94 protein-coding genes, 1 tRNA gene, 5 pseudogenes and 1 CRISPR repeat array are annotated in these 101,781 nt (G+C 73.8%); of the genes and pseudogenes, 35 read left to right on the top strand and 65 right to left on the bottom strand.

The window, feature by feature from the left end; genetic code table 11:
• Window positions 1-274: 274 nt before the first annotated feature.
• The 7 genes from C5N14_RS14455 to C5N14_RS14425 all read right to left on the bottom strand — a co-directional run bounded on the left by C5N14_RS14455 (window position 275) and on the right by C5N14_RS14425 (window position 10,034).
• Window positions 275-1,303: a hypothetical protein gene (locus tag C5N14_RS14455; RefSeq protein WP_117668596.1), complete on the bottom strand. Its 1,029-nt coding sequence runs from the start codon at window positions 1,301-1,303 to the stop codon at window positions 275-277.
• Between the two features lie 89 nt (window positions 1,304-1,392).
• On the bottom strand, window positions 1,393-2,700 hold the full coding sequence (locus C5N14_RS14450; protein WP_117668613.1) for an ABC transporter ATP-binding protein: 1,308 nt from the start codon (window positions 2,698-2,700) through the stop codon (window positions 1,393-1,395).
• Window positions 2,701-2,823: 123 nt separating this feature from the next.
• Entirely contained in the window at window positions 2,824-5,019 is a 2,196-nt protein-coding gene (locus C5N14_RS14445; protein ID WP_117668612.1) for a bifunctional glycosyltransferase family 2 protein/CDP-glycerol:glycerophosphate glycerophosphotransferase, read from the bottom strand.
• A 16-nt stretch (window positions 5,020-5,035) separates the two neighbouring features.
• Entirely contained in the window at window positions 5,036-7,030 is a 1,995-nt protein-coding gene (locus tag C5N14_RS14440) for a DUF5941 domain-containing protein (protein WP_117668595.1), read from the bottom strand.
• A complete protein-coding gene (locus tag C5N14_RS14435; RefSeq protein WP_117668594.1) occupies window positions 7,027-7,773 on the bottom strand; it encodes an ABC transporter ATP-binding protein in 747 nt (248 codons plus the stop codon). The genes C5N14_RS14440 and C5N14_RS14435 overlap by 4 nt, the downstream gene beginning before the upstream one ends.
• A 45-nt stretch (window positions 7,774-7,818) precedes the next feature.
• Window positions 7,819-8,646: an ABC transporter permease gene (locus tag C5N14_RS14430; RefSeq protein WP_117668593.1), complete on the bottom strand. Its 828-nt coding sequence runs from the start codon at window positions 8,644-8,646 to the stop codon at window positions 7,819-7,821.
• Between the two features lie 17 nt (window positions 8,647-8,663).
• On the bottom strand, window positions 8,664-10,034 hold the full coding sequence (locus C5N14_RS14425) for an L-serine ammonia-lyase (protein ID WP_117668592.1): 1,371 nt from the start codon (window positions 10,032-10,034) through the stop codon (window positions 8,664-8,666).
• Window positions 10,035-10,436: 402 nt separating this feature from the next.
• Between C5N14_RS14425 and C5N14_RS14420 the strand changes: the two genes are divergently transcribed.
• Entirely contained in the window at window positions 10,437-10,643 is a 207-nt protein-coding gene (locus C5N14_RS14420) for a PspC domain-containing protein (protein ID WP_117668591.1), read from the top strand.
• A 79-nt stretch (window positions 10,644-10,722) separates the two neighbouring features.
• Here C5N14_RS14420 and C5N14_RS14415 read toward each other — a convergent pair whose 3' ends face one another.
• The gene (locus C5N14_RS14415; protein WP_117668611.1) at window positions 10,723-11,409 is read right to left on the bottom strand and encodes a DUF4230 domain-containing protein; all 687 of its coding nucleotides are present in this window, start codon (window positions 11,407-11,409) and stop codon (window positions 10,723-10,725) included.
• Window positions 11,410-11,776: 367 nt separating this feature from the next.
• Window positions 11,777-12,781: a CRISPR direct-repeat array (repeat unit 28 nt; unit sequence CTGCTCCCCGCGCACGCGGGGGTGATCC).
• Window positions 12,782-12,973: 192 nt separating this feature from the next.
• On the opposite strand from C5N14_RS14415, the pseudogene C5N14_RS14410 reads away from it, so the two are divergent.
• A pseudogene (locus tag C5N14_RS14410) lies at window positions 12,974-13,135 on the top strand (IS30 family transposase); the annotation flags it as partial.
• Between the two features lie 4 nt (window positions 13,136-13,139).
• Window positions 13,140-13,442, top strand: coding sequence for a thioredoxin family protein (locus C5N14_RS14405; RefSeq protein ID WP_117668590.1), 303 nt, complete (start codon window positions 13,140-13,142; stop codon window positions 13,440-13,442).
• 73 nt (window positions 13,443-13,515) lie between these two features.
• Here C5N14_RS14405 and C5N14_RS14400 read toward each other — a convergent pair whose 3' ends face one another.
• Together C5N14_RS14400 and C5N14_RS14395 are read right to left on the bottom strand one after the other, a co-directional pair.
• A complete protein-coding gene (locus C5N14_RS14400; RefSeq protein ID WP_117668589.1) occupies window positions 13,516-13,710 on the bottom strand; it encodes a DUF397 domain-containing protein in 195 nt (64 codons plus the stop codon).
• Window positions 13,698-14,444, bottom strand: a complete 747-nt coding sequence (locus tag C5N14_RS14395; RefSeq protein ID WP_117668588.1) for a helix-turn-helix transcriptional regulator — start codon at window positions 14,442-14,444, stop codon at window positions 13,698-13,700. The genes C5N14_RS14400 and C5N14_RS14395 overlap by 13 nt, the downstream gene beginning before the upstream one ends.
• Before the next feature lie 415 nt (window positions 14,445-14,859).
• On the opposite strand from C5N14_RS14395, the gene C5N14_RS14390 reads away from it, so the two are divergent.
• The gene (locus C5N14_RS14390) at window positions 14,860-15,111 is read left to right on the top strand and encodes a flavin reductase (protein WP_117668587.1); all 252 of its coding nucleotides are present in this window, start codon (window positions 14,860-14,862) and stop codon (window positions 15,109-15,111) included.
• A 302-nt stretch (window positions 15,112-15,413) separates the two neighbouring features.
• Window positions 15,414-15,995, top strand: coding sequence for an RICIN domain-containing protein (locus tag C5N14_RS14385; protein WP_117668586.1), 582 nt, complete (start codon window positions 15,414-15,416; stop codon window positions 15,993-15,995).
• Between the two features lie 134 nt (window positions 15,996-16,129).
• Here C5N14_RS14385 and C5N14_RS14380 read toward each other — a convergent pair whose 3' ends face one another.
• The 6 genes from C5N14_RS14380 to pdxH form a co-directional block, all read right to left on the bottom strand.
• A complete protein-coding gene (locus tag C5N14_RS14380; RefSeq protein WP_117668585.1) occupies window positions 16,130-17,299 on the bottom strand; it encodes an acyl-CoA dehydrogenase family protein in 1,170 nt (389 codons plus the stop codon).
• A gap of 45 nt (window positions 17,300-17,344) precedes the next feature.
• Window positions 17,345-17,650 (bottom strand): type II toxin-antitoxin system VapB family antitoxin, encoded by a 306-nt coding sequence (locus C5N14_RS14375; RefSeq protein WP_117668584.1) that lies wholly within the window; start codon window positions 17,648-17,650, stop codon window positions 17,345-17,347.
• A 168-nt stretch (window positions 17,651-17,818) separates the two neighbouring features.
• A complete protein-coding gene (locus tag C5N14_RS14370; protein ID WP_117668583.1) occupies window positions 17,819-18,421 on the bottom strand; it encodes a nitroreductase family protein in 603 nt (200 codons plus the stop codon).
• Between the two features lie 23 nt (window positions 18,422-18,444).
• On the bottom strand, window positions 18,445-19,374 hold the full coding sequence (locus tag C5N14_RS14365; protein WP_117668582.1) for an aldose 1-epimerase family protein: 930 nt from the start codon (window positions 19,372-19,374) through the stop codon (window positions 18,445-18,447).
• 18 nt (window positions 19,375-19,392) lie between these two features.
• Complete coding sequence (locus tag C5N14_RS14360; RefSeq protein ID WP_117668581.1) at window positions 19,393-20,688, bottom strand: MFS transporter; 1,296 nt, start codon at window positions 20,686-20,688, stop codon at window positions 19,393-19,395.
• On the bottom strand, window positions 20,685-21,371 hold the full coding sequence (pdxH, locus tag C5N14_RS14355; protein ID WP_165878111.1) for a pyridoxamine 5'-phosphate oxidase: 687 nt from the start codon (window positions 21,369-21,371) through the stop codon (window positions 20,685-20,687). Before pdxH ends, C5N14_RS14360 begins: the two co-directional genes overlap by 4 nt.
• Window positions 21,372-21,616: 245 nt before the next feature.
• On the opposite strand from pdxH, the gene C5N14_RS14350 reads away from it, so the two are divergent.
• The 4 genes from C5N14_RS14350 to C5N14_RS14335 all read left to right on the top strand — a co-directional run bounded on the left by C5N14_RS14350 (window position 21,617) and on the right by C5N14_RS14335 (window position 26,530).
• On the top strand, window positions 21,617-22,723 hold the full coding sequence (locus C5N14_RS14350; RefSeq protein WP_117668579.1) for a citrate synthase 2: 1,107 nt from the start codon (window positions 21,617-21,619) through the stop codon (window positions 22,721-22,723).
• A gap of 332 nt (window positions 22,724-23,055) precedes the next feature.
• Window positions 23,056-24,183, top strand: a complete 1,128-nt coding sequence (gene serC, locus C5N14_RS14345; RefSeq protein WP_117668578.1) for a phosphoserine transaminase — start codon at window positions 23,056-23,058, stop codon at window positions 24,181-24,183.
• Between the two features lie 186 nt (window positions 24,184-24,369).
• Window positions 24,370-25,458 carry a septation protein SepH gene (gene sepH / locus C5N14_RS14340; protein ID WP_117668577.1) on the top strand — a complete coding sequence of 363 codons (1,089 nt, stop codon included), beginning with the start codon at window positions 24,370-24,372 and terminating at the stop codon, window positions 25,456-25,458.
• 85 nt (window positions 25,459-25,543) lie between these two features.
• The gene (locus C5N14_RS14335) at window positions 25,544-26,530 is read left to right on the top strand and encodes an aldo/keto reductase (RefSeq protein WP_117668610.1); all 987 of its coding nucleotides are present in this window, start codon (window positions 25,544-25,546) and stop codon (window positions 26,528-26,530) included.
• 67 nt (window positions 26,531-26,597) lie between these two features.
• Here C5N14_RS14335 and thpR read toward each other — a convergent pair whose 3' ends face one another.
• The 5 genes from thpR to C5N14_RS14310 all read right to left on the bottom strand — a co-directional run bounded on the left by thpR (window position 26,598) and on the right by C5N14_RS14310 (window position 31,232).
• Window positions 26,598-27,176, bottom strand: coding sequence for an RNA 2',3'-cyclic phosphodiesterase (gene thpR / locus C5N14_RS14330; protein WP_117668576.1), 579 nt, complete (start codon window positions 27,174-27,176; stop codon window positions 26,598-26,600).
• Window positions 27,177-27,189: 13 nt separating this feature from the next.
• Complete coding sequence (locus C5N14_RS14325; RefSeq protein ID WP_117668575.1) at window positions 27,190-27,699, bottom strand: hypothetical protein; 510 nt, start codon at window positions 27,697-27,699, stop codon at window positions 27,190-27,192.
• Window positions 27,700-27,823: 124 nt separating this feature from the next.
• A complete protein-coding gene (locus tag C5N14_RS14320) occupies window positions 27,824-29,104 on the bottom strand; it encodes an MFS transporter (RefSeq protein WP_117668574.1) in 1,281 nt (426 codons plus the stop codon).
• 72 nt (window positions 29,105-29,176) lie between these two features.
• Window positions 29,177-29,626: a MarR family winged helix-turn-helix transcriptional regulator gene (locus tag C5N14_RS14315; protein ID WP_207892733.1), complete on the bottom strand. Its 450-nt coding sequence runs from the start codon at window positions 29,624-29,626 to the stop codon at window positions 29,177-29,179.
• Between the two features lie 127 nt (window positions 29,627-29,753).
• The gene (locus C5N14_RS14310; RefSeq protein ID WP_117668609.1) at window positions 29,754-31,232 is read right to left on the bottom strand and encodes an NCS2 family permease; all 1,479 of its coding nucleotides are present in this window, start codon (window positions 31,230-31,232) and stop codon (window positions 29,754-29,756) included.
• Window positions 31,233-31,321: 89 nt separating this feature from the next.
• On the opposite strand from C5N14_RS14310, the gene C5N14_RS14305 reads away from it, so the two are divergent.
• Window positions 31,322-31,600 carry a DUF2530 domain-containing protein gene (locus C5N14_RS14305; RefSeq protein WP_117668572.1) on the top strand — a complete coding sequence of 93 codons (279 nt, stop codon included), beginning with the start codon at window positions 31,322-31,324 and terminating at the stop codon, window positions 31,598-31,600.
• Between the two features lie 10 nt (window positions 31,601-31,610).
• On the opposite strand, the gene C5N14_RS14300 is transcribed toward C5N14_RS14305, so the two are convergent.
• Window positions 31,611-32,540 carry a DUF3027 domain-containing protein gene (locus C5N14_RS14300; protein ID WP_371685842.1) on the bottom strand — a complete coding sequence of 310 codons (930 nt, stop codon included), beginning with the start codon at window positions 32,538-32,540 and terminating at the stop codon, window positions 31,611-31,613.
• Here C5N14_RS14300 and C5N14_RS14295 point away from each other — a divergent pair.
• Together C5N14_RS14295 and C5N14_RS14290 are read left to right on the top strand one after the other, a co-directional pair.
• Window positions 32,539-34,170, top strand: coding sequence for an MFS transporter (locus C5N14_RS14295; RefSeq protein WP_117668570.1), 1,632 nt, complete (start codon window positions 32,539-32,541; stop codon window positions 34,168-34,170). The genes C5N14_RS14300 and C5N14_RS14295 overlap by 2 nt on opposite strands.
• Before the next feature lie 35 nt (window positions 34,171-34,205).
• Window positions 34,206-34,889 carry a futalosine hydrolase gene (locus C5N14_RS14290; protein WP_117668607.1) on the top strand — a complete coding sequence of 228 codons (684 nt, stop codon included), beginning with the start codon at window positions 34,206-34,208 and terminating at the stop codon, window positions 34,887-34,889.
• A gap of 56 nt (window positions 34,890-34,945) precedes the next feature.
• Here C5N14_RS14290 and C5N14_RS14285 read toward each other — a convergent pair whose 3' ends face one another.
• Window positions 34,946-35,791, bottom strand: coding sequence for a helix-turn-helix transcriptional regulator (locus C5N14_RS14285; protein WP_243639585.1), 846 nt, complete (start codon window positions 35,789-35,791; stop codon window positions 34,946-34,948).
• Between the two features lie 861 nt (window positions 35,792-36,652).
• Here C5N14_RS14285 and C5N14_RS14275 point away from each other — a divergent pair.
• Window positions 36,653-37,528, top strand: coding sequence for a 1,4-dihydroxy-6-naphthoate synthase (locus C5N14_RS14275; RefSeq protein WP_117668568.1), 876 nt, complete (start codon window positions 36,653-36,655; stop codon window positions 37,526-37,528).
• On the opposite strand, the gene C5N14_RS14270 is transcribed toward C5N14_RS14275, so the two are convergent.
• Both C5N14_RS14270 and C5N14_RS14265 read right to left on the bottom strand, forming a co-directional pair.
• The gene (locus tag C5N14_RS14270; RefSeq protein ID WP_091244711.1) at window positions 37,489-37,875 is read right to left on the bottom strand and encodes a cold-shock protein; all 387 of its coding nucleotides are present in this window, start codon (window positions 37,873-37,875) and stop codon (window positions 37,489-37,491) included. The genes C5N14_RS14275 and C5N14_RS14270 overlap by 40 nt on opposite strands.
• Window positions 37,876-37,903: 28 nt before the next feature.
• Window positions 37,904-38,527: an HAD family hydrolase gene (locus C5N14_RS14265; RefSeq protein ID WP_117668606.1), complete on the bottom strand. Its 624-nt coding sequence runs from the start codon at window positions 38,525-38,527 to the stop codon at window positions 37,904-37,906.
• An 84-nt stretch (window positions 38,528-38,611) separates the two neighbouring features.
• On the opposite strand from C5N14_RS14265, the gene C5N14_RS14260 reads away from it, so the two are divergent.
• A complete protein-coding gene (locus tag C5N14_RS14260) occupies window positions 38,612-41,071 on the top strand; it encodes a helicase-associated domain-containing protein (RefSeq protein WP_117668567.1) in 2,460 nt (819 codons plus the stop codon).
• A 35-nt stretch (window positions 41,072-41,106) separates the two neighbouring features.
• On the opposite strand, the gene C5N14_RS14255 is transcribed toward C5N14_RS14260, so the two are convergent.
• Both C5N14_RS14255 and C5N14_RS14250 read right to left on the bottom strand, forming a co-directional pair.
• Entirely contained in the window at window positions 41,107-41,343 is a 237-nt protein-coding gene (locus C5N14_RS14255) for a hypothetical protein (RefSeq protein ID WP_117668566.1), read from the bottom strand.
• Between the two features lie 93 nt (window positions 41,344-41,436).
• Window positions 41,437-42,315, bottom strand: coding sequence for a L,D-transpeptidase family protein (locus C5N14_RS14250; RefSeq protein ID WP_117668565.1), 879 nt, complete (start codon window positions 42,313-42,315; stop codon window positions 41,437-41,439).
• A gap of 173 nt (window positions 42,316-42,488) precedes the next feature.
• On the opposite strand from C5N14_RS14250, the gene C5N14_RS14245 reads away from it, so the two are divergent.
• Window positions 42,489-44,168 carry a DNA repair helicase XPB gene (locus C5N14_RS14245; RefSeq protein WP_117668564.1) on the top strand — a complete coding sequence of 560 codons (1,680 nt, stop codon included), beginning with the start codon at window positions 42,489-42,491 and terminating at the stop codon, window positions 44,166-44,168.
• Between the two features lie 91 nt (window positions 44,169-44,259).
• Here C5N14_RS14245 and C5N14_RS14240 read toward each other — a convergent pair whose 3' ends face one another.
• From C5N14_RS14240 to C5N14_RS14235, 3 genes are all read right to left on the bottom strand, one after another.
• Window positions 44,260-45,141, bottom strand: a complete 882-nt coding sequence (locus tag C5N14_RS14240; RefSeq protein ID WP_243639583.1) for an N-acetyltransferase — start codon at window positions 45,139-45,141, stop codon at window positions 44,260-44,262.
• Between the two features lie 90 nt (window positions 45,142-45,231).
• A complete protein-coding gene (locus C5N14_RS32160; RefSeq protein ID WP_165878109.1) occupies window positions 45,232-45,387 on the bottom strand; it encodes a hypothetical protein in 156 nt (51 codons plus the stop codon).
• Window positions 45,388-45,405: 18 nt separating this feature from the next.
• Window positions 45,406-45,615, bottom strand: coding sequence for a winged helix-turn-helix domain-containing protein (locus C5N14_RS14235; RefSeq protein ID WP_117668563.1), 210 nt, complete (start codon window positions 45,613-45,615; stop codon window positions 45,406-45,408).
• Between the two features lie 244 nt (window positions 45,616-45,859).
• On the opposite strand from C5N14_RS14235, the gene C5N14_RS14230 reads away from it, so the two are divergent.
• Window positions 45,860-46,123 (top strand): DivIVA domain-containing protein, encoded by a 264-nt coding sequence (locus tag C5N14_RS14230; protein WP_117668562.1) that lies wholly within the window; start codon window positions 45,860-45,862, stop codon window positions 46,121-46,123.
• A pseudogene (locus C5N14_RS14225) lies at window positions 46,120-46,381 on the top strand (hypothetical protein). Before C5N14_RS14230 ends, C5N14_RS14225 begins: the two are co-directional and overlap by 4 nt.
• 104 nt (window positions 46,382-46,485) lie before the next feature.
• Here C5N14_RS14225 and C5N14_RS14220 read toward each other — a convergent pair.
• Window positions 46,486-47,448 carry a zinc metalloprotease gene (locus C5N14_RS14220; RefSeq protein WP_117668561.1) on the bottom strand — a complete coding sequence of 321 codons (963 nt, stop codon included), beginning with the start codon at window positions 47,446-47,448 and terminating at the stop codon, window positions 46,486-46,488.
• Between the two features lie 278 nt (window positions 47,449-47,726).
• Window positions 47,727-48,461 (bottom strand): TIGR03089 family protein, encoded by a 735-nt coding sequence (locus C5N14_RS14215; RefSeq protein ID WP_117668560.1) that lies wholly within the window; start codon window positions 48,459-48,461, stop codon window positions 47,727-47,729.
• A gap of 367 nt (window positions 48,462-48,828) precedes the next feature.
• On the opposite strand from C5N14_RS14215, the gene C5N14_RS14210 reads away from it, so the two are divergent.
• Window positions 48,829-50,100: a hypothetical protein gene (locus C5N14_RS14210; RefSeq protein WP_243639582.1), complete on the top strand. Its 1,272-nt coding sequence runs from the start codon at window positions 48,829-48,831 to the stop codon at window positions 50,098-50,100.
• 44 nt (window positions 50,101-50,144) lie between these two features.
• Here C5N14_RS14210 and ligD (C5N14_RS14205) read toward each other — a convergent pair whose 3' ends face one another.
• Together ligD (C5N14_RS14205) and ligD (C5N14_RS14200) are read right to left on the bottom strand one after the other, a co-directional pair.
• Window positions 50,145-51,053: a non-homologous end-joining DNA ligase gene (gene ligD, locus C5N14_RS14205; RefSeq protein WP_117668559.1), complete on the bottom strand. Its 909-nt coding sequence runs from the start codon at window positions 51,051-51,053 to the stop codon at window positions 50,145-50,147.
• Window positions 51,043-51,984 (bottom strand): non-homologous end-joining DNA ligase, encoded by a 942-nt coding sequence (ligD, locus tag C5N14_RS14200; protein ID WP_117668558.1) that lies wholly within the window; start codon window positions 51,982-51,984, stop codon window positions 51,043-51,045. Before ligD (C5N14_RS14200) ends, ligD (C5N14_RS14205) begins: the two co-directional genes overlap by 11 nt.
• Before the next feature lie 86 nt (window positions 51,985-52,070).
• On the opposite strand from ligD (C5N14_RS14200), the gene C5N14_RS14195 reads away from it, so the two are divergent.
• Complete coding sequence (locus C5N14_RS14195) at window positions 52,071-53,078, top strand: Ku protein (RefSeq protein ID WP_117668557.1); 1,008 nt, start codon at window positions 52,071-52,073, stop codon at window positions 53,076-53,078.
• Window positions 53,079-53,121: 43 nt separating this feature from the next.
• Here C5N14_RS14195 and C5N14_RS14190 read toward each other — a convergent pair whose 3' ends face one another.
• Window positions 53,122-53,514, bottom strand: a complete 393-nt coding sequence (locus C5N14_RS14190) for a PPOX class F420-dependent oxidoreductase (RefSeq protein WP_117668556.1) — start codon at window positions 53,512-53,514, stop codon at window positions 53,122-53,124.
• Window positions 53,515-53,726: 212 nt separating this feature from the next.
• Between C5N14_RS14190 and C5N14_RS14185 the strand changes: the two genes are divergently transcribed.
• The 3 genes from C5N14_RS14185 to C5N14_RS14175 all read left to right on the top strand — a co-directional run bounded on the left by C5N14_RS14185 (window position 53,727) and on the right by C5N14_RS14175 (window position 56,198).
• Window positions 53,727-54,395 (top strand): FKBP-type peptidyl-prolyl cis-trans isomerase, encoded by a 669-nt coding sequence (locus C5N14_RS14185; protein WP_117668555.1) that lies wholly within the window; start codon window positions 53,727-53,729, stop codon window positions 54,393-54,395.
• A gap of 161 nt (window positions 54,396-54,556) precedes the next feature.
• Complete coding sequence (locus C5N14_RS14180; RefSeq protein ID WP_117668603.1) at window positions 54,557-55,381, top strand: hypothetical protein; 825 nt, start codon at window positions 54,557-54,559, stop codon at window positions 55,379-55,381.
• Between the two features lie 163 nt (window positions 55,382-55,544).
• Window positions 55,545-56,198 carry an HAD family phosphatase gene (locus C5N14_RS14175; RefSeq protein WP_117668554.1) on the top strand — a complete coding sequence of 218 codons (654 nt, stop codon included), beginning with the start codon at window positions 55,545-55,547 and terminating at the stop codon, window positions 56,196-56,198.
• Between the two features lie 30 nt (window positions 56,199-56,228).
• Here the strand turns inward: C5N14_RS14175 and C5N14_RS14170 are convergent, their stop codons facing one another.
• Complete coding sequence (locus C5N14_RS14170; protein WP_117668553.1) at window positions 56,229-57,023, bottom strand: DUF981 family protein; 795 nt, start codon at window positions 57,021-57,023, stop codon at window positions 56,229-56,231.
• Between the two features lie 225 nt (window positions 57,024-57,248).
• Here C5N14_RS14170 and C5N14_RS14165 point away from each other — a divergent pair, with 225 nt between their 5' ends.
• The gene (locus tag C5N14_RS14165; RefSeq protein WP_117668552.1) at window positions 57,249-58,256 is read left to right on the top strand and encodes an NADPH:quinone reductase; all 1,008 of its coding nucleotides are present in this window, start codon (window positions 57,249-57,251) and stop codon (window positions 58,254-58,256) included.
• 204 nt (window positions 58,257-58,460) lie between these two features.
• On the opposite strand, the gene C5N14_RS14160 is transcribed toward C5N14_RS14165, so the two are convergent.
• The gene (locus tag C5N14_RS14160) at window positions 58,461-60,095 is read right to left on the bottom strand and encodes a fatty acid--CoA ligase (RefSeq protein WP_207892734.1); all 1,635 of its coding nucleotides are present in this window, start codon (window positions 60,093-60,095) and stop codon (window positions 58,461-58,463) included.
• Between the two features lie 71 nt (window positions 60,096-60,166).
• Here C5N14_RS14160 and C5N14_RS14155 point away from each other — a divergent pair, with 71 nt between their 5' ends.
• Complete coding sequence (locus tag C5N14_RS14155; RefSeq protein WP_117668550.1) at window positions 60,167-60,658, top strand: NUDIX domain-containing protein; 492 nt, start codon at window positions 60,167-60,169, stop codon at window positions 60,656-60,658.
• A 45-nt stretch (window positions 60,659-60,703) separates the two neighbouring features.
• On the opposite strand, the gene C5N14_RS14150 is transcribed toward C5N14_RS14155, so the two are convergent.
• Window positions 60,704-62,380, bottom strand: a complete 1,677-nt coding sequence (locus tag C5N14_RS14150) for an MDR family MFS transporter (RefSeq protein WP_117668549.1) — start codon at window positions 62,378-62,380, stop codon at window positions 60,704-60,706.
• Window positions 62,381-62,467: 87 nt separating this feature from the next.
• Here C5N14_RS14150 and C5N14_RS14145 point away from each other — a divergent pair, with 87 nt between their 5' ends.
• Complete coding sequence (locus C5N14_RS14145; RefSeq protein ID WP_117668548.1) at window positions 62,468-63,772, top strand: MFS transporter; 1,305 nt, start codon at window positions 62,468-62,470, stop codon at window positions 63,770-63,772.
• Window positions 63,773-63,785: 13 nt separating this feature from the next.
• Here the strand turns inward: C5N14_RS14145 and C5N14_RS14140 are convergent, their stop codons facing one another.
• The gene (locus C5N14_RS14140) at window positions 63,786-64,337 is read right to left on the bottom strand and encodes a type 1 glutamine amidotransferase domain-containing protein (protein WP_117668602.1); all 552 of its coding nucleotides are present in this window, start codon (window positions 64,335-64,337) and stop codon (window positions 63,786-63,788) included.
• Window positions 64,338-64,482: 145 nt separating this feature from the next.
• On the opposite strand from C5N14_RS14140, the gene rfaE2 reads away from it, so the two are divergent.
• Entirely contained in the window at window positions 64,483-66,336 is a 1,854-nt protein-coding gene (gene rfaE2, locus C5N14_RS14135; protein ID WP_243639580.1) for a D-glycero-beta-D-manno-heptose 1-phosphate adenylyltransferase, read from the top strand.
• On the top strand, window positions 66,333-67,211 hold the full coding sequence (locus C5N14_RS14130) for a glycosyltransferase family 2 protein (RefSeq protein ID WP_117668547.1): 879 nt from the start codon (window positions 66,333-66,335) through the stop codon (window positions 67,209-67,211). Before rfaE2 ends, C5N14_RS14130 begins: the two co-directional genes overlap by 4 nt.
• A 47-nt stretch (window positions 67,212-67,258) precedes the next feature.
• Here the strand turns inward: C5N14_RS14130 and C5N14_RS14125 are convergent, their stop codons facing one another.
• The 3 genes from C5N14_RS14125 to C5N14_RS14115 are packed head-to-tail and all read right to left on the bottom strand — an operon-like array spanning window position 67,259 to window position 69,447.
• Window positions 67,259-68,362 (bottom strand): glycosyltransferase family 9 protein, encoded by a 1,104-nt coding sequence (locus C5N14_RS14125; RefSeq protein ID WP_117668546.1) that lies wholly within the window; start codon window positions 68,360-68,362, stop codon window positions 67,259-67,261.
• Between the two features lie 6 nt (window positions 68,363-68,368).
• Complete coding sequence (locus C5N14_RS14120) at window positions 68,369-68,944, bottom strand: Hsp20/alpha crystallin family protein (protein ID WP_117668545.1); 576 nt, start codon at window positions 68,942-68,944, stop codon at window positions 68,369-68,371.
• A complete protein-coding gene (locus C5N14_RS14115; RefSeq protein WP_117668544.1) occupies window positions 68,941-69,447 on the bottom strand; it encodes a DUF2231 domain-containing protein in 507 nt (168 codons plus the stop codon). The genes C5N14_RS14120 and C5N14_RS14115 overlap by 4 nt, the downstream gene beginning before the upstream one ends.
• Before the next feature lie 162 nt (window positions 69,448-69,609).
• Between C5N14_RS14115 and C5N14_RS14110 the strand changes: the two genes are divergently transcribed.
• Both C5N14_RS14110 and C5N14_RS14105 read left to right on the top strand, forming a co-directional pair.
• Window positions 69,610-70,227 carry a pyridoxamine 5'-phosphate oxidase family protein gene (locus tag C5N14_RS14110; RefSeq protein ID WP_117668543.1) on the top strand — a complete coding sequence of 206 codons (618 nt, stop codon included), beginning with the start codon at window positions 69,610-69,612 and terminating at the stop codon, window positions 70,225-70,227.
• Window positions 70,228-70,311: 84 nt separating this feature from the next.
• Complete coding sequence (locus tag C5N14_RS14105; RefSeq protein WP_117668542.1) at window positions 70,312-70,797, top strand: GNAT family N-acetyltransferase; 486 nt, start codon at window positions 70,312-70,314, stop codon at window positions 70,795-70,797.
• A 1-nt stretch (window position 70,798) separates the two neighbouring features.
• Here the strand turns inward: C5N14_RS14105 and C5N14_RS14100 are convergent, their stop codons facing one another.
• Window positions 70,799-71,338, bottom strand: coding sequence for a DUF4240 domain-containing protein (locus C5N14_RS14100; RefSeq protein WP_117668541.1), 540 nt, complete (start codon window positions 71,336-71,338; stop codon window positions 70,799-70,801).
• 174 nt (window positions 71,339-71,512) lie between these two features.
• On the opposite strand from C5N14_RS14100, the pseudogene C5N14_RS14095 reads away from it, so the two are divergent.
• Window positions 71,513-71,962 (top strand): annotated as a pseudogene (locus tag C5N14_RS14095) (SRPBCC family protein); the annotation flags it as partial.
• Window positions 71,963-72,272: 310 nt separating this feature from the next.
• On the opposite strand, the gene C5N14_RS14090 reads toward C5N14_RS14095, so the two are convergent.
• The 3 genes from C5N14_RS14090 to C5N14_RS14080 form a co-directional block, all read right to left on the bottom strand.
• Entirely contained in the window at window positions 72,273-72,527 is a 255-nt protein-coding gene (locus C5N14_RS14090) for a hypothetical protein (protein ID WP_117668539.1), read from the bottom strand.
• Between the two features lie 197 nt (window positions 72,528-72,724).
• On the bottom strand, window positions 72,725-73,621 hold the full coding sequence (locus tag C5N14_RS14085) for a hypothetical protein (RefSeq protein ID WP_117668538.1): 897 nt from the start codon (window positions 73,619-73,621) through the stop codon (window positions 72,725-72,727).
• Between the two features lie 433 nt (window positions 73,622-74,054).
• Window positions 74,055-74,131, bottom strand: a tRNA-Thr gene (locus tag C5N14_RS14080).
• A 131-nt stretch (window positions 74,132-74,262) separates the two neighbouring features.
• Between C5N14_RS14080 and C5N14_RS14075 the strand changes: the two genes are divergently transcribed.
• On the top strand, window positions 74,263-76,017 hold the full coding sequence (locus C5N14_RS14075) for a metallophosphoesterase (RefSeq protein WP_243639579.1): 1,755 nt from the start codon (window positions 74,263-74,265) through the stop codon (window positions 76,015-76,017).
• A 6-nt stretch (window positions 76,018-76,023) separates the two neighbouring features.
• Here C5N14_RS14075 and C5N14_RS14070 read toward each other — a convergent pair whose 3' ends face one another.
• From C5N14_RS14070 to tmk, 6 genes are all read right to left on the bottom strand, one after another.
• Window positions 76,024-76,860 (bottom strand): regulatory iron-sulfur-containing complex subunit RicT, encoded by an 837-nt coding sequence (locus tag C5N14_RS14070; protein WP_117668536.1) that lies wholly within the window; start codon window positions 76,858-76,860, stop codon window positions 76,024-76,026.
• A 314-nt stretch (window positions 76,861-77,174) separates the two neighbouring features.
• Window positions 77,175-77,843: a hypothetical protein gene (locus C5N14_RS14065; RefSeq protein ID WP_117668535.1), complete on the bottom strand. Its 669-nt coding sequence runs from the start codon at window positions 77,841-77,843 to the stop codon at window positions 77,175-77,177.
• Window positions 77,843-78,148 carry a hypothetical protein gene (locus C5N14_RS14060; protein ID WP_117668534.1) on the bottom strand — a complete coding sequence of 102 codons (306 nt, stop codon included), beginning with the start codon at window positions 78,146-78,148 and terminating at the stop codon, window positions 77,843-77,845. Before C5N14_RS14060 ends, C5N14_RS14065 begins: the two co-directional genes overlap by 1 nt.
• Before the next feature lies 1 nt (window position 78,149).
• Complete coding sequence (locus C5N14_RS14055; protein WP_117668533.1) at window positions 78,150-78,479, bottom strand: YbaB/EbfC family nucleoid-associated protein; 330 nt, start codon at window positions 78,477-78,479, stop codon at window positions 78,150-78,152.
• Window positions 78,480-78,603: 124 nt separating this feature from the next.
• Entirely contained in the window at window positions 78,604-79,893 is a 1,290-nt protein-coding gene (locus C5N14_RS14050; RefSeq protein WP_117668532.1) for a DNA polymerase III subunit delta', read from the bottom strand.
• A complete protein-coding gene (tmk, locus tag C5N14_RS14045; protein ID WP_371685843.1) occupies window positions 79,893-82,283 on the bottom strand; it encodes a dTMP kinase in 2,391 nt (796 codons plus the stop codon). Before tmk ends, C5N14_RS14050 begins: the two co-directional genes overlap by 1 nt.
• A 147-nt stretch (window positions 82,284-82,430) precedes the next feature.
• On the opposite strand from tmk, the gene C5N14_RS14040 reads away from it, so the two are divergent.
• On the top strand, window positions 82,431-83,639 hold the full coding sequence (locus C5N14_RS14040) for an amino acid deaminase/aldolase (protein WP_117668531.1): 1,209 nt from the start codon (window positions 82,431-82,433) through the stop codon (window positions 83,637-83,639).
• A 47-nt stretch (window positions 83,640-83,686) separates the two neighbouring features.
• Here the strand turns inward: C5N14_RS14040 and C5N14_RS14035 are convergent, their stop codons facing one another.
• Window positions 83,687-84,352 (bottom strand): TetR/AcrR family transcriptional regulator, encoded by a 666-nt coding sequence (locus C5N14_RS14035; protein ID WP_243639576.1) that lies wholly within the window; start codon window positions 84,350-84,352, stop codon window positions 83,687-83,689.
• Window positions 84,353-84,497: 145 nt separating this feature from the next.
• On the opposite strand from C5N14_RS14035, the gene C5N14_RS14030 reads away from it, so the two are divergent.
• Window positions 84,498-85,817, top strand: a complete 1,320-nt coding sequence (locus tag C5N14_RS14030; RefSeq protein WP_117668530.1) for a D-arabinono-1,4-lactone oxidase — start codon at window positions 84,498-84,500, stop codon at window positions 85,815-85,817.
• A gap of 66 nt (window positions 85,818-85,883) precedes the next feature.
• On the opposite strand, the gene topA is transcribed toward C5N14_RS14030, so the two are convergent.
• The 6 genes from topA to C5N14_RS14000 all read right to left on the bottom strand — a co-directional run bounded on the left by topA (window position 85,884) and on the right by C5N14_RS14000 (window position 94,044).
• Window positions 85,884-88,718: a type I DNA topoisomerase gene (topA, locus tag C5N14_RS14025; protein ID WP_117668529.1), complete on the bottom strand. Its 2,835-nt coding sequence runs from the start codon at window positions 88,716-88,718 to the stop codon at window positions 85,884-85,886.
• A 411-nt stretch (window positions 88,719-89,129) separates the two neighbouring features.
• The gene (locus C5N14_RS14020; RefSeq protein ID WP_207892732.1) at window positions 89,130-89,783 is read right to left on the bottom strand and encodes a hypothetical protein; all 654 of its coding nucleotides are present in this window, start codon (window positions 89,781-89,783) and stop codon (window positions 89,130-89,132) included.
• Complete coding sequence (locus tag C5N14_RS14015; protein WP_117668528.1) at window positions 89,774-90,316, bottom strand: hypothetical protein; 543 nt, start codon at window positions 90,314-90,316, stop codon at window positions 89,774-89,776. Before C5N14_RS14015 ends, C5N14_RS14020 begins: the two co-directional genes overlap by 10 nt.
• A gap of 169 nt (window positions 90,317-90,485) precedes the next feature.
• Window positions 90,486-92,888 (bottom strand): sodium-translocating pyrophosphatase, encoded by a 2,403-nt coding sequence (locus C5N14_RS14010; RefSeq protein ID WP_117668527.1) that lies wholly within the window; start codon window positions 92,886-92,888, stop codon window positions 90,486-90,488.
• A 365-nt stretch (window positions 92,889-93,253) separates the two neighbouring features.
• Complete coding sequence (locus C5N14_RS14005; protein ID WP_117668526.1) at window positions 93,254-93,688, bottom strand: ATP-binding protein; 435 nt, start codon at window positions 93,686-93,688, stop codon at window positions 93,254-93,256.
• Window positions 93,688-94,044, bottom strand: a complete 357-nt coding sequence (locus C5N14_RS14000; protein ID WP_117668525.1) for an STAS domain-containing protein — start codon at window positions 94,042-94,044, stop codon at window positions 93,688-93,690. Before C5N14_RS14000 ends, C5N14_RS14005 begins: the two co-directional genes overlap by 1 nt.
• Window positions 94,045-94,177: 133 nt before the next feature.
• Between C5N14_RS14000 and C5N14_RS13995 the strand changes: the two are divergent.
• Both C5N14_RS13995 and C5N14_RS13990 read left to right on the top strand, forming a co-directional pair.
• A pseudogene (locus C5N14_RS13995) lies at window positions 94,178-96,529 on the top strand (DEAD/DEAH box helicase); the annotation flags it as partial.
• Window positions 96,530-96,722: 193 nt separating this feature from the next.
• Window positions 96,723-97,301 (top strand): hypothetical protein, encoded by a 579-nt coding sequence (locus tag C5N14_RS13990; protein ID WP_117668524.1) that lies wholly within the window; start codon window positions 96,723-96,725, stop codon window positions 97,299-97,301.
• Window positions 97,302-97,432: 131 nt separating this feature from the next.
• Here C5N14_RS13990 and C5N14_RS13985 read toward each other — a convergent pair whose 3' ends face one another.
• From C5N14_RS13985 to C5N14_RS13960, 6 genes and pseudogenes are all read right to left on the bottom strand, one after another.
• Window positions 97,433-97,870 (bottom strand): Rv3654c family TadE-like protein, encoded by a 438-nt coding sequence (locus C5N14_RS13985; RefSeq protein WP_117668523.1) that lies wholly within the window; start codon window positions 97,868-97,870, stop codon window positions 97,433-97,435.
• Window positions 97,871-97,959: 89 nt separating this feature from the next.
• Window positions 97,960-98,364 (bottom strand): TadE family type IV pilus minor pilin, encoded by a 405-nt coding sequence (locus tag C5N14_RS13980; protein WP_117668598.1) that lies wholly within the window; start codon window positions 98,362-98,364, stop codon window positions 97,960-97,962.
• Between the two features lie 38 nt (window positions 98,365-98,402).
• Entirely contained in the window at window positions 98,403-98,570 is a 168-nt protein-coding gene (locus C5N14_RS13975; RefSeq protein WP_007074167.1) for a DUF4244 domain-containing protein, read from the bottom strand.
• 47 nt (window positions 98,571-98,617) lie between these two features.
• Window positions 98,618-99,352: a type II secretion system F family protein gene (locus C5N14_RS13970; RefSeq protein WP_117668522.1), complete on the bottom strand. Its 735-nt coding sequence runs from the start codon at window positions 99,350-99,352 to the stop codon at window positions 98,618-98,620.
• Window positions 99,352-100,152 (bottom strand): annotated as a pseudogene (locus C5N14_RS34175) (hypothetical protein); the annotation flags it as partial. The gene C5N14_RS13970 and the pseudogene C5N14_RS34175, both read right to left, overlap by 1 nt.
• Window positions 100,153-100,760: 608 nt before the next feature.
• On the bottom strand, window positions 100,761-101,781 hold a 1,021-nt coding region (locus tag C5N14_RS13960), incomplete at its 5' end, for a TadA family conjugal transfer-associated ATPase (protein WP_243639574.1).

Here is a 101,781-nt window from a genome sequence, read left to right as displayed (position 1 = left end):
AGGCTGTGGGGGTGGTGGCCGGTGGGTAGAAGGATCCGGTAGAGCGCTGCGGCGGGCGATCGTGGTGCTGTCGAAGGTGACCGAGGACCCGGCCGGCCGCTCTCCTGCTGGTCGCCTGTGTCCCGCACGAACGTGGGATGTCGTGGCAGGCCACCAAGACTTGGAAGGCCAGCCGCCTGGCGCACCGCCAACCGGGCCGAACTGACCACCGGATTCGCCACCGAATCCAAGATCCGGCACCCGGATTACCCCTTCAAGGCTGCATGACGGGGCGCTAGAAGAGGTTGCCGATGGTGCGGATGATCTCGGCGTAGAAGTTGCCCTCGATGCTGCGGAACAGCGCGAACCCCTCGCCCGGGCTGCCGAAGAACGGGCGCAGCGTCCAGGCGAGCTGGGTGCCGACGAAGCCGAACAGCAGGATCCACACGTACAGCAGGGTCATGCTGGCCGGGCGCTCGGCAGCCGGCCGGCGGGGCGCCGGCTCGGGCCAGTGGCGGTACTGCGCCGGCGGGTATCCGGCGGGGAGCAGCCCCGGCCCGGGGTGACCGGGCGCGGGGTGACCGGGCGCGGGGGCGGCGGCCAGCAGGACGGGCGCCGCCGGTGCCGGGACAGGCGCGGCGGGCGCGGGCTGGACGGCGGGAGCGGGCTCGACGGCGGGAGCAGGCTGGGCGGCGGCCTCGGCGGCTGCCCCGTTGGCGCCGACCGCGACCGGCACGGCAGCCGGAACGGGCGCGACCGGGGCGGGCGCGGCGGCCGGCGCGAGGGCCGGCGCGGCAGCCGGGGCGGGGGCCGTGGCCGGGGCGAGCAGGCCGTGGGCGTTGAGCACCTGCATGCCGCCGGTCAGGAAGCGCAGCCCGACCACCGCGCTCAGCGTCAGGATGGCGACGTTGAGCAGCTTGAAGAAGCCGTAGTCGGGCGCTGTGATCAGGAAGAAGAGGCTGATCGGCGCGAACGCCACGGCCAGCATCGAGGTGACGGTGATCGCCACCATCACCAGCGCCAGCGACTGCCGCACCGACAGCCGGGCCCCGAAGACCAGGTTGAACAGGTAGAGCGTGGGCAGGCAGATGGCGAGGGTGACCAGGAACAGCAGCGGCAGCTTGACCGCCGAGGTCAGCGCCATCAGCACGCTGTGGAACGCGCCGAGCACCGCGCCGTAGCAGGCCAGGGCGATGCCGGAACTGGCCAGCATCCGCACGGTGAGGCCGGTGAGATCCCGGTCGGTCACGATCTGCTGCCAGATGCCCTGCCGGTCGCGCAGGATGCGCTCGATGACGAGCGGGCTGGGACGGTCACCCGACACGGGCTGACCCCTTTCTCACACCGTGCTCTGTGGACGAGGTCCGCTGACCGTAGGGCACGGGGCGACCCGCCGCCACCCCGCCCGCCGGTTCAGCGCCAGCCCACGTCGATCCGGTCGCCACGCTCGTCGAAGAAGTGCAGCGCGTCCATCCGCACCGAGATGGACAGCGGGTGGCCTGCGGAGACCGCCGGGTAGGGCGCGAGCCGCACCGCCAGCTCGGCCGGGCGGCGGTGGTGCCGGCCCGGGTCGCTGAGTACGCTGGTCCGGTTGCCCCGGACGGTCTCGTCGGGGGTGGCCTCCGCCTCGCCGCCCCGGCCGGTGAGCCGCTGCATGACCTGCCCGAACCGGCGCCGGCCACGCTGGCCGCCGTCGGTGCTCTCGGCCTGGCTGCCCATCTCGTCCACCACGATGGCGGTGGCGCCGATGTCGAGGAAGGCCAGCGACTCGTGGCCGTGGTGCTCCAGGTAGCGGATCCGGCCCCGGAGCACGTCGCCCGGGGTGTCCGGGCCGACGGGGGTGAGCGCCTCGGCCCGCATCCCGACGACGATCCGCTCGCCGTGGTAGTGCGCGACGGCCCGGCTGCGGATGTCGGTCCAGGGCAGGTAGAGCGCCTGCTCGCCGATGTTCAGCGCGACGTACCGGTCGAGGTGGACGTAGACCGACGCCTCCAGCAGGTTCATCCGGGGGCTGCCGAGGAACGCGGCCACGTAGAGGGTGGCCGGGCGGCCGTACACCTGGGTGGGGGTGCCGACGTCCTGGAGCACGCCCTTGCGCATGATGGCCACCCGGTCGGCCATGGTCAGCGCCTCGGCCTGGTCGTGGGTGACGTAGATGGTGCTGACGCCCAGCTCACGGGTCAGGCCGGAGATCTCCGCCCGCAGCTCCGCCCGCAGCCCGCTGTCCAGGTTCGACAGCGGCTCGTCCATCAGGAAGAGCCCCGGCCGACGAACGATGGCCCGGCCCATCGCCACCCGCTGGCGCTGCCCGCCGGAGAGCTGGCTGGGCTTGCGGCCCAGCACGTCGCCGATGCCCAGCGCGCTGGCCACGTCGGCGACCCGCTCGCCGCGCGGCGACGGCTCGACCCCGGCCAGCCGCAGCGGGAAGGCGATGTTGTCCCCCACCGTCATGTGCGGGTAGAGGGCGAAGTCCTGGAAGACCATGGCGATCTTCCGGTCCCGGGGCGGCAGGTCGTTGGCCAGTTCCCCGTCGAGCAGGACCGCTCCGGAGCTGGGATCCTCAAGCCCGGCCACCATCCGCAGCACGGTGGACTTCCCGCAGCCGGACGGGCCGAGCAGGACCATGAATTCACCGTCGTTGACGTCGAGGTTGATCTTGTCGACGGCGATTGTTCCGTCCGGAAATACCTTGGTCACATCCTTGAGCGCGACGGTTGTCACCGTCTCCTCCCCCAGCTCGTCGGCCGAACCCCGAATGAATGTGACCAGGATCATCGGATCCGCGCATCGGGTAAACGTGCCATGTTCGGCTCGTGACAGCCGTATTACGAGGAACCGGCAGGTTCAGCCCCGTTCGCCGAGGAATACCCGGCGGACGACCCGCTCGGCGGCGTGGCCGTCGTCCAGGGCGCAGAACCGGGTCCGGAACCGCCGCCGGGCCGCCGTCGCGGCGGGGGCGTCGACCGCCCCGGAGCGGAACAGGTCGAGCAGCCCGGGGAAACTGGTGGTCACGGCACCGGGCGGCTCGGCGAGCAGGTCCAGGTAGACGCCCCGGGCCAGCCGGTACGCCGCCCAGTCCGGCGCGTACACGACGATCGGCCGGTCCAGCACGGCGTAGTCGAACATCGCCGACGAGTAGTCGGTGACCAGCACGTCGGCGGCGAGATAAAGGTCCTCGACCGAGTCGTGGTCGCTGACGTCCCGTACCCGGGCGCCGGCCGGGCTCAACACCGGCCCGACCGGCCACGGCCGGCGGTCCCGGTCGTGGAAGTAGTGGCTGCGGATCAGCAGCCGCCCGGCCGGGCCGAGCGCGTCGAGCAGCAGGTCCGGGTCGAACGGTGGGCGGTACCCGGGCAGGTGCTCGCGGTGGGTCGGGGCGTAGAGCACCACCCGGTCGCCGGGGGCGAGGCCGAGCCGGGCGCGCACCTCGCGCACCTCGCCAGGGGTGGCGGTGGCCAGCCGGTCGTTGCGCGGGTACCCGACCTCCAGGGTGGTGTACGCGGCCGGGTACGCCCGCTCCCACATCTGGGTGGAGAAGCTGTTCGCGGAGACGCTGTAGTCCCACCGGTCCACCCGGCGCAGCAGGTTCGCGAAGTCCATCCCGACCGCGCCGACCGGATAGCGCTGCTGGTCCAGCCCCATCACCTTGACCGGGGTGCCGTGGTGGGTCTGCACGTGCACCGAGCCCGGCCGCTTACGCACGAAGTCGGGAAAGTTCACGTTGTTGACCAGCCAGGTGGCCCGGGCCAGCGCCCGGTGGTACTCGCGGCTGCCGGCCACCACGAACTCCACCCCGGGCGGGAGGGAGCCGACCCGGTCCCGCCGGACGACCCACACCCCGCGCACCTGCGGGGCCAGCCGGCGGGCCGTCTCGTAGATCGCCGCCGGGTTGCAGGCGTACCCGCGGTACCAGTACGCCGCGTAGACGGCCAGCGTCGGGTCGAGCGGCCGGGTCAGCTCGGCCCGGTAGTACTCGTACAGCAGCGCGTCGCGCCCCAGCCGCGCGGCCCGGCGGGCCACCGGCCCCGCCCGGCGCACCTGCCGTCCGGCGACCTCCCGGGCCTGGTTGGCGGCCCGCAGTGCGCTGAACGTCCGCCACCGGCCGGCGGCGGCCAACCGGTGCTTGAGCCCCGCCACCCCCGCCGGCACCGGGTGGCCCCCGGGCGGTCGGAAGCGGGCGTGGTCGGCGGTGATCTGGGCGAAGAAGGCGGGCCTCAGTTCGGGAGCGATCCGCTCGCCGTTGCCGAGCACGGTCAGGTAGTGCCAGATCATCCGCTCGAAGACCGCCGGGCGCAGGTCGTCGACGGCCGGCGCCCACCGGTCCATCAGCCGGAACACCCGGTGCCACTGGGCGAACACCTCGAAGTGCCGGTCCCCCCGGGTCCGGGTGATCGCCCCGGCCCGGCGCTGCCGGTAGTTGACGCAGACCAGGTCCAGCACCCCGATCCGCTCGGCGGCCATCAGCACGGGGTAGCTGAACGGGACGTCCTCGTACCAGCCGGGCTCGAAGCGCAGCCCGAGGTCGACCAGGAAGTCCCGGCGGACCAGCCTGTTCCACGCGGTGTGCAGCAGCCGCAGCGTCTCCGGCCGCTCGCGCAGCCGGAAGGTGGCCGGTCCGGGCGGCTCGGGGAAGACGTCGGCCAGCGCGCTGCGGGTGGCGCGGTCGTCCCAGCCCACCCGGACGTGGTCGACGAGCAGCACGTCCGGCCGGGTGTCCCGGAGCCGGGCGGCCACCTCGGCCAGGCAGTCCGGAGCCAGCCAGTCGTCGCCGTCGAGGAACCAGACGTACTCGCCGCCGGCCAGGTCCAGCCCGGCGTTGCGGGCCGGACCGAGGCCGACGTTCTCGGCCAGCCGGACGGCGCGGACCCGGTGGTCCCGGGCCGCGTAGTCGGCCAGGATGTCGCCGCAGCCGTCCGGCGAGTGGTCGTCGACGCCGATCACCTCGACGTCGTCGAACGGCTGGCCGAGGATCGAGTCGAGGCACTCGCCCAGGTACGCCTGCACCCGGTAGGCCGGTACGACGAAGCTGATCAGCGCCATCGGCCGGCCCCCCACGTCAGCCCGGCTGGCGGACACCTCCACCCGCCGGGACCCCCGAGGCCCGCCGGGCGCGGGCGGGCAGGACGACCCAGGCCAGGACCACGCTCCCGACGAAAACCACGAACAGGTACGCACCGAGTGTAGCCATCACAACAGTCGCGAATCCGGCGATCGCCGCGACGGCCAGCAGCACCGAGCGCCCCTCCCAGCCCAGCGTCCACGGGTGCAGCGGCGGGGCCGCCTGCCGCTTCTCCAGCCGGGCGGTGAGGTCGTAGTGGTGCAGGGTGAGCACGAAGACGTACCCGAAGACCAGCCACGCCGGCACCCCGGCGACCACGCCGACCGCGACGGCGAACAGGTACTCGCCGGCCCGCAGCGCGGCCGGGACCAGCCAGTCCAGCGGGCCGTTGTGCGCCGCCCCGGCCCCCAGGCCGGCGACCAGCAGCACCAGCAGGGCCGCCGGCACCGCCCAACGCAGGCCGGCCGGGTCGGTGTCCCCAGCCGCTTGGAACAGGGCCGCCACCAGCAGCGCCGCCGGGCCGAGGGCGCCGATCACCGCCAGCGTCAGCGGACCCATCGGGCGCAGCGCCGGGAACCGGGCCGCGAGCGGGCCGTCGTCGCGGTGCAGGGTGGCGTCGACCGTGTCCAGCACCGGCACCCACATCCAGCGGACCCGCAGGGTACGCAGGGCACCCGTGTACGCGAACGCCAGCACCCCCCAGGCCAGCACCGCGACCAGGGCGACCAGCGGGTCGAACAGCGCGACGGCCAGCGCGATCAGCGCCCACCGCTCCCCGATCGGGAACACCACCGTCCGCTTCAGCCAGTACGACAGCGACCCCGTGTCGGCCTGCACCCGGGTCGACGCGGCGTTCAGCTTGTCGCCGATCCCGCCGCCGCCCGCGCCGACGGTCTTCGGCCGGCGGGCCGCCTCGTCGTGCAGCACCCCGTACCAGGTGTCGGTCATGTGCCGGACGGTCTGCAACGTCATCGTGGCGATGGCCAGCGCCCAGCCGTACCGGTGACCGGCGGCCGTCGCGCCGTAGCCGAGGCCGGCGTAGACCACGTACTCCTTGGCCCGGTCGGCCATGGTGTCCAGCCAGCCGCCCCAGGCGCTGAAGTGCCGGGTGTAGCGGGCGAGCTGCCCGTCCACGCAGTCCAGCATGAAGCCCAGGTAGAGCAGCACCGCGCCGGTGACCAGCGCCGGCCGGCCGCCGACGCCGAACAGCACGGCGGCGGCCACCGCGAAGAGCACGGAGATCGCGGTGACCCCGGTCGGGGTCAGCCGCAGCCGGGCGCACGCCTTCGTCACGTACGGGGACCAGGTGCTGACGAAGAACGTGGTGAAGAAGTCGTCCTTCTCCTTCACCGACAGCCGCAGCTCCGCCCTGTCCTCGTCGACCGCGCCGAGGGCCGCCTCGGCGGCGGCCAGCCCGGCCGGGTCGGCGACCCGGTGGGCGACGAGCAGGCGTACCCGGTGGGCGAAGGTCAGCGTGCCGAGCGCGGCGAGGCCGGCGAACAGCCGGTCCACCGCGGGCCCGGGGACCGCGCCGGCCGGCGGCCCGCCCGCCGCGACGGCCCGGGCGGCGGCGGCCAGCGCCGGCAGGTCGTCCGCCCCCACCCGCAGCGCCCCGCCGAACGCCCCGGTCGCCCCGCCGTCGGGCTGCCCGTCCAGGCCGGCGTCGACCACCTGACCGCGTTCCTCGCGCACCACGGCCCGGCCGGGGGCCGGCGGGTCGGTGAGCACCAGGGCCACCGTCGGCCCGACCGGACTGGTGGCCAGGTGCCGCAGTACGGCGGTGTGCGCCACCAGGTCCGCCCCGCTGACGATCACCGGCCCGGTCGCGGCGTCGACGAGGGCGGCCAGCTCGGCCAGGTCGGCGGCGTGCCGCACCTGGCTCGCCCCGGCCCGGCGCCACTGGTCGGCCAGCCGGTCGGCGAGCGTCGCCCCGGCGCGGGTCGGCAGGCCCGCGGCCGGGGAGCCGGCGGCGAGCACGATCGCGAGCGTCACCGCGCAACCGCGGTGTGGTACGCGTGCAGCGCCTCGGCGATCGTCCCGTCGACGGTCAGCCGCCCGGCGTCGAGGTACAGCCCCCGACGGCAGAACCGGGTCAGATCCTTTTCGTTGTGTGACACCAGCACCAGTGTGCGTCCCTCCCCCAGCAATCGGTCGATCGTCGCATAGCACTTCTGGCGGAACTCCGCGTCCCCGACCGCGGTCACCTCGTCCATGAGCAGGATCGGGTGCGGCAGGTGCGAGATGATGGCGAATCCGAGCCGCACCTTCATCCCCGAGGAGTAGTGCCGGACCGCCGTGTCGATGGCCCGTTCCACCTGCTCACCGGCGAAGGAGACGATCTCGTCGAAGTGTTCGCGCAGGTAGCCCGACGACAGCCCGTGCAGGCCGCCGACGAGGTACAGGTTCTCCCGCCCGGTCAGGTCGTTGGAGAAGCCGGCGGACAGCTCCAGCAGCGGCGCCACGTCGCCACGGACCCCGATCCGCCCCTCGTCGGGGATCAGCACCCCGGCGATCAGCCGCAGCAGGGTGCTCTTGCCGGTGCCGTTGCGGCCGACCACCCCGACGGTCTCGCCGGCCGCGACGGAGAACGACACGTCCCGCAGCGGCCAGAACCGGCCGGCGTCGGCGGACCGGCCGCCCGGACGGATGAAGAACTCCCGCAGCCGGAGCTGCCGCCGCCGGTTGCGGACGAACCGGATGCCGAGGCCGTCCGCCTCGATGATCGGCTCCGTCATCACCGCTCCCTGAGCGCCGTCATCACCGCTCCTCGATCGCCGTCATCACAGCTCCTTGAGCACGGCGGGTTCGAGCCGGCGGAACGCCCACCAGCCGGCCACCAGCACCAGCAGGCTCACCACGATCGTGGTGGCCAGCAGCCGGGCGTCGGGAAACTGGTCCGGGTACCAGACCGCGTGGTGTAGCTGGAAGATGCCGACCAGCGGATTCAGCTCGTACGCCGCCTTCACCCAGCCGGGCATGGTGGACTCCCGGACCAGGCTGAGCGGGTAGATGATCGGGGTGGCGTAGAACAGCAGCCGGATCACCAGCCGCATGAACCGCTCGATGTCGCGCATCAGCACGTTGAGCGCCGACAGCAGCAGCGCCAGCCCGACCAGCAGCACCGCCTGTACGGCGACGGCGAGCGGCAGGGCGAGCACCGACCAGCCGGGGTGCACCTCGCCGCGCGCCGCGTAGCCGGCGGCGATGGCGACCAGGATCGGCAGTCCGGCGGCGTACTCGGCGAACCGGCCGGTGATCCGGCCGATCGGGAAGACCTGACGCGGCACGTTCATCGTGGTGATCAGCCGGGCCTGCCCGGTCAGCGCGTTGGTCGCCTCGCTCAGCGCCGAACTGGTCCACATCCAGGCGAAGATGCCGGTGATCAGGAACAGCGGGTACGACGCAGCGGCCTGCCCGAGGTGCCGGCTGGTGGCGCCGGAGTAGAGCACCCCGAAGACGAACCAGTAGATCGCCCCCATGCCGAGCGGCTCGATCAGCGACCAGAAGTAGCCCAGCACCGACTGCTGGTACTTCACCGCCAGGTCGCGCCGGACGAGGATGCGCAGCGAGTTGCGGTGCGCCCACAGCGCCCCGACGCCAGACGTCACCCCGCCTCCTCGCCGGATCAGCACTCGATCACGTTGACGGCCAGGCCGCCTCGCGCCGTCTCCTTGTACTTGACCTTCATGTCGGCGCCGGTCTCGCGCATCGTCTTGATCACCTTGTCCAGCGAGACGGCGTGCACCCCGTCGCCGCGCAACGCGAGCCGGGCGGCAGTGATCGCCTTGATGCTAGCCACCGCGTTCCGCTCGATGCACGGGATCTGCACCAGGCCACCGACCGGGTCACAGGTGAGGCCGAGATTGTGCTCCATGCCGATCTCGGCCGCGTTCTCCACCTGCTCCGGAGTGCCGCCGAGGGCCTCGGCGAGCCCGGCCGCGGCCATCGAGCAGGCCGAGCCGACCTCGCCCTGGCAGCCCACCTCGGCCCCGGAGATCGAGGCGTTCTCCTTGAACAGCACGCCGATCGCCCCGGCCGCCAGCAGGAACCGGACCACGCCCTCGTCGGACGCCCCCGGCACGAACCGGGTGTAGTAGTGCAGCACCGCCGGGATGATCCCGGCCGCGCCGTTGGTCGGGGCGGTGACCACCCGGCCGCCGGCCGCGTTCTCCTCGTTGACCGCGAGCGCGAACAGCGTCACCCAGTCCAGCGCCCGCAGCGGGTCGGCGGCCCCGGTGTCCGCCTCCAGGCTGCGCCGCAGCTCCGCCGCGCGCCGCCGCACCTTCAGCCCGCCCGGCAGCACGCCGTCGCGCTCGCAGCCCCGCTCGACGCACTCCCGCATCACCCGCCAGATCTCCAGCAGCCCCGCCCGCACCTCGCCCTCGGTGCGCCAGGACCGCTCGTTGGCGAGCATCACCTCGCTGATCGACAGCCCGTTGCCGGCGCTGACCGTCAGCAGCTCCGCCCCGGTGAGGAACGGGTACCGGACCCGGGTGGTGTCGGGCACGATCCGGTCCGCCCCGGCCGCCGCCTCGTCGACCACGAACCCGCCGCCGACCGAGTAGTACGTCCGCTCCCGCAGCTCCGCCCCGGCGGCGTCGTACGCGACGAAGGTCATCCCGTTCGGGTGGTACGGCAGCGACCGGCGTCGGTGCAGCACCAGATCCCGGTCCGGGTCGAAGTCGATCTCCTGGACGCCGAGCAGGCCCAGCCGCCGCTCGGCCCGGATCCGCGCCACCCGGGGCCCGACGGTGTCCGTGTCGACCGCCTCCGGGGCCTCCCCCGCCAACCCGAGCAGCACCGCCCGGTCGCTGCCGTGGCCGTGGCCGGTGGCACCGAGCGAGCCGAACAGCTCGGCCCGCACCCGGGCCGTCGCGGAGAGCAGCCCGTCGGCCTTGAGCCCGGCGACGAACGTCCGGGCGGCGCGCATCGGACCCACGGTGTGCGAGCTGGAAGGCCCGATGCCCACGCTGAAGAGGTCGAAAACGCTGATCATGTGCACTTCCTCGCCCTTGTGCCCGCCGCACGGGCCCGGCCCGGTCGTGCCTTCCCGGTCGGGGCGGGCGACCACCACCGCCCGGATACGGACGGCCCGACCGGCGAGCCTACCCGCCCAGGTCAACCCCCCTCCATTCCCCGCACCCCGCCCCACCGCCGCGCCAAGAGCCGCGCCAAATTCACGGAATTAGTGGTGTCCGCGCCACCGCGAGGCCACTCTTTCTCTGAATTAGCGCGGTCCGGCGTGGGCGGGCGGGGTGGCGTCGCGGCGGGGCCGCCCGGGTAAGCACCTACGGGACAGAAGTCGCGGGATCCCCCTCGGGACGGAGGGCGGGGTGGTCGTCCGTTCCTACCGTGGATTGCAGAGGCGGCAGGCACGCCGCAGAGTGGGAGTACGACGATGAGTCGCAAACTGGTCCGGCCCCGCGAGGGGCGCATGCTCGCCGGGGTCTGCGTCGGCCTGGCGAACCGGTTCAACACCTCCGCCAACCTGGTCCGGCTGCTGTTCCTGCTGTCGCTGCTGCTGCCCGGCACCCAGGTGATCGTCTACCTGGTGCTGTGGGTGCTCATGCCGAACGAGGACCGCTACGCCGCCGCCCGCTACTGACCCGCCACCCACCATGCGCGGAAGCGCCCGCCCCGGACGGCCGGGGCGGGCGCTTCGTCGCTGACGGGGAGGGGGACCGTCAGGGCGCGGTGTAGGTGACGGTCACCTTCTCGTACCCGAGGGAGCGGAGCAGGCCCTCCAGCATCTTGCGGGTGTTCTCCTCGGCGCGGGCGGTCAGGCCGCTGTCCCGGGCGGCGGCGGTGATCCGGTCCTCGGCCAGCCTGTACACCTGCTGCTGGCGGTTCGGGTCGCCCTTGACCAGGTCGTTGATCCGGTTGAGCAGCCCCCGCTGCTGAGAGACGACGTAGCTCTTCTCCATGTCCAGGTTGGTCTGGGCGAGCTGCGGCGCGGGGAGCTTGACCTCGACGGACTTCCCGTCGGCCGACACGACGACCGCACCCTCGGCGATCTTGCCGAAGTCGACGTAGGCCTCGACGCTGCCCGCCCCCACGAAGAGGGTGCGCTCGTTGAGCAGGAACTCCGGGACGTTGTTCCGGTCGTTCTGGAGATCGACAACGACCTGGAAGTTGCCCTCGGCCGCGACGTAGCGGCTGAGATCCTGGATCGACTTCAGCAGCGGGGGCTGACTGCGGTCGGTCTGTTCCTTGGCGAAGGGGTTGCGGAAGTCCGGAAAGACCCCGGCCACCTGCGTGCCGAGCAGCACCACCACGGCCAGCGCCGCAGCGCCGAGCACCACGAGCAACCCCCGGGCGGGCCCGGAGGGGCCCCGCGGGGCGGGCCGGTCGACCTCACCGTCAGGGGACATCACGCTCACCATCCTCGATCGGACACATCGTTCTGCCGATGACGGTACGGCCCTCATGCGACACCCGCGAGGCGAGCATCCGGTCCGCCTGTGTCGCGTTCTGGACGGGCCTCTCCGCGCCATGCCGGGCCTGTGTCGTCGTACCAGGTCACCAGCCCGCCCCGGCGAGTGGTGGGCCAGCCGGAGCGCGGCGGGGGAGACTGGGACCTGTCCCGACGCCGGACACAGCTACCCGCCGGCCCCGATCCCGACCTACGCTGTGTCCGGCTCGCGAAACGCTCAGCTCATCGCCACCCGGGAGACGATCTTGCGCGGCAAAGTGAAGGAAAACCGGGGAGTTGATCTATAACGCCCCAGCTCAAGAAGTCTGCTCCCCGCGCACGCGGGGGTGATCCTGGGAAGGACCACCGCCGCCACCCGGGGGGACCCTGCTCCCCGCGCACGCGGGGGTGATCCGGCCAACCGCGCGGCCAGCCGCGCCTCCTGATCCTGCTCCCCGCGCACGCGGGGGTGATCCCGAGACTCCCAAGCACGGCCGGCGCAACCGTCGCTGCTCCCCGCGCACGCGGGGGTGATCCGCGGAACGGCTAGGAATTGTCAAAGCACCACGTCTGCTCCCCGCGCACGCGGGGGTGATCCCTAAGTTGACGCCATGGGGAGCTTGCAAGACCTCTGCTCCCCGCGCACGCGGGGGTGATCCACGAATACCGCCCGTCGGAGCGATTTCCTTGACCTGCTCCCCGCGCACGCGGGGGTGATCCCATCGTTGTTGCCGCCAACGCGGCGCGGTTCGCCTGCTCCCCGCGCACGCGGGGGTGATCCCCGGCGCGAGTCGGTGAGCCGCCCCGGGTTGGCCCTGCTCCCCGCGCACGCGGGGGTGATCCGGCGACCGCCGCCGAGTGGACCGCGCTGGGCGCCTGCTCCCCGCGCACGCGGGGGTGATCCGCGAGGCACGACCGCCCTGTGCGGGGTGGACCTCTGCTCCCCGCGCACGCGGGGGTGATCCCGCCTGCCCGAGATGCCCGGCCGTTGTCGTCTTCTGCTCCCCGCGCACGCGGGGGTGATCCTGTTTAAGCCGTGAGTGAGACTCGGAACGTGGACTGCTCCCCGCGCACGCGGGGGTGATCCCGACACCAAGGTTGGCGTGACCAACACGGTGGACTGCTCCCCGCGCACGCGGGGGTGATCCCGCTCGGGTGGGTGTAGGTGCGGCCGGTCATGCCTGCTCCCCGCGCACGCGGGGGTGATCCGCACGCACGCTCCGACGCGGCGGCACGAGGGCCCTGCTCCCAGCGCACGCGGGGGTGATCCCATCACCGAACTGGAGGCGGGGTTCCTGATCCTCTGCTCCCCGCGCACGCGGGGGTGATCCGGTGGTGGCGGCTCGGTGGCCGGGGGTGCAGAACTGCTCCCTCGCGCTTGCGGTGGGGGTAATCCGGGTTGGATCTCGCCCCGGCCGGAGGGGATCTACTCCCCGCGCAGGCGGGGTCATCGGGTGTCGCGGTCCTTGTTGCCTGTGCCGGCCGGCTGCTTCCCGCGCAATTGCCCAGCTCGGCGAGGGCCGTACTTCCCCGAGGGGACAGACCTGTCGATACACACGCGCGACGACCTGGACGCCGTCGCCGCCGAACTCAACAGCAGACCACGCAAAGCCCTGGGCTGGGAGACCCCAGCCAGCGGACATCTCGCCTTCTCGAAGCCCCCGCCTGAGACCGAGGCATCATGAGCGTGTGAACATCGAGCTGTTCTACTTTGCCGGCTGCCCGAACTGGCACCTCGCAAAAGAACGCCTCAGGGAAGCCCTCACGGTCGTGGGCCGCCTCGACCTGCAAGTGGGTCTCCGCCCCGTCGAGACGGACGAGCAGGCTCGGAAACTGGGGTTCCCCGGGTCACCCACAATCCGCATCAACGGCCGCGACCCCTTCCCCACGGCAGACGACGTCGGCTCCCTGAGCTGCCGGGTCTACAGCACACCAGAAGGTCTCGCGGGTTCGCCCACCCTCGACCAGCTCGTCCAAGCCCTCACTCAGTAGATCCCACAACAGACAGGTGTTGCGACGACCCTCGGAATCCACCCAGGGACGGGCGCTTCGTGCCTGCGACGGGTCAGGCCCGATTGGCGACGTGTGCGACGAAGGCGCGCCACGCGACCGGCACGAACGTGAGAGCCGGGCCAGTCACATCCTTTGAGTCCCGTACGCCGACGACGCCGGGAAGGTTGTCGGCGACCTCCACACACGCGCCGCCGTTGGAGCTGCTACGGGTGGACTTCCGCCACCGCGCGCCGGTCAGGTCATCCATGCTCTCGCCCTCAGCAGGTCGATGGTCTGGTCTCGCGGCAACGAGACCGATCTGACGGTATCCCAAACCGCCCAGAGTGGAGCAATGTCATTCGTGACGCGGCCGGCGGCCTGGTCATCGAGGTAGCCGACATCCTCTCCGTCCGGGGTGCTCGCGATGATGAACGGCCCAGCTTGGCCCGGGTGTAGGCCAGCGCGCAGCGGTAGCACGTGCACCATGACGTTGGGCCGCTGTGCCATGGTCACGAGGTGGTCGAGTTGTGCGTCCATCACGTCGGGGTGACCACGTAGAAGCGCCGCCTCGTCGATCACGAAGATCGCCAGCGGGGGACGCGGCCGGTCGAACACCACAGCCTGCCGCCGGAGGCGGGACTCGACGTGGTCGTCCACATCAGCCACGAGTGGACCACTCGCGAGGACGCCCCGGGCGTATGCCTCCGTCTGGAGAAGCCCTGGAAGAACGGCAGATTCATACCAGCGCAGGCCGACCGCCTCGCGTTCGATGTCGGTCCACGGGCGGAACCAGGCCGGTTCCTTTCGTCGCATTACGTCCGGCCACAGCTCCAATACGTCCTTGCCGAGAAGTTGCGCGACCTTGGCGCGGTGTCTCGTCTGCGGAATCCGTCCGTGGCTCGCCCACTTGGCTGCGGTCTTCGGGTCCACGCCTATCTCGGCCGCGAGGCTGTCGGCCGTGTGGCCCGTCTCCGCCATCGCGGCCTTCACGGCCCCATTCATCCCTTGTTCTCCCTAACGTTCCGAACGTCCGGAGGTCATAGTGCAACGCAGTGTGTTCGGTCCGCAACAGTCAGCAGGGTAATGGTGGGACGACGCGATCGGTGGAGGGGTGACCCCGGCGGGCGCGTTCGTCGAGGGGGCCGCCCGGTCCCTCCCTGCGCGTGGCGACCGGGCGGCCCCCTCTCCAATCTCGACGGAGAGGCGAAGTCATGTCGCACCCAGGAAAACGGCACCGGTCCCGGCGCGGCCGACACTGCGTGTGCCAGGTCTGCCGGGCGCACCGGGCGGCGGAGCCGGAGCCCACGCCGGCCGATCCGAAGCCCGCGCCGAGGCCGGCCCCGCCACCCCGGGACCCGGTCCCGTACGACCCGCCACTGATCGGCCCGATGATTCCTCCGCACCGGGGCCCGCGCTGATGTCCCGCGCCGCCCGCCCGCACCTGCCGGTCCGCCCGATCTGGCTGTGCCGGGTCTGCGGCCACCCGTGGCCCTGCGGCATGGCGCGACTGTCGCTGCTGACCGAGTATCGGGGCAACCGCACGGCCCTGCTGATCTACCTGGCCACCCTGAAGGTGGAGGCCGCCACCCAGCTCGCGGCGTTGACGCCCGGCGCGCCGCCCACCGACCTTACCGACCGGTTCCTGTCCTGGGCGCGCGCTCGGGGGTGACGCCGCCCGGGGGCGTCCCTATGGGTTCGCCCGGCGGAGACGGGCGCGGTTGGGCGTGGGGATGGCAGGGGTTCTTGTCGCGGGGCATGGCATAAGGACGTCGTAGCGGCGTCGGGCGAGGAAGCTGAGGGCACATTGCGGCGTTTGCCTTCGGCTCTTGCGTCGTAGTAGCCGGGTGGCGGTCAAGAACCGCTTCCCATTCTTCGCGGAGTCGTCTTCACGACAGCCCACGACTCCAAATATCGACGCATGTCACACTCCCTTCGTCCAGCATCTCCGCCACACACCCGTAGGGAGAGAGAATGATCCGTTCCGTCGTCAAGATATCCACCGCACTGGTCGCCATCATGGTGGCCGCCCTCGCCCCACCCGCGATGGCGAGGCCGTCTCAGCCCGCCGGTGCCGTACCCGCCCCGAAAAGCGATGTCTCCAGCCAGTCGACCAGCCCGATCGGCCCGTACTTCCTGATCAGCTCGCACAGCGCGAAGTGCCTGACCCCGGCCGGCGGCGTCACGTCCAACAACGCCATCCTGGTGCAGTACAACTGTGACGCCGACCTGTCACGCCGCTGGGTGCTCGTGGACGTGACCGGCACGAGCGTCTACCAGATCATCAACGTGCTCGGCGGAAAGTGCCTGACCCCCGAGGGGGGCGGCACCGCAGTCGACCTGAAGATCGTGCAATACAACTGTGACACGAACCCGGCACGCCGATGGACGTTCGTGGACGTAACCGGTAACCGGGAATACCAAATCCGCAACGTCCACAGCGGACTCTGCCTCACCATCACCGGTGCCAGCACGTCGAACAATGCCGAAATGCTGCAATTCCCCTGCAACACCACGCCCCCCCACAACGAGCGCTGGTACCTCGCCTTCCCGTAGGGCGGCCGACCATTCCTCCGACTGCCTCGGCCGTGCGACAGTGGGTCGGGGCAGTCCGCGCGGAACAGGCCCGGTCACTCGTCCGCCGCGGTACGCGCACCGCAGGTGCGCCGGCCGGGCGACGGGCGCGGCGGTCAGGCGAACGCGGAGAGCCCGGTGAGCCGCTGCCCGATGACGAGCTGGTGGATCTCCGAGGTGCCCTCGTAGGTGAGCACGCTCTCCAGATTGTTCGCGTGCCGCATGACCGGGTACTCGCCGGAGACCCCGTTCGCGCCGAGGATGGTGCGGCACTGCCGGGCGATGGCCAGCGCCTCCCGGACGTTGTTCAGCTTCCCCACGCTGACCTGCTCGGGGCGCAGCCTCCCGGCGTCGGCGAGCCGCCCCAGGTGCAGCGCCAGCAGGACACCCTTCTGCCACTCGACCGCCATGTCGGCGAGCTTGGCCTGGGTGAGCTGGAACCCGGCCAGCGGCCGGCCGAACTGGGTGCGGGTGGTCGCGTACGACAGGGCCGTCTCCAGGCAGTCGCGGGCCGCGCCGAGCGCGCCCCAGACGATGCCGTGCCGGGCCTCGGTGAGGCAGCTCAGCGGGGCCTTGAGCCCGGCGGCCCCGGGCAGCAGGGCGTCCGCCGGGAGCCGGACGTCGGCCAGGGCGATCTCGCCGGTCACGGAGGCGCGCAGCGACATCTTGCGCCGGATCTCGCGCACCGACACCCCGGGTATGTCCATCGGTACGGCGAAACCGCGCACTCCCTCGTCCGCGCGGGCCCAGATCACCGCGACGTCGGCGACCGGCGCGTTGGTGATCCACATCTTGCCGCCGTGCAGCACCCAGTCGTCGCCGTCGCGGCGGGCCCGGGTGGCCATCGACGCCGGGTCGGAGCCGTGGTCGGGCTCGGTCAGCCCGAAACACCCGATCGCCTCGCCCGCGGCCATCGCCGGCAGCCAGCGCCGCTTCTGCTCGTCGCTGCCGTAGCGCCAGATCGCGTACATGGCCAGCGAGCCCTGCACGGAGACCAGCGACCGGACGCCGGAGTCGCCGGCCTCCAGTTCCAGGCAGGCCAGCCCGTACGCGACGGCCGACGAGCCGGCGCAGCCGTACCCGGTCAGGTGCATGCCGAGCAGGCCGAGCCTGCCGAACTCGCGGGCCAGTTCCCGGACCGGCACGTGGCCCTGTTCGTACCAGTCGGCGACCTGCGGGCGGACCCGGTCGTCGACGAGCCGGCGCACGACGGCCCGGATCTGCCGCTCCTCGTCGTCGAGGAGGGAGTCCAGGTCCAGCAGGTCGAACGGCGAGACGGGGCTCATGGCTGCCACCCTAACGACCCCTCAGGCGCGCGCCGCCGACGCCCGTCAGTCGGCCTGGCCGGAGAGCACCAGCACCCGGGCGTGGATCTGGTTGCGCTGCTGGAGGGCGGCGCGCAACGCGCGGTGCAGCCCGTCCTCCAGGTACAGCCCGCCGTTCCACTGCACCACGTGCGGGAACAGGTCGCCGTAGAAGGTCGAGTCCTCGGCGAGCAGCTTGTCCAGCGCCAGCTCACGCTTGGTGGTGATCAACTGGTCCAGTCGCAGCGGGCGCGGCGGGATCTCCGCCCACTGCTTGAGCGTCAGATTGTGCTCCGGGTAGGGACGCCCGTCCCGGACCGCTCTGAAGATCACGACGGCACGCTCTCCTCCCCTGACCGGGCCGACCCACCCGCACGGGGTCGCATCACGGTGTGGCGCCGCGCGACGCGGCACCGATGACCGTGCCAGCGTAGCCGCCCGATGCACACCGCGTTTTACTCCCTCATGTCGCATTCGCCGCCGCCGGACCCGGCGGACCGGTCAGCTCCAGCGGCCCCGGCGGACCACCTCGTCGACCGGGCGACGTCCCCGGCGCAGGGACGGCGACCGGTGGTCCGGCGCCCGATAGCCGACGGTGAGCGCCCCGATCGGCTGGTACTCCTCCGGCACCCCGAACGCCTGCCGGTACGCGGCGGTGCGCTGCGGCGAGATGCCGAAGAAGCACGCGCCCAACCCCTCGTCCACTGCGGTGAGCAGCATCAGCAGGGCGGCGAAGCCGGCGTCGACGTGCCAGTACGGCACCGGCCACCGCTCGGTCGACCGGTCCGCCCACCCCTTGTCCGGCTCGGCGTACCGCTCCAGATAGGCCGAACGGTTGGCGTGCGGCACGACGATCAGCGGCGCCCGCCGCATCCCGGCCAGCCACCGTTCCCGCCCGCCGCCGTCCGGGGTGGTCGCCGCCCAGAACCGCTCCCGGTCCTCCGGCGTCTCCAGCACCAGGAACCCCCAGCCCTGGGCGAACCCGGCCGACGGGGCCCGGACCGCGTGGTCGAGCAGCCGCTCCACCACCTCGGGCGGGACCGGGCGGTCCGGGTCGTAGTTGCGCACCATCCGGCGCCGCCGGACGACCTCGGCGAACTCCATGCCGCTCCCTCGCGCCCGGCCGGTCAGGCCCCGGGGCGGATGCCCCAGGCGCCCCGCCAGGTGTCCCCCGGCTCCAGCGTGATCACGTCCTTGCCCGAGCGGAACGCGTCCGGCGGGCAGGTCATCGGCTCGACGGCCACCGAGCGCCGGTGCCGCTCCCCGCTGAGGGTGTCCCCGGTGAAGACCTGCCACCAGCCGAACTCCCGGTCCGCCCAGATCCGCACCGTGGCGGCGTCGTCCGGGGCGGCCAGGGTCACCGAGGAGCCGCCGTCGGCGTCCCGGACCACCTCGCCGAACGTCGCGTCGAGCACCGCCTCGCCGATCCGCCGCGGGCTGGTGTAGTCGTACTCGGTGCCGGCGACCGGCGTCGCCCCGACCGGCAACAGCCGCCCGTCCAGCAGCACCCGGGTCCGTCCGGGCACCCTGAGCGAGATGTCGTCGACCGCCACCCCGGGCAGCCGCAGGTAAGGGTGCGTCGAGAAGCCGAACGGGCAGGGCCCGTCGCCGACGTTGGTCACCTCGTGCTCGACGAGCAGACCGTCCGGGCCCACGGCGTACCGGGTGCGCAACCGCAGCCCCCACGGGTAGCCGGGTTGCGGCGGCAGGTCGTAGCCGACCGTCACCGCGTCGTCGGCCTGCGCGACCAGGTGCCACCGCACCCAGTTGACCAGGCCGTGGATGGCGTTGTGCCGGGTCGGCTCGGTCAGCGTGAGCTGCAGGGACCGCTCCCCGAAGGAGTACTGCCCGTCGCGGATCCGGTTCGGCCACGGGGCCAGCACCTGCCCGGCCCCGCCGGGGCAGACCTCGTCGAGGGCGTACCCGTCGAGGTAGTCGACCCCGTCGTGCCGATAGGTCCGCAGGCCACCGCCCACCTCCACGATGACGGCCTCGTGGCCGGCGGCGGAAATGGTCCACTGTGCGCCTGACGGCGGGGGGGTCGCGGCGTTCTGCATGCCGGTGACCTTAGTCGTTCACTCCTGCGTACGCGGTGTGGCGGCCCGGTAGCGGAGCAGGGCCGGGAAGACCGCCACCAGCAGCACCGCCAGCGCCGCCGCGGCCAGGCCGCCGCCGACCCAGGCGACGCCGGTGCCGAACCCGGCGGCCGTCGCCCCCGCGCGCAGGTCGCCGAGGCGGGGCCCGCCCGCGACGACCACCGTGTTCACGCCCTGGAGCCGGCCGCGCATCCGGTCCGGCGCGTGCACCAGCAGCATCGTCTGCCGCAGCACCGCGCTGATCAGGTCGGCCGCGCCGGCCAGGGCGAGCAGCCCGACCACCAGCCAGAGCTGGCGGGCCAGCCCGGCGGCGGCGATGGCCACCCCCCAGCCGACCACGGCGAGGACCAGCGCCAGCCCCTGCCGGCGGAGCCGGCCGATCCAGCCGGAGGTCAGCCCGCCGAGCATCGAGCCGATGGCGATCGCGCTGTAGAGCCAGCCGACCGCCGCGCCGCCGCCGAACCGTTCCTGGGCCACCTGGGGGAAGAGTGCCCGGGGCATCGCCAGCACCATCGCGATCAGGTCGATGACGAAGGAGAGCAGCAGCACCGGGGTCGCGGCCAGGTAGCGGAAGCCGTCCACGATGCTGGCCAGCCCCGCCCGGCGCGGCGCGGCGGAGCCGTCCGGGTCGGGCTCCGGGGGCAGCGCCGGCAGCCGGAAGGTGGCCCACAGCGAGACGGTGAAGAGCAGGGCGTCCACCGCGTACGCCACCGGCAGGCCGAGGCCGGTGCCCCCGGCGGCGAAGATCAGGCCGGCGACCAGCGGCCCGAAGACCGAGGTGGCGGTGTGGGTGGTGAAGTTGAGCGTGCTGGCCGCCGCCACCAGCTCCGTCGGCACCAGCCGGGGCAGGATCGCGCTGCGGGTCGGCGAGGTGACCGCGAACGCGGTGGACTGCACCGCCACCAGGGCCAGCAGCAGCACCGGGCTGCCCACCCGCAGCAGGGCCTGGACCAGCAGCGCGAGCGTCGACGCCCAGAGCAGCGCCCCGCCGACGAGCAGCACCCGGCGGCGGTCCAGGACGTCGGCGACCGCCCCGCCCCACAGCCCGAAGACCAGCAGCGGCAGGAACCCGGCGATGCCGAGCAGGCCGACCCAGAACGAGCCGCCGGTCAGCGCGTACATCTCCACCGGAACCGCGACCGCGGTGAACTGGAAGCCGAACATGGCCACGCCGTTGCCGAGCCACACCCGCCGGTACGCGGGCACGCCGAGGGGCCGCAGGTCGATCGCCCAGCGGCGCGCCCCGCGCGGCCGGGTCTCCTTGACGGCGGTCACGGGGCCAGCCGCTCCACCACCCAGCCCCCGTCGCCGGCCGTCCCCGGGGCGGGTCCGGTGCGGCGGAACCGCAGCCGGTCGTGCAGCCGGCTGGACCGGCCCTGCCAGAACTCGACCGTCGTCGGGCGCACCCGCAGCCCGCCCCAGTACGGCGGGGTGGGGATCGGCTCCACCCCGGCGAAGCGCTCGGCCGCCGCCCGGTGGCCGGCGTCCAGCGCGGCCCGGTCGGGGATCAGCCGGGACTGGGCGCTGGCCCAGGCGCCGAGCTGGGAGCCGCGCGGCCGGCTGGCGAAGTACGCCTCGGTCTCGGCCCGGTCCACCGGCTCGATCTGCCCGGCGACCACCACCTGCCGCTGCATCCCGAACCACGGGAAGACCAGGCTGGCGTACGGGTTGGCCAGCGCCTCGACGCCCTTGCGGGAGCCGTGGTTGGTGAAGAGGACGAAGCCCGCCGCGTCGTACCGCTTGAGCAGGACGGTGCGCCCGCTGGGCCGGCCCGCGGCGTCGGCGGTGCCGAGCACCATGGCGTTCGGCTCGGGCAGCCGGGCGGCCACCGCGTCGGCGAACCAGCGGGCGAACTGGCTGTGCCAGTCGGCCGCCAGGTCCGCCTCGGAAAGGCCCAGGTCGGCGGCGTACTCGTTACGCATCCCCGCCGGCCCGGGTGTGTCACCCGTCACAGTCAGTCTCCCCCTCGCCGGGCCGTCCGCATCCGCACCCCAGGCCAGCCCGCACCGCCAAGTCTCACCGAGGCCGACCGGATGTCCACCGGCGGGGATGAGGCGTGCAGCACAGTCGCACTGGGTCGCGCAGTCGGTTACTCAGCAGGCAAGATGTCACGAACACGTCCCTGAGGATCGCCTAAGGCGCTCGACCGGCCGGGCCGGATGAGCCCGGGCGGGCGCATCGAGCAGATCCAGGAGAGAACGACATGGCCGACTTCAAACCCGGGCTGGAAGGCGTCGTAGCCTTCGAGACCCAGATCGCCGAGCCGGACAGGGCTGGGGGCTCGCTGCGCTATCGCGGCGTGGACATCGAGGATCTGATCGGCCAGGTCTCCTTCGGCAACGTCTGGGCGCTGCTGGTCGACGGGCGCTTCGGGCCGGGGCTGCCGCCGGCCGAGCCGTTCCCGGTGCCGGTGCACTCCGGCGACATCCGGGTCGACGTGCAGTCCGCCGTCGCCATGCTCGCCCCGTACTGGGGGCTCAGCCAGCTACTGGACATCTCCGACGAGCAGGCCCGCGAGGACCTGGCGCGGGTCTCGGTGACCGCGCTCTCCTTCGTCGCCCAGTCCGCCCGCGGCCTGGGCCTGCCAGCCGTGCCGCAGAAGGAAATCGACAAGGCCGAGACGATCGTCGAGCGCTTCATGAAGCGCTGGCGCGGCGAGCCCGACCCGCGGCACGTCAAGGCCGTGGACGCGTACTTCATCTCGGCCGCCGAGCACGGCCTGAACGCCTCCACGTTCACCGCCCGGATCGTCGCCTCCACCGGCGCGGACGCCGCGGCCTGCATCTCCTCCGGCATCGGCGCCCTCTCCGGCCCGCTGCACGGCGGCGCCCCCTCCCGGGTGCTCTCCATGCTGGAGGCCGTCGAGCGCAGCGGTGACGCCGAGGGGTACGTCAAGGGCGTCCTGGACCGGGGCGAGCGGCTGATGGGCTTCGGCCACCGGGTCTACCGGGCCGAGGACCCGCGCGCCCGGGTGCTCCGCCGCACCGCCAAGGAGCTGGGCGCGCCGCGCTTCGAGATCGCCGAGGCGCTGGAGAAGGCCGCCCTGGCCGAGCTCCAGGCCCGCCGCCCGGACCGGGTGCTCGCCACCAACGTCGAGTTCTGGTCGGCCGTGGTGCTGGACTTCGCCGAGGTGCCGGCGCACATGTTCACCTCGATGTTCACCTGCGCCCGAATGGGCGGCTGGAGCGCGCACATCCTGGAGCAGAAGCGGCTCCAGCGGCTGGTCCGCCCGTCGGCCACCTACGTCGGCCCGGGCACCCGCAAGCCGCAGGAGGTCGAGGGCTGGGACGCCATCCCGCACGGCGTCTGAGCCGGGCGTCCCCCGACGCCCGCCACCACCTGGGTGCGCGACGCCCGTCCAGCCCGTCAGCGCCAACCACGGAAGGGGCCCCGCCGGTCGGCGGGGCCCCTCCGCGTGTCCGGGGGCGGGCCGGCCGGTCGACCACGCCGATGTGTCACACGCCTCAGCCCAGGCGGCGGGACCACGGGGTCTCCGGGGCGGCCCGGGTGCGAGGATGGGGGCTCGGCAGTGCCGCCGGACCAGGCTCGGATCCCGACCGCCCGTGCGCCCGCGCACGCGGCCGGCGGTCCGCTCCCGCCCACCAGACCGGCCCCCGCCCATGCGGAAGGATCTCGACAACCGTGGCTGACGCACCGACCATCCGGATTCCCGACGACATCAAGCCCGCCGACGGGCGGTTCGGCTGCGGGCCGTCCAAGGTCCGTCCGGCGGCCGTCTCCGCCCTCGCCGACGCGGCGACCGGCTTCCTGGGTACCTCGCACCGGCAGAAGACCGTCCGGGACCAGGTCGCCCGGCTGCGGCGCGGCATCGCCGAGTTCTACTCCCTGCCGGAGGGCTACGAGGTCGTCCTCGGCAACGGCGGCACCACGGCGTTCTGGGAGGTCGCGGCATTCGGCCTGATCCGGGACCGGGCCCAGTTCGCCAGCTTCGGCGAGTTCGGCGCGAAGTTCGCCAAGTCGGTCAGCCAGGCGCCGTTCCTCGGCGAGCCGACCGTGCGCAAGTCGGAGCCGGGCAGCGCCCCGACGCTGGTCGCCGAGGCCGGGGTGGACGCGTACGGCCTCCCGCAGAACGAGACGTCGACCGGCGTCGCGGTGCCGGTCAGCCGGGTGGCCGGTGCCGACGAGGGTGCGCTGCTGCTGGTCGACGCCACCTCCGCCGCCGGCGGCCTGGCCGTCGACGTCACCGAGACCGACGTCTACTACTTCGCCCCGCAGAAGTGCTTCGCCTCCGACGGCGGCCTCTGGCTGGCCCTGATGTCGCCGGCCGCGCTGGAGCGGGCAGGCGAGATCAAGGCGTCGGGCCGGTACATTCCGGCGTTCCTCGACCTGGTCACCGCGATCGACAACTCGCGGCTGGAGCAGACGTACAACACCCCGGCCCTGGCCACCATTTTCCTGGCCGCCGAGCAGACCGACTGGATGAACGAGCAGGGCGGGCTGGCCTGGGCGGCCAAGCGCACGGCCGAGAGCGCCGGCATCGTGTACGGCTGGGCCGAGCGCTCGGCCGTGGCGACCCCGTTCGTCACCGACCCGGCGCTGCGCTCCAACGTGGTCGCCACCGTCGACTTCGCCGACGGGGTGGACGCGACGGCGATCGCCAGGGCGCTGCGGGCCAACGGGATCGTCGACACCGAGCCGTACCGGAAGCTGGGCCGCAACCAGCTCCGCATCGCGCTCTACCCGGCGGTCGAGCCGGCCGACGTGGAGGCGCTGACCGCCTCGATCGACTACGTCGTCGAGCGACTCTAGGCATCGTCACGCTGGGTGGTCGCCGGAACGCCAGCGGCCACCCAGTGTGATCATCTTCGCAGCTCATCCACGACATGCGGGTGTCGGATCCCCCACCTGGTGGCGGATGGGCGTACCGTGGTGCGAGACGCCCGGGTGGCCGACTCGTGGCGTGCGGCCAGCGAAGCGGGACGGAGGCAAACGCTCATGCGCCCAGTACGCTTCGTCGCCCTCTCCGAGGACGGCCAGGCTCTGGTGCTCGCCGACGAGGTCGGGCGCCTGCTCGCCCTGCCCATCGACGAGCGCATCGCCGGCGCCCTGCACGCCGAGCCGGGCGCGCCACCGCTCGCCGTGGTGCCGTCCTCCGCCGACCTGGTGCCGTCGCTGTCCCCGCGCGACATCCAGGCCAAGATCCGCTCCGGCGAGTCCGCCGAGGACGTGGCCCGCATCGCCGGCGTCCCGGTCGACCGGGTGCTGCGCTACGCCGGCCCCGTGCTCCAGGAGCGGGCGATGCTCGCCCAACATGCCCGGCGCAGCCGCCTGAAGGGCGCCGACAAGCCGACCCCGCTGGCCGACGTGGTCAACGGCCGGTTGGCCCAGCACGGTATCGACACCGAGAAGATCTCCTGGGACGCGTACCGCCGCGACGACGGCACCTGGCGGATCATCGCAACCTGGCCGTCCGGCAAGGCCACCGCCCAGGCGGTGTGGGACCTCGACAAGACCCGGCAGCACGTCACCCCGCACGACGACATGGCGCAGTACCTGTGCGCCGAGCGCCCCACCCCGATCCTCGGGCAGGAGCCGGCGCCGGAGCGGGGCGGCCACGCGCTGCCCGGCCCGTCGCGCGCCGAGCCGGGCCGAGGCGGGCACGGGCTGCCCGCGGCGGCCGGCGAACACGGCCGCCCGGGGCGGGACCCGATCCGCGCGGGGCGGGACGCCCTGCTCGCCTCGCTGGACCGCCCGCTCGGCTCGACGTCCGGGCGCAGCCTGGAGCCGCGCACGCCGGCGGCGCTGGCCGGGCCCGAGGCACCCCGGCAGCGGCCGGTCGGCGGCGGGGCAGCGGCCCTGCTCGGCGGCGGCCAGGGCTCGGCGTTCGACGACGACTCCGACGCCCCGAAGGAGATCCCGGCCGTGCCCTCGCTGGCGGTGCTCCGGCCGCGCCGCACGGGCGCCGCCGCCGCGGCGGCCGGCGGGACCGAGGCGACCGACTCCTCCGGCAAGCCACGCAAGCGGCTGCCGAGCTGGGACGACGTCCTGTTCGGCAGCGGCCCGGCGGCCCGCGAGTCCTCCTGACCCACCCGTTCGCCGGGCGGCGTGCCCCGCACCCGCCCGGCCAACGGCGAGGCACTCGAAGTGCCACCGTGGCAGGGTGGGCGGCATGGAGTACACGAACCTGGGACGCACCGGTCTGTCGGTGAGCCGGCTCTGCCTCGGCACCATGAACTTCGGGCCGCAGACCAGCGAGCCGGACAGCTTCGCCATCATGGACCGGGCGCTGGAACACGGCATCAACTTCTTCGACACCGCCAACGTGTACGGCTGGCAGACCGGCGAGGGGATCACCGAGCAGATCATCGGCCGCTGGCTCGCCCAGGGCGACGGCCGGCGGGAGAAGGTCGTCCTGGCCACCAAGGTCTACGGCAAGATGGGCGAGTGGCCCAACGAGCAGGGCCTGTCGGCCCGGCACATCGTACGGGCCTGCGAGGACTCGCTGCGCCGGCTCCAGACCGACGTCATCGACCTGTACCAGATGCACCACGTCTCCCGGGCCACCCCGTGGGAGGAGATCTGGCAGGCGATGGAGACCCTGGTCGCCCAGGGCAGGGTCGTCTACGTCGGATCGTCCAACTTCGCCGGTTGGCACATCGGCCAGGCGCAGGCGGCGGCGGACCGGCGCCACTTCCTCGGCCTCGTCTCCGAACAGTCGATCTACAACCTGCTGACCCGCCACGTCGAGTTGGAGGTGATCCCGGCCGCCCAGCATTACGGCCTCGGCATCATCCCCTGGTCGCCGCTGCACGGCGGGCTGCTGTCCGGCGTGCTGCGCAAGATGGCCGAGGGCGGGGCCGCCCGGGGCACCAGCGGCCGGGCCGCCGAGGGCCTGGCGGAGCACCGGCCGGCGATCGAGGCGTACGAGAAGTTCTGCGCCGACCTGGGCCACGACCCGGCGGACGTGGCGCTCGGCTGGCTGCTCTCCCGGCCAGGGGTGACCGCCCCGATCATCGGGCCGCGCACCCTCGACCAGCTCGACCGGTCGCTGGGCGCGCTCGACGTGCGGCTCGACGAGGCGGCGCTGGCCCGGCTCGACGAGTTGTTCCCGCCGGTGGGCAGGGGCGGCCCGGGCCCGGAGGCCTGGGCCTGGTGACCACCCGCTGACCGGCGACGTGGGGCGGCGTGCCCCGCCGCCCCGTCGCCGGCAGGGCGCGGGGCACCTAGATCGGCCAGGCGGCCAGCCGGTCGTGTGTCGGTCGGGGGCCCTGGTGACTGCGGACCAGCACCAGCTCGGTGGCCGGCCACGGCGGCCCCAGGTAGTCGTGCAGGGCCTCCCGGTCGGCGGCCACGTCGGCGCCGTCGACCCGGTCGCCGGGCCGGGCGATGGTCAGGTGCGGGCGGAACGGCTTCTCGTCGTGCGGCAGCCGGCCCCGGCGCAGCCCGATCCGGACCAGCCGGGCCAGGACGCCGAGCGCGTCGACCTCGCCGCGCACGTCCACCCAGAGCACCGTGAACCGGCCCTGGCCGAAGCTGCCCCCGCCGCCGAGCCGTAGCACCGGTGAGCCGGCCCGGCCGCCCCGGAACGTCTCGGCGGCGATGCCGAGCGCGCTCTCCACGTCGGTCAGCCGGCCCGCGTCCACCTCACCGAGGAAGGCGAGGGTGAGGTGCGCGTCGGCGGGGTCGGCCAGCCGGACATCGGTGCCGGACGTCGCCATCCGGCCGATCCGCAGCCGGGCCACCTGCGCGGTCAGGTCGGCGACCGCCGCAGCCGGCGGGTAGACCGCGACGAACAACCGCATCCTGGTACGCCGTTCAGTGGTGCCGCTGGCGGTGCGGGGCGCGGGCGGCCGGCAGGGTCAGCCCGGCGGCGTGCAGCATCCCCTCGACCCGGACCCGCTCGATCTGCCGATCGACGCCCTCCAGCTCGCCCAGGTGCTCGGTGAGCCCCAGGCACCGGCAGGCCGCCCGCAGGTGCTCGTCGTACGCGTCGACCACCGCGGCGTGCCAGACCACGGCCCGGCCACCCGGGTTGACCCGGTGCTGCGCGAAGCGGCGCAGGCCGGCGGCGATCTCCTGGAGGGACCGGCGGTCGGCCCGGTCGAACTCGGTGAGGTCGATGTCCCGGGTGAGCGAGTCGGCCTCGACGGCCCGGTCCAGCCGGGCGATGGTGCGGCGTTCCCGGCGGCGTTCACGCCACTCGGCGTACCCGCAGACGACCCGGTCGATGATCTCGTCGGCGCAGAAGAGCAGCGCGAAGGCGGCCGGCAGACTCGCGACAGCAAGGATCGCCAGGGCAAGGGGCACTGCGCGGCCTACCTCCACGCATCGACGCTAAGCCCCCGCGCTCCGGACCGCTACCGGAATCTTGACATCCAGGCCCGTCGATTTTTTCCCGCCCGCCGGAAGGCCCCCGGCCCGCCCGAGGCGGCCGAAAGGGGACCTTCCGTCACTCCGGGGAGACGACGTAGAAGCGGGGCATCGGGAGCATCCGCAGGCGCAGCCGGGCACCCGAGCGGCGTAGCTGCCAGACGAGCGCCAGCAGCGCGGTGGCCAGCGAGATCAGCCCGCCGATCCAGATGCTCGCCCCGGCGCCGAAGGTCTCGGCCACCCACCCGATCAGCGGGGCGCCGACCGGGTTGGTGCCGAGGAAGACGAACACCCACAGCGCCATGACCCGGCCCCGGAACGCGGCGTCGGTGCCGAGCTGAACCCGCTGGTTGGCGGCCTGCGCGAAGAACACCATGAAGAACCCGGCGGGCAGCAGCAGCGTCACCACCAGCCAGTACGCCGGGGCGAGCCCGACCAGGGTGCCGAAGACGGCACAGCCGACCGCCGCGCCGAGCACCACCCAGACCGAGGGGCGGCTGCGCCGCCCGGTTCCAGCCAGCGCACCGACCAGCGCGCCGACGGCCAGGGCGGTGCTGAACAGGCCGAACGAGGCGGCCCCGGTCTTGAACACGGTCTTGGCCAGCGCGGCCAGGGTGAGCTGGAAGTTGAACAGGCTCATCCCGATCACCGACATCACCGCCATCGGCAGCAGCAGGTCGGGGCGGCGGGCGACGTACCGCAGCCCGTCGACCACCCGGGCGGAGTCCCGCTCGCCGACCGGCAGCAGGTCCTTGCGGTACAGCTCGGCGGGGCGCATCCGGACCACGTTGGCCAGCGGGGCCAGCGAGCTGACCGCGGTGAACAGGAACACCGGGCCGACGTCCACGACGGCGATGGCCAGGCCGGCCACGGCCGGGCCGACGATCCGGGCCGAGTTGAACACGGCGGAGTTGAGCGACAACGCGTTGGGCAGCAGCGGGGTGCCGACGAGTTCGGAGACGAACGCCTGCCGCACCGGGGTCTCCACCGCGTTCGAGACGCCGAGCAGGGCGGCGAAGACGAAGACGTGCCAGAGTTCCACCAGGCCGGTGAACACCAGCAGGCTCATCCCGAACGCCAGCACCGTCCAGAACACGTTCGCGACGAACAGCAGCAGGCGCTTGTCGTACCGGTCGGCGAGCCGCCCGGAGATCAGGGTGAGCAGCAGCACCGGGGCGAACTGGAGTGCGGTGACGACACCGAGCGCGGTGGCGGAGTCGTCCGAGAGCTGAAGGACGAGCCAGTCCTGGGCGATGAACATCATCCAGACGCCGATCAGTTTGATCAGCTGCCCGGACGCGAAGAGCCGGTAGTTACGGACCTGCAGTGACTGGAACATCGTGCTCAGCTTGGCCTGCACCCTGAAAGCGCCTCCCTCGGTCGTACGCGTCATCGACGGCGGACGGCGCGGGCGCGGTGGCGCGGGACGAGGTCAGGCGCGGGCGAGCTGCTGAAGGATCTCGGCGGCCTGCCGCAGCGTCTCCCGGTCGGACTCGGTGAGCTCGGCCAGCCGGTGGGCCAGCCACTCGTTACGGGCCCGCTCGAACTGTTCGAGCACGGCCCGTCCCCCCTCGGTCGCCGAGAGGATGACCTGTCGACCGTCGGTCGGGTGGGGAGTGCGCCGCACGAGGCCGCGCTCCTCCAACTTTCCGACGATCTTGGTCATCGTCGGCGGTTGCACCCGTTCGACGTCGGCCAGTTCCCTGGGCGTCAGTGCGCCCGCCAGCCGGAGGCTGGTGAGCGCGCTGAGCTGGGTGACCGTCAGGTCGCCCACCGGGCGGGCCTGTCGGACCCGTCGGTTGAGCCGGGTGATCGCATCACGCAACTGGGGGGCCAGCTGCGCCGGTGGCACGCGTTTCGCCGTCACCGTCCGCTCCGTCACGTTAGTTAGCCTAGCTAATAAGCCTGGCTAAGGACATCCGATATGACCATGCTCACCAGGGAGTTCATGTCCGAAGGGCCGGGGTGCCCGATTCGGATGCCCCGGCCCGGCCGACCACGACGGGTCGTCAGAGCACGGCGGACTCGATCGGCCCGCGCAGGAAGTACAGCACGAATAGCGCGGCCACCCCGTACAGCAGGGGGTGGACCTCCCGGGCCTTACCCTTCGCCAGCTTGAGCACGACGAAGGAGATGACGCCCGCGCCGATGCCGTTGGAGATCGAGTACGTGAACGGCATCAGGGCGATGGTGAGGAACGCCGGGATGGCGATCTCGTAGTCGGTCCAGTCGATGGTCCGCACCGCGGTCATCATCAGGAAGCCGACCACCACCAGCGCCGTGGACGCCGCCTCGAACGGCACCACCAGGGACAGCGGCGCGAGGAACATCGCGAGCAGGAACAGTCCGCCGGTGACCAGGTTGGCCACGCCGGTCCGGGCGCCCTCCGCCACACCGGCGGCACTCTCGATGTACGACGTGTTGCTGGAGACGCTCGCCGCGCCACCCGCCGCCGCGGCGATCGAGTCGACCAGCAGGATCTCCTTGGCCCGCGGCGGGGTGCCCCGCTCGTCGAGCATGTCCCCCTCCTGGCCGATCGCGACCATGGTGCCCATGGTGTCGAAGAAGTCCGTGATCAGCAGGGTGAAGACGAACATCAGCGGGACCAGCCAGCCGACCCGGCTCCAGGAGTTCAGCACGTTGAAGTTGCCCAGCAACGACAGGTCGGGGACATCCACGATCTTGTTCGGCAGCTCCGGCACGTTCAGGGACCAGCCGTGCGGGTTGGGCTTGCCGTTGACGAAGGACGGGCCGACCTTGGCCACCGCCTCCACGATGATCGCCAGCACGGTCGTGGCGAGGATCCCGATCAGGATCGCGCCCCGGACTCGGCGGACCACCAGCACCAGGGTGATCAGCAGGCCCACCACGAAGACCGCCATCGGCCAGCTAACGATCTTGCCGTTGATGCCGAGCCCGACCGGGACGGTGGTGTTCGCCACGTCCGGGATCCGACGGACGAAGCCGGCGTCGACCAGGCCGATGATGGTCAGGAAGAGGCCGATGCCGACGCCGATCGCGGTCTTCAGCTGGGTGGGCACCGAGCGGAACACCGCCGTACGCAGGCCGGTGAGCACCAGGATCGCGATGAGCACACCCTCGATCACCACCAGGCCCATCGCGTCGGCCCAGGTCATCTGCGGGGCGATCTCGTACGCGACCAGCGCGTTCACGCCCAGGCCGGCGGCCAGCGCGATCGGGAACCGGCCGACGACCCCCATCAGGATGGTCATCAGGCCGGCGACCAGCGCGGTGGCGGCGGCCAGCGCGGGGATGGCCAGCTTCTTGCCGTCGCCGTCGACGGCGCCGCCGAGGATCAGCGGGTTGAGCACCACGATGTACGCCATCGTGAAGAAGGTCGCCAGACCACCACGGACCTCACGGCTCGGCGTCGAGCCCCGAGCGGTGATCTCGAAGAACCGGTCGAAACCGTTACGGGGGTGGCCGGGATCGGGTGCATTGCTCTTGTACGGCGGCGCAATCGCCATCAGGTCCTCGCAGGTGATCTTCCGTGTGTCGCGCGCATCGTCGCAGATCACCGGCCACCTGCAAAAGTTGATCGCGTACGCTTGCCCCCGTGCGACAGGAGCAACCGCCGCGACCCGAGCCGCTCGACCCGCCGATGGTGCCGTTCGCGGTCGCCGGGCTGGCGGTCTGGGCGGTGGCCGGTCTGGTGCTGCTGATCTTCTTCCGGAACTGGCTCACCGAGCACGGCCGTCAGGACTGGCTCTGGACCTGCCTGGCCGGATTCCTCTGGGGCTTTCCCGGTCTCGCGGTGATGATGCGCCACGACGCCAACCGGCGTCGCCGCCGTGCGACGGCTCAGGCCGTCCGGCCGGAGGACGCCGGCCGCTGACGCCGACCGGTCAGGGGTGGCCGTACGGCTCGGCCGGCTCCGCCGCCTCCACCGAGCCCGGGGCCCGGCTCACCGACATCGCCTCGACCGCGCTGTCGTCGTACACCGTTGGCAGTTCGTCGACCGGGCTGTCGGGCGTCTCGACCAGGGTCTCCGAGTGCGCGCCGCAGCCGTGGTCGGCGCTGACCACCCGGCCGTCGTCCGGGGCGTAGAAGTTGCCGCACGCGCCGAAGACCTGCCGCAGCGCGCCGGCCAGCGGCAGGTAGAAGCCGCAGGTGCCGCAGCGGGCGGCGGCCGGGGCGGCCGTGGAGATCGGCGCGGCGGGCCCGTGGTCGCCGTCGTACCAGCGCTGGGCGGCCTCGGCGCGTCCCTCGCGGGAGAGCACCCGGGGCCGGCCGAGGCCGAACTCCCAGGCGGTCTCGTCGACGGCCGGGTCGTCGGAGAGCACGTACCCAGGAACGAGCCGCTCGTCGTCCGGCGGAGTGGGCAGCAGGTCGCCGGGGCCGAGGTCGCCCGGCTTGAGCCGCTCCTGCCACGGCAGCCAGCCGGGGGCGAGCAGCGCATCCGGGCCGGGCAGCAGGACCGTCTCGCAGATGGTGACCTTGCGGCTGCGCGGCACCCGGGTCACCGTCACCGCCCACCGCCAGCCCCGGTAACCGGGCAGCCGGCACTCGAAGTAGTGGGTGACGAGCCGGTCGGCCTCGGCGACGGCCTGGAGGTGATCGCCGATGTCGGAGGGCTCCACCTCGGTGATTGCGTCGCGGGCCACCTCGACGGCGGCGGCGCAGACCTGGTCGAGGCGGGCGGCACGGGCGGAGGCGGGCCTGGTCACCCGACCATTGTCCCCCATGCGCGGCAACGACCGACAGGCACTCCCCGGAGCGTGTTCTCCGGTGGTGGTGGCGCGGGGGTGGGGTGCATGGGCGAGGATGGTGCACATGCCGTTGTTCTCCCGCTCCGAGCGGTCCCTACTCGGGCGGACCGTCGGCACCGGCATCCGCGCCGTCCGCCTGCTCCTGCGCGGCTCCGCGCGGGGCGGGCGCTGGATGACCCGCCGGGCCGGCTCGGCCCGGACCAGGGGCGCCGGCGGCGAGGTCGGCATGGTGCGCCTGTTCGACCTGCACGCGGTCTCCTGCGCGGGGGACACCCTGATCGCGATCGGGCTCGCCGGCACGATCTTCTTCGAGGTGCCGCTGGGCGAGGCGCGCAGCAAGGTGGCGCTGTACCTGCTGGTCACGATGGTGCCGTTCGCCATGCTCGCGCCGGTGGTCGGCCCGCTGCTGGACCACTTCCGGCACGGCCGGCGGTACGCGCTCGCCGCCACCATGCTCGGCCGGGCCTTCCTCGCCTGGATGATCTCCGACCACATGAACGGCTTCGGCCTCTACCCGGCGGCCTTCGGGGTGCTCGCACTCTCCCGGGCGTACGGGGTGGCCCGCTCGGCGGCGGTGCCCCGGCTGCTGCCGGAGGGGCTCGGGCTGTCCCAGGTGGGCGCGCGGGCCAGCGTCTACGGCACCGTGGCCGGCGGGCTGGTCGCCCCGATCGGGCTGGCCGCGTTCTGGTTCGGCCCGCAGTGGCCGCTCCGGGTCGCCTCGGTGATCTTCCTGGTCGGCATGGTGATCGCGCTGCGGCTGCCGCCCCGGGCGGACTCGGACCCACCCGAGCGCGTCCCCCGCCCGCTGCGCTCGCTCGGCCGGCGGGCCGCCGGGGACCGCCCGCTGGGGCGCGGTCGCCCGGCCGGCCGACTCGTCATCGCCACCCTGATCGGCGCGGCCCTGCCCCGCGCGGTGTACGGCTTCCTGCTGCTCTTCCTCGCGTTCGCGCTGAAGAAGGGCGACCTGACCACCGACTTCTTCGGCCGGAACCTGGGCGCGGAGGTGGCGCTCGGCCTGGTCGGCGGGGCGCTCGCGGTGGGCACCTTCCTGGCCACGGCGGTCGGCACCCGGCTGCGCATCCACCGACCCACCGCGATCCAGTCCAGCAGCATGGTCATCGTGGCCGGCACGGCCGTCCTGGCCACCATCCAGTTCTCGCTGCCGATGGTGGCCCTGCTCTGCCTGGTCGCCGCGCTGGCCAGCGGGGTGTCGAAGCTGGCGGTCGACGCCTCCATCCAGGAGCGCATCCCGGAGCGGCTGCGGGCCAGTTCGTTCGCCCACTCCGAGACGGCGCTGATGCTGGCCTTCGTGGCCGGCGGCGGCCTCGGCCTGGTCCCGTTCGACGGGCGACTCGGCATCGCCGTCGCCGCCGGGGTCGGCGTGCTCGCCGCCGCCCGGGGCGCGTACGTCGCCGGGAAGCTGCGCGACGAGCGGCTGGTCGGCCGCCCGCTCGGCGACGACGAGCTGGCCGAGGAGGCGACTCCGGACCCGCCCGACGCCGACGACACGGCGGCGGGCGTAGCCCCGACCTCACCCGCCCCGGCCCGGGGTCCCGACGCCGATCCGGCCGACGACCCGGCCCTGGCTCCACCCGGGTACCACATCTACCGGCCCTCCTCCGCCGTCGCCGGCTCCGGCGGCCCGGGCGGGGCCGACGACGAGACCCGCCGGGAGCCCCGGGGCCCGGTGTCGTGACCGGCTCGACCGCCGCGCGGACCACCCCCGGGGCACTGCTCGTGGTGACCGCGGTGCCGGCCGAGGCCGAGGCAGTCCGCGCCGGCCTCCCGGCCCCCGCGCCGAGCCGTGCCGGATCGCCGGCGACGCCGCCGGGTCCGGAGGTCACCGTCGTGCCGGTCGGGGTGGGACCGGCCGTCGCCGGGGCGGCCACCGCCCGGCTGCTCGCGCTCGCCGAGGCCGCCGGCCGCCCGTACCGGGCGGTGGTCAGCGCGGGGATCGCCGGCGGCTTCGTCGGGCGGGTGCCGGTCGGCGGAACGGTGCTCGCCACCCGCAGCGTCGCCGCGGACCTCGGCGCCGAGTCACCCGAGGGCTTCATCCCAGTGGACGAGTTGGGCATGCCGCCCGAGTTGCTCGGCGGCGGCAGCACCGTGCCCGCCGACCCGGGGCTACTCGCCGCGCTACGCGCCGCCCTGCCCGGGGCGACCGTGGGCGCGGTGCTCACCGTCAGCACGGTGACCGGCACCGCAGCCGGCACCGAAGCCCTGGCCAACCGGCATCCGGACGCGGTGGCCGAGGCCATGGAGGGGTACGGGGTGGCGGTCGCCGCCGCCCAGGCCGGCCTGCCGTTCGCCGAGCTGCGCACCGTCTCCAACCCGATCGGCCCCCGCGACCGCGCCTCCTGGCGGCTTCGTGAGGCGTTCGCCGCCCTCACGGCGGCCACCGCCGCGCTGCGCTGAATCAGGGGACCGCGCTGGGCTGGATCAGGGGACCACGCTGGGCTGGGTCAGGGCCCTCAGCACGCCCACCGGGGCGGCGAGCGGTCGAGGCGAAGCGCATAGGGCCGGCTCGGCTCCAACTGGTACCCGCAGGCCAGCAACAGATCGACGCCCCCGAAGTCGGCGACGGCGTGCGCCACGCGAAGCCCCGTTCGGTCCATCTCCGCGGTGAGCGCCTCCACCAGCCGCCGCCCGATGCCGAGCCGGCGACACGCCCCGGTCACCAGGACCCCGTCCAGCACGATCTCCCGTTCCCCGGCATCGATCAGGTCGCCGTACAGCAGGCGAGGGCTGCGTTCGTGCGCCCGCAGCTCGCCGAGCACCCGGCCGTCGGGCAGCTCCGCCACGAACCGCCAGCACGTCGAGGGCAGGCCCTCGTCGGTGACCTGGCGCACCGCCACCTCGCGGCGGATCCGGTCGGCCCACCGGCGCTGGTCCCGGTAGCGGCGGCTCAGCTCGTACGTCGCAGCCGGCACCGGTCGCGGGAACCGCTCCGGTGGCAGCTTGTACCACTCCGCCCACCAGGCGCCCGGCCAGTCCCTGGGGTCGTGCACCTCCCAGACGTCCAGGTGCGCCGGGTACCGCCGCCCCGCCTCGTCCCGCATCCCGTCGTGCGGCACCCCCGGCACCGCCACCACCTCGTCGGGCGGCCCGTCGGGACCGTGGACGTCCGGCGCCCCGATCGCCAGCCGGCCACCGGCCGCCCGCACGAGCCGCTCCACCGTACGGAACCGCGGGTCAGCCGCCCGCCCAGCCTCGATACGCGCCAGCGTCGCCTGAGGCACCCCGGACCTCTCGGCCAGCCCGCGTTGGCTCAGGTCCGCCCGCCGACGCAATGCGCGGAGCAGGCCACCCAGGTCCACCGGCTCCTCTTCCCCAGGCTCCCCCAGTCTCTCAGGCTCCCCCGGCCCCTCAGGCTCTCTCGGCCCCTCAGGCTCTCTCGGCCTCTCAGGCTCCCTGGGCTCCCCTGGTTCCCCTCGCTTCTTTGGCTCCCCTGGCTTCGTTGGATCCTTCAGGTTCATCGGGTCCCTCAGGTCGCCCACGTTCTTCCTCCAGCCGCCCACATCCCGATGCTGCCGTCGTCCCGCCCGCCCCTCAACAGACCCCGCCCAACTGTGGACAACCTGTGGATAACCTCGTCCGCCTGGGGAAAGGACCTCTGCCGAGGACGCTTTGGAGCTGAGTCATTGACGACATCACCGCCCCGGGCAGGGCGCTGGTCGCCCACCCGGCTGAGTCGTTGACGACATCAGCTCCATAGGCAGCAGGAGTGCGCTTCCGCTGCGGGAGCCACGTCGCGCCGCGCCTGGCCGGGCCGCGCCGGGCCCCGGACCACGCCGGGCCGCACCGCACCGCACCGCGCCGGACCACGCCGCACCGCGCCGGACTACGCCGGACCACAACGGACCACGCCGCGCCGGACCGGGCCGCGCCGGACCACGCCGCGCCCGCGCCGCGCCGGAACACGCTGGGCCGCACCGCACCGCACCGCACCGCGCCGTACCGCGCCTGGCCAGGCCGCACCGGGCCGGCAGCGGACCGACAGGACGGGGTCCGGAGGGGCAACTCCGAGGCCGGAAGCTCGGAGGCGCAAACCTGAAGGCGGGACCCTAGGGCCGGAGCCCTCTGAGGCCGCAGTTGCTGGGCCGTTCGCCAGGGCGGGGCGGGTCACAGCGGTGGGGCGGGCCGGGGCGCGGCGGTGGGGGCGGGGATACGGTGGGGACGTGGCGCTCTCCCTGGCGATCTCGCCTTGCCCCAACGACACGTTCGTCTTCGACGCCCTGGTGCACGGCCGGGTGCCCGGCGCCCCGCCGGTCGAGGTGACGTACGCCGACGTGGACGTGACCAACACCGCCGCCGAACGGGGGGCGTTCGACCTGGTGAAGGTGAGCTACGCGGCGCTGCCCTGGCTGCTGGACGACTACCACCTGCTGCCCTGTGGTGGCGCGCTCGGCCGAGGCTGCGGGCCGCTGGTGCTGACCCGCAGCGACCGGGCCGACCAGGCCGAACGGGCCGACCAGGCCGAACGGTCGGGCCGTACCGACCTGGCCGGTGCGACGGTCGCGGTGCCCGGGGACCGGACCACGGCGTACCTGCTGTTCCGGCTCTGGTCGGCCGACCGGCCGCCCGCACGCATCGAGGTGGTCCCGTTCCACGAGATCATGCCCGGGGTGGCGGCCGGGCGGTACGACGCCGGCTTGGTGATCCACGAGGCGCGGTTCACGTACCCCCGGCACGGACTGACCGCTCTGGTCGACCTCGGCGAGTGGTGGGAGGGCGAGACGGGGCTGCCGATCCCCCTCGGCGCGATCCTGGCCCGCAAGGGGGTGGTCGACCCGGTCGAGGCGGCCGGGTGGATCCGCGAGTCGGTCCGTCAGGCGTGGGCCGACCCGGATGCCAGCCGGGAGTACGTGCTCGCGCACGCCCAGGAGATGGAGCCCGGCGTGGTGGACCGGCACATCGCCCTCTACGTCAACGAGTTCACCGCGGACCTGGGGGACGCGGGGTTCGCCGCCGTGGAGGCGCTGCTGGGCCGGGCTGCCGACGCCGGGCTCGTACCTCAGACCTCCAGCTCGCTCGCCACCGCGTGGACGAGCTGAGCGACCTTCTGCGCGGTCTTCCTGTCCGGGAAGCGGCCCCGCCGCAGGTCCGGCTGCACCTTCGCCTCCAGCACCTTGATCATGTCCTCGACGAGGCCGTGTAGCTCCTCCGCCGGCCGGCGGCGCAGCTCCGCCATGGAGGGCGGAGCGTCCAACAGCTTGACCCCCATCGCCTGGGCGCCCCGGCGGCTGTCCACCACGCTGAAGTCGACCCGTTGGCCACCCTTGAGGTCGGTGACGCCCGCCGGTAGCGCGCCCTTGGGCAGGAACACGTCGCCACCCTCGTCACTGGTGACGAACCCGTATCCCTTGGCCGCGTCATACCACTTCACTCGACCCGTCGGCACCTGAGAACCCCTGCTTCACTTGAGACGTCTACTGCTGCAAGGCTAGCCGGATCATGCGGTCGAGCGCCGCCGGGAATCCGGTGAGGTCTTCCAGCACGAGGTGAGCCCCGGCGGAGCGCAGTTCCTCGGCCGGGCAGGGGCCGGTGGCCACGGCCACGCCCGGGATGTCGGCCGCCCCGGCGGCGACCATGTCGGCCACGTGGTCACCGACGTACAGGGTCGCACCGTGCTCGCGCAACGCCGTCGCCTTCTCCTCGGCGAACAGGTCGCCGGCCAGCTCGTCCACGGCCAGCCCGAGGTGGTCCAGGTGCAGCCGGGCAAGCCGGCCGATCTTGGAGGTGACCACCAGGACCCGGCCACCGTGGGCGTGCACGGCCGCGATCGCCGCGACCGCGCCGGGCATCGGCAGGGTCGGGGTGATCGCGTACGCCGGATACAGCTCCCGGTACGCCTCGACGGCCGACTCGACCCGCTCGGGCGGGAACCAGCGGGCGATCTCCACCCGCAGCGGCGGGCCGAGCCGGGACACCGCCGCGTCGGCGTCCACGGGCATGCCGGTGAGCGCGGTGAGCGCCCGGTAGGTCGCGGCGATGCCGGGGCGCGAGTCGACCAGGGTCATGTCGAGGTCGAAACCGACCGTCAGAGGGGGCATCCCGAGAACGTACCCGCCCATCACCGGCCGAGCCGGACGTCCGAGGGGCGCGCGGGCCCCGAAGCGGGCTAGCGTGGAACGACGATGACCATCTCACTCGCCGACCACCTGCGGACGCTGCCCGACGAGTCCCTGGCCGCCCTGCTCCAGCTACGGCCGGACCTCGTCGTGCCCGTGCCGGCCGACGTGTCCGCGCTCGCGATCCGGGCCCAGTCCCGGGTCTCGGTGGCCCGGGCCCTGGACGGGCTGGACCAGTTCACCCTCCAGGTCCTCGACGCGGCCCGGCTGACCCGGGACCCGCTCGACGGCGCCACCGCCACGGAGGCGGTGCTCGCCATGGCCACCGCCGGCCCCCGCCCGCCGGCCCCGGCCACCATCCGGGGCGCGGTCAACAAGCTGCGCGCACTGTTCCTGTTGTACGGGCCGGAGCACGCGCTCCGCGTGGTGGGCGGCGTGGACGAGGTCTCGCCGTACCCGGCGGGGCTGGGCCGGCCGGCGGCGGAGCTGGACCCGCGCACGGCCGCCCTCTGCGCGGACCCGGCGAAGCTGCGCCGCGCGCTGCTGGCCGCGCCGCCGTCGGCCCGGGCGATCCTCGACAGGCTGGCCGCCGGGCCGCCGGTGGGCAGCGTGCCCCCGGGCGCGCTCCAGGCTCCGCCGCTGGGCGCCGAGGACAGCGTCCCGCCCGATCCGACGAACGGCGGCGCGCCGACCGGCTCGCCGGTGCGCTGGCTGGTGGACAACCGGCTGCTGGTGCTGGTCTCCGCCGGCACCGTGGAGCTGCCCCGCGAGGTGGGCCTGTTGCTGCGCCGGGACACCGGCCCACTCGGTCCGGTGCGCACCAGCCCCCCGCCGGTGTCCGCCACGCCACGCGAGGCGAAGGCCGTCGACTCGGCCGGGGCCGGGCAGACCATGGAGGTGGTCCGGCACACCGAGGCGCTGCTGGAGCTGCTGTCCGCCGAGCCGCCGCCGGTGCTGCGCTCGGGCGGGGTCGGGGTGCGTGACCTGCGCCGGCTGGCCAAGTCCCTCGGCGTGGACGACCCGACCGCCGCCCTGCTGCTGGAGGTGGCGTACGCGGCCGGGCTGGCCGGCGAGCTGGAGCTGACCGGGGCCGCGACCACCCGGTACGGCGCGGACCAACAGATCCTGCCCACCGGCGGGTACGAGGTGTGGCGGGCCATGTCGCTGGCCCAGCGCTGGGCCCAACTGGCCCGGGCGTGGCTGGTGATGACCCGGCAGGCCGGCCTGGTCGGGCAGCGGGACGACCGGGACCGGCCGATCTCCGTGCTCTCGGCCGAGGCGGAACGGGCCGGTGCACCCGCCGCCCGCCGGGCCGTGCTGTCGGTGCTGACCGACCTGGAGCCGGCCACCGCCCCGACCCCGGAGGAGGTGCTGGGGCTGCTCGACTGGCGGGCACCCCGGCGCAGCCGGGGCCGGGAGGCCGCGCACCGGGAGGTGCTGGCGGAGGCCGCCCGGCTCGGGGTGACCGGGCTGGGGGCGCTCACCTCGTACGGGCGGCTGCTGCTGGCCGACATGACCGACGCCGACGAGCGGGGGTCGGACGACCCGCTCGGGCTGCACGCGGACGCGGAGGACGGCGCCGCGTCCACCGCGGTGCGGGCGCTGGACGCCCTGCTGCCCGCCCCCGTCGACCACTTCCTGGTGCAGGCGGACCTGACCGTGGTGGTGCCCGGCCCGCCCGACCCGGCGCTGGCCGGCGAGCTGGAGGTGGTGGCCGAGCACGAGTCGGCGGGCGGGGCGAGCGTGCACCGGGTCAGCACGGCGAGCGTGCGCCGGGCCCTGGACGCCGGGTACTCGGCCGACGACCTGCACGCCCTGTTCCGTCGCCGTTCCCGCACCCCGGTCCCGCAGGGGCTGACGTACCTGGTGGACGACGTGGCCCGCAAGCACGGCGGGCTGCGGGTCGGCTCCGCCGGCGGGTACGTGCGCAGCGACGACGAGGCGCTGCTCGCCGAGGTGCTGGCCGACCGGCGGCTGGAGTCGCTGGCGTTCCGCCGGCTGGCCCCGACGGTGCTGGCCACCCCGTACCAGGTGAACCGGATGCTGATGGCGCTGCGCGACGCCGGGTACGCCCCGGTGCCGGAGGATGCCTCGGGCGCGGCGGTGCTGGCCCGGCCGAAGACCCGGCGGGCCCCGGGACGGGCGCCGGTCGCCCGGACGGTCGACCCACTGGCGTCCCCGAAGCTGGCCGGGCCGCGGCTGCTGGGCGTCGTGGAGCAGATCCGCCGGGGCGAGGCGGCGGCGCGGGCGGCCCGGCGGGCCCCGGCGGTGGTGCGCGGCGGGGCGGCCCGCTCCGGTCCGACGCCGGCGCACGGCCACAGCGACGCGCTCGCCGTGCTCCAGCAGGCGGTCCGGGACAAGGCGCTGGTCTGGGTGGGGTACGTCGACGCGCATGGGGCGACCGCGTCGCGGCTGCTCCGTCCGGTGTCGATCGGTGCGGGCTACCTGCGGGCCGAGGACGAGCGGACGGAGATGCTGCACACCTTCGCGCTGCACCGGATCACCGCGGCGGTCCTGGACGGCTGACCGCACACCGTCCCCGGTCGAGGCACCGTGCCCGGTCAGCGGCGGCTGCGCCGCACGGTGCCCACCACGGAGACGGCCAGCAGCAGGGCGAACCCCGCCCCGGCGGACTCGCCGACCGAGGCGACGAAGCCCTGCCGCTGGACCAGCCAGCCGTACAGGAACCAGGCGACGAGGACGACGGCGGCGAGCCCGTAGCCGACCACGATGACCGCGGTGACCGCGATGCCGGGCACGGGATCGTCCTCGGCGGCCATCTCGTGGTCGACGCTCATCGCCGCCTCCTCGGAGCCGGGCTGGTCGGGTTCCGGACGGATCGGGTGCCGGGGCGGATCTCGGGCCGGACGGATCTCGGGCGGGCCGGGCGGTCAGGTGCCGGGGCGGCGGCCGAAGAGGACCACCCGGCTGCCGACCTTGCCCAGCTCCCACGCCCGGCGGGCGTCGGCGGGGAGCAGGTTCACGCAGCCGTGCGAGCCGATCGACTTGTCGTGCAGGTAGGTGGTGGTCTGGTGGTAGCCCATCCCCTGGGTGAAGTGCTGCCAGTACGGCAGCCACACCTCGTACGGGTCGGACCACTCCTTCAGGTTCCGGTAATTGATCTTGTAGGTGCCGGCGGGGGTGGCGTACCCCGGCATGCCGGTCCGGGTCACCGTCGGGCCCCAGACGACCTTCCCGCCGCGCACCGCCCAGGTGGTCTGCCGGGTGAGGTCGATGCAGAAGGTGGTGCCGGAGGACCCGGCCTTGCACCGGCGGGTGTCGGTGGTGGCCAACCGCTTCGACACGTCGTACGTGGTGGGGCCGGCGCGGCCGGCGGCCGGGCGGATGTCGTACCGCTGCTGGAACTTCTTGATCGCGGCGCAGTCGGCGGCGGACTGGCGGCCGTCCACGGTCACCCGCCCGAACCCGCCCAGCCGGGCGAGATACGTCTCCACCTCGCGCTGGTGCTCGCCCTGCGGGCAGCCGGCGGCCCGCGTCGGCGCGGTCCGCTCGGGGGCCGCCGTGCGGGCCGGCTTCGGCGTCGGCCGGGGTTTCGGCTTCGCCTTCGTCGGGGTGGGCTTCGGCCGGGTCCGCTGGTCGGGGCCGGACGAACCGCCCGCCCCCGTTCCCTGTTCGACCGAGCCGACCTGGGCGAGCCCTCCTCCACGGCCACCCGGGTCGGCCTGCCGATCGGGCGTGCACGCACCGACGCCGACCAGCGTGACCACGGCCAGGGCGACAACCCGGGCAGCGAACGGAACCTGTCTCATGAGGCCTCCCGGGGTGGTCGTCCCTCTGCTAGACGCCGGACGTACCGGAATGGGTTGCACCAGGTGTCCGATTTTCTGCCCTCATCCGCTTCCGTGCAAGACTGGATGGTCGGCCCGGGGGTGACCAAGACGCCCGCGAGGCGGCCGGCGACCGGGCGAGGAGAGGCGCTGGCGTGAGCGGTGGACCACTGATCGTGCAGTCGGACAAGACCCTGCTGCTGGAGATCGATCACCCCGACGCCCAGGCCTGCCGGATGGCGATCGCCCCGTTCGCCGAGCTGGAGCGCTCCCCCGAGCACGTGCACACGTACCGGTTGACGCCGCTGGGGCTGTGGAACGCGCGGGCCGCCGGCCACGACGCCGAGGGCGTGGTGGACTCGCTGCTCAAGTACTCCCGCTACCCGGTGCCGCACGCGCTGCTGGTCGACGTGGCCGAGACGATGGACCGGTACGGCCGGCTGCAACTCGCCAACGACCCGGCGCACGGCCTGGTGCTGCGCGCGCTGGACCGGATGGTGCTGATCGAGGTCGCCAAGAGCAAGAAGCTCGCCGGGATGCTCGGCGCGAAGCTGGACGACGACACGATCGCGGTGCACCCGTCCGAGCGGGGCCGGCTCAAGCAGGCGCTGCTGAAGCTCGGCTGGCCGGCGGAGGACCTGGCCGGGTACGTCGACGGGGAGGCCCACCCGATCGAGCTGGCCGAGGCCGGCAAGGACGGCGGGAAGCCGTGGACGCTGCGGTCGTACCAGTGGGAGGCGGTCGAGGCGTTCTGGGCCGGCGGGTCGGGCGTGGTGGTGCTCCCCTGCGGCGCGGGCAAGACGCTGGTCGGGGCGGCGGCGATGGCCGAGGCGAAGGCGACCACGCTGATCCTGGTCACCAACACCGTGGCCGGCCGGCAGTGGAAGCGGGAGCTGATCGCCCGCACCTCGCTGACCGAGGACGAGATCGGCGAGTACTCGGGCGAGCGCAAGGAGATCCGCCCGGTCACCATCGCCACGTACCAGGTGCTCACCGCGCGGCGCGGCGGCGCGTTCACCCACCTGGACCTGTTCTCCGCCCGCGACTGGGGCCTGGTCGTCTACGACGAGGTGCACCTGCTGCCCGCGCCGATCTTCCGGTTCACGGCCGACCTCCAGGCCCGCCGCCGGCTCGGCCTCACGGCGACATTGGTACGCGAGGACGGCCGGGAGGGCGACGTGTTCAGCCTGATCGGCCCGAAGCGGTACGACGCGCCGTGGAAGGACATCGAGTCGCAGGGCTGGATCGCCCCGGCCGAGTGCACCGAGGTGCGGGTGACCCTCACCGACACGGAGCGGATGGCGTACGCGACGGCGGAGCCCGAGGAGCGCTACCGGATGGCGGCGACCGCCCGCACCAAGCTGCCGGTGGTGAAGGCGCTGGTCGACCGGCACCCGGACGACCAGGTGCTGGTGATCGGCGGGTACATCGAGCAGCTCCACCAGCTCGGCGAGTACCTGGACGCCCCGATCGTGCAGGGCTCGACGACCAACAAGGAGCGGGAGCGGCTGTTCGACGCGTTCCGCTCCGGCGAGGTCCGCACCCTGGTCATCTCGAAGGTCGGCAACTTCTCCATCGACCTGCCCGAGGCGGCGGTGGCGATCCAGGTGTCCGGCACGTTCGGCTCCCGGCAGGAGGAGGCGCAGCGGCTCGGCCGGGTGCTGCGGCCGAAGTCCGACGGCCGGCAGGCGCACTTCTACACGGTCGTCTCCCGGGACACCATCGACACCGAGTACGCGGCCCACCGGCAACGCTTCCTCGCCGAGCAGGGGTACGCGTACACGATCGTCGACGCCGACGACATCCTCGGTCCGTCGCTGCCCTCGGTCGACTGACCACGCCGGCCGGGCCGTCCGTCGACTCGCGAGCCGGGCCGTCACCGCTCGTCGCCGGCCGTCGCCGGCCGCGACCGCCCGGCCGACCGCGTCAGGGGCTGCGGCGCAGGTAGCGGGCGCGGCGGCCTGCGTCGCGGAACCCGAGCCCCCGATACAGCACGGCGGCCGGGTTGTCGTCGTTGACGCAGAGCCACGCCTCCCCGGCGCCGTCAGCGGCCAGCGACCGCAGCGCGACGGCCACCAGGTGCGCCCCGACCCGCCGCTGCCGCCAGCCGGGGACCACGCCCACCTGGTCGACCCAGTTGTCGATGACGTTGAGGAAGCCGACGGCGGCGCCGTCGGGACCGCGGGCGATCAGCGACAGGTCCGGCCGGTACCCGTCGTCGTCCCGCAGCTCGCCCAGCCACTCCTCGGCCTCGGGCGCCCGGAATCCGGGCCGGTCGGCGAAGGACGCCCGGTACGTCTCGAACAGCTCGGGGCCGGCCTCCCGGACCACCGGCCCGGTGCGCACCCCGGCGGGCGACGGCACGTCCGGCAGGGCGGCGAGGTCGTGCCGCAGCACCCACTCGACAAAGGTCCGCTCAAAGCCGCGCGCCACGAGCAGGGCGTCCGCGCCAGGGCTCCAGGACTCGGTGGTCAGCAGCAGCTCGGCGCCCCCGGCCTGCTCGCCTGCCCAGTCCAGCAGCCGACCGCCGAGACCCCGCCCGCGCCAGCCCGGATGCACCAGGCCGGTGCTGGTGGCCGGCTCCCGGCCGGTGCCCACGCCGACGGCCGCGACCAGGCGGCCATCGTGCCAGGCACCGAGGGTACGAGTCTGCAACAGCCGGGCCCGCAGCAACGGGGGACGGGCGAACAGCGGCAGCCCTCCGTCGGCGACCAGGCATCCCTCGGCCAGCTCCGTGAGCGCCGGGAGGTGCTGCTCGCCGACATCCCCCCAGGTGAGGGCGTCCACGCCCATGTCCGTCCGGTCCACCGGGATCCCTTCCTCGTCCTGTTCGCCGAGAGAAAGTAGGCGTCGCGGAGCCCGGTGGAGTCAAAGGGTTTCCGGCCGGCCCAACGGCACTCAGAGCGCCCGGGTGATCCCCTCGGCGGCGGTCAGGTCGACGCGCTCACCGGTGGCGTCGTCACGGAAGGTGAACAGTGGATGGTCGACGTCACCGACCGTCGCGGCCGGGGACGGAACGGTCGCCGTGACCGCCGGGACAGTGGTCCGCTCCACGTGGCACTTCTTCGTTGATCAGGGCCGGGAGGACTCCGCGACGAAGACACCGCGACCCGGACGGCCGACCAGCACACCCTGCTCCCGCAGTGTCGCCACCGCCCTGCTGATCGTGGACTGCGATACGTCATACACGTCCGCCAGATCCCGCCCGGACGGGAGCTGAGATCCAGGCGGATAGGTTCCGTTCTTGATCTTCTTCAGGAGATCCTCGAGCAGCTCGTCCATCGTGGGCGGAATAGGCACATCGGGCCCCTTGCAGTCGGTTGGCCCGCCCAGTATCGATCAACAATCACGACACAGGCAACACACGTAGCGCCAATGACATAGGTGGGTAGATAACTCAGAGACATGCTTGACATAGGTGAATCAGTGGCGATAGCGTCGCTGTCGGTGATGCGGTGCTGCTGCGGTCGGTTGGCACGGGGGCCGCCCCTCCACTTCGACGTGAACCCGACGAAGGGCGGTCCCCGTGCGCCACCTGATCCGTTGGCTGACCGGCCGACAGGAGAGAACGAGGCAACCGCTGCGCCCCGCGCAGATCCGCGACCGGCGGTTCACCGTCCGCCGGCACGGGCTCGACCCGTTCGAGATCCGCGCGTTCCTGCACGAGGTCGCCGACGAGTTGGCCGTCGCACAGGCCGTCGTGGTCGCGGTGCGGGAGGAGAACGTACGCATCCGGCGGGCGCTGCACACGTGGCAGAGCAGCCAGTCCGGAAAGCACCGGTACCGATGACGGACCGCTGGGTGATCCACCTGCCGATCACCGCGCCCGACCTGCTCCGGGCGCGGATCTTCGCCCGTACGGCCGCCCGGGTGCTGGCCCGACTCAGCGCCCGCGTCGAGCCGGGCGGGGTGACGGTCTCGGCCGAGGACGAGCAGCGTACGCCACTGGGTCTTCTGCGACCGGCTACTACCCGGCGGCGCGCGGTGTGCGCTGCCGGTCGACCACACCGCCCCCTGCTCGCGGCGGGTGCCCTGGCTCCGGCGGTGAGGCCGGCCGGGGTTCAGATGGTCGTGCCAGGCACGCCCGGCCTCGAAAGGGAAAGGGGTTGGCGGGCCGCCGCCTGCGGTCCGCCAACCCTCAGCAAGGCTCGGTTACCCGGCGCCGCCGGCCCGGAACGCCACCCAGGCGTCGCTCATCCGGTCCGCCTGGCCCGGCGTGAACATGTTCATGCAGGAATCCTGCGTGTAGTCCATGAAGTTGTGGATCGGGTCCAGCCCGGGTGCGGTGCAGGTGTCCGCGCCCACCGGGCAGTTGAACTGCGGCGCAGCCTCCCGCGGGGTGTCCGCGACGAAGTCGCCGGAAGCGGAGCACCCGTGCGCGAAGGTGTGCTCCAGCATCAGCCAGTGCCCGACCTCGTGCGTCAGCGTGTCACCGAGGGCGTACTTGCCGGCCGTCCCGCCCGGCATCGACTCGTCGAGCATCACCACGCCGTCGATGTAGTCCCGGCCGTTGTTGTAGCCCTTCGGGAAGTACGCCCAGCCGAGGAGCCCGTCGCCGATGTTCGCCGCGTACACGTTGAGGGTCTCGGAGTCGCCGGTGTACAGCGCCTTCTTCATGTCCCGCTCGTTCTTGCCCGGCACGACCGTGTACCAGTCCCTGTTCACCGTCCACGTCGTGTCGACGAGCGAGAACCGGAACGGCGTGTCGGAGGCGTCCGCCGCGGTACGGCCGGCGTACGAGTCGTTGAGCACCGTCATCTGCGCCGCGATCAGGGTGTTCCACCGGTTGGTCTCGGCCGCGCTGAGGGGGTGGTCGGAAATCATGTGGAAGACCGTCGGCACGGTGACGCTGCCGTTGGGCAGGCGCGGGGCATCCTTGATCACGCCGTAGGCTTTCGCCTCGTTCTTGGAGTACAGCTCCGGCTCCTGTGCGGTGGCGCCCTCGCTGACCCGGGCCGCGCTGGACCCCTCGGCACCCGGCTCACACACCGCGACGCCCGGGGAGACGGTCGCGGGCGCCGCCACGCCCACCGCGCCGTAGGCGCCACCGGACGTCAGGAACGTCGCAGCGGTGGCGGTGAGGACTGCCAGTCGGAAGGTCGATCTCCTGTGCATCGGTGCACCTTTCAGAGGGGATGGAAGCGGTGCTGATCGACGCGGGGTTGCCATGACCAGGTCGATGGCGTCGTCGTTCCGGTATGAGACCACGTCGGTGGCGCCGACGACAGACCTGGGGAACAGGCTTGGCGTCATGTAACGGCAGGCGTCCGAGGAGCGCTGTTTACCGTCCTTCCCACTCGACCGGCCCTCGCCCTATCGACCCGGTGGACGGCGCACCGGCGGTCTCCCGCACGCCGGGAACCGCGCACGCGTCACCCGGGTCGACCAGGGACTCACAGCACCTTCGTGACCCCCTCGGCGGCGATCAGCGCGTCCCGCCGGGCCGGGTCGAGGTTGGCGCAGACCACCACCGACGCACCCGCGACCAGCGGCGCGAGCAGCCACTTCACCGGCTCCTCGTGCTCCGCCGCGTCGACCAGCAGCCGGTCGCCGGGGCGCAGGTCCAGCGAGTCGGCGATGTGCCGGGCGAGCTCGCCCCACGCGTGGTAGCTCGTCCCGTCGGGCGTCGCCGCGAACGACGGGTGGACCGCCGCGTACGCGGGCGGGGCGTCGCCGTGCCGGCGCACCTCGGGGAGGAAGTCCCGCCACCCGTCGGGCACCTCGGCACGGGGATCGCCGAGGCCCAGCACGAAGCGGTGTCGCCCCTCGGGGACGTTCTCCAGCCAGTCGTCCAGCCGCGCCCAGGACGCGAATACCGCGTCCAGCGGCTCGTCGGCGCCGGGCCCGAGCACCGGCAGGCCGGCCGTCGCCCTCGGCCGGAACGACACCGCCACCCCGATCGACCACGCGCCGAGCAGCACGGCGGCGGTCTGCCAGTGCGCCGGCAGCAGCACCGCCGCCCGGTCGCCGACGTCCAGCCCGCAGCCGTCGCGCAGCAGGGCGGCAGTGCGCGCGGCCCAGCCGCCCAGCTCGGTCGCGGTCAGCTCGGTGCGCTCACCCGTCGCGCCGTCACAGAAGATGAGCAGCGGCCGGTCGGCCCCCTCGGTCACACCTTCCGGCCGGGACATGGCAAGACCTGGTCCCATCGGACACCCCCTCCGCCGACCACCGTCCCCGCCACCCTACCGACCGCCAACCCCCTTCCGACGTCCCCGACGCCGCCCGCCGGGCTCCCCTCCGGTAGCGCGCAAATTCCGGGAATCAGTGGCCATGCGCCGACCCCGAGGCCACTGATTCCCGGAATTGGCGCGATCTCGTGGAAGCCGGCGCGCGGGAGCGGTGTCGACTTTGGTCGACGGCACGTCGACCGTCGGCCGTTTCCGCCGGCGGCCGGGTCGGCGAGTGTGGAGACACGCCGGTCCGGGCCGGAACTCAGCGGTCGGAAGCCACACCGGCGCCGCGACCGCAGGACCACCGACACCGCGAGGTAGCGCCATGATGGGATCACCGCGACCAGGGCAGACGCCAGGCGAGCGGACGGCCGACGCGGAACGCGCCCCGGCGGAGCAGGCCCTTCCGTTCCGGCGGCGGATCGTTCCCGTCCTCGCGCTCCTGACACTCGCCCCGTGGGCCGCCGAATGCTCCTGGGGTGGCTTCGCCGTCACCGACTTTCCGCTGGCCGTGGCCGTGCTGGGACCGATGTACGGCGGGGCCGCGATACTCATCCGGGAGACGGCCCGGCGCACCGGCGGCGGCTGGCCGGCCATCGTCCTGCTCGCCGCCGCGTTCGGGGTGGTCCAGGCCGGGCTGGTCGACCAGTCCCTGTTCAACAAGGGGTTCCTCGACGACACCGAGTTCGCCGGCCTGGACGCCGATGCTCGGGCGACCCTGGTGCCGATGCTCGGGGTCAGCGTCCAGCAGGCGCTCGGCTACATCGGCAACCACATCGCGCTGAGCATCTGCGCGCCGATCGCGATCGTGGAGTCGTTCCTGCGCCCGGAGCGCCGGCACCGGCCGTGGCTGGGCCGGCCCGGCCTGGCGGTCGTCGGCGTCCTCTACCTGCTCGGCAGCCTGCTGATCTTCTCCGACGACGAGGGTCGCAAGGGTTTCCTGGCCAGCCCGGTCCAGTTGTCCGTCGCGGCCCTGACGGCGCTCGCGCTCGTCGGCGCGGCTCTGCTGCCCCGCTGGCGACGCGACCGCCGGCAGGCGCCCGCCGGCATGCCTGCGGGCGGCCCCACGCCCGGGGCAGGGTTCGCGGCTCGCTCCGTGTCTGGAGCGGGGGCGGCGAATGCCCCAGCGCCCGGAGCGGGACCGGCGAGTGCCCCAGCGCCCGGAGCAGGGGCGGCGAATGCCCCAGCGCCCGAGGCAGGGACGACGAATGCCCCGGTGCCTGGAGCGAGGCCGGAGCCGGTGGCGGCCCGTGCCCCACGGCCCGTCTGGGTGGGGGCGGTGGTGCTGGGTGCCCACCTCGGCGCAGCCCTGTTCACCGGGTGGCTCACCGTGGCGGTCCAGGCGGTGGCCGCCACGGTGGCGGTGGTGGTGGTCGTGGCCTGGTCACGGCGGGCCGGTTGGGGGCAGCGGCACGTCCTCGCCGCCTGGGGTGCTGGGCTGGTCAACGCCGCCGCATTCGCGTACGTCGTGCCGAGCTACGCACGGACGTCACCGGCGGAGGCCCTGGTCACCGACGTCGCCATCAGCGTGATCACGCTCGCGCTGCTCGGCTGCGCGTTCTGGCGGCTGAGCCACCAGTCCCCTGCGCCACACTGAGCCTCCGGTAGACATCTCCCCCATCCGGCTGGAGGACGGTGCCGCTACGCCACCGCCGGACCGCCGTCGAGCAGCGGGGCGAGCAGATCCCCCTGCTTCTCCACCCGCTTGAGCACCTCGGCGGCGGTATAGGGGCGAGCCGCCGGCCGCTTCCCGGCCGCGCCCGCCGCCACCTCGTCCCAGGTCAACGGCGTCGACGCCGACGGCACCGGCTGGGCCCGCAGCGAGTACGGCGCGACCGTCGTCTTCGCCGCGTTGTTCTGACTCCAGTCGATGAAGACCTTCCCCCCGCGCAAGTTCTTCGCCATCCTCGACAGGATCAGCTTCGGGTGCGCGGACTCCAGCTCCTGCGCGATCCGGTGCGCGTACTCAGAGACGACATCCGAGGACTGGGTGCCGGCGATCGGGCAGCAGAGCTGCATGCCCTTCTTGCCGGACGTTTTCGGGTACGAGTCGATGCCGTCGTCGGCGAGGCGGTCGCGCAGCAGCAGCGCCACCTCGCAGCACTCGCGCAGCCCGGCCGGCGGGCCCGGGTCCAGGTCGACGACCATCGTGTCCGGGTGGGTGCCGATCCTCCACTGCGGGGTGTGCAGCTCCAGGGCGGCGAGGTTGGCCAGCCAGACGAGGGTGGGCAGGTCGTCGGCCACGACGTAGTCGATGGTCTCCCGCCCCTTGGTCGACCCGGGCGCGGGCAGCGTCTCGACGCGCACCCAGTCCGGGGTGGCGGCCGGGGCGTTCTTCTCGAAGAAGCTCTTGTCCGCCACCCCGTTCGGAAAGCGGATCCGGGTGAGCGCCCGGTCGGCCAGGTGCGGCAGGAGCACCGGGGCGATCCGGGTGTAGTAGTCGATCACCTCGCCCTTGGTGAACCCGGCCGCCGGATAGAGCACCTTGTCCAGGTTGGACAGCTCCAGCGAGCGCCCCTGCACGTCGACGCGGAACCGGTCACCCGGCATCCTCCACCTCCTGCGGCGGCTTGTCCGGGCGGATCCGCAGCACGCGGGGGAAACGCAGCCGTCCGTCCGGGGTCCGCTGACCGTACTTCACCTCGACCACCACGGCGGGCCGTACCCAGATGGCGGCCCGGGCGTCCTCGCGCGGGACGTCCCCGGCGAACGGCGACGTGTCGGCGCGCAGCGGCTCCAGCTCGCGCAGCAGTTCCCGCTCGATGGCCGCGCCGATGCCGCCGCCGACCCGGCCCCGGTAGACGAGCCGGCCATCGGGGCCGGGCACCCCGACCAGCAGCCCGCCGATCTTGCGCGCGCCGGGCCGCCAGCCGCCCACCACGAAGTCGCCGGTCACCTCCAGCTTGACCTTCACCCAGTCGGGGGAGCGGACCCCGGGCCGGTAGACCGAGCCGGCCCGCTTGGCCATCACCCCTTCGAGGCCGTGCTCGCCGGCCGCCTCGTAGGTGGCGGGGCCGTCGGTGAAGGTCGGCGGCACCGCCCACCGGGCAGCGCCGAGGCCGAGGCCCTCCAGCAGCTCCCGCCGCTGCCGCCACGGCCGGCCGGTCAGGTCCGCGCCGCGCAGCCGGAGCAGGTCGAAGATCATGTACGTCACCGGCGCGGTCGCCGCGAGCCGGGCCGCCTTCGCCGCGTCCCGCACGTGCATCCGCTCGGCCAGCGCGGTGAACGAGGGCTGCCCGGCCTGGTTGAACAGCACCACCTCGCCGTCCAGCAGCGCGTCGTCGACCTGCTCGCCGAGGGTGATCAGCTCGGGGTACGCGACGGTGATCTCGACACCGGAGCGGGCGTACAGGCGCTGCCGGCCGGCGGTGGTGTCGGCCAGCGCGCGTACGCCGTCCCACTTGAACTCGTACGCCCAGTCGGCGCCGGCGGGCAGCGGGCCGGTCATCGCGAGCATCGGCTTCAGCGGCGCGCCGGGCATTTCCTGACTGTAGTAGGGCAATGGAAGTGCTCGCGCCCGCTTCGATCCTTTGGGATCCTGAGCTGAACCGGGGAGAGGAGCGGGGTATGCGGGCGATCTGGAAGGGGGCGGTCTCGTTCGGGCTGGTCTCGATCGCGGTGAAGCTCTATTCGGCCACCGAGGAGAAGGACATCCGCTTCCACCAGGTGCACCGGGAGGACGGCGGGCGAATCCGCTACAAACGCACCTGCTCCGTCTGCGGCGAGGAGGTCACCTACGACGACATCGCCAAGGGATACGACATCGGCGGCGGCGAGATGGTGATCCTGACCGACTCCGACTTCGCCGACCTGCCGCTGACCACCTCGCGCGCCATCGACGTGCTGGAGTTCGTCCCGGCGGAGCAGGTCGACCCGATCCTCTACAACAAGGCGTACTTCCTGGAGCCGGAGGGCGCGGCGACCAAGCCGTACGTGCTGCTGCGCGACGCGCTCGCCGACTCGGAGCGGGTGGCGATCGTCAAGGTGGCGCTGCGCCAGCGGGAGCAGTTGGCCACCCTGCGGGTCCGCGAGGGTGTGCTGCTGCTCAACACGATGCTCTGGCCGGACGAGGTGCGCACCCCGGACTTCGGCTTCCTGGACGAGGACCTGAAGGTCCGGCCCCCGGAGCTGGCGATGGCCAGCTCGTTGATCGACTCGATGGCCGGCGAGTTCGAGCCGGACGTCTTCACCGACGACTACCGCACGGCGTTGCAGGAGGTCATCGACGCGAAGGTGGAGGGCCGTGAGGTGGTCCAGCCGGAGGAGGTCGAGGAGGCCCCGGCCGCGGCGGTGGACCTGATGGCCGCGCTGAAGGCGTCGGTCGAGCGGGCCCGGGCGGCGCGCGGCGAGCAGCCGGAGAGCGGCGGCGGGGAGCCGACCCCGATCACCTCGGCCCGGTCGGCGCAGAAGGCGGCCAAGGCCCCGGCGAAGAAGGCCGCCGGGAAGAAGACGGCCGCGAAGAAGGCCGAGGGTACGAAGAAGGCGGCCCCGAAGAAGGCCGCGGAGTCCGGCACCGCGAAGAAGGCCCCGGCCCGGAAGGCCGCCCCGAAGAAGGCCCCCCGCAAGACCGCCTGACGGTGCGGCGGGGCCTCCGGTCGGCCGGAGGCCCCGCCGCACGTCAGCCGCGGCCGAGCTTCTGGGTGGGGGTGACCCGGACGATCACCCGCTCCTCGCCGGGCTGCCGGAACGGGTAGGTGTCCTGCCCGAGGTACTTCTGCGCCATCCGGTCGATGTGCTCGTCGGCGCCCTCCTCGACCAGTTCGGTGGTGCCCTTCACCCACAGGGTGCGGAAGTCGTCGGCCTTGTCGACGACGGAGACCGCGACCACCGGGTTGCGTTGGAGGTTGTTGTACTTCTGCCGCCCCTTGGCGGTGTTGAACACGATGTGCTCGCCGTCGGTGTCCACCCACACCGGCGTCACGTGCGGGGTGCCGTCCGGCTCGATGGTGGCCACGTGGGCGAGCTGCGGTTCGGCCAGCAGGGCCAGATCTACTTCGGTGAGGATCGCCATGGTCGTGAAACTACCCCCGCCGGGAGCCCCGCACCGGGTAACCGTGCAGCGGTCGCCCCGCAGCGGCCGAACGGGACGGGACGCGCGGGAACGGGACGCGGGGGACGGGACGGGCACCGGCCGAGGCAGCACCGAGGGAAGCAGGGCGGGTACCGTGTGCGCTGGCCTCGGCAGCGGCCGCCGGGCCCCCACCTCTTGATCAGGGAGTCGACGTGAGCGAGCGTGTGCAGAACCGGTCGGCGGGCCAGGGCCCGGGCGGCAAGGCGGAGCGGCGGCTGGCCGTCCAACTGGCGGCGAAGAAGGCCGCCGAGGCGAAGCGTCGCCGGCAGTCCATCCTCGGCGCGCTCTCCGGCATCGCCGTCGTGGCGATCCTGATCGGGGTCTTCGTCGCCGTGAACCGGGGCGACGACGACGCGCCGGAGCAGACGGCGTCCGCCCCGTCGGCCGGGGCCAGCGCCCCGTCGGCCGAGCCCACCGCACCGCCCGCCCCGCAGCTTCCCGAGGGGATGGACCCGGCGCTGGCCACCAAGCCGAAGGTCGAGGCGGGCAAGGGCGAGCTGAAGAAGCTCACCGTGACCACGCTGGTCAAGGGCAAGGGCCCGGCGGTCAAGTCCGGCCAGCAGATCACCACCAACTACGTGGGCGTGTTCTACAAGGACGGCAAGGAGTTCGACGCGTCCTGGAAGAGCGGCCAGCCGGCCACCTTCGCGATCGGCGTCGGGCAGGTCATCAAGGGCTGGGACCAGGGCCTGGTCGGGGTGACCGTGGGCAGCCGGGTGCAGCTCGACCTGCCCGCCGAGCTGGCGTACGGCAACGACGCCTCCAGCGGCCGGCCGACCGGCCCGCTGCGGTTCGTCGTCGACGTGCTCGCCGCCCAGTAGCGCGGCCGGTCATGCGGTAGTTCACAGCGGTCTTCCTTCCGGTCGCCCACGACCAGTAGGTTCGGGGTCACCGTGGGCGGTTCCGGCCGTGCCACGGTGATTCCCGACCCGACGCGGAGGTGCACGTGGCGGCGCTGGACGACCCGGGGTTCGCCCGGCTGATGTGGACGCACTTCGAGCCGGTGCACGCGGTCACCTACTTCCACCCACGCGCCCGCGCCGCCTACGAGGCGGTCGGGCTGCGCGGCTACTGGCGGGGGTACTTCGCCGGCCGGGCCGCCCCGCTCGGCGCCACCGAGGCGGCCCCGGTGGTGGCGGCGTTCTTCAGTTTCGCCCCGCACATGGTGGCCCGGGCGCTGCCGGCGGTGTGGCGGCTGGCCACCCCGGAGGAGGCGCTGCGCGCCCGGCTCACCGGGGCGGTGCAGGCGCTGGCCGAGCTGACGTACGAGCTGCCGGAGGGGCACCTCGCCGAGGCCGCCGAGTTGCTGGAGACGGCCGCCCGCGCGGCGCAGCCCGCCGGTCGGGTGCTGGGGGCCGCGAACGTCGCCCTGCCGGCCGCCGAGTACCCGCTGGCCCGGCTCTGGCAGGCGGCCACCACGCTGCGCGAGCACCGGGGCGACGGGCACGTCGCCGCGCTGGTCGCGGCGGGCCTGGACCCGGTGGAGACGCTGGCCTGGAAGGTGGCCGACGGCATGACGCCGGCGAACCTGCTGGGTCGGGGCTGGTCCGAGGAGCAGTGGCGGGCGGCGGCCGGCCGGCTGGTCGATCGGGGCTGGCTGACGCCCGACGGCGGGCCGACCGGGCCCGGCCGGGCCGCGTTCCGGGCCGTCGAGGACGCCACCGACCTGGCCGCCGCCCACCCGTGGCGGGCGCTCGGCGCGGACCGCACCGAGCGGCTGCGGGAGCTGCTCGAACCGATCGCCCGCGCCGGACACACGGTGATCCCACCGGACAGCCCGATCGGCCTGCCCCCGCTGTCGGTCTGAGCCCGGCGCCGGTCCATCCGGCGGGAACACCCCCGGCGACCCCGCCCGTCGCGGTGCCGGCCCGCCCGTCGCGGTGCCGGCCCGCCCGTCGCGGTGCCGGCCCGCCCGTCGCGGTGCCGGCCCGCCCGTCGCGGTGCCGGCCCAGCTCGGGCAGGATGGGTGCGTGGCGGATGCGGTGGTCTTCGACCTGGACGGCGTGATCGTGGACTCCGAGCCGGTCTGGGAGGAGGTCCGCCGGGCGTACGTGGCGGCGCACGGCGGCGGCTGGCAGCCGGACACCCAGCGCCGGCTGATGGGGATGAGCACCGGCGAGTGGGCCCGGTACCTCAGCGGCGAGCTGGGCGTCGACCGGACGGCCGAGCAGGTCGCCACCGAGGTGGTCGACGAGATGACCCGGCGGTACGCGCAGCGCGTACCGGTGATCGACGGGGCCGACCGGGTGGTGCGCCTGCTGGCGGCACGCTGGCCGCTCGGGCTGGCCAGTTCCTCGCCTACCCGGCTGATCGCGGCGGCGCTGGCCGCGACGGACCTGACCGACGCGTTCGGGGCGACGCTGTCGACCGAGGAGACCGCGCACGGCAAGCCCGCCCCGGACGTGTACCTGGCCGTCGCCCGGCGGCTCGGCGTCGACCCGGCCCGCTGCGTCGCGGTGGAGGACTCCTCCAACGGGGTACGGTCGGCCGCCGCCGCCGGGATGCGGGTGGTGGCGGTGCCGCATGGGGCGTACCCGCTGGACCCGGACGCCGAGCGGCTCGCGGCCGTGGTGCTGCCGGCGGTGGGCGACCTGAGCCCGGAGGTCGTCGCCGCCCTCGACTGAGCGCTCCCGGGTCGGTGCGGACGCTTCCGGCTACTGGGTGTTGACGATCAGCCCGATGTGGGTGAAGTAGTTCAGCGCGCCGAAGAGCAGGAACGCGAGCCCGGCGAGGGCCCAGGCCCCGCCCGCGATCAGCACCAGCGGGCGGCGCAGGCGGCGCAGCGCGAACGGGAAGAGCACGGCGCCGACCCCGACTAGGACGTACAGCCCGGAGATGAAGGTCGCTTCCACCAGGGGATACTCGGCGAACTTCCCGGAGATCGGTTCTTCGGGCGGGGCCGCGAAGAGGGTGTACGTCCAGCCGGCGGCGGCGATCGCGAAGCAGGCGAGGCCGAGCGCGAAGACGAACACCGAGATGGGTGCGAGGACCAGCCGGGTGTACCGCAGCCGCTCGTCGGCGACCGCCGGCTCGCGGTCCCCGGCGTCCCCGGTGCCCGCGGCGAGGTCCCCGCTGCCCGCGGCGAGGTCCCCGCTGCCCGCGGCGAAGAGGGGCGCCCGGCGCCACAGCACGAACCCGGCGGCCAGCAGCAGCACGCCGAAGGCGAGTGCGGGTTCACCGAAGATGATGTTGTCGAAGGCGAAGCCCCCACTGGCCAGGGGCCAGGTGAGCGTCATGTGCAGGCCGGTCGCGGCGAGGATGGCCCCAAGGACGACGAAGGCCATCGCCCACCCCTCCGGGACGATCTCCCGCCGGTGCAGCACCTGCCGGCCGAGCGCGACGATCAGCAGCAGGCCGACGCCGGCGGCGACCGACATGATCGTGTTGTAGGTGGGCATCTCCACCCAGTTGATCTTCAATCCGTCCTGAGCGAGCGTGTCCGTGGCCATGCCGCCTCCAGCTCGATCCTCCGCCGCCCGCGCGGGCGGCACCGGTCACCGCCCTGTCCCCGCAGCGGCGGCCGGAAAACCCTCAGGCGGCGACAGTTGTCGCAGGTCAAGGGGCCGTGGCGGTGGATCGCCAGCGGCAAACCGGGCACCCGGTATCGCCGGCCCGGAATGATCAGGGCCCGCCGGGGTAGGGCGGAACGCACGTCCTGACGCGAGGAGACGACGATGAGGGCGATCGTGTACGAGTCCGGCGGTGGCGCCTCGGTGCTGCGCCTGGTCGACCGGCCGGTGCCCGAGCCGGGGCCCGGCGAGGTCCTGGTCCGGGTGGCCGTCTCCGGGGTCAACCCGACCGACTGGAAGTCCCGCCGGCAGGGGCCGCCGGCCGGCTGGCAGATCCCCGGCCAGGACGGGGCCGGGGTCGTCGAGGCGGTCGGCGCGGGCGTGGACCGGAATCTGATCGGCGAACGGGTGTGGATCTGGGAGGCCGCCTGGCAACGCCCCTGGGGCACCGCCGCCGAGTACACGGTGGTCCCGGTCCGGCAGGCGGTTCCCCTCGGGGACGCCTCCTTCGACCTCGGGGCGAGCCTGGGCATCCCGTTCCTCACCGCGCACCGCTGCCTGACGGCCGGGGAGTTCATGCCCGACGGGCTGCACGCCGGCGCGCTGACCGACCACACGGTGCTGGTGCAGGGCGGGGCGGGCGCGGTCGGCAACGCCGCGATCCAGCTCGCCAGGTGGGCGGACGCCACCGTGATCACCACCGTGAGCAGCGCGGAGAAGGCGAACCTCGCGGCGGCGGCCGGGGCCTCGTTCGTGATCAACTATCGCGAGCAGGACGTGGTCGAGGAGGCCCGCAAGATCGCCCCCGACGGGGTGCACACGATCGTCGAGGTCTCGGCGGCGAGGAACGCGGCGGCCGACGTCCAGCTACTGCGCCGGGGCGGGGCGGTCTGCGTCTACGCCGACGACGGCGGGGACGAGGTGACGCTGCCGATCCGGCCGCTGATGGCGCCGAACGCCCGCTGGCAGTTCGTGCTGGTCTACACGGCCCCGACGGCGGCGAAGGCGCAGGCGGTCACCGACGTGGCGGCGGCGGTGGCGCAGGGCGGCGTACGGGTGGGCGCACAGGCCGGCCTGCCGCTGCACCGGCACCCGCTTGCCGACACGGCGGCGGCGCACCAGGCGGTGGAGGGTTCGGTGGTCGGGAAGGTGCTGGTCAGCACCGCCGACTGACCGGGTTCACCGGCTGTTTTCCCCGACGCCGGGACAGAGCCGAACAAGTTTCGCGACAATGGCAGTGCGGGGACGCGCCGTGCGAGGCGGGCGGCCCGCGTGAGACGGGCGGCCCCGGCGCGGTGCGAACGCCGGGGCCGCCCCCTGGGGAGGGATGTCAGGAGTACGTCCCTGCCCCTTCAGGCGAAGATGCGCCTGAAAGCGTTACGGCGTTGTCAGCTCCCGGACACTCAGCCCGCCGTCGGCGTACCGGGAACGGAGCACCTTCTTGTCGAACTTGCCGACGCTGGTCTTCGGGACCGTGTCGATGAAGGCCCACCGCTCGGGAAGCTGCCAGCGCGCCACCGACTGCGCGAGGAAGTCGCGCAACTCCTCGGCGCTCACCTCGGCCCCCTCGCGGACCACCACGGTGGCCAGCGGACGCTCGTCCCAGCGCTCGTCGGGCACGCCCACCACGCACGCCTCCAGCACGGCCGGGTGGGCCATCAGGGCGTTCTCCAGCTCCACCGAGGAGATCCACTCACCGCCGGACTTGATCACGTCCTTGGCCCGGTCGGTGAGCGTGATGTACCCGTCGGGCGACAGGGTGCCGACGTCGCCGGTGCGCAGCCAGCCGTCGCGGAACCTCTCCTCGTCCGGGGTGTCGTCCCCGACGTACCGGTAGGTCACCCACGGCCCGCGGACCTCCAACTCCCCGACGGAGGTCCCGTCGGCGGGCAGCGGCTCGCCCAGCGGGCCGACGATCCGCGCGGCGACCCCGGCCGGAACCCGGCCCTGGGTGTACCGGTAGCGCCAGGCGTCCTCGCCGGTCGCGCCGGACGGCGGCCGGGCCACCGAGCCGAGCGGGGACATCTCGGTCATCCCCCAGGCGTGGATGACGTCGATGTGGTGCCGCTCGTCGAACGCGTGCATCAGCGCGGGCGGGCAGGCCGACCCGCCGACGATCACCTCCCGCAGCGAGGAGACGTCCACGTCGTGGCCGTCCAGGTAGGCCAGCAGGTCGTTCCAGATGGTCGGCACCGCGCCGGCCAGGGTGGGCCGCTCGGCGGCGATCATCTCGGCGATCGGGGCGGCCTGGAGGAACCGGTCCGGCATGATCAGCGACGCCCCGGAGAGGAACGCCGCGTACGGCAGGCCCCAGGACATCGCGTGGAACATCGGCACGATGGCCAGCTCGCGGTGCGTGGGCCCGAGGCCGAACCCCTCGGGCATGCAGACCTGGAGCGAGTGCAGGTAGATGGAACGGTGCGAGTAGGCGACCCCCTTGGGGTTGCCGGTGGTCCCGGAGGTGTAGCAGAGGGCGGCGGCGTCGCGCTCGTCCACCTCCGGCCAGTCGAAGACCTCCGGCCGCCCGGCCAGCAGGGCGTCCCAGTGGTGTACGGCGATCCGGTCGCCCGCCGCCGCCAGCAGCGGGGCGGGGTCGCCGCCGCCGACCACCACCACGTGCCGCACGGTGGCCAGTTCGCCGATGACCCGGGCCAGCAGCGGGATCAGCGTCGAGTCGACCAGCACCACCCGGTCCTGCGCGTGGTTGGCGATGTAGGCGACCTGGTCGGGGGAGAGCCGGATGTTGAGCGTGTGCAGCACCGCGCCCATGCTCGGCACGGCGAAGTACGCCACCAGGTGCTCGGCGTTGTTCCACATGAACGTGGCGACCCGCTCGTCGCCGGTCACCCCGCACTCGTCGCGCAGCGCGTGGGCCAGCCGGGCGGCTGTCCGCCCCACCTCGGCGTACGGCATGCGGCGGGGCTCGCCGCCGGTCCAGGTGACCACCTCGGCCGAGCCGTGCACCGTCGCGCCGTGGCCCAGGATCCGGGCGACCTGGAGAGGGGCGTCCATCATCGTGCTACGCATGGGTAACAAGCTAGTGTCGGCGGTCACACGTTGGGAACCCCAGTTAGGTTGTCCTGGTGAGCATCTCCTGGGCCGACTCGTACGTGGGGCAGCTCCGCGCCCTGGCCGGTGACCGCACCCTGATGTTCGTCGGCGCCCGCGCCGTGGTCCGCGACCGCGCCGGGCGGCTGCTGCTGATCCGGCGGTCCGACAACGGCCAGTGGGCGATGCCGGCCGGCGCGATGGAGCTGGGCGAGTCGATCGCCGACTGCGCCGTCCGCGAGGTGCGCGAGGAGACCGGGCTGCGCGCCCTGCGGGTCGGCGCCTTCGCCCTCTACACCGGCCCGGACCGGATCAACACCAACATGTACGGCCACACCTACCAGGTCTTCACGGTCGCCTTCCGGATCGAGGACTGGGACGGCGAGCTGGCCCGGGTGACCGACGAGACCACCGACGCGGGGTTCTTCCCACGCGAGCGGTTCCCCACCCCGCTGTCCACGTCGGTCACCGAGACCCTCGCCGACCTGGACGTCTTCGAGCAGACCAACCGGCTGATCCTCAAGTAAGCCCGGAGCCGGCCGGCGCCTGGTCCCCGGTCGGCCCGGGCCGGGTCAGAGCATGGTCTGGCTCTTGGCCTCCATGTCGGCGGCGGCCTCGTCCTTCGACTCCTTCGGCAACGGCCGTCCGCCCGGTGCCGGCGCCTTGCCACCCAGCGGGTCGGCGCCGCCGGTGGCGCCCTGCGGGCCGGTGCCGCGTAGCTGCTCGTTCGGCAGGGCCAGGGTCAACAGCACCGCCAGCACCGCGATCAGCCCGGTGGTGAGGAAGACCAGGTGCAGCGACTCGACGAACGCGGACTGGATGGCGGCGCGGACCGGGCCAGGCAGGGCCATGATCGTCGCCGGGTCGTTGATCGAGATGTGCGTCCCGCCGCTGGCCGCCACCGCGGCCCGCTGGTCCGGCGGGAGCTGGGCGATCGCGCCCGGCAGCCGGTCGGCGAGCTGGTCGGTGAGCCGGGAGGAGAGCACCGCCCCGAGGATCGCCACCCCGAACGAACCGCCCAGCGACCGGAAGAACGTCGCCGAGGAGGTGCCCGCCCCCAGGTCCCGGATGTGCACCGCGTTCTGCACGGCCAGGATCAGCGACTGCATGCACAGGCCCAGCCCGACGCCGATCACCACCATGTAGCCGAAGGCCAGCCAGAGCGACGTGGCGACCTGGAGCCGGGTGAACAGCAGCATGCCGGCGAGCAGCACCGCCGAGCCGGCCACCGGGAACCACTTGTACCGGCCGATCCGGCTCATCGCCTGGCCGGTCACGATCGAGGTGACGATGATGCCGGCCATCATCGGCAGCATCAGCAGGCCGCTGCGGGTCGGCGAGGCGCCCTTGACGATCTGGAGGTACAGCGGGATGAAGATGATCGACCCGAACATCACCAGGCCGATGACGAAGCCGGCCCCGTTGGCCAGCGCGAACGTCCGGCTGCGGAACAGCCGCAGCGGCAGGATCGGCTCGCCGACCCGGGCCTCCTGGACCAGGAAGAGCCCGGCCAGCACCGCCCCGGCCACGAACAGCCCGATGATCAGGCCGGAGCCCCAGGCGTACGAGGTGCCGCCCCAGCTCAGCGCGAGCAGCACGCAGCTCACCCCGGCGACCAGCAGCCCCGCGCCGAGCCAGTCGATCGCGTGCTCCCGCCGCTCGAACGGGATCAGCCGCATGACGTGGTAGCAGACCACGATGGCCAGGATCGCCAGCGGCACGTTGATGTAGAAGATCCACCGCCAGTTGGTCTCGGCGAAGTAGCCACCGACCAGCGGACCGGCCACCGAGGAGATGCCGAACACCGCCCCGAACAGGCCCTGGTAGCGGCCCCGCTCCCGGGGCGACACCACGTCCGAGATGATGGTGAACGCCAGCGTCATCAGGCCACCCGCGCCGAGGCCCTGCACGCCGCGGGTCAGAATGAGCTGGGTCATGTCCCGCGACAGCCCGGCGAGCAGCGAGCCGAGCAGGAACGTGCCGATCGAGAAGAGGAACACCGGGCGGCGTCCGTACAGGTCGGCCATCTTGCCGTACAGCGGGGTGGAGGCCGTGGACGCGAGCAGGTACGCGGTGACCACCCAGGAGTAGTGGTCGATCCCGCCCAGCTCACCGACGATGGTGGGCAGCGCCGTGCCGACGATCGTCTGGTCCAGCGCGGCGAGCAGCATGCCGGTCATCAGGCCGAACATGAGCAGGCGGAGCTGGCGGGCGGTCAGCGTCGGGCGGGTGTGGGCTTCGCTGGTCACCCCGCCTTCTTTCCCGTCCGGCGGGGAACATGCCCGGCGCCGGAAATCCCGTCGACACCAGCGCCCGGGTGAGTCAGCATCCCGAGCGTGGAACCGCCCCGCCGCCTCGCGCTCGACGTCACCCCGCTGCGCACCTCGCGGGACTTCCGGCTGGTCTTCTCGGGTGCGGGGGTGTCCGCCTTCGGGTCCTTCATCACCTACGTCACCATCCCGTACCAGGTGTACGAGCTGACGGGGGATCCGCTGCTCGTCGGCCTGCTCGGCGTCTGTGAGCTCGTACCCCTGCTGGTGATGGCCTTCGTCGGCGGCGCGCTCGCCGACTTCCTGGACCGGCGGCTGCTGGTGCTCGGCGGCGAGGTCGGGTTCACGCTGCTCTGCGCCGTCCTGCTGGTCAACTCGCTCGGTCAGACCCCGCAGCTCTGGCTGCTCTACCTGGTGGCCGGGCTGACGGCGGCAGTGGACGGGCTGCAACGCCCGGCCCTGGAGGGGCTGACCCCGCGTGTCGTCACCCCGGACGAGATCCCGGCGGCGAGCGCGCTGAACTCGCTGCGGATGCAGGTGGCGCAGCTCGGCGGCCCGGCGGTGGCCGGCGTGCTGATCGCCTCGATCGACCTGGCCTGGGTGTACGCGATCGACCTGGCCACCTTCGCGTTCTCGCTGGCCTGCCTGGCCCTGGTACGCGCGGTGCCGCCACCCCCGGCCGCCGACCGGCCGTCGCTGCGCTCCGTGGTGACCGGCCTGCGGTACGCCCGCAGTCGCCCCGAACTGCTCGGCACCTACCTCGTCGACATCAACGCGATGTTCTTCGGCATGCCGCAGGCGCTCTACCCGTTCATGGCGGCGAAGCTCGGCGGGCCGGCCGTGCTCGGGCTGCTCTACGCCGCGCCGGCGGTCGGCTCGCTGGTCGCCACGGTCGGCTCCGGCTGGACCGCCCGGGTGCACCGGCACGGGCTGATGGTGGTGCTCGCGGCCGGCGCGTGGGGGCTGGCGATCGTCGGCTTCGGGCTGGTCGGCTCGCTCTGGGCCGCCCTGTTCTTCCTGGCCCTGGCCGGCGCGGCGGACATGGTCTCCGGCCTGTTCCGCATGATCATCTGGAACCAGACCATCCCGGACCACCTGCGCGGACGGCTCGCCGGCATCGAGATGCTCTCGTACTCGACCGGCCCGCTGCTCGGCCAGCTCCGCTCCGGCCTGGTCGCCCGCACCCCGCTGGGGGTGGGCGGCTCGATCGTCTCCGGCGGGGTCCTCTGCGTCCTCGGCACGATCGCCCTGGCCGCCGCCCTGCCGCAGCTCGTCCGCTACGACGGCCGCGCCGGCCTGGCCCGCAAGCAGTCCGAGGACGCCGCCTGGGCCGCCGCCGCCCCGGAACGCGCGGCGGCGCCCCGGGGCTGACCCGTGAACGGGGTCAGTGGCGGCCCTCGGCGAACTCTTCGACGATCTTGACGCAGAAGGCCGGCAGGTCGTCCGGCCGGCGGCTGCTGACCAGGCCGTTGTCCGTGACCACCTGCTCGTCGACCCAGGCCGCGCCGGCGTTGGTCAGGTCGGTGCGCAGGCTCGGCCAGGAGGTGATCCGGCGGCCCCGCACCACGTCCGCCTCGACCAGCGTCCACGGGCCGTGGCAGATCACCCCGACCGGCTTGCCGGCCTCGAAGAACGCCTTCACGAACCGCACCGCGTCCGGGTCGGTGCGCAGGAAGTCCGGGTTCGCCACCCCGCCCGGCAGCACCAGGGCGTCGTAGCCGCCGGCGTCCGCGTCCGCCGCGGTCACGTCCACGTCGTACGTCCTGCCGTGGTCGAGATGGTTGAATGCCTGGATCCGGCCGGGCTTCAGCGAGACCAGCTCCGCCGTGGCCCCGGCGTTCTCGACCGCCTCGCGCGGCTGGGTGTACTCGACCTCCTCGACGCCGTCGGCGGCCAGGAAGGCGATCCGCTTGCCCTGTAGTGTCGTCGCTGCCATCTCGTGCATCTCCTCTCCGAGGTACTTCTGGACCGTTCCCGGGCCCGGATGCCCGAAACCCGGCCCCCGAGGTGACCCGCTCCACGCCCCAACGGGCGGGCGGCGGCCCAGGTTTGACCCGGCACCCGCGGGGGACCCGACGGGCATGGCAGGAGCAGCAGCGGAAGAGCGCCGGCTCGCCACCGTCGTGGAGAGCTGGCTGGGCCGTCCCGTGCTGGTGATCGGCGACGCCATGCTCGACGAGTGGCGGTTCGCGGAGTCCGACCGGCTCTGCCGAGAGGCGCCCGCCCCCGTCCTCAGCCTGCGCCGACGCCTCTCGGCGGCCGGCGGCGCGGCGAACACCGCCGTCAACGTGGCCGCCCTGGGCGGGCGGGCGGTGCTGGTCGCCCCGGTCGGCGCGGACGCCGCCGGGGACGAACTGCACGACTGCCTGGACCGGGCCGGCGTCTGGGATCGAACCGTCAACCAGCCCGGCCGGCCGACCCCGGTGAAGCGGCGGATGCTCGCCGGCAACCAGATCCTGCTGCGCGAGGACTCCGGCGACCCGGACGACGCACTCGAACAGGACGGCGTGGTCCGCCTGCTCACGGCGCTGGAGTGCGCCACCGAGGAGCTGCGGGCCGCCGCCGGCGGCGAGGTGCCCACCCTGGTGGTCTGCGACTACGGGCTGGGCTCGCTGCCCGCCCCCGTGCGCGCCTGGCTGGTCGCCGCCCGGGACCGGTACGCCACCGTCGCGCTCGACGCGCACGACCTCGCCGACTGGCGGGGCCTCGCGCCCACCGTGGTCACCCCGAGCTTCGCCGAGGCCACCCGGCTGCTCGCCCGGGCCGCCGCCCGGTCCGACTCCCACCTGCACCTGGACCACCCCGGGCCCGATCCGGCGGACGGGCCGTCGGAGCTGAGCGTGGGTTCGGCGCCGGGCCGTCCCGGGTCGGCCGGAAACCCCGCCGACAGCGGCTCCGGCGGGTCGACGGAGGCGGCCCGGGTGCCGCTCGGCCGCCCGACGGGTCCCACCGGCGAGCCGACGCCCGGCGAGGACCGGGTGGCGATGACCGGCGACGGGCTCAGCGTCACCGGCACGGGCGTGACCGTGAACGCCGGGGCCGGCGACGGGGTGGACCGGGCGGTGCTGGCCGAGTCCCGCCTCGCGGAGCTGCGCGCGCACACCGGCGCGGACGTGGTCGCGGTCACCCTGGACACCGAGGGCGCCGTGGTCGGCGGCGCGGACGGAGCGCCCCGGCGCAGCCACAGCACCCCCGTCCCGGCCAGCCACGCGGTCGGCGCGGGGGACGCGTACCTGGCCGCGATGACGCTGGCCCTGGCCGCCGACGCGCCGCTGCCGACCGCCGCGCAACTCGCCCAGCTCGCCGCCACCAGCACCGTGTCGGACACCGGCACCTGCGTGTGCCGGCGCGAGGACCTGCTCGACGCGCTCGGCGTCCCGGCCGGCGCTCCCGGGCACCCGGTGCTGGTCGCCCCGGACGAGTTGGCGCACATCGTGGCCGCGCACCGGGACGCGGGCCGGTCGGTGGTGTTCACCAACGGCTGCTTCGACGTGCTGCACCCCGGGCACGTGCGCTACCTGGAACAGGCCCGGGCCCTCGGCGACCTGCTGCTGGTCGCGGTCAACTCCGACGGCAGCGTACGCCGGCTGAAGGGGCCGGACCGGCCGGTCAACCCGGTGGAGGACCGGGTGACGCTGCTCGCCGCGCTGTCCTGCGTGGACCACGTGGTGGTCTTCGAGGAGGACTCCCCGGCAGGACTGATCGAGACCGTCCGTCCGGACGTCTACGTCAAGGGTGGCGACTACCCACCGGAGATGGTGCCGGAGGCGCCGCTGGTGCGCCGGCTCGGCGGTCAGGTCCGCACCCTCGGGTACGTGCCGGACCGCTCCACCTCGGCGATCATCGAGCGCATCCGGGCGCAGGCGACGGACGCGCCCGGCACCGGACACCGGTCCGACGGACCGGGGCACACGTTGACCGGCAGGCCGGCGTGAACCGTCCGCTAGACCCCGGCGACGCCGGTGAGTTCCGCCAGGAGCGGCAGCTCGACGTGCTGATCCCGACCCGGAACCGCCCGGCCGAGCTGGCGGTCACCCTCTCCGGTCTGGCCACCCAGGAGGGCGTGCCCGGCTTCGGGGTGGTGGTCAGCGACCAGTCCGACGGCGACCCCGCGTACGCCCATCCGGCGGCGGCCACCATGGCGCGGGCGCTGCGCCACCGGGGCCACCCGGTGCTGCTGACCCGGCGGCTGCCCCGGCGCGGGCTGGCCGAGCACCGGGCGTACCTGCTGGACCGGTCGGCGGCCCGGTACGTGCTCTGCCTCGACGACGACGTCTGGCTGGAGCCGGGGACCCTGCACCGGCTGGTCACCGCGATCGGCGAGCTGGGCTGCGGCTTCGTCGGCAACGCCGTGCACGGGCTGTCGTACGTCGACGACGTGCGCCCGGAGACCCACGGGCACTACGAGGAGTGGGTGGGCCGGCCGGTGCCGGAGCGGGTCCGCCCGGGCACCCCGCAGTGGCAGCGGGCCTCGATCCATCCGGCGGCGAACCTGCTGCACGTCACCGAGCGGCTCGACCTCCCGCCGGGGGCCTGGCGGGCGTACAAGGTCTCCTGGATCGGCGGGTGCGTGCTCTACGACCGGGCGGCGCTGGTCGACTCGGGCGGCTTCGAGTTCTGGCGGCGGGTGCAGGAGAACCACCAGGGCGAGGACGTGGCCGCCCAGCTCGCCGTGCTGGAGCGCCACGGCGGCGCGGGCGTCCTGCCCAGCGGGGCGTACCACCTGGAGTCGCCGACCACCGTCACCGAGCGGGACGTGGAGGCGTGGGAGGTCGTCCTCGCCGACTCGGACGCCCCGCAGCCCGCCTGACGGCGGTGGGCGGGAGGCCCCTGCCCCACCGGGGGCGCCCGCCCCGCTCAGCCCAGCAGCTCGCGGGCGGCCTCGACGACCTCGACCGCCGGGATGTCGGCGACGAAGGAGTCGCGGTGCGGGCAGTCGCCGTGCCCGGGGCGGTGCGGGTAGATGCCCGGGGTGCAGTCGACGCCGCAGACCGGGCAGTGCACCGTCCAGGAGGCGATCGGGCGGTGCCGGGCGCGCAACGGGTGCCCGGTGTTGATCAGGTTGCCGACCCAGTAGATCCCGACGGTGGCGGTGCCGACGGCGGCGGCCAGGTGCAGCGGGCCGGTGTCGTTGGACACCAGCAGTGCGCAGCCGGCGTAGCAGGCGGCCAGCCCGCCGAGGCCGAGCGTGCCGACGAGCGGGCGCAGGGGCACCCCGGCCGCCGCGACCACCCGGTCCACCAGCTCCCGCTCGGCGCGGGTGCCGGTGACCAGCACCTCGTACCCGTCGCCGGCCAGGACGCGGGCCACCTCGGCGAACCGCTCGGCCGGCCAGCGCCGCCGGGTGTCGGTGGCCCCGGGGTGCAGCGCCACCCGGGGCCTCGCCGGCGCGCCGAGCACGTCGGCGGCCTCGGCCCGGTCGGCGTCGGTGACCGCCAGCGTCGGGACGATCGTGGTGGCGGGCGCCCCGACCAGGCCGGCCACCTCCAGGTAGCGCAGCACCTCGTGCTGGTAGTAGACGTACCGGATCCAGCGGTCCAGCGGCGGGGCGTCCTCGGCCCGCAGCCCGGCGGTGACCCGGGCGCCCAGGCCGGCGACGACCGGGTTGGAGTTGCCGCCGCCGCCGTGCAGTTGCAGCGCCAGGTCGAAACGCTCGGCGCGGGCCACGGCCACGAAGTCGTCCATCGAGGACTCCGGCTCGCCGGGGTCGGGGGCGCGGATGCCGGGCGCGGGCGGGACCACCAGCACCCGGTCCACCGGGCCGGGCCGGTCGCGCCAGAGCTTCGCGTGCCACGGCGCGCCGAGCAGCACGATCTCCGCCCCCGGGTACGCGGCGCGCAGCGCCTCCAACGCGGGCAGGACGAAGATGAAGTCGCCGAGCGCGTTGGCCCGCAGCACGGCGATCCGCGCGACGTCGGGCACGCGCTCGCCCACCGGGCCCAGCGGAAACAGGGTGACCACGACCCGCTACGGCCGGTCGATCTCGTCGGCGGCCCGGTCCGGGTGGTGCAGTTCCCGGCCGGCAGCCAAGTCCGGGTGGTGCAGTTCCCGGTCGGCGGCCGGGTCGACCGGATGGCCCGTACCCGGGCCGGCGACCCGGGGGCCGGCGCGGCCCACGGTGATGGTGCGCGGCGCGGGCCGGGCCGCCCGGGGCAGCCGGACCCGGAGCAGGCCGTGGTCCATCACCGCGTCGATCCGGTCCGGGTCCACCCGGGACGGCAGGTCGATCCGGTACTCGAAGCCCCGGGTCTGGAAGCCGCCCGGGATGCCCTGGTCGGCGTTGACCTCGGCCTCGGAGCGGGCCCGGACGCAGAGCTCCCGGTCGTCCAGCTCGACGGCCACCTCCTCGGGGGCGACGCCGGGCAGCCGGACCACGGCCTGCCAGCCCTCGGCGGTCTCGGTCAGCTCCACCTCGGGCGGGCCGGGCCGGGTGCCGCCGACCAGCCGGCTCAGCTCGGCGCGCAGCGACTGGAGTTCCCCCATCGGGTCCCAGCCCTGCTGCCGGCCGCGCCAGCCCCGTCCGCCTCCGGGTTGTTCGCTCATCGCAGGTCTCCGATCGAGTGGGTGGCCGCCGGTGCCCGCAGCGAGCTGGGGGCGTCCAGGTTGGCGTCCGGGTCGACGCCGACGCCGAGCCGGTCGACCAGTTCGCCGCCGAGCCACGCGCTGCCGCCGAGGATGGCCAGCGCGACCACCTCGATGGCGATGAGCGCGCCGCCGGCCGCCCGGGAGTCGGCGTTGAGCCGGACCGCCCAGACGGCGGCGAAGAGCAGGATCACCGCGATGTTCGCGGCGGCGTGGCTGAGGCCGACCCGCTTCGCGCGGGTGCCGGTGGGGATGGCGAGCAGGTCGAACGCGCCCGCCGCCGCGGCCAGCAGCCCGCCGATCAGGCCGACCGTGATGTTCCAGTAGGCCACCTCACCGAGGAACCGCGGGCCGCCGACGGTGTCGATGACGTCGAAGATCACCGCAGTGACCAGCAGGCCGACCGGGAACGTGATCAGCATCGGATGCACGGGGTGCCCGAGCACCTTGAGTCGGCTCTCCATCGCGGCCTCCGTTGGTCGTTGCGGGGCGCTGGCTGGCGCGGTACCCGGGCCACCGCCGGACAAACCTCCGGCCAGACGCGCCCGGTTAGGCTGAGGGCGACAGGTGGCCTGGGCACCGGCACCGCACGCCGCCACCGAGGTCAACGGTCGGGGGAGGAAGACGTGACGGTGGAGATCACCTCGCACGAGGAGCTGCGCGAACTGCTGGGGACCCCGAACGCCCGGGCGGCAGCCAAGGAGCGCAGCGTTCTGCACGAGCGGGACCGGCAGTGGCTGGCCGCCTCGCCGTTCTGCCTGGTCGCCACGGCGGGCGCGGACGGCACCTGCGACGTCTCGCCGAAGGGCGACCCGCCCGGCTTCGCCCTGGCACTGGACGACACGACGATCGCCGTGCCCGAGCGGCCCGGCAACCGACGGGCGGACGGATACCGCAACATCCTGGACAACCCGCACGTCGGGCTGATCTTCATGATCCCCGGCCGGACCGACACGCTGCGGATCAACGGCCGGGCCCGGCTGGTGCGGGACGCGCCGTTCTTCGACGACATGGTGGTCAAGGGGCACCGGCCGATCCTGGCGATCGTGGTGGAGATCGAGCAGATCTTCTACCACTGCGCCAAGGCGTTCCTCCGCTCCGAGTTGTGGCGGCCGGAGACCTGGCAGCCGGACGCGCTGCCGTCCCGGGCCCGGCTGATCAAGGAGGTCGAGGCCCCGACCGAGAGCCTGGCCGACCTGGAGCGCCACTACGGCCCCGCGTACGCGAAGTCCATCTACGCCTGACCGGACCCCGGGCAGCCGGGCGATGTCCTTGGTACCGGAAAACTGGTCGCCGGTGGCCGGCCGACGCTGCTAGCGTCGGCGGCCGTGCTGATCCGGGAGTTCGCCGAGGCCGACTGGCCGCAGGTGTGGGAGATCGTCGGCGCGGTCGTCCGGGCCGAGGAGACCTTCCCGTACGACCCGGCGATGACCGCCGGGCAGGCGTACGACATGTGGGTGGAGCGCCCGCCCGGCCTGACCGTCGTGGCGGTCGAGGGCGACCGGGTCGTCGGCACGGCCAAGATGGGCACCAACCGACCCGGTCCCGGGTCGCACGTCTCCACCGCGAGCTTCATGGTCGCGGCGGACGCCCGGGGGCGCGGGGTGGGCACCGCGCTGTGCCGGTTCGCGCTGGACTGGGCCCACGAGCACGGCTACGCCGGGATGCAGTTCAACGCGGTGGTCGAGACCAACCACACGGCGGTCGAGTTGTACCGGCGGCACGGCTTCGAGATCGTCGGCACCGTGCCGGGCGCGTTCGCCCACCCCGGCCTGGGCCGGGTCGGACTGCACGTGATGTACCGCGCCCTCTGACCTACCCCCGCCAGCCCTCCGGGTTGCTGAACGACTCCCGGGAGATGCCCGACCCGGTGCGCGGCCAATCCCCGAACAGCTTGTCGTGCAGGTGGGCGAACAGGTAGCAGATGCTCTCGCAACTGCCGTCCGGAACGGCCAGGGCGGGGTTGGCGCGCACCGCCTCGTAGTACTCCCGCCCGAGGGCGACGATGTGCCCCCGGGCGTAGAGGAAGCCGTCGTCGGAGCCGTCGGTCACCGCGTGGATGTCGGCGCGGTCGATCTCGTGGAGCTTCCGCTCGACCACCCGGTCCAGGCCGGTCAACTCCTCGCTGGACAGGTCGGCGCCGAGGGCGCGCAGGTTGTCGAGGAACGGGGCGAACCACTCGGCGACGGAGTCCGGGTCGACGTCACCGGCCGCCGGGTCCCGCTCCCGCAGGGCCCGGCGCAGCGCCGCGGGCCCGGGGCCCAGCCGCTCCCACGCGGTCTCCACCAGGGACCAGAACCGGGCCTCGTCCTCGACGCTGGGCAGCTCCGCGACGCCATCCGCTGAAATGCTCATGGCAGCGGAGGTTAGCGGGCGCCACCGACAGTCCTCCGCCGCGCCCAGGCGGGAGAGGTGTGTCCCGCGTCCCGGTGTGGACCTGATTGAGGCGACCGCTCCCGGGTACGACTCCCGGTGGACGAGAGATCCGCTCTCGACGAGCGAGCGCGGAGACAACCCGAAGGAGTGCCGATGACCACCACGGTCGAGAAGTCCGTCGAGGTGAACGTCCCGATCCGCACCGCGTACAACCAGTGGACGCAGTTCGAGGAGTTCCCGAGGTTCATGGGCGGCGTCCGGGAGGTACGCCAGCTCGACGACAGGCGCATGCACTGGGTCGCCGAGATCGCCGGCGTCCAGCGCGAGTGGGACGCGAAGGTCCTGGAGCAGGTGCCGGACAGCAAGGTCGCCTGGGCCGCCACCGAGGGCGCCACCAACGCCGGTGCCGTCCACTTCCAGCCGGTCGACACGGATCGCACGATGGTCCGGCTGTTCCTGGAGTACGAGCCGGAGGGCTTCGTCGAGAAGGCCGGCGACCGGCTGCACCTCGTCGAGCGGCAGGCCGAGTCCGACCTGGAGAGGTTCAAGGCGTACATCGAAAGCCGGGGCGTCGAGACCGGGGGCTGGCGCGGAACGATCGACGAGGGCCGCCAGCTCGGCACGCCCGGCGTCGAGTACGCCGCCGGCACCCGGGGGGACAGCGGCCGGGTCGACGGGTCCGGCCGGGACACCGGCACCGGGGCGACCACACCGGCCGGCGCCCCGTACCCGACCGGCGCCGGCCCCGACGGCGCCCACCGGCCGCTCTGACCAGTTCCCGGCACGGCGCAGGCCCGGGCGCGCGCCCGGGCCGCCGCCGCGTCCGGGCCCGGCGGACGCGGCGGCGCGCGGACCGCGGGCGTGTCCGGCGGGCCGGTCCAGCCGATCGGGCCGCGACGTTCGGGGCGGGGCGCTACCGGCGGCTCTCCAGCAGCCGGGCCACGGTGGCCGGCGAGTAGACCCGGCCCCGGGCGATCGCCGCCACCAGCAGCGGGGCGAGCACGGCGAGCAGGCCGAGGATCGCGGTCTGCTGGTTCGCGGACAGTGGCAGGCCGAAGGCGACCAGCAGGCTGATCACGGCCGTCCCGGCGGCGGTGATCCCGCCGACGGTGAACAGCGGTTCGGTCGCGGTCGAGGTGGGGACGGGGGCGGGGGTGGGGTCGGACATGCCGGGTCTCCTCAGTTGGTCGGTCACTCGGTCACGTGGGCGGCGCTGCGCCACGCGCCGTCGGTGGTGCCGACGGCGACCTGCGCGGTCGTACCGTCAGGGGGCGCCGGGGCCCGGGCGGCCCACCTCGCCCTGCGGCCCCTGCCCGCTTCGGCGGCCCCGCCGGGCGGGAGGCGAGTCGCCGGCTCCATCCGTCGTCAGGAGGACAGCCGGGCGGTCAGCTCGTCGACGACCTGTCGGGCCATGTCCGGCGGCACCGCCGCCGCGATGGCCTCCGGGGTCAGCCCGGCGGTCTTCAACGCCTCGGAGAGCCGTTGCGGGGACAGCCCGGCGAGCACCCCGGCGACGATGGCCGGCTCGTCCGTGAAGTCCTTCCCGGTCAGGGTGGTGACCCCGGCGGCCACACCGTCCAGACGGGACATCACGTAGTCGAGCTTGGCGACGATGCTGTTGTTGGCCTTCTCGGGCCCGGGGCCGTCGGGGTCGACGGTCCGGCCCATGCTCGACCCGCCGGTGAAGAGCCCGGCGTACACCTGGTGGATCTCGTTCTCGGCCTGAGCGCTCATGTCGTCCTCCGGGATCGTCGTGGTCAGCAGTCCGATGGCCGTCAGGTAGCGGCGGAACAGCGGGACCTGGTCCCGACCCGCCTTCGTGGAGTCGCGGAAGAAGCTGAAGTGGGTGTGCCACAGGTGGGAGCTGTCGCCGGTCGACCGGCGCTTGAGCCGGTCCCATCGCCGGACCGTCTTCCCGTCGGGGCTGTAGATGATCTCCCGGATGTCCCGCGTGTCGGCCGCGCCGGCCGCGCACTGCTGCATGCACCAGACGGAGAACGAGCGCAGGTCGTGGGCACGGCCGGCAGACCGTACGGTGAACGAGCCGACGTCCAGTGCGGAGGCGTCGATGGTCAGCCCCGCTCGGTCCCGGGGGGACTCCACGACCGAGTAGTCGTTGGCCACGACCCGGTCGGAGCCGCAGTGGTAGCCCCCGCGGTGGGCCGGGTCGCCGACGATGCCGACGGCGGCCGGGTCCAGGTCCTTGAGGTACGACAACAACAGGGTCCGAACGTTCGACAGATTCATCGGGGCCCGGGTCATGGAGCCCTCCTTCCGTCAGGAGGGCCGAGCACGACGATCACTCCGAGTAACAGACCGAAAGTGCGGGACGCGCCCGACCAAAAATGCGCATCGTCGGGCAGATGACCCAAGGGTAACCAGACGGCCATGCGTCTACCAGCGCGAATGCCTGCTCTTCGGATAGTGCTAGTTGCCGGAGGGTTCGCTCAGGGGGAGGAGTCCACACCCCAGGGACGAAGCAAAGAACCCTCGGCCTGTACACGCAGAGTCATCAACCGGCGGGCGAGGGCGGTCGACCGGGCGGGGACCGACGGAGCCGCGTGCCGGCACCGCGTGGCAAACCGCCCGGGCACGCCGCAGCGGCAGCCGCGGCGGGTCGCCGGCCGATCTCCACGGCACCCGAGAAAGGCCCCGTGACCTTGGCATCTCGCCTGGTCACGGGGCCTTTCTCGGGTGGAGCCGCCTGACGGAATCGAACCGTCGACCTACGCATTACGAGTGCGTCGCTCTAGCCGACTGAGCTAAGGCGGCAACGATCGTCAAGTGTACGGCACACCCGGGCGGCCGCCCCAATCGGATCCCTCCGCCTCGACGTGGGTCAGCCGGCCGACGGTGCCCGCACCCGACAGCGCGGAGGCCCGGCCGGGACTACGCTGCCCCAGGTGACCGACGACCGCATCCCCGTCGATGGCCCGGACGACGCCGACTGCCGGGACGACGACAGCGCCGACGCCGGGGCGGCGCGTCGGCCGCGCAGCACCGACCCGCTGGAGCTGGGCTTCACCCCACGCAAGCCCGTGCCGTGGCTCGCGCCGCTCCTGCTGATCAGCACCGGCCTGCGTACGCTGCTGGCCGTGCTGTTCGGGGCGTACCTGGACAAACGGGAGCTACAGAACGCGTTCGGCGACGGGATCTTCCGCCAGGTCGGGCCGGACGGCGGGCTGTGGCTGGACTACGTGGCCGACCTGGGCGACGGTTTCAACGCCACGTACTCGGTCGCGTACCTGCTCGCCCAGCCGGAGCTGGAGGTCGACGGGCACCGGCTGCCCCGGGCGCGGACCCTGGTGATGGGCGGCGACCAGGTCTACCCGTCGGCGTCCTACGCCGCCTACGAGGACCGGTGCAAGGGGCCGTACCAGGCCGCGCTGCCGGGCACGCCGCCCGAGCGCCCCACCCTGTTCGCGGTGCCCGGCAACCACGACTGGTACGACGGGCTGACCGCCTTCCTGCGGCTGTTCGTCCGCACCCGGGACCGGCACTTCGGCGGCTGGGGCACCGGGCAGTCCCGCTCGTACTTCGCCGTGGAGTTGCCCGCCGACTGGTGGCTGCTCGGCCTCGACGACCAGTCCGGCTCGTACCTGGACGACCCGCAGCTCACCTACTTCGACGCGGTGGCCCGCAAGCTGGGACCGCAGAGCCGGGTGATCATCGCCGTGCCGGCGCCGACCTGGGTCAAGGCCGTCGACCACCCCACGGCGTACGACTCGATCGACTACTTCGTCCGCACCATCGTCACGCCGACCGGGGCGCGGGTGCGGCTGCTCGTCTCCGGCGACCTGCACCACTACGCCCGGTACGCCGGCCCGGACCGGCAGCTGATCACCTGCGGCAGCGGCGGGGCCTACCTGTACCCCACCCACCATCTGCCCGAGCGGATCGAGGTGCCGCCGCGCGACACCCTGTCCCGGCGGGCCAGCCGCACCCGCGCGTACGACCTGATGGCCCGCTACCCCGAAAAGGCCCGCTCCCGGCGGTACGGCTGGGGGGTCTTCGGCCGGCTGCCGCTGCGCAACCCGGGCTTCGGCACCCTGCTCGGCGGCCTGCACACACTGCTCATGCTGGCCATGGCCGGGGTGGCGGCGAACCGGGCCAGCGGAACCGAGCAGCGGCTGTTCAGCGTCCCGCTGGTGGCGATGCTGATGGTGACGATGCTCGGGGCGGCGTTCTTCGCGAAGCCGCCCAGCGCGGGCGGGAAGCGGCACGTACGGCACTGGCTGCTCGGGGTGGGACACGGGCTGGCCCACGTGGCGCTGGCCGCCGCCGGCACCTGGGCATGGCTGTCGCTGCCCTTCTACGACTGGTCCTGGCCGCTGCCGGCCGCCGCCGCCGCGGTGGTCTACGGCCCGGTGATCGGGTTCCTGGCCGCCGAGCTGGTGGCGGCGTACCTGCTGGTCGCCGGCGCGTTCGGGGTGAACCTGAACGAACTCTTCGCCGGCCAGGGCATCGAGGACGCCAAGGCGTTCCTGCGGATGCGCATCGACCCGGACGGCACGCTGACCATCTACCCGATCGCCGTGGACCGCGTGGCCCGCGACTGGAAACTGAACCCCGACGCCTCCCCCACAGCCTCCTGGCTGGCCCCCAAGACCCCCCTGACCCCCCACCTGGCCGAACCCCCGATCACCCTCCGTCCCTGACCCGGGTCAGGGGGTGTAGTGCTGGTCGTGGGCCTGGCGGGGGGCGCAGACCGAGGCCCTGCTGCATGAGCAGCGGGAGCCGTCGGCGTCCAGGCGGACGGTGACCGAGTCGCGGGGGACGCTGTGGCCCACCACCCGGCCGTCGCCCTCGGGGGTGCTCACCCGGCTGCCGATGGACGGGGCGGACTCCTGGAACCGCTGGTAGAGCGGGTGCTCGTACTTCAGGCAGCACATCAGCCGGCCGCAGGCGCCGGAGATCCGCAGTGGGTTCAGCGGCAGGTCCTGTTCCTTGGCCATCCGGATGGTGACCGGCTCAAAGTCGGTGAGGAAGGTGGCGCAGCACAGGTCCCGGCCGCAGGAGCCGATGCCGCCCTGCACCCGGGCGGAGTCCCGGGCGGAGAGCTGGCGCAACTCGACCCGGCAGTGCAGGGTCGCCCCGAGGTCGCGGACCAGGGAGCGGAAGTCGACCCGGTGCGGGGCGGTGAAGTAGACCGTGGTGCGGTCGCCGCCCCCGTCGGTGCCGAGGACGTGGTCGACGGCAACCACCTTCATCGGCAGGCCGTGCTCGCGGATCAGCCGCTTCGCGGCCACCTTCGCCTCGGCCTTGCGCCGTCGCAGCAGCTCGTCGCGGCGCAGGTCGTCGTCCCCGGCGAGCCCGGCCAGCTTGGGGAAGCCGTCGGTGTCCTCGCCGACCCACTGCGCGGCCCAGACGCACTCCGCCACCTCGGGACCGTCGTCGGTGGGGACCAGCACCCGGTCGCCCACCTGCGGGCGGAACTCGCCCGGGTCGAGGTAGTAGAGCCGCCCGTACCGGTTGAAGCTGACCGCACAGAGCATGCCCATGCCCTCACCCTACGACGGGGCGACCCCCACCACCCACCCCACCGGTCGCCGTCCGGTCACCCGGCGCAGCGATCCATCGACGTCGAATCGTCCGACGCGCGCCGGCCCCTCGTCCCGATACGCCTCGCCCGGACGGCTGATTCCCGCCCAGCCGGACGACAAACGCCGGCCGGGGGCGGTTGAGTGGGGGGGGCAGACCTGCGGGGGGTGCAGGGGAAGGCCACGGCGTCGCCGCCGGAAGCCCGGATCACACCGGTGCCACCGGCGCGACGCCGTGGCCGCGCCAGCCCTGCCGGCGACGGGCGCGGACGTGGTCAGCGGCCGACCCGGGTGACGGTGTCGTAGCGGGTCGGGCCGCCCGCCGGCCCGCGCCAGGTCGTCTCCGCCAGGCTCGGCGACCACTGGCGCAGCAGCGTTTCCGCACCGTCGTAGGCCACCCCCAGCACCGAGAGCACCCGGTACGCGACGTCGGCCGCCGCGAGCGGCCCCACGGTGCCGGCCTCGGCCCCCGGCGCGGTGGCGACGCGGACCCGGACCGCCTCGGCGGAGCCGAGCACGTCGGCCAGCGCCCGGGCCAGCGCGAGCCGGCTGCCCTCCACCCAGTCGGCGAGGGCGTCCGCGTATCCGGCCGTCGACTCCAGCCGGCCCACCAGGCTCTCCGGGCCCTCGTCGAGGTGCCGCAGCAGGGCGGAGCGGGCCTGGTCGTACGCGGACGCGGCCGGTCCGGACCAGGCGGCGGGGTCGGTGAGGAGGTGACAGACCTTGTCGTACTCCCGGACGAGCCCGCGCACCGCGTGGCCGGCGTCGGCCAGCGGCGCCGGGTGCAGATCGAGGAAGCCCCGCACCGCCTCGCCGGGGAGCACCTGCATCCGGCGCAGCAGCGGCCAGAGCCGGTGCCCCTCGGGGGCCCCGCCCGCGAGCAGCGTGTCGACCCGGCCGAGCAGGTCGAGGCCGGGCTCGGCGAGGCGGTCCAGGGCGTCCATCAGACCTCCCGGCGCAGCCGGCGTCGGGCCGCGTCGTCGACGCCCGCGTACCGGTCGGCGGCGCCCCGGACGGCAGACGCGGCGGCGGACAGCCGGCTCGCGGCGAGAGTCGCCTCTCGGGCCCGGTCGCCGGTCGCCTCGGTCCACCGCCGGTGCAGCGCCCGGCCGATCTCGCCGGGCCGGCCCGGGACGTGCACGCCGAACGCCGGGTGCGGCGGGTCGGCGGCGGTCACCTCGCGGGCCAGTGCGTCGAGGGTGCCGCTCGCCTCGTCCAACCGGGCGGCGAGGGCGCGCAGTTCGTCCATCTCAGGCCCCCGCCAGCGGCCGGTACGCGGCGAACGTCTCGTTGTGCAGCTTCTCCCGGGCCCACTCGGCGGCGTCGGCGGCGGCGCTCACCGCGGCCCGCACCGAGCCGGCGACGTCCCGGGGGTGACGGTTGTGCAGCGGGCCGAGGAACCGCACGTCGGTGATCCGGCCCCCCGCGGTGACCACCACCTCGACCAGCCCGTCCGGGGAGCGCACGGTGACCTCCACGGTCGCCACCGCCTGGTCGAACTCGGCCTGCAACGACTCGATGCGGCGGTAGCGCCGCACCGCCTCCTCGATCCAGGCCTCGTCGATCTCCCCCCGAGGCATCGCGGACTCCTCCCGGCAGTGCACTCACTGAGTGTGCCGCCACCGTCACCGCGGCATACGGGACCGTACCGCACACCAATCGCGCCTGTCGATGGCCTGTGGACCGGGCAGGGGTGGGGAGGGGTCAGCCCTTCCAGAGGGTCAGCATCATCGCCTCCACGGCGATCCGCGGCTTGACGTTCGCCTCGATGGCGGCCCGGCACTCCAGCACGGCCTCCAGCCGGCGCAGCGCCCCCTCGGCGGCCCACCGCTGCGCGCCGGCCTCGGCCAGCGCGGCGGTGTCGGTGTGCACCGGGGCGACCGGCGCGCGCAGTGCCATGGTGAGCGCGTCCCGGTAGAAGCCGGCAAGGTCGACCAGGGCCCGGTCCAGGGCGTCCCGCTGGGCCCGGGTGGCCCGCGACTTCTGCCGCCGCTCCAGTTCCTTGAGCTGACCGGCGGCCCCGCGCATCGCCCCGGCCGCGCCCCGGCCGGTGCCGCCCGCGCCGAGCGCCGTCTGCAACGCGGCCCGCTCGGCGGCGTCGCTCTCCACCACGGCCGCCTCGGCCTCCGCCTCGGCTGCCTCGATCAGCGCGGACGCCGCGTCGAAGGCGGCGCCCACCCCCGTCAGCCGGCGCGGCACCGCGAGCACCGCGTCGCGCCGGCTGCGGGCCTCCGGGTCGCCGGCGAGCCGCCGGGCCCGGCCCACGTGCCCCTGCGCCGCCGCCGCCGCCCACCGTGCCACCTCCGGCGCGACGCCCCGGCGGACCAGCACCTCGGCCACCGCCTCGGGCGCCGGCTGCCGCAGCGGTACGACCCGGCAGCGCGACCGGATGGTCACCGAGACGTCGTCCGGGTGGGTGGACGGGGCACAGAGCAGGAAGACGGTCCGCGGCGGCGGCTCCTCGACGGCCTTGAGCAGCGCGTTGCCGGCCGCCTCGGTGAGCCGGTCGGCGTCCTCGACGATCACCACCTGCCACCGGCCGCCGGACGGGGTGCTCGCCGCCCGGAGCACCAGGGCGCGCATCTCGCCCACCCCGATCGAGAGCCCCTCGGGCACCACCAGCCGGACGTCGGCGTGGGTGCCGGCGAGCGTGGTGTGGCAGCCCTGGCACTCGCCGCAGCCGGTGCCGTGCAGGCACTGGAGGGCGGCGGCGAAGGCTCGGGCCGCCACCGAGCGGCCCGAGCCGGGTGGCCCGGTGAAGATCCACGCGTGGGTCATCCCCGCCCCGGGGTCTGCCCCGCCCGCCCCCTCGGCGGCCTCGGCCTCCGCCTCGGCGGCGAGGGCGTCGGCGTCGTCGGGGTCGACCGGGCCGGCGGTGGCCGCCGCGTGGGCGGCGGCGGCCCCGCGCAGCACGGCTGCGGCGGACGCGGCGGCCCGGCGCAGCGTGTCGACGGCGTCGTCCTGCCCGACCAGGTCGGCGAAGACGTCGGGCATCAGGTCCGGTGCTCCATCGTCACCAGCTCCGTGTCCGATAACTCCGGCTGCACCGAGGTGTCCGGCCCCTGGGCGGGGCGGGGGTGCACGATGCCGGCCGGGTCGACCAGGAATTCCTGCACCCGCCGGGCCACCAGCTCGGCGGTCTCCCCGACCGGGCGGGACGCGTCGAGCACCAGGTACCGCTTGGGGTCGTTCGCGGCGAGGTCGAGGAAGGCGTACCGGACCCGCTCGTGGAAGGCGACGGACTCGGCCTCCAGCCGGTCGGCCCCGGCGTTGCGCGCCGCGACCCGGGACAGCCCGGTGTGCGGTTCGACGTCGAGCAGCACCACCAGGTCGGGCTTGAGTCCGCCGGTGGCCCAGGAGGAGAGCCAGGAGACCTCGTCGACGGGCAGCGTCCGCCCGGCGCCCTGGTACGCCAGCGACGAGTCGACGTACCGGTCGCTGATCACCACCGCGCCCCGGACGAGCGCCGGCCGGACCACGGTGGCCACGTGGTGCGCCCGGTCCGCGGCGTAGAGCAGCGCCTCGGCGCGTGGCGACGGCGCCTCGGCGGCGGTGTCGAGCACCAGCGAGCGGATCCGCTCGCCGATTCCGGTGGCCCCCGGCTCCCGGGTCACCAACACCTCCCGGCCCTGCCCGCGCAACCGCTCGGCGAGCGCGGCGAGCTGGGTCGACTTGCCGGCGCCCTCGCCGCCCTCGAAGACCACGAAGAGCCCGCTGGAGACGAACTGCTCGGCCGGCATCAGCGGGCGGCCCCGGATCGATCCCCACAGGTCGGCGAGGACCGGCACGCCCTTCTTGTCGTCCATCTGCCCGAACGCGCTGATCCCGGCGAAGATGCCGGCGGCGCCCGCGGCGAGCAGCAGCAGCCGGGTGGACGAGACGGAGACACCCAGGTCGGCGATGGTCAGCTTGCGGGAGCCGCCGACACCGACCAGCAGGCTGCTCAGCGCGATGGCCAGGATCAGTACCAACCGGGTGCCGATCTGCACCACCGCGAAGACCCGGCCGCGCACCTCGTCGGCGACCTCGCCGCCGAGCAGGGTGGTGCCGGCGAGGAAGGCCATCCCGGCCCCCGCGCCGACCAGGACCGCGCCGAGCATCGCCATGGACAGGTGGATGGCGAACGCGAGCACCAGCACGGACGCGCTGGCCAGCACGATGCTCATGCCGAACCAGCGCCGCCGGGACATGTCCCGGACGATCATCGGGCCGAGCCCGATGCCCACGGCGAGGCCGATGAACATCGCGCCGAAGAGCAGATAGAACGCGGCGTCGCCGGCGCCGAGCGAGGCGGCGAAGAACTTCGCCGTGCCGATCACGATGCCGCCGCCGGCGAACGCGCCGAAGATGCCGAGCACCAGGCCGCGCACCAGCGGGGTCTGGCCGATGTACTTCCAGCCCTCGGTGAACTGGTGCCGCATGCCCTGCCCGGTGCGCTCCGCCTCGTCGGTCTGCGCCTGGCTGATCTCCTTGATCCCGAACGCGACGACCAGAGCGGTGGCCAGCCGGGAGAAGGCGTTGAACCAGAGCGCGATCTGCGCCGGCTCGGCCCAGGACGGGATCTCGCCGCCGGCCGCGCCCCGGATGCTGCGGTCGAGCACGGCCAGGCCGAGCGCGGCGGCGATCGGGGTGAGGCCGTACGTGGTGATCAGGGTGAGCTGGTTGGCCGCCTCCAGCCGGGCGCGCGGGATCAGGTTGGGGACCGCGGCCTCCTTGGCCGGGATCCACAGCAGGGTGATCGTCTCGATCAGGAAGGTGGCGACCGCCGCCCAGCCGACCACCAGGCCACCGCTGGCCCCGGTGAGCGCGAACAGCGGGATGGAGGCGAACAGCAGGAAGCGCAGCACATCGCAGATGACCATCGTCCAGCGCCGGTCGAACCGGTCGGCGAGGACACCGGCCACCGGGCCGAGGATCAGCGCGGGCAGCAGCCGGATCGCGATCAGGGTGCCGAACGCGGCGCCCTGCGCGGTGCTGCCCGAGACCTGGGCGGCGGCGAAGACGGAGGTGGCGAGCAGGCCCAGCCAGTCGCCGAAGGAGGCGGCGCCGAGCACGATCCACAGCCGGCGGAACGGCTGGATGCGCAGCACGGAGCGGATCGCGGCGGCCCCGGACCGGTCGGCGGCCTGGCTCGTGGCCGCGCCCCCGGCGGGAGCGCCGGGTTGGCCGCCGGCCTCGTCGGTGGCGGCCTCGGCCGGGTCGGCGCCCTGGGAGCCGGCGTCGGCCGGGGCGGCGGCCCGGGGACCGGACGCGGCACCGGCCGCAGCGGCGGACGGGCCGGTGGTGGCGTTGTCGGGCCGGTCGCCGGACGACACGCCGGGCGACTCGCCGCTGTTCTGGCTTTCGATGGCCGTACCTCCACGTGCCGACCCAACGCTGGGCAGTCCCGGTGCAACACTCTAGTCCCGGCCGGGGGTCGCCCCGTCCGCGACATTGCCTGCTCGCCGAGCCTAGGCCGCCGGGGCAACCGGCCCCAGCCAGGCATACGCGAGGGTATTTCGCATTGACCGTTTGACAGTTAGCGTGCACACGTGGCCACCGAAAGCGACAAACTTCGCGAGCGCCTGGACCGGGCGACCGCCCACCTCGACCCGCCGTACGCGGTGGTCGACCTGACGGCGTTCGACGCCAACGCCGCGGCGCTGCCCCCACGCGCCGGCGGCAAGGCGATCCGGGTCGCCAGCAAGTCCGTGCGCGCCCGCGGGTTGCTCGGCCGCGTGCTGGGCCGACCCGGCTGGGCGGGGGTGATGGCGTTCACCCTGCCCGAGGCGAGCTGGCTGGTCCGCACCGGCGTGACCGACGACGCGCTGGTGGCCTACCCCACGGCCGACCGGGGGGCGCTCGCCGAGCTGGCCGGCGACGGGGAGCTGGCCCGGGCCGTCACCCTGATGGTCGACGGCACCGACCAGCTCGACCTCATCGACGCGGTCCGCCCGCCGGGCGGTCGCCCCCCGCTGCGGGTCTGCATCGACCTGGACGCCTCCTGGCGGCCCCTGCGCGGGCGGGTGCACGTCGGGGTGCGCCGCTCCCCGGTGCACAGCGCCCGGGCGGCCGGCGCGCTCGCCGCCGCCGTCGCCGGCCGGCCCGGCTTCCGGCTGGTCGGCCTGATGTCGTACGAGGCGCAGATCGCCGGGCTGGGCGATGCGCCGCCGGGACGGGCGGCGCTGGCCGCCGCGATCCGGGTGGCCCAGCGCGGCTCCTACCGGGAGCTGCTGGCCCGCCGAAGCGCGGCGGTGGCCGCGGTACGCGAGCACGCCGAGCTGGAGTTCGTCAACGGCGGCGGCACCGGCAGCGTGGCGGCGACCAGCGCCGACCCCGCGGTCACCGAGGTCACCGCGGGGTCCGGCCTGTACGGGCCGACGCTGTTCGACGCGTACCGCGCCTGGCGCCCCACCCCGGCGGCGTTCTTCGCCTGCGCGGTGGTCCGCCGCCCGGCCCCCCGGCTGGCCACGGTGCTCGGCGGCGGCTGGATCGCCTCCGGCCCGGCCGCCGACACCCGCCTGCCCGCCCCCTGGCTGCCGACCGGGCTGAAGCTGCTCGGCGCGGAGGGGGCCGGCGAGGTGCAGACGCCGCTGGCCGGCCGGGCGGCGGACGACCTGCGGGTCGGCGACCGGGTCTGGTTCCGGCACGCCAAGGCCGGTGAGCCCTGCGAGCACGTCAACGAGCTGCACCTGGTCGAGGGCGACCGGGTGGTGGGCAGCGTCCCCACCTACCGGGGGGAGGGCCACGCGTTCCTGTAGCCGCCCGGAGCGGTTCCAGGAGGTCGGGCCGCCCCCGGCGGCCGGGATCAGGAGGGGGTGGCGGGCGAGGCGGCGGCGTCGGCCGAGGCGGTGACGTGCCGGTGCAGGTACTCGCGGATGAGCGCCTTGGCCTCGGCGAGCACCCGCTCGTCGCCCTCGGCGTTGCGCCGGAACGCCAGCTTGATCAGTGCGTCCGCGGCCTCGACGGCGATCTCCAGGCAGAACCGCAGGCGCGGCTCGTCGGCCATCCCGAACCGCTCGGTGAGCACCCGGTCCAACTGGTCGGCGATCACGCCGTTGTTGTCCCGCTGCTCGTCGAGCAGGTGCAGGTCGACCACGTCGCCGAAGTGCAGGGTGCGGAACCCGGGGACGGTGCGGTGCATCGTGATGTACTCGTCGATCCCCGCGTCGACGCCGTCCCACCAGTGGGTCAGGTCGTCCGAGGCGAACCGCTCGTCGAGCCGCTGGAGGTAGGACTCCATCGTGCGCAGGGTCAGCGCCTGCACGATCGCCCGCTTGTCCGGGAAGAACTGGTAGACCGACCCGATCGCCACCTCGGCACGCTCGGCGAGCAGGGTCGTGGTCAGTCCCTCGTACCCCACCTCGTCGACGAGTTCGGCACAGGCGTCCAGCATCCGCTGGACCCGCGCCACGCTTCGACCCTGGACCGGTACCCGGCGCAGCGGCCCGGTCGTGGCGGCTGGTGTGGACACTCGGTCACCCCCCTTCGACGGATGAACATATCTGCACGTCACGAGTACGTGACTACCGGTACAACGAGCGGGCCTCGATTGCGGTATTTACCAGGCACAACGTTCCTGATATGAAGTCAGTTCATATTCATGTCGAGGAGCGCGCATGGCCAGCACCGCACCGCTCACCACCAGCGCCTGGACCAACTGGGCCGGCAACCAGCGCAGCACCGCCACCGCCATCCTCCGCCCTCGCACGGTCGCCGACGTCACCGAGGCCGTCCGGGCCGCCGGGGCGGCCGGCGAACGGATCCGGGCGGTCGGCAGCGGCCACTCCTTCACCCCCGTCGCCCGCACCGACGGCCGCCGGATGGAGCTGACCGAACTCGACACCGGGGCCCGGATCGACCGGGAACGACGCCTGGTCACCGTACCCGCCGGGATGCCGCTGCACCGCCTCAACGCCCTGCTCGCCGCCAACGGGCTGGCCATGCCCAACCTCGGCGACATCGACGCGCAGACCGTCGCCGGGGCGATCTCCACCGGGACCCACGGCACCGGGGCCGCGTACGGCTGCCTGTCGACCTTCGTCGAGGCGCTCACCCTGGTCACCGGCACCGGCGAGGTGCTGCACTGCTCCGCCGAGCAGCACCCGGACGTGTTCGCCGCCGCCCGGGTCTCCCTCGGCGCCCTCGGGGTGCTGACCGAGGTGACCCTGCGCTGCGTGGACGCCTTCACCCTGCGCGCCCACGAGCGACCCGCCCCGCTCGCCGAGGTGCTGTCCGACCTGCCGGCCCTGATCTCCGCCCACGACCACGTCGAGTTCTACTGGTTCCCGTACACCGACCGGGTGCAGGTCAAGGTCAACGACCGGACACCGGCCGACGACCGGCCGCTGGCCCGCTGGCGCGGCTGGCTGGACGACGAGTTCCTGTCCAACACGGTCTTCGCCGGCGCGTGCCGGCTCGGGCGGGCCGTGCCCACACTGGTGCCGACGATCAGCGCGGTCTCCGCCCGGGCGCTCACCGAGCGCACCTACACCGGCCGCTCCGACACGGTCTTCTGCACTCCGCGCCGGGTCCGCTTCGTGGAGATGGAGTACGGCCTGCCGCGCGCCGCCCTGCCCGAGGCGCTGGACGCGCTGCGCCGGATCGTCGACGGGCTCCCGTTCAAGGTGATCTTCCCGGTCGAGGTCCGGTTCACCGCCCCGGACGACATCTGGCTGTCACACGGGTACGGGCGCGAATCGGCGTACATCGCCGTCCACCAGTACGTCGGGATGCCGTACGAGCCGTACTTCCGGGCCTTCGAGCAGGTCGCCGCCGGCCTGGGCGGTCGTCCACACTGGGGCAAGCTGCACTGGCGCGACGCGGCGTCGCTGGCCCCGGTGTACCCGAAGTTCGCCGACTTCCAGTCCGTCCGCACCCGTCTGGACCCGAACGGCATCTTCAGAACCCCCCACCTGGACCAACTCTTCGGCGCCTGAACCGTTGGGATCTTGGAGGGAAACGCCCGGGAGGGGCGCTACCTTCCAAGACCTCGACGGGAGGCGTCAGTCGGCGGGGGTGGCGGCCTTCTTCGGGGGAGTCTTCTTCGCCGGGGTGGCCTTCTTGGCCGCCGCCTTCGCCGCCGTCGACTTGCTGGCGGTCGACTTCGTCGCGGCGGTCTTCTTGGCGGCTGTGGTCTTCTTGGCCGGGGCCTTCTTCGCCGGGGCCTTCTTCGCCGCCGTCTTCTTCGGCGCCGGGCCCTTCGCGCGCTTCTCGGCGAGCATCTCGGAGGCCTCCTCGATGCTCAGCGCCTCCGGGGTCTGCCCACGCCGCAGGGACGCGTTGACCTCACCGTCCGTCACGTACGGGCCGAACCGGCCGTCCTTGATGACCAGCGGCTTCTCGGTCAGCGGGTCGACGCCCATCTCCCGCAGCGGGGGCGCGGCGGCTCGGCGCTGGCGGGTCTTCGGGGCGGCCAGCAGGGCCAGCGCCTCGTCCAGCGTGACGGTGAACATCTTGTCTTCCGAGTCCAGCGAGCGGAACTCGTCACCCTGCTTGACGTACGGGCCGTAGCGGCCGTTGTTGGCGACCACCTCGCCGCCGTCCGGGGCCACCCCGACCAGCCGGGGCAGGCTGAGCAGCTTCAACGCCTCGGCGAGGGTCAGCGAGTCCGGCGACTGCGAGCGCAGCAGCGACGACTTTCGCTCGCCGCTGGCCACGTACGGGCCGAACCGGCCGGACTTGAGCAGGATCGGCTCCCCGGTGGCCGGGTCGTCGCCGAGCTTGCGCTCGCCGCCCCCGCCGAGGAACAGCTCGTGCACCTTCTCGGGGGTCAGCTCGTCGGGGGCCAGCCCCTCGGGGATCGGGGCCCGGTCGCCCTGGCCGCCGCCCTCCTCGCCCTCCCCGTGCGCCGCCGGCTCGCCGCCGGGCAGCTCCCGCTGGAGGTACGGCCCGTAGCGCCCGACCCGGACGACGACCTCGCGCCCCTCGTCGTCGGTGAACAGCGGGATGGAGTTGACGCTGCGCGCGTCGATCTCGCTGAGGTTCTCCGTGACCAGCTTCTTCAGCCCACCGGAGCGGGCGATGGTCTGGTCACCGGCGCCGTTGGCGCTGCCGAAGTAGAAGGCGGTGAGGAAGTCGACCGCGGCGTGGTCGCCGCCGGCGATCTCGTCCAGCTCGTTCTCCATGCTGGCGGTGAAGTTGTAGTCGACCAGCCGGGGGTAGTGCCGCTCCAGCAGGCCGATCACCGCGAAGGCCAGGAAGGACGGGATCAGCGCCTGGCCGCGCTTGGTCACGTACCCCCGGTCCTGGATCGTCTGCATGATCGACGCGTACGTCGACGGGCGGCCGATGCCCAGCTCCTCCAGTGCCTTGACCAGCGACGCCTCGGTGTACCGCGACGGCGGCTGGGTGTGGTGGCCCTGCGCGGCCAGTTCGTCGGCGGTCAGCGGCTGGTCCTTGACCAGGTTGGGCAGCCGGCGCTCGGCGTCCTCGGCCTCGGCGTTCTCGTCGTCGGACGACTCGACGTACGCCCGCAGGAAGCCCGGGTCGGTGATGGTCTTGCCCGTCGCGCCGAAGTCGGCCTCCTCCTGCGCGGAGGAGACCGCCCGGATGCGCACCGAGACGCTGGAGCCGACCGCGTCGGTCATCTGCGAGGCGATGGTGCGCCGCCAGATCAGCTCGTAGAGCTTGAACTCCTCGCCCGACAGCTCCTTGGCCACGTCGCCCGGGGTGCGGAAGTTGTCCCCCGCCGGGCGGATCGCCTCGTGTGCCTCCTGGGCGTTCTTCACCTTGCCGGTGTAGCGGCGCGGCTCCGGCGGCACGCTGCGCTCGCCGTACAGCTCGACGATCTGCCGGCGGGCCGCCGTGATGGCGGTCTCCGACAGGTTCACCGAGTCGGTACGCATATAGGTGATGTAGCCGTTCTCGTAGAGCCGCTGCGCGGTGCGCATCGTCTGCTGGGACGAGAACCGCAGCTTGCGGGCCGCCTCCTGCTGGAGGGTGGAGGTGATGAACGGCGCGTACGGGCGGCGGCGGTAGGGCTTCTCCTCGACCCGGGTGACCGTGAACGGCCGGCCCTCCAGCCGGGCGGCGAGCCCGCGCGCCCCACCGGAGTCGAGGTGCACCACGCCCGCCCCGGGCCTCACCCGGCCGGTGGTCGGCTCGAAGTCCTTGCCGGTGGCGATCCGGTCGCCGTTCAGCGCCACCAGGGTGGCGTTGAAGGTGCGCGGCCCCTCGCCCGGCTTCGCCACCGCCAGGGTGGCCAGGATGTCCCAGTACTCGGCGGTGCGGAACGCCATCCGCTGCCGCTCCCGCTCGACCACGATCCGGGTCGCCACGGACTGCACCCGGCCCGCCGAGAGCTTCGGCATGACCTTCTTCCACAGCACCGGGGAGACCTCGTAGCCGTACAGCCGGTCGAGGATGCGCCGCGCCTCCTGGGCGTCGACCAGGTCGCGGTCGATCTCGCGCGGGTTGGCCACCGCGGCCTGGATCGCCGGCTTGGTGATCTCGTGGAAGACCATCCGCTTGACCGGCACCTTGGGCTTGAGCGTCTCCACCAGGTGCCAGGCGATCGCCTCGCCCTCGCGGTCCTCGTCCGTGGCCAGGAAGATCTCGTCGACCTCCTTGGCCAGCTTCACCAGCTTGCTGATCTGCTGCCGGCGGTCGGGCGAGACCACGTAGAGGGCGTGGAAGCCGTTGTCGACGTCGACGCCGAGGCGGGCCCACGGCTCGCCCTTGTACTTGGCCGGCACGTCGGCGGCGTTGCGCGGCAGGTCGCGGACGTGACCGAAGCTGGCCTCCACGACGTACCCCGGGCCGAGGTAGCCCGAGATCGTCTTGGCCTTCGCCGGTGACTCGACGATGACCAGACGGGTGGTCCTGGCGTTGCTCGGCACGTCTCCTGCGACCTCACTCCTGCTCGTGGCCGGCCGGGTCCGGGGCGCGGACCACCCTCGGTCCGCCGGAACCGCCGGCGGTCCGGATGTCCAACGTAACGCGTCGCCCACGTTTCGGGTTTCGCGGGCGGCCAACCGCCCACCGTGCGGGGCCGTCCCCTCACCGCACCGGTCGGCGGTCTTGCCGGACGGCGCCACCGTACACCGTGGGTAGGGTCCCGAGCGGGCCACTGTGACGATGACGCCCTGTCGGCGGATGGCCCACCAGCCCGTTCGCGCCGCCAACAAACCGCCGAACTGTCCCCCATCGGACACCCGCCCCACGTCGATCATGGACCCGCGGTGGGCGGTTTATGCCACTACGCCGCTTTTACGGGGCAGCACGACTCCATGATCGCGGGCATCTGGGGGTCAGGGGTGGTGGGGCCAGGAATCGGGTGGGGCGGTGGGTGGGGGGTCGCCCAGGAGGTCGGCCAGGCGGGACAGGCGGCGACGGCCGGTGATCCGGTACGCCGGGCCGCCCGCCTCCGCGTCCAGCGGTGCCGCCGGCAGGCCGACGGCGGCCAGGGCGGCGCCGACCGGTTCCCGGCACGCCTCGTCGTCCACGCCGAGGCGGAGCAGGAAGCCGGGCGGCTCCGCCTTCCCGGCAGCGGCGACCCAGAGCCGCAGCCGCCGGCCGTTGAGGTGGAACCCGGCGGGTGGCCGCTTCACCGGGCTGCCGGGGGCCGGGCCGCCGGGGGCCGGGGCCGGCGGGTCGCGGAGCCAGGCGAGGGCCAGCGGGGCCAACGTGCTGGCGTACGAGGTGCGCACCAGGTGCCGCTGGTCACCCGTCGCCTCCCAGGTGGCGGGGAGCCCGCGCCGGGCCAACTCGGCGACGAGCACGTGCACCCGCCAGGCGGCGTCCACCACGATCGACAGCCGCGCGGTGCCGCCCATCCGGACCATCTCCCCCGGGCCAGCGAGCAGGCCGGCCAGATCGGCGACGGACGGGTCCGCCGCCTCGGCGCCGAACAGCGAGAGCTGCCGGACCGGGTCGGGTGGTCGGTCGGGGGACGTCAGCGGCACTCCGGGACCTCGTCGAAGGCCTTCTTGAGTTCTTCGGAGCTGAGCCGGCTGGTGTCCAGGGCGCTGGCGTCGTACTCCTTGTTGAGCGTGTCCACGGCGGCGCGTACGCCGTCGTAGAAAGCGGTGGGCTCGCTGGTGCCCAGACCGCCGATGGTGCCCCGGGCCCGGCCGTACGCGTCGCGCACCTTGCCCAGCGACGCCTGGAAGCCCTGCGAGATCTCCTCGCCGTGGTCGGTCTCCGGGACGCCGGCCTCGTCGACCTTGCGGCGGGCCGTCTCGCTGGCCTGCTCCGCGCCGCCGAAGAGCCGCACCAGGTTCTCCTTCGCCTGCGCCGGGGTGGTCTTCGCGGTCATCTGCTGCTGGGTGCTGCTCGTCAGCTTGTTGATCTCGGCGCGCCACGGGGTGAGCGCCTCGCACACCGACGCCGCCCAGGCCCGGGGGCTGGGGCCGCCGCCGCAGGCGGTCAGCGTCAGGACGAGCGTGGCGAGGACCACCGTGAGCTTTCCGGCGGTCGCCGCCCGGCACGTGCGCATGCGAAGCAGCGTACGGCCTCCGTGCCGATGTGCCACCGGTCGGTTTGCCGCAGCCCGGCCGCCCCCGCTGCGCCGGTCCGGGCCGGGCGGGCCGTGAGCTGGAGTTTCCGGCGACGGCGGGTTCCCGGCCGCGGATGGTGGACCGGCCGGGAACCCGCTGGGTCACCGCTCAGGCGTTGACCGCCTCCGGCCGCTGGTCCGCGCTGCCGCTGCCGCTGCCGCTGCCGCTGCCGCTGCCGCTGCCGTCGGAGTCGCCCATCGCGACGCCCTTGCGCTTGCTGAACACCACCGCCGCGACGATGATCAGCGCGGCCACCACCGCGATGCCGACCCGCAGGCCGACGTTGCGCTCGTCGCCGATGCTCCACGCCACGACGGCCGGCGCGATCAGCAGCGAGACCAGGTTCATCACCTTGATCAGCGGGTTGATCGCCGGGCCGGCGGTGTCCTTGAACGGGTCGCCGACGGTGTCGCCGATGACCGTGGCGGCGTGCGAGTCGGAGCCCTTGCCGCCGTACGCGCCGTCCTCGACGAGCTTCTTGGCGTTGTCCCAGGCGCCACCGGAGTTGGACAGGAACACCGCCATCAGGGTGCCGGCGCCGATCGCCCCGGCCAGGTACGCCGCCAGCGCGCCCGGCCCGAGGCCGAAGCCGACCGCGATCGGGGCGAGGATGGCGAGCAGGCCGGGGGTCATCAGCTCGCGCTGCGCGTCCCGGGTGCAGATGTCGACGACCTTGCCGTACTCGGGACGCTGGGTGCGGTCCATGATCCCGGGCAGCTCGCGGAACTGCCGGCGGACCTCCATCACCACGGCGCCGGCCGAGCGGGACACCGCGTTGATGGCCAGACCGGAGAAGAGGAATACCACCGCCGCGCCGATGATCAGGCCGACCAGGTTGCGCGGATTCGCCACGTTCAGCGAGTTGAGGATCTCCGCGCCGACGTCACCCACGCCCGCGTCGGCGTACGCCGTGCGCAGCGTGTCGGTGTACGAGCCGAACAGCGCGGTCGCGGCCAGGACCGCGGTGGCGATCGCGATGCCCTTGGTGATCGCCTTGGTGGTGTTGCCGACCGCGTCCAGCTCGGTCAGGATCCGGGCGCCGTTCTCGTCGATGTCGCCGGACATCTCGGCCACGCCCTGGGCGTTGTCCGAGATCGGGCCGAAGGTGTCCATCGCGACGATCACGCCGACGGTGGTGAGCAGGCCGGTGCCGGCCAGCGCCACGGCGAACAGCGACAGCGTGATGGAGCCGCCGCCGAGCAGGAACGCGCCGAAGACGCCCGCGCCGATCAGCAGCGCCGAGTAGACCGCCGACTCCAGGCCGATGCTGATGCCGGCGAGGATGACCGTGGCCGCGCCGGTCTGCGAGCTCTTGCCGATGTCCTGCACCGGGCGCCGGTTGGTCTCGGTGAAGTAGCCGGTCAGCGCCTGGATCGCGGCGGCCAGCACGATGCCGATGACCACCGCGGCGATGGCGACGCCGCGCGGGCCCAGCGGCGGGTCCCCGCCCTCGACGCCGAGGCTGGCCCGCCACTCCGACCCGAGCAGGGCGGCCCAGGTCGGCTTGAGGTAGCCGTAGGAGGCGATCGCGACCAGCACCGCGGAGACCACGGCGGAGATGTAGAAGGCCCGGTTGATCGCGGTCAGGCCGTTGCGGTCGGAGGCGCGCAGCCGGGTGATGAAGACCCCGACGATCGCCACCAGCACGCCGATGGTGGAGATGATCAGCGGGAGGACCAGGCCGTCGTTGCCGAAGGCGGCCCGGCCGAGGATCAGCGCGGCGACCAGGGTGACCGCGTACGACTCGAACAGGTCGGCGGCCATGCCGGCGCAGTCACCGACGTTGTCGCCGACGTTGTCGGCGATGGTGGCGGCGTTGCGCGGGTCGTCCTCGGGGATGCCCTGCTCGACCTTGCCGACCAGGTCGGCGCCGACGTCGGCGGCCTTGGTGAAGATGCCGCCGCCGACCCGCATGAACATGGCCAGCAGGGCGGCGCCGAAGCCGAAGCCCTCCAGCACGGTCGGGGCGTCGCCCTTGAACAACAGGACCACGAGCGCCGCGCCGAACAGGCCGAGACCGACGGTGAGGAAGCCGACCACGCCCCCGGTGCGGAAGGCGATCTTCATGGCGCCCTCCCGGCCGCCGGTCGCCTCCCGGGCCGCGGCGGCGACCCGCAGGTTCGCGCGGGTGGCCAGCCACATGCCGGCGCCGCCGATGAACGCGCTGAACAGGGCGCCCACCACGAAGAAGGCGGACCGGCCGATCTTCACCGCGGTCTCGCTGCCGTCGGTGTCGTGCACCGGCAGCAGGAAGAGCAGCACCACGGCGATCACCACGAAGATCGCGAGGGTCCTGAACTGCCGGAGCAGGTAGGCCGAGGCCCCCTCCTGTACCGCCCCGGAGATCTCCTGCATGTTGGTGGTGCCCTTACCGGCTGCCAGCACGGCCTTGGTCAAGGCGGCGGCGAAGACGAGTGCCACCAGCGCGATGACCGCGGCGATGACGACGTACGTCAGGTTGGCTCCGGTAAGGGACAGTGCGCCGCCGTCGGCGGCCAAGGTCCCGGACATCTGTGTCCTCCTGTACCGAACGCTCGCGCCGGCCGGTGGAGACGCACAGACCGACGCCTGGATGCGGACTCGCAAGCGCGCCAACCCACCCCAGCGGACCAGCGATGAACACCCATACCCGCTGGCTGCGGGAAGGATCACTTGCTGACAACCCGCGTACTGTAGCCCTCCGTAGTGCCGGAGGTCACACCGGAGGGCACCGTGTCCGGATGATCTTCGTCGCTGTGTTATGAGAAATAATCTGATATAAGGCCCGGACACGACGGACGGGCCGCCCTCCCGGTCGGGAGTCGCGGCCTGAGCAGCGGATCAGTTGGTTGAGCGGCTAGTCAGCCAGTGAAGCTGATCGGTGGATCAGCGGGAGGTCAGCGGCCCACCGGCCAGACCATCCGGACCTCGGTGCCGACGCCCTCTTCGACCGGGCGCACCTGGAGATCCTCCACGAAGCCGGCGAGCAGGGCGAAGCCCACGCCGGTGGTCAGGTCGTCCTCGTCGAGCGACTCGGCGGCGAGCTGGTCGGCGTCGAGCGCGGCCAGGCCGATGCCCGCCTCGATCGGCGCCCGATCCACCACCCGCACCGAGTACGACCCGGCGTCGGACATCTCCACCAGCACCGGGTCGGGCACGTGGTACTGCCGGTGCAGGGCCACCGCCCGGGTGCACGCCTCGCCGATGGCCAGGCGCACCTCGTCGAGCAGGTCCTCGCGCACGCCGGCCCGCCGGGCCACCGCGACGCCGACCAGCCGGGCGGTACGGACGTGCACCGGGGCCGGAGAGAAGGAGAGCCGGACCGTGGCCATCAGGCGCCGGCGCCGGTCGGATCGGCCCCGATGGCCGCGTCGACCGTCGGGTACAGCGGGAACACCTGGTCCAGCGCGGTGATCCGGAAGATCTTGAGCAGCGGCTCCTTGTCGCAGACCAGCGCGAAGCTCCCGCCGACCGAACGCAGCCGCTTGAGCGCGCCGACCAGCACGCCGAGGCCGGTGGAGTCGAGGAAGTCGACCCGGCCCAGGTCGACCACGACGTACCGGGCCCCACCGTCGATCAGCTCCAGGAGCCGTTCCCGCAGCCGGGGCGCGGTGTAGACGTCCACCTCACCGCCGACCTCGAGCACCGTGTGCTCCCCCACGGCACGGGTCGCCAGCGACAGCTCCATCGGTCCTCCTCGCAAGAGTCGTAAACTCTCCTGGGCATCTAACCATCCCCGCCGGGGACGTTCGTGAGGGTCACCGGCGGAGGCTCCCCCTTACCCACACCCCCGCCAGTCAACTCCGAACACTTGTGCGAGAGTGCAGGACGTGAGCCCCGCAGCCACCGTATCCGCAGGCCGCGGCCCCGACCGCCCGCCGGTGAGGGCCCCGGCCGAGCTGCTGCGCCGGCTGCGCGCGCGTACCGGCGCCGACCCGGTCACCCACGTCGAGCGGGTGCCGGCCCGGGCCGGGGAGCAGGCCCCGTGGCCCGAGTGGACCCCCGAGCCGCTGCGGGCGGCGTTCGCCCGGCGCGGCGTGGTCGCACCCTGGCGGCACCAGGCCCGGGCCGCCGACCTGGCGTACGCGGGCAGGAGCGTCGTCGTCGCCACCGGGACCGCGTCCGGCAAGTCCCTGGCGTACCAGCTACCGGCGCTGGCCACCCTGCTCGCCGACCCCCGGGCCACCGTGCTCTACCTGGCGCCGACCAAGGCGCTCGCCGCCGACCAGCTCCGCGCCGTCGCCGGCCTGGAACTCGACGGGGTACGCCCCGCCTGCTACGACGGGGACACCCCGCGCGCCGAGCGGGACTGGATCCGCCGGCACGCCCGGTTCGTGCTGACCAATCCCGACATGCTGCACCACGGAATCCTCCCCGGGCACGCCCACTGGCCGGGCTTCCTGCGCCGGCTGGCGTACGTGATCGTCGACGAGTGCCACACCTACCGGGGGGTGTTCGGCTCGCACGTCGCGCACGTGCTGCGCCGGCTGCGCCGGCAGTGCGCCCGCTTCGGCCGTACCCCCGTGTTCATCCTGGCCTCGGCCACGTCGGGTGACCCGGCGACGGCGGCCGGGCGGCTCACCGGCGTGCCGGTGGCCGCCGTAACCGAGGACGCCTCCCCGCGCGGCGGGGTGACCTTCGCCCTCTGGGAGCCGCCGCTGCTGCCCGCCGACGCCGACACCGCCATCGCCGACCTCGCGCCGGTGCGCCGGTCGGCGCTGCGGGAGACCGCCGACCTGCTCGCCGACACGGTCGCCGCAGGGGTACGCACCCTCGCCTTCGTCCGATCCCGCAAGGGCGCCGAGGTGGTGGCCGCCAACGCCCGCCGCGCCCTCGACGAGGCGGTCCCCGGGCTGGGCGACCGGGTGGCCGCCTACCGGGCCGGCTACCTGCGCGAGGAACGGCGCGAGCTGGAACGGGCGCTGCTGCACGGCGACCTGCTCGGGCTCGCCTCGACCAACGCGCTGGAGCTGGGCGTCGACCTGGTCGGGCTGGACGCCGTGCTGATCTGCGGCTGGCCGGGCACCCGGGCGTCGCTGTGGCAGCAGGCCGGCCGGGCCGGGCGCTCCGGCGACGAGGCCCTCGCGGTGCTGGTGGCCCGGGACGACCCGCTGGACACCTACCTGGTGCACCACCCGGAGGCGCTGTTCGGGCGGCCGGTCGAGGCGACCGTGCTCGACCCGGCCAACCCGTACGTGCTCGCCCCGCAGCTCGCCTGCGCGGCGGCCGAGGCCCCGCTCACCCCGGCCGACCTGGAACTCTTCGGCGAGGGAGCCAAGGAAGCGGTGGACAACCTGGTCGCGGCGGGGGCGCTGCGGCAGCGGCCGACCGGCTGGTACTGGCGGCACCGGGAGCGGCCCGAGGTCGACCTGCGCGGCGAGGGCGGGGCCCCGGTGTGCGTGGTGGAGGCGGCCACCGGGCGGCTGCTCGGCACCGTGGACGGCGGCTCGTCGCACTTCCTGCTCCACCCCGGCGCGGTCTACCTGCACCAGGGCGTCTCGTACGTGGTCGACGCGCTCGACCTGGCCGACGGCTGCGCGCTGGTGCACCCCGAGGAGCCGGACTGGTCCACCCACGCCCGGGACGTCACCTCGCTGACCGTGGCTTCGGTGCGCTCGTACGTCGACGCCGGGCCGGTCGGGCTGTTCCTCGGCGAGGTCGACGTGACCAGCCAGGTGGTGTCGTACCAGCGGCGGCGGATCGCCTCCGGCGAGGTGATCGACACCCGGCCGCTGGACCTGCCGGCCCGGGAGCTGCGCACCGTCGCGGTCTGGTTCACCCTGTCCCCGGAGTCGCTGACCTCGGCGGGGATCGCTCCGGCGGACGTGCCCGGGGCGCTGCACGCCGCCGAGCACGCCGGGATCGGGCTGCTGCCGCTGATGGCCACCTGCGACCGGTGGGACATCGGCGGGCTCTCCACGGCGCTGCACCCGGACACCGAGGCCCCCACCGTCTTCGTGTACGACGGCCACCCGGGCGGGGCGGGTTTCGCCGAGCGGGCGTACCGGACGGCGGCGCAGTGGCTCCGGGCCACCCGCGACGCGATCGCCGAATGCGGTTGCGAGGCGGGGTGCCCGTCCTGCGTCCAGTCCCCGAAGTGCGGCAACGGCAACAACCCGCTGTCGAAGCCGGACGCCGTCCGGGTCCTCGACGTGGTGCTGGCCAACCTGCCGACCGACCACCCGCCCCGGCAGCCCGGCCCCGCCGATGCGCCGGATGCCGGGACGCCCGCCGCCGGGCTGCTCGACGCTGGAACGCCCGACGCCGGGCTGCCCGACGCCGGGCTGCTCGACGGGGCAGGCGGTGCCGGGGCAGGCGATGAGGCGGAGGCTGTGCGAGACTCCGGCGACCCTCGAAGGAGATCTGATGCAGCTCGACACCTTGCAGCACCAGCAGCAGTTCCACATCCGGCAGCGGATCCGGATGATGGTCAACCAGTACGAGGTCCACGCCGTCGCCCCCGACGGGTCGGAGGGTGAGCTGCTCGCGTTCGCGCAGCAGAAGCGGCTCGCCTTCAAGGAGCAGGTGACCATCTACACCGACGACACCAAGCAGCACCCGCTGCTCGGTTTCAAGGCTCGGCAGCGACTCGACCTCGGCGCCACGTACGACGTGACCGACCACGCCGGCAACCCGGTCGGGCTGTTCCGCAAGGACTTCGCCCAGTCGCTGCTCCGCTCGACGTGGCACGTCGAGCAGGCCGGACTGCCCCAGGTCACGGGTCAGGAGCGGAGCATGCCGGTGGCGCTGCTGCGCCGGTTCGTGGACTCGCTGTCCTGGCTGCCGTACCACTTCGACTTCGTCGCCGGTGGTCAGCCGATCTTCTCGGTCGTCAAGAAGTGGGGCCTGCGCGACCGGTACGTCGTCGAGGTGCAGAACCCGCAGATCGACCGTCGCCTCGTGATCGCCATGGCGATCGGCCTGGACGCCCTGCAGAGCCGCTGACCGCATATCACCGGCCCCGGAACCGCCGGGCGAACGGACGGGCGGCGACAGGGCGGCATCGGGATGCCCGGGTGCCTTGTCGCCGCTACGGCCCGGATCGGCACGGCCCGGATCGGCGCGCACGGTCCAGGTCAGCCACGCGGAGGACCGGCCCGGGAGGTCACGATGGCGACCCGGGTGAGACCGGGCACCGGGGCGACCGTCACCTCCGCCGTCACCACGGCGTCCAGCCCGTCGAGCCGGCAACCGGTCAGCCGCGCCCCGTTGGCCCGGACCACCTCGTCGGCGTACGCGCATGCCTCCGGACCACCGGCCAGGGCCCGCCCCGCCCCGGCGAGCGCACCGAAGTCCGCCGCTACCCGGGCCTGCTGGCGGGCCGTCCGCGCCGCACCGACCGCGGCACCGAACAGGCCCACCACGACGAACACCAGCCCGGCGGCGAGCAGGCACACCGTCGCCCCGCCCCGCTCGCCCCCTCGACGGGCCGCCCCGGCGTCTCGCCGACGAGCACGGATGCACGAGGTGAACCCCCCGCCGGCAGGGCTGGTGGTCGCAGCGAAGCTCCCCATCAGGGACGTCCCGGCAGCACGCCCGACGCCGTCGACCGTGCCTGTGCGCCCGGCCCACCCCGACGGGACAACACAACCGAGCCGGGTGGTCACGGTTGCGGACCTGGGGCGCCGGGCTCGACGGCGGCGACCGCGGTGGCCGTCACGATGATCCGGGGTAGGCGCGCACCGAGGGCACGCACCGGCGCCCGCACCGTCGCGGTGACCCGCTCGCCGTCCACAGCGACCGAGACGTCGGCCCCAGCCGGAGCCGCCGCGGCTCCCGCCGCACCGCCGGGCTGGCCCCGGGAGGCGGCCAGTGCCGCCTCCCGGGCCGCTCCCAGGCAGCCCGCCCTGGTGACGACCGCGTTCACCGCGGTGAGACCGGCGAGCAGGAGCAGCAGCAACGCCGGCAGGCCGGCGGCCAGTTCGGCCGTGAACGACCCGCGCTCCCGTGGCGACCGGACCGTTAGCCGCGCCGAACCGGTCGGCCGAACCGCCTCCGGCCGCCGCACGGACGTCCCCCGGTCGCCCCCAGCCTGCCGGCGGGCGGTCACTTCAGCGCCCGGTCGATGACGGCGGTCAGCGCGGACTGCACGTTGCCCGAGGTCAGCACCTTGAGCAGGATGCCGGCGAACGCGACGGCGGCGAGGGTGCCGACTGCGTACTCGGCGGTGTTCATCCCGGCGTCGCCCCGCAGTCGGGTGAGGATCTTACGCATGCTTGTCCCTTCTCAACGGTATCCGCCGGCCGGCCGGCCGGCGGCACTCACAGCACGTCGCCGAGGACGGCGACGATCACCGGCACCAGGCCGGCGAGAATGAAGGCCGGCAGGAAGCAGAGCCCCAGCGGCAGCACGATGAGGACCCCGGCCCGACGGGCCGACGCCTCGGCGGCGGTGGACCGGTCGGCGCGCAGGTCGTCGGCGAGGCGGGTCAGCGCGCCGGCCAACGCCGCGCCGCTGCTCGACGAACGCAGCGCGGCACCGGCCAACCGCTCGGCACCCGGCACCGGGACGAGGTGCGCCCACGCCTCCTCGGGGCCGCCACCGAGCAGCAGGGTCCGGCCGACCCGGCCCAGGCGGGCGGCCAACGGGCCGCCGAGTGCCTCCGCGACCGCCAGCACGGAACGGTCGACCGGCGCACCGGCCCGCAGCGCGGCTGCGAGCAGGTCCGCCGCGAGAGGCAGGTCGGCGGCCTCCCGGAGCCGCCGCTCCCGTACGGCCGGGGGCTCGATCCGGCGCAGCCCCCGGTCCGCCACGACGGCGACGACGGCGCCACCCAAGAGACCGGGCCAGCCACCGATGACCACGAGGGCAGCCACCCCGGCAAGCCCCGATCCGAGGCGGATCCGGTCGGGCCACCACGCCGGTCTTGACCTCCCGGTCGACCCGGCCCGCCCCCGCAGGCCGCGCAGGCGACGGGTGGTGCCCGCACGCGACCCGACGGACAGGGCGAGCGCCGCCGCGACGAGGCAACCGGCGGCCACCGCCTGCGGGGTCATCAGCGGTTCCCGTCCGGTGCCGTGCCGAGGCGCTCCGTCCAGAGCAGCCCGGCCGACTGGAGGACAACAGCCGCGATCGCGCATCCGCCTCCAAGGGGGGTGTGCAGCAGAACCTCGACCGGGTCGACGCCGACCCCGTACCCGAGCCCGATACCGCCGAGCGGCAGGGCGGCGAGCAGCAAAGCGGTGGCCCGAGCCCCGGCCGCCTGCGCTGCCGCACCGGCCAGCCCTCGGTCGGTCGCCCGGGCGTCGGCCTCGATCCGCTCCAGCAGGTCGGCCAGGGGAGCACCGGTCCGGTCCGCGAGCCGGATCGCCGCCTGGGCCAACCGCCCCAACCGGTCCGGATCGGGCGGAACGACCGGCCCGCCGACGTCCGTGGCCGGACCGGGGACCACCCCCGGATCGTGCGCCGAGCCGGATCCGCCCGGCGGACCACCGGGTGCGGGCTGGTCGAAGTGCGGCACGTTCCCGGATGCCGACCGGTCGCCTCGCAGGACACCGCCGGCGCGCAGGTCCGCAGCGAGGGCGCTGAGCTGGTCCAGGCTGTGCCGTCGGGCGCGCTGACCGGCACGCGCGAGGCCCCTGCGGAGCACCGCCCGCGCGGCCAACGCCCCGTACGCGCCGACCACCACGGCAGCCACCGGCCCGGCCAGCAAGCCACCCGTCCCGGCGCCCGCCGCTCCCGCCAGCAGCAGGCTTCGCCGGGGCGAGTCGGACAGCCACCCGGGTACCCCCGGTCGACGGCGGCTCGCCGGAGACCTCCCCGGCGACAACCCGGTACGCCAGTTCCCAACACAAGGGAGCAGCGAAGCCAACAGGGAGCTTCGCTGCCCCGGCAGGGTGGGCTCGGAGCGGTCCAGAACGGCAGTCGGTCGGCGCGCGTCCCGACGACCGGGCGGCCCAGAACGTCCGCCGGAGCCGAACGGGCCTGGCGGCCTGGACGGACCGGACCTCGGGGACGGGCCCGACGGGCCCGAGAACGGCGCTGTGCCGGAGAAGGAGCGTGGGCCGGACACGTTGCACGGGTGGGATGGTGAGCGGGATGGCGACCGCAGGCCGGACTCATCGGACGGGGCGGAGAACGGGCGTGGGCCGGACGGCGTCCCCGGGGCAGCGCGCCGGCCACCGTGCTCCCCCTGCCCTGCCCCGTTCCAGGGGTGCAGCGCGGGATCCCGGTCGTCAACGGAGTCCCGCGGCCGGTCCGACGCCCTGCCGACGGCGCCCGGCGCGACCTTTCCCGCCGGAATACGTACGGCATCGACCCGATCGGTCGGGTCACCGGCCGACGACGGCCGGTCCGGAGGCGAACCGAGCAACCGCCGTCGCCGGGACCGGCTGCTGTGCAGTGGCCACGCCACGGCCGCGGCGGCGACGACGAGAAGGGCCGCCACCAGCCAACCCGCCGTGGTCACTCGGGTCCTCCGTGGCGGCGACCGCCCGTCGCCTCGGGGCGGCCCTCCCGTTCGGGGCGGCTCGGCCACACCTCGCAGAGGACGGGCGGGGCAGGCACGTCACGCTCGCGCAGCAGCGTGCCGAGGGCCGCGGCGGCGGGTCCCGGCCCATGGCCGCGTACCCAGGCGGGAACGACGGTGACCAGGCGGTCCGGTCCCTCGGGGAGCAACAGGCAGACCGACTCCAGCACCCGACCCCGGGCACCCCGGCGGACCTGGAGTAGCACCTGGAGCGCGGCGGCGACCTGGGCGTGCAGGGCAGCCCGGGGCAGCCCGCCCAGCATCCCGAGCGCCTCCAGCCGGGCCGGCACGTCCGACGGGGCGTTCGCGTGCAGCGTCCCCGCGCCGCCGTCGTGGCCGGTGTTCAGGGCGGCGAGCAGGTCGACGACCTCACCGCCCCGGCACTCCCCCACGACCAGCCGGTCGGGCCGCATCCGCAGGGCCTGCCGGACCAGGTCGCTGAGCCCGACCGCGCCGGAGCCCTCCACGTTCGCCGTGCGGGCCTGCAACCCGACCACGTGCGGATGCACGGGCCGCAGCTCGGCGGCGTCCTCGACCAGGACGATCCGCTCGGTCCCCGGAACCAGCCCCAGGAGCGTGTTGAGCAGCGTCGTCTTGCCGGAGCCGGTGCCGCCGACGACCAGGTACGCGAGCCGGGCCGCCACCACGGCGGCCAGCACCGGGGCGGCCGGCCGGGGCACGGTGCCCTGCCGGACCAGGTCGTCGAGGGTGAACGGGCGCTGCCGGAAGGTACGCAGGGAGAGGTAGGGCCCGTCGGTCGCGACCGGGGGCAGCACGGCGTGCAGCCGGGTCCCGTCGGGCAGCCGGGCGTCCGCGTACGGGGAGCCGTCGTCCAGGCGGCGGCCCGCCCCGGCGGCGAGGCGCTGGGCCAGCCGGCGTACGTCGTCGATCGTGCCGACCGGAATCGCGACCTGGCGCAGGCCCTGCCCCCGGTCCACCCACACCCGATTCCCGTTG

Source organism: Micromonospora sp. MW-13, from assembly GCF_003434305.1.
In the GTDB taxonomy this organism is placed as follows: Bacteria; Actinomycetota; Actinomycetes; order Mycobacteriales; family Micromonosporaceae; genus Micromonospora.
This window is presented reverse-complemented; position numbering and strand designations above follow the sequence as displayed.

Excerpts from the sequence above, each read along its gene's own strand:
- C5N14_RS14445 (WP_117668612.1), bottom strand. The coding sequence starts at position 5,019 with ATGGCGCTGATCAGCTTCGTCGTACCGGCCTACCGGGTGCAGGCGTAC.
- C5N14_RS14435 (WP_117668594.1), bottom strand. The coding sequence starts at position 7,773 with ATGACGGAGCCGATCATCGAGGCGGACGGCCTCGGCATCCGGTTCGTC.
- C5N14_RS14425 (WP_117668592.1), bottom strand. The coding sequence starts at position 10,034 with ATGATCAGCGTTTTCGACCTCTTCAGCGTGGGCATCGGGCCTTCCAGC.
- C5N14_RS14420 (WP_117668591.1), top strand. The coding sequence starts at position 10,437 with ATGAGTCGCAAACTGGTCCGGCCCCGCGAGGGGCGCATGCTCGCCGGG.
- C5N14_RS14415 (WP_117668611.1), bottom strand. The coding sequence starts at position 11,409 with ATGTCCCCTGACGGTGAGGTCGACCGGCCCGCCCCGCGGGGCCCCTCC.
- C5N14_RS14400 (WP_117668589.1), bottom strand. The coding sequence starts at position 13,710 with ATGGATGACCTGACCGGCGCGCGGTGGCGGAAGTCCACCCGTAGCAGC.
- C5N14_RS14395 (WP_117668588.1), bottom strand. The coding sequence starts at position 14,444 with ATGAATGGGGCCGTGAAGGCCGCGATGGCGGAGACGGGCCACACGGCC.
- C5N14_RS14390 (WP_117668587.1), top strand. The coding sequence starts at position 14,860 with ATGTCCCGCGCCGCCCGCCCGCACCTGCCGGTCCGCCCGATCTGGCTG.
- C5N14_RS14385 (WP_117668586.1), top strand. The coding sequence starts at position 15,414 with ATGATCCGTTCCGTCGTCAAGATATCCACCGCACTGGTCGCCATCATG.
- C5N14_RS14380 (WP_117668585.1), bottom strand. The coding sequence starts at position 17,299 with ATGAGCCCCGTCTCGCCGTTCGACCTGCTGGACCTGGACTCCCTCCTC.
- C5N14_RS14370 (WP_117668583.1), bottom strand. The coding sequence starts at position 18,421 with ATGGAGTTCGCCGAGGTCGTCCGGCGGCGCCGGATGGTGCGCAACTAC.
- C5N14_RS14365 (WP_117668582.1), bottom strand. The coding sequence starts at position 19,374 with ATGCAGAACGCCGCGACCCCCCCGCCGTCAGGCGCACAGTGGACCATT.
- C5N14_RS14350 (WP_117668579.1), top strand. The coding sequence starts at position 21,617 with ATGGCCGACTTCAAACCCGGGCTGGAAGGCGTCGTAGCCTTCGAGACC.
- sepH (WP_117668577.1), top strand. The coding sequence starts at position 24,370 with ATGCGCCCAGTACGCTTCGTCGCCCTCTCCGAGGACGGCCAGGCTCTG.
- C5N14_RS14335 (WP_117668610.1), top strand. The coding sequence starts at position 25,544 with ATGGAGTACACGAACCTGGGACGCACCGGTCTGTCGGTGAGCCGGCTC.
- thpR (WP_117668576.1), bottom strand. The coding sequence starts at position 27,176 with ATGCGGTTGTTCGTCGCGGTCTACCCGCCGGCTGCGGCGGTCGCCGAC.
- C5N14_RS14310 (WP_117668609.1), bottom strand. The coding sequence starts at position 31,232 with ATGGCGATTGCGCCGCCGTACAAGAGCAATGCACCCGATCCCGGCCAC.
- C5N14_RS14295 (WP_117668570.1), top strand. The coding sequence starts at position 32,539 with ATGCCGTTGTTCTCCCGCTCCGAGCGGTCCCTACTCGGGCGGACCGTC.
- C5N14_RS14300 (WP_371685842.1), bottom strand. The coding sequence starts at position 32,540 with ATGTGCACCATCCTCGCCCATGCACCCCACCCCCGCGCCACCACCACC.
- C5N14_RS14265 (WP_117668606.1), bottom strand. The coding sequence starts at position 38,527 with ATGCCCCCTCTGACGGTCGGTTTCGACCTCGACATGACCCTGGTCGAC.
- C5N14_RS14260 (WP_117668567.1), top strand. The coding sequence starts at position 38,612 with ATGACCATCTCACTCGCCGACCACCTGCGGACGCTGCCCGACGAGTCC.
- C5N14_RS14255 (WP_117668566.1), bottom strand. The coding sequence starts at position 41,343 with ATGAGCGTCGACCACGAGATGGCCGCCGAGGACGATCCCGTGCCCGGC.
- C5N14_RS14250 (WP_117668565.1), bottom strand. The coding sequence starts at position 42,315 with ATGAGACAGGTTCCGTTCGCTGCCCGGGTTGTCGCCCTGGCCGTGGTC.
- C5N14_RS14235 (WP_117668563.1), bottom strand. The coding sequence starts at position 45,615 with ATGGACGAGCTGCTCGAGGATCTCCTGAAGAAGATCAAGAACGGAACC.
- C5N14_RS14220 (WP_117668561.1), bottom strand. The coding sequence starts at position 47,448 with ATGCACAGGAGATCGACCTTCCGACTGGCAGTCCTCACCGCCACCGCT.
- C5N14_RS14215 (WP_117668560.1), bottom strand. The coding sequence starts at position 48,461 with ATGTCCCGGCCGGAAGGTGTGACCGAGGGGGCCGACCGGCCGCTGCTC.
- C5N14_RS14210 (WP_243639582.1), top strand. The coding sequence starts at position 48,829 with ATGATGGGATCACCGCGACCAGGGCAGACGCCAGGCGAGCGGACGGCC.
- ligD (WP_117668559.1), bottom strand. The coding sequence starts at position 51,053 with ATGCCGGGTGACCGGTTCCGCGTCGACGTGCAGGGGCGCTCGCTGGAG.
- ligD (WP_117668558.1), bottom strand. The coding sequence starts at position 51,984 with ATGCCCGGCGCGCCGCTGAAGCCGATGCTCGCGATGACCGGCCCGCTG.
- C5N14_RS14195 (WP_117668557.1), top strand. The coding sequence starts at position 52,071 with ATGCGGGCGATCTGGAAGGGGGCGGTCTCGTTCGGGCTGGTCTCGATC.
- C5N14_RS14190 (WP_117668556.1), bottom strand. The coding sequence starts at position 53,514 with ATGGCGATCCTCACCGAAGTAGATCTGGCCCTGCTGGCCGAACCGCAG.
- C5N14_RS14180 (WP_117668603.1), top strand. The coding sequence starts at position 54,557 with ATGTGGACGCACTTCGAGCCGGTGCACGCGGTCACCTACTTCCACCCA.
- C5N14_RS14170 (WP_117668553.1), bottom strand. The coding sequence starts at position 57,023 with ATGGCCACGGACACGCTCGCTCAGGACGGATTGAAGATCAACTGGGTG.
- C5N14_RS14165 (WP_117668552.1), top strand. The coding sequence starts at position 57,249 with ATGAGGGCGATCGTGTACGAGTCCGGCGGTGGCGCCTCGGTGCTGCGC.
- C5N14_RS14160 (WP_207892734.1), bottom strand. The coding sequence starts at position 60,095 with ATGGACGCCCCTCTCCAGGTCGCCCGGATCCTGGGCCACGGCGCGACG.
- C5N14_RS14140 (WP_117668602.1), bottom strand. The coding sequence starts at position 64,337 with ATGGCAGCGACGACACTACAGGGCAAGCGGATCGCCTTCCTGGCCGCC.
- rfaE2 (WP_243639580.1), top strand. The coding sequence starts at position 64,483 with ATGGCAGGAGCAGCAGCGGAAGAGCGCCGGCTCGCCACCGTCGTGGAG.
- C5N14_RS14120 (WP_117668545.1), bottom strand. The coding sequence starts at position 68,944 with ATGAGCGAACAACCCGGAGGCGGACGGGGCTGGCGCGGCCGGCAGCAG.
- C5N14_RS14115 (WP_117668544.1), bottom strand. The coding sequence starts at position 69,447 with ATGGAGAGCCGACTCAAGGTGCTCGGGCACCCCGTGCATCCGATGCTG.
- C5N14_RS14100 (WP_117668541.1), bottom strand. The coding sequence starts at position 71,338 with ATGAGCATTTCAGCGGATGGCGTCGCGGAGCTGCCCAGCGTCGAGGAC.
- C5N14_RS14090 (WP_117668539.1), bottom strand. The coding sequence starts at position 72,527 with ATGTCCGACCCCACCCCCGCCCCCGTCCCCACCTCGACCGCGACCGAA.
- C5N14_RS14085 (WP_117668538.1), bottom strand. The coding sequence starts at position 73,621 with ATGACCCGGGCCCCGATGAATCTGTCGAACGTTCGGACCCTGTTGTTG.
- C5N14_RS14070 (WP_117668536.1), bottom strand. The coding sequence starts at position 76,860 with ATGGGCATGCTCTGTGCGGTCAGCTTCAACCGGTACGGGCGGCTCTAC.
- C5N14_RS14065 (WP_117668535.1), bottom strand. The coding sequence starts at position 77,843 with ATGGACGCCCTGGACCGCCTCGCCGAGCCCGGCCTCGACCTGCTCGGC.
- C5N14_RS14060 (WP_117668534.1), bottom strand. The coding sequence starts at position 78,148 with ATGGACGAACTGCGCGCCCTCGCCGCCCGGTTGGACGAGGCGAGCGGC.
- C5N14_RS14055 (WP_117668533.1), bottom strand. The coding sequence starts at position 78,479 with ATGCCTCGGGGGGAGATCGACGAGGCCTGGATCGAGGAGGCGGTGCGG.
- C5N14_RS14050 (WP_117668532.1), bottom strand. The coding sequence starts at position 79,893 with ATGCCCGACGTCTTCGCCGACCTGGTCGGGCAGGACGACGCCGTCGAC.
- C5N14_RS14030 (WP_117668530.1), top strand. The coding sequence starts at position 84,498 with ATGGCCAGCACCGCACCGCTCACCACCAGCGCCTGGACCAACTGGGCC.
- C5N14_RS14015 (WP_117668528.1), bottom strand. The coding sequence starts at position 90,316 with ATGCGCACGTGCCGGGCGGCGACCGCCGGAAAGCTCACGGTGGTCCTC.
- C5N14_RS14010 (WP_117668527.1), bottom strand. The coding sequence starts at position 92,888 with ATGTCCGGGACCTTGGCCGCCGACGGCGGCGCACTGTCCCTTACCGGA.
- C5N14_RS14005 (WP_117668526.1), bottom strand. The coding sequence starts at position 93,688 with ATGGCCACGGTCCGGCTCTCCTTCTCTCCGGCCCCGGTGCACGTCCGT.
- C5N14_RS14000 (WP_117668525.1), bottom strand. The coding sequence starts at position 94,044 with ATGGAGCTGTCGCTGGCGACCCGTGCCGTGGGGGAGCACACGGTGCTC.
- C5N14_RS13990 (WP_117668524.1), top strand. The coding sequence starts at position 96,723 with ATGCAGCTCGACACCTTGCAGCACCAGCAGCAGTTCCACATCCGGCAG.
- C5N14_RS13985 (WP_117668523.1), bottom strand. The coding sequence starts at position 97,870 with ATGGGGAGCTTCGCTGCGACCACCAGCCCTGCCGGCGGGGGGTTCACC.
- C5N14_RS13975 (WP_007074167.1), bottom strand. The coding sequence starts at position 98,570 with ATGCGTAAGATCCTCACCCGACTGCGGGGCGACGCCGGGATGAACACC.
- C5N14_RS13970 (WP_117668522.1), bottom strand. The coding sequence starts at position 99,352 with ATGACCCCGCAGGCGGTGGCCGCCGGTTGCCTCGTCGCGGCGGCGCTC.